The sequence below is a fragment of the Bowdeniella nasicola genome, from assembly GCF_900107735.1.
Taxonomy (GTDB): domain Bacteria; phylum Actinomycetota; class Actinomycetes; order Actinomycetales; family Actinomycetaceae; genus Bowdeniella; species Bowdeniella massiliensis.
The window spans coordinates 1-87,465 of the sequence record NZ_FNQV01000012.1 but is presented as its reverse complement, the minus strand read 5'-3'; the positions used below and the strand labels follow the sequence as shown (position 1 = coordinate 87,465).

82 protein-coding genes, 4 tRNA genes and 5 pseudogenes are annotated in these 87,465 nt (G+C 65.1%); 51 read left to right on the top strand and 40 right to left on the bottom strand.

Going from position 1 to position 87,465, the window contains the following annotated elements:
• A partial coding sequence (locus BLU67_RS09730) for a transposase (RefSeq protein ID WP_143027397.1) occupies nucleotides 1–244 on the bottom strand: 244 nt, incomplete at its 3' end.
• Nucleotides 245–337: 93 nt separating this feature from the next.
• On the opposite strand from BLU67_RS09730, the gene BLU67_RS12430 reads away from it, so the two are divergent.
• From BLU67_RS12430 to BLU67_RS09720, 3 genes are all read left to right on the top strand, one after another.
• Nucleotides 338–784 carry an HIT family protein gene (locus tag BLU67_RS12430; RefSeq protein WP_222842463.1) on the top strand — a complete coding sequence of 149 codons (447 nt, stop codon included), beginning with the start codon at nucleotides 338–340 and terminating at the stop codon, nucleotides 782–784.
• A gap of 143 nt (nucleotides 785–927) precedes the next feature.
• Nucleotides 928–1,260, top strand: a complete 333-nt coding sequence (locus BLU67_RS12425; RefSeq protein WP_222842462.1) for a hypothetical protein — start codon at nucleotides 928–930, stop codon at nucleotides 1,258–1,260.
• 62 nt (nucleotides 1,261–1,322) lie between these two features.
• Nucleotides 1,323–2,318 carry a DNA-processing protein DprA gene (locus tag BLU67_RS09720; RefSeq protein ID WP_092565414.1) on the top strand — a complete coding sequence of 332 codons (996 nt, stop codon included), beginning with the start codon at nucleotides 1,323–1,325 and terminating at the stop codon, nucleotides 2,316–2,318.
• Between the two features lie 35 nt (nucleotides 2,319–2,353).
• Here BLU67_RS09720 and BLU67_RS09715 read toward each other — a convergent pair whose 3' ends face one another.
• Together BLU67_RS09715 and mobF are read right to left on the bottom strand one after the other, a co-directional pair.
• Nucleotides 2,354–2,728, bottom strand: a complete 375-nt coding sequence (locus tag BLU67_RS09715) for a sulfate permease (protein WP_092565412.1) — start codon at nucleotides 2,726–2,728, stop codon at nucleotides 2,354–2,356.
• A 140-nt stretch (nucleotides 2,729–2,868) separates the two neighbouring features.
• Nucleotides 2,869–6,456 (bottom strand): MobF family relaxase, encoded by a 3,588-nt coding sequence (mobF, locus tag BLU67_RS09710; RefSeq protein WP_261977090.1) that lies wholly within the window; start codon nucleotides 6,454–6,456, stop codon nucleotides 2,869–2,871.
• Between the two features lie 278 nt (nucleotides 6,457–6,734).
• On the opposite strand from mobF, the gene BLU67_RS09705 reads away from it, so the two are divergent.
• Nucleotides 6,735–7,514, top strand: a complete 780-nt coding sequence (locus BLU67_RS09705) for a DNA cytosine methyltransferase (RefSeq protein WP_222842460.1) — start codon at nucleotides 6,735–6,737, stop codon at nucleotides 7,512–7,514.
• A gap of 33 nt (nucleotides 7,515–7,547) precedes the next feature.
• Nucleotides 7,548–7,826, top strand: a complete 279-nt coding sequence (locus BLU67_RS12420; RefSeq protein WP_222842459.1) for a hypothetical protein — start codon at nucleotides 7,548–7,550, stop codon at nucleotides 7,824–7,826.
• A 7-nt stretch (nucleotides 7,827–7,833) separates the two neighbouring features.
• On the opposite strand, the gene BLU67_RS09700 is transcribed toward BLU67_RS12420, so the two are convergent.
• From BLU67_RS09700 to BLU67_RS09675, 7 genes and pseudogenes are all read right to left on the bottom strand, one after another.
• The gene (locus BLU67_RS09700; RefSeq protein WP_222842458.1) at nucleotides 7,834–9,048 is read right to left on the bottom strand and encodes a DUF262 domain-containing protein; all 1,215 of its coding nucleotides are present in this window, start codon (nucleotides 9,046–9,048) and stop codon (nucleotides 7,834–7,836) included.
• Between the two features lie 48 nt (nucleotides 9,049–9,096).
• A pseudogene (locus BLU67_RS12415) lies at nucleotides 9,097–9,519 on the bottom strand (DUF262 domain-containing protein); the annotation flags it as partial.
• Between the two features lie 123 nt (nucleotides 9,520–9,642).
• The gene (locus BLU67_RS09695; protein ID WP_092565411.1) at nucleotides 9,643–12,213 is read right to left on the bottom strand and encodes a DEAD/DEAH box helicase family protein; all 2,571 of its coding nucleotides are present in this window, start codon (nucleotides 12,211–12,213) and stop codon (nucleotides 9,643–9,645) included.
• On the bottom strand, nucleotides 12,206–13,867 hold the full coding sequence (locus BLU67_RS09690; RefSeq protein WP_261977089.1) for an Eco57I restriction-modification methylase domain-containing protein: 1,662 nt from the start codon (nucleotides 13,865–13,867) through the stop codon (nucleotides 12,206–12,208). The genes BLU67_RS09695 and BLU67_RS09690 overlap by 8 nt, the downstream gene beginning before the upstream one ends.
• Nucleotides 13,864–14,508 (bottom strand): N-6 DNA methylase, encoded by a 645-nt coding sequence (locus BLU67_RS09685; protein ID WP_092565409.1) that lies wholly within the window; start codon nucleotides 14,506–14,508, stop codon nucleotides 13,864–13,866. Before BLU67_RS09685 ends, BLU67_RS09690 begins: the two co-directional genes overlap by 4 nt.
• A 79-nt stretch (nucleotides 14,509–14,587) precedes the next feature.
• A pseudogene (locus BLU67_RS12410) lies at nucleotides 14,588–14,764 on the bottom strand (helix-turn-helix domain-containing protein); the annotation flags it as partial.
• 135 nt (nucleotides 14,765–14,899) lie between these two features.
• Nucleotides 14,900–15,055 (bottom strand): hypothetical protein, encoded by a 156-nt coding sequence (locus BLU67_RS09675; protein ID WP_176780771.1) that lies wholly within the window; start codon nucleotides 15,053–15,055, stop codon nucleotides 14,900–14,902.
• A gap of 246 nt (nucleotides 15,056–15,301) precedes the next feature.
• Here BLU67_RS09675 and BLU67_RS09670 point away from each other — a divergent pair, with 246 nt between their 5' ends.
• On the top strand, nucleotides 15,302–16,981 hold the full coding sequence (locus BLU67_RS09670; protein WP_092565407.1) for a recombinase family protein: 1,680 nt from the start codon (nucleotides 15,302–15,304) through the stop codon (nucleotides 16,979–16,981).
• Here BLU67_RS09670 and BLU67_RS09665 read toward each other — a convergent pair.
• Both BLU67_RS09665 and orn read right to left on the bottom strand, forming a co-directional pair.
• A tRNA-His gene (locus tag BLU67_RS09665) sits at nucleotides 16,974–17,049 on the bottom strand. The genes BLU67_RS09670 and BLU67_RS09665 overlap by 8 nt on opposite strands.
• Before the next feature lie 86 nt (nucleotides 17,050–17,135).
• Nucleotides 17,136–17,807, bottom strand: coding sequence for an oligoribonuclease (orn, locus tag BLU67_RS09660; RefSeq protein WP_261977093.1), 672 nt, complete (start codon nucleotides 17,805–17,807; stop codon nucleotides 17,136–17,138).
• A 636-nt stretch (nucleotides 17,808–18,443) separates the two neighbouring features.
• Here orn and BLU67_RS09655 point away from each other — a divergent pair.
• The 3 genes from BLU67_RS09655 to BLU67_RS09645 are packed head-to-tail and all read left to right on the top strand — an operon-like array spanning nucleotide 18,444 to nucleotide 21,725.
• Nucleotides 18,444–19,097, top strand: a complete 654-nt coding sequence (locus BLU67_RS09655; RefSeq protein WP_261977092.1) for a TetR/AcrR family transcriptional regulator — start codon at nucleotides 18,444–18,446, stop codon at nucleotides 19,095–19,097.
• Between the two features lie 43 nt (nucleotides 19,098–19,140).
• A complete protein-coding gene (locus BLU67_RS09650) occupies nucleotides 19,141–20,070 on the top strand; it encodes an ABC transporter ATP-binding protein (protein WP_092565405.1) in 930 nt (309 codons plus the stop codon).
• Nucleotides 20,067–21,725 (top strand): ABC transporter permease, encoded by a 1,659-nt coding sequence (locus BLU67_RS09645; RefSeq protein WP_222842456.1) that lies wholly within the window; start codon nucleotides 20,067–20,069, stop codon nucleotides 21,723–21,725. The genes BLU67_RS09650 and BLU67_RS09645 overlap by 4 nt, the downstream gene beginning before the upstream one ends.
• A gap of 189 nt (nucleotides 21,726–21,914) precedes the next feature.
• Here BLU67_RS09645 and BLU67_RS09640 read toward each other — a convergent pair.
• A tRNA-Arg gene (locus tag BLU67_RS09640) sits at nucleotides 21,915–21,990 on the bottom strand.
• A 117-nt stretch (nucleotides 21,991–22,107) separates the two neighbouring features.
• On the opposite strand from BLU67_RS09640, the gene BLU67_RS09635 reads away from it, so the two are divergent.
• The 5 genes from BLU67_RS09635 (at nucleotide 22,108) to BLU67_RS09615 (ending at nucleotide 27,983) form a co-directional block, all read left to right on the top strand.
• Nucleotides 22,108–23,712 carry a GTPase gene (locus tag BLU67_RS09635; protein ID WP_092565401.1) on the top strand — a complete coding sequence of 535 codons (1,605 nt, stop codon included), beginning with the start codon at nucleotides 22,108–22,110 and terminating at the stop codon, nucleotides 23,710–23,712.
• A complete protein-coding gene (locus BLU67_RS09630; RefSeq protein WP_092565399.1) occupies nucleotides 23,696–25,120 on the top strand; it encodes a GTPase in 1,425 nt (474 codons plus the stop codon). The genes BLU67_RS09635 and BLU67_RS09630 overlap by 17 nt, the downstream gene beginning before the upstream one ends.
• Nucleotides 25,121–25,252: 132 nt before the next feature.
• Nucleotides 25,253–25,705: a single-stranded DNA-binding protein gene (locus tag BLU67_RS09625; RefSeq protein ID WP_176780769.1), complete on the top strand. Its 453-nt coding sequence runs from the start codon at nucleotides 25,253–25,255 to the stop codon at nucleotides 25,703–25,705.
• A gap of 140 nt (nucleotides 25,706–25,845) precedes the next feature.
• Nucleotides 25,846–27,528 carry an energy-dependent translational throttle protein EttA gene (ettA, locus tag BLU67_RS09620; protein ID WP_092565395.1) on the top strand — a complete coding sequence of 561 codons (1,683 nt, stop codon included), beginning with the start codon at nucleotides 25,846–25,848 and terminating at the stop codon, nucleotides 27,526–27,528.
• A gap of 8 nt (nucleotides 27,529–27,536) precedes the next feature.
• Entirely contained in the window at nucleotides 27,537–27,983 is a 447-nt protein-coding gene (locus BLU67_RS09615; RefSeq protein WP_092565393.1) for an acyl-CoA thioesterase, read from the top strand.
• Here the strand turns inward: BLU67_RS09615 and BLU67_RS09610 are convergent.
• Nucleotides 27,980–28,945 carry an acyl-CoA thioesterase gene (locus tag BLU67_RS09610; RefSeq protein ID WP_222842455.1) on the bottom strand — a complete coding sequence of 322 codons (966 nt, stop codon included), beginning with the start codon at nucleotides 28,943–28,945 and terminating at the stop codon, nucleotides 27,980–27,982. The two genes, BLU67_RS09615 and BLU67_RS09610, sit on opposite strands and share 4 nt — an antisense overlap.
• 6 nt (nucleotides 28,946–28,951) lie before the next feature.
• Nucleotides 28,952–30,658 carry a phosphoenolpyruvate--protein phosphotransferase gene (gene ptsP / locus BLU67_RS09605; protein ID WP_092565391.1) on the bottom strand — a complete coding sequence of 569 codons (1,707 nt, stop codon included), beginning with the start codon at nucleotides 30,656–30,658 and terminating at the stop codon, nucleotides 28,952–28,954.
• A gap of 131 nt (nucleotides 30,659–30,789) precedes the next feature.
• Here ptsP and BLU67_RS09600 point away from each other — a divergent pair, with 131 nt between their 5' ends.
• The 5 genes and pseudogenes from BLU67_RS09600 to BLU67_RS09580 all read left to right on the top strand — a co-directional run bounded on the left by BLU67_RS09600 (nucleotide 30,790) and on the right by BLU67_RS09580 (nucleotide 34,877).
• A complete protein-coding gene (locus tag BLU67_RS09600; protein ID WP_092565389.1) occupies nucleotides 30,790–31,029 on the top strand; it encodes a PTS sugar transporter subunit IIB in 240 nt (79 codons plus the stop codon).
• Between the two features lie 84 nt (nucleotides 31,030–31,113).
• On the top strand, nucleotides 31,114–33,255 hold the full coding sequence (gene malQ / locus BLU67_RS09595; RefSeq protein ID WP_092565387.1) for a 4-alpha-glucanotransferase: 2,142 nt from the start codon (nucleotides 31,114–31,116) through the stop codon (nucleotides 33,253–33,255).
• A 3-nt stretch (nucleotides 33,256–33,258) separates the two neighbouring features.
• Nucleotides 33,259–33,720 (top strand): PTS sugar transporter subunit IIA, encoded by a 462-nt coding sequence (locus BLU67_RS09590; RefSeq protein ID WP_092565385.1) that lies wholly within the window; start codon nucleotides 33,259–33,261, stop codon nucleotides 33,718–33,720.
• 377 nt (nucleotides 33,721–34,097) lie between these two features.
• Nucleotides 34,098–34,430, top strand: a pseudogene (locus BLU67_RS12705) (methylenetetrahydrofolate reductase); the annotation flags it as partial.
• Between the two features lie 28 nt (nucleotides 34,431–34,458).
• Nucleotides 34,459–34,877, top strand: a pseudogene (locus BLU67_RS09580) (hypothetical protein).
• Nucleotides 34,878–34,934: 57 nt separating this feature from the next.
• Here BLU67_RS09580 and pepN read toward each other — a convergent pair.
• Entirely contained in the window at nucleotides 34,935–37,469 is a 2,535-nt protein-coding gene (gene pepN / locus BLU67_RS09575) for an aminopeptidase N (protein ID WP_092565383.1), read from the bottom strand.
• Between the two features lie 83 nt (nucleotides 37,470–37,552).
• Here pepN and BLU67_RS09570 point away from each other — a divergent pair, with 83 nt between their 5' ends.
• On the top strand, nucleotides 37,553–38,155 hold the full coding sequence (locus tag BLU67_RS09570; RefSeq protein WP_092565381.1) for a mycothiol-dependent nitroreductase Rv2466c family protein: 603 nt from the start codon (nucleotides 37,553–37,555) through the stop codon (nucleotides 38,153–38,155).
• Here BLU67_RS09570 and BLU67_RS09565 read toward each other — a convergent pair.
• On the bottom strand, nucleotides 38,152–38,847 hold the full coding sequence (locus BLU67_RS09565) for an alpha/beta fold hydrolase (protein WP_092565379.1): 696 nt from the start codon (nucleotides 38,845–38,847) through the stop codon (nucleotides 38,152–38,154). The two genes, BLU67_RS09570 and BLU67_RS09565, sit on opposite strands and share 4 nt — an antisense overlap.
• An 86-nt stretch (nucleotides 38,848–38,933) precedes the next feature.
• A complete protein-coding gene (locus BLU67_RS09560; RefSeq protein WP_092565377.1) occupies nucleotides 38,934–40,892 on the bottom strand; it encodes a M13 family metallopeptidase in 1,959 nt (652 codons plus the stop codon).
• A gap of 66 nt (nucleotides 40,893–40,958) precedes the next feature.
• On the opposite strand from BLU67_RS09560, the gene BLU67_RS09555 reads away from it, so the two are divergent.
• Entirely contained in the window at nucleotides 40,959–41,411 is a 453-nt protein-coding gene (locus BLU67_RS09555; RefSeq protein ID WP_092565375.1) for a ribose-5-phosphate isomerase, read from the top strand.
• On the opposite strand, the gene BLU67_RS09550 is transcribed toward BLU67_RS09555, so the two are convergent.
• On the bottom strand, nucleotides 41,408–42,103 hold the full coding sequence (locus BLU67_RS09550) for a hypothetical protein (RefSeq protein ID WP_092565373.1): 696 nt from the start codon (nucleotides 42,101–42,103) through the stop codon (nucleotides 41,408–41,410). The two genes, BLU67_RS09555 and BLU67_RS09550, sit on opposite strands and share 4 nt — an antisense overlap.
• 69 nt (nucleotides 42,104–42,172) lie before the next feature.
• On the opposite strand from BLU67_RS09550, the gene BLU67_RS09545 reads away from it, so the two are divergent.
• Together BLU67_RS09545 and BLU67_RS09540 are read left to right on the top strand one after the other, a co-directional pair.
• Nucleotides 42,173–42,517, top strand: a complete 345-nt coding sequence (locus tag BLU67_RS09545; RefSeq protein WP_222842454.1) for an MGMT family protein — start codon at nucleotides 42,173–42,175, stop codon at nucleotides 42,515–42,517.
• Entirely contained in the window at nucleotides 42,510–43,367 is an 858-nt protein-coding gene (locus tag BLU67_RS09540; protein WP_092565369.1) for an Fpg/Nei family DNA glycosylase, read from the top strand. Before BLU67_RS09545 ends, BLU67_RS09540 begins: the two co-directional genes overlap by 8 nt.
• Here the strand turns inward: BLU67_RS09540 and BLU67_RS09535 are convergent.
• From BLU67_RS09535 to BLU67_RS09510, 6 genes are all read right to left on the bottom strand, one after another.
• The gene (locus BLU67_RS09535; RefSeq protein ID WP_092565367.1) at nucleotides 43,364–43,867 is read right to left on the bottom strand and encodes a GNAT family N-acetyltransferase; all 504 of its coding nucleotides are present in this window, start codon (nucleotides 43,865–43,867) and stop codon (nucleotides 43,364–43,366) included. The genes BLU67_RS09540 and BLU67_RS09535 overlap by 4 nt on opposite strands.
• A 48-nt stretch (nucleotides 43,868–43,915) precedes the next feature.
• On the bottom strand, nucleotides 43,916–44,500 hold the full coding sequence (cysE, locus tag BLU67_RS09530) for a serine O-acetyltransferase (protein WP_092565365.1): 585 nt from the start codon (nucleotides 44,498–44,500) through the stop codon (nucleotides 43,916–43,918).
• 2 nt (nucleotides 44,501–44,502) lie between these two features.
• On the bottom strand, nucleotides 44,503–45,432 hold the full coding sequence (gene cysK / locus BLU67_RS09525; RefSeq protein ID WP_092565363.1) for a cysteine synthase A: 930 nt from the start codon (nucleotides 45,430–45,432) through the stop codon (nucleotides 44,503–44,505).
• Between the two features lie 237 nt (nucleotides 45,433–45,669).
• Nucleotides 45,670–46,464, bottom strand: coding sequence for a hypothetical protein (locus tag BLU67_RS09520; RefSeq protein WP_092565361.1), 795 nt, complete (start codon nucleotides 46,462–46,464; stop codon nucleotides 45,670–45,672).
• Nucleotides 46,461–47,108, bottom strand: coding sequence for an IMPACT family protein (locus tag BLU67_RS09515; protein ID WP_092565359.1), 648 nt, complete (start codon nucleotides 47,106–47,108; stop codon nucleotides 46,461–46,463). Before BLU67_RS09515 ends, BLU67_RS09520 begins: the two co-directional genes overlap by 4 nt.
• Before the next feature lie 20 nt (nucleotides 47,109–47,128).
• Entirely contained in the window at nucleotides 47,129–48,199 is a 1,071-nt protein-coding gene (locus BLU67_RS09510) for a GTP-binding protein (protein ID WP_176780768.1), read from the bottom strand.
• Nucleotides 48,200–48,252: 53 nt separating this feature from the next.
• Here BLU67_RS09510 and rpmB point away from each other — a divergent pair, with 53 nt between their 5' ends.
• From rpmB to rpmF, 6 genes are all read left to right on the top strand, one after another.
• Nucleotides 48,253–48,489 carry a 50S ribosomal protein L28 gene (rpmB, locus tag BLU67_RS09505; RefSeq protein ID WP_092565355.1) on the top strand — a complete coding sequence of 79 codons (237 nt, stop codon included), beginning with the start codon at nucleotides 48,253–48,255 and terminating at the stop codon, nucleotides 48,487–48,489.
• A 9-nt stretch (nucleotides 48,490–48,498) separates the two neighbouring features.
• Entirely contained in the window at nucleotides 48,499–48,666 is a 168-nt protein-coding gene (rpmG, locus tag BLU67_RS09500) for a 50S ribosomal protein L33 (RefSeq protein WP_092565353.1), read from the top strand.
• A complete protein-coding gene (gene rpsN, locus BLU67_RS09495; RefSeq protein ID WP_092565351.1) occupies nucleotides 48,666–48,971 on the top strand; it encodes a 30S ribosomal protein S14 in 306 nt (101 codons plus the stop codon). The genes rpmG and rpsN overlap by 1 nt, the downstream gene beginning before the upstream one ends.
• Before the next feature lie 10 nt (nucleotides 48,972–48,981).
• On the top strand, nucleotides 48,982–49,227 hold the full coding sequence (locus BLU67_RS09490) for a type B 50S ribosomal protein L31 (protein ID WP_092565349.1): 246 nt from the start codon (nucleotides 48,982–48,984) through the stop codon (nucleotides 49,225–49,227).
• Nucleotides 49,228–49,233: 6 nt separating this feature from the next.
• Nucleotides 49,234–49,356 carry a type B 50S ribosomal protein L36 gene (gene ykgO / locus BLU67_RS09485; protein WP_092565347.1) on the top strand — a complete coding sequence of 41 codons (123 nt, stop codon included), beginning with the start codon at nucleotides 49,234–49,236 and terminating at the stop codon, nucleotides 49,354–49,356.
• A 143-nt stretch (nucleotides 49,357–49,499) separates the two neighbouring features.
• A complete protein-coding gene (rpmF, locus tag BLU67_RS09480) occupies nucleotides 49,500–49,667 on the top strand; it encodes a 50S ribosomal protein L32 (RefSeq protein ID WP_092565346.1) in 168 nt (55 codons plus the stop codon).
• A 119-nt stretch (nucleotides 49,668–49,786) separates the two neighbouring features.
• Here rpmF and BLU67_RS09475 read toward each other — a convergent pair whose 3' ends face one another.
• The 3 genes from BLU67_RS09475 to BLU67_RS09465 form a co-directional block, all read right to left on the bottom strand.
• On the bottom strand, nucleotides 49,787–50,020 hold the full coding sequence (locus tag BLU67_RS09475) for a hypothetical protein (protein ID WP_092565344.1): 234 nt from the start codon (nucleotides 50,018–50,020) through the stop codon (nucleotides 49,787–49,789).
• Nucleotides 50,021–50,030: 10 nt separating this feature from the next.
• Nucleotides 50,031–50,504: a hypothetical protein gene (locus BLU67_RS09470; RefSeq protein WP_143027396.1), complete on the bottom strand. Its 474-nt coding sequence runs from the start codon at nucleotides 50,502–50,504 to the stop codon at nucleotides 50,031–50,033.
• A 152-nt stretch (nucleotides 50,505–50,656) separates the two neighbouring features.
• Nucleotides 50,657–50,730 (bottom strand) — tRNA-Pro (locus tag BLU67_RS09465).
• Between the two features lie 163 nt (nucleotides 50,731–50,893).
• Here BLU67_RS09465 and BLU67_RS09460 point away from each other — a divergent pair.
• The 6 genes from BLU67_RS09460 (at nucleotide 50,894) to BLU67_RS09435 (ending at nucleotide 55,638) form a co-directional block, all read left to right on the top strand.
• Nucleotides 50,894–50,967: transfer RNA gene (locus BLU67_RS09460), tRNA-Gly, on the top strand.
• Nucleotides 50,968–51,009: 42 nt separating this feature from the next.
• Nucleotides 51,010–52,374 carry a trigger factor gene (gene tig, locus BLU67_RS09455; RefSeq protein WP_092565340.1) on the top strand — a complete coding sequence of 455 codons (1,365 nt, stop codon included), beginning with the start codon at nucleotides 51,010–51,012 and terminating at the stop codon, nucleotides 52,372–52,374.
• A 193-nt stretch (nucleotides 52,375–52,567) separates the two neighbouring features.
• Nucleotides 52,568–53,173, top strand: a complete 606-nt coding sequence (locus BLU67_RS09450; protein WP_092565338.1) for an ATP-dependent Clp protease proteolytic subunit — start codon at nucleotides 52,568–52,570, stop codon at nucleotides 53,171–53,173.
• Between the two features lie 11 nt (nucleotides 53,174–53,184).
• Nucleotides 53,185–53,865, top strand: coding sequence for an ATP-dependent Clp protease proteolytic subunit (locus BLU67_RS09445; RefSeq protein ID WP_092565336.1), 681 nt, complete (start codon nucleotides 53,185–53,187; stop codon nucleotides 53,863–53,865).
• Between the two features lie 112 nt (nucleotides 53,866–53,977).
• Entirely contained in the window at nucleotides 53,978–55,231 is a 1,254-nt protein-coding gene (clpX, locus tag BLU67_RS09440) for an ATP-dependent Clp protease ATP-binding subunit ClpX (protein WP_222842453.1), read from the top strand.
• Nucleotides 55,232–55,302: 71 nt separating this feature from the next.
• Nucleotides 55,303–55,638: a chorismate mutase gene (locus BLU67_RS09435; protein ID WP_092565332.1), complete on the top strand. Its 336-nt coding sequence runs from the start codon at nucleotides 55,303–55,305 to the stop codon at nucleotides 55,636–55,638.
• Nucleotides 55,639–55,836: 198 nt separating this feature from the next.
• Here BLU67_RS09435 and BLU67_RS09430 read toward each other — a convergent pair whose 3' ends face one another.
• From BLU67_RS09430 to BLU67_RS12285, 5 genes are all read right to left on the bottom strand, one after another.
• The gene (locus BLU67_RS09430) at nucleotides 55,837–57,636 is read right to left on the bottom strand and encodes an AMP-dependent synthetase/ligase (protein ID WP_092565330.1); all 1,800 of its coding nucleotides are present in this window, start codon (nucleotides 57,634–57,636) and stop codon (nucleotides 55,837–55,839) included.
• Entirely contained in the window at nucleotides 57,633–60,314 is a 2,682-nt protein-coding gene (gene valS / locus BLU67_RS09425) for a valine--tRNA ligase (RefSeq protein WP_222842452.1), read from the bottom strand. Before valS ends, BLU67_RS09430 begins: the two co-directional genes overlap by 4 nt.
• A 22-nt stretch (nucleotides 60,315–60,336) precedes the next feature.
• Entirely contained in the window at nucleotides 60,337–60,543 is a 207-nt protein-coding gene (locus tag BLU67_RS09420; RefSeq protein WP_092565326.1) for a helix-turn-helix domain-containing protein, read from the bottom strand.
• Nucleotides 60,544–61,044 (bottom strand): DUF2975 domain-containing protein, encoded by a 501-nt coding sequence (locus BLU67_RS12290; protein WP_176780767.1) that lies wholly within the window; start codon nucleotides 61,042–61,044, stop codon nucleotides 60,544–60,546.
• Nucleotides 61,045–61,216: 172 nt separating this feature from the next.
• On the bottom strand, nucleotides 61,217–61,408 hold the full coding sequence (locus BLU67_RS12285; RefSeq protein WP_176780766.1) for a hypothetical protein: 192 nt from the start codon (nucleotides 61,406–61,408) through the stop codon (nucleotides 61,217–61,219).
• A 313-nt stretch (nucleotides 61,409–61,721) separates the two neighbouring features.
• On the opposite strand from BLU67_RS12285, the gene BLU67_RS09410 reads away from it, so the two are divergent.
• The 3 genes from BLU67_RS09410 to BLU67_RS09400 are packed head-to-tail and all read left to right on the top strand — an operon-like array spanning nucleotide 61,722 to nucleotide 64,027.
• Nucleotides 61,722–62,849 carry an LLM class flavin-dependent oxidoreductase gene (locus BLU67_RS09410; RefSeq protein WP_092565322.1) on the top strand — a complete coding sequence of 376 codons (1,128 nt, stop codon included), beginning with the start codon at nucleotides 61,722–61,724 and terminating at the stop codon, nucleotides 62,847–62,849.
• 10 nt (nucleotides 62,850–62,859) lie between these two features.
• Nucleotides 62,860–63,600, top strand: coding sequence for a CE1759 family FMN reductase (locus tag BLU67_RS09405; protein ID WP_092565320.1), 741 nt, complete (start codon nucleotides 62,860–62,862; stop codon nucleotides 63,598–63,600).
• On the top strand, nucleotides 63,587–64,027 hold the full coding sequence (locus BLU67_RS09400; protein WP_222842451.1) for a MarR family winged helix-turn-helix transcriptional regulator: 441 nt from the start codon (nucleotides 63,587–63,589) through the stop codon (nucleotides 64,025–64,027). Before BLU67_RS09405 ends, BLU67_RS09400 begins: the two co-directional genes overlap by 14 nt.
• A 14-nt stretch (nucleotides 64,028–64,041) precedes the next feature.
• Here the strand turns inward: BLU67_RS09400 and proC are convergent, their stop codons facing one another.
• Nucleotides 64,042–64,854 (bottom strand): pyrroline-5-carboxylate reductase, encoded by an 813-nt coding sequence (proC, locus tag BLU67_RS09395; RefSeq protein WP_092565318.1) that lies wholly within the window; start codon nucleotides 64,852–64,854, stop codon nucleotides 64,042–64,044.
• 73 nt (nucleotides 64,855–64,927) lie between these two features.
• Here proC and BLU67_RS09390 point away from each other — a divergent pair, with 73 nt between their 5' ends.
• Complete coding sequence (locus tag BLU67_RS09390; protein WP_092565316.1) at nucleotides 64,928–65,680, top strand: SDR family NAD(P)-dependent oxidoreductase; 753 nt, start codon at nucleotides 64,928–64,930, stop codon at nucleotides 65,678–65,680.
• A 15-nt stretch (nucleotides 65,681–65,695) separates the two neighbouring features.
• On the opposite strand, the gene BLU67_RS09385 is transcribed toward BLU67_RS09390, so the two are convergent.
• On the bottom strand, nucleotides 65,696–66,358 hold the full coding sequence (locus BLU67_RS09385; protein ID WP_092565314.1) for a GntR family transcriptional regulator: 663 nt from the start codon (nucleotides 66,356–66,358) through the stop codon (nucleotides 65,696–65,698).
• 89 nt (nucleotides 66,359–66,447) lie between these two features.
• On the opposite strand from BLU67_RS09385, the gene BLU67_RS09380 reads away from it, so the two are divergent.
• Nucleotides 66,448–68,553, top strand: coding sequence for a S9 family peptidase (locus BLU67_RS09380; protein WP_092565312.1), 2,106 nt, complete (start codon nucleotides 66,448–66,450; stop codon nucleotides 68,551–68,553).
• A gap of 108 nt (nucleotides 68,554–68,661) precedes the next feature.
• Nucleotides 68,662–70,020, top strand: coding sequence for a GntP family permease (locus tag BLU67_RS09375; RefSeq protein WP_092565310.1), 1,359 nt, complete (start codon nucleotides 68,662–68,664; stop codon nucleotides 70,018–70,020).
• A gap of 535 nt (nucleotides 70,021–70,555) precedes the next feature.
• On the opposite strand, the gene BLU67_RS09370 is transcribed toward BLU67_RS09375, so the two are convergent.
• Nucleotides 70,556–71,203 carry a PepSY domain-containing protein gene (locus BLU67_RS09370; RefSeq protein ID WP_092565308.1) on the bottom strand — a complete coding sequence of 216 codons (648 nt, stop codon included), beginning with the start codon at nucleotides 71,201–71,203 and terminating at the stop codon, nucleotides 70,556–70,558.
• A gap of 288 nt (nucleotides 71,204–71,491) precedes the next feature.
• On the opposite strand from BLU67_RS09370, the gene ileS reads away from it, so the two are divergent.
• The 10 genes from ileS to BLU67_RS09320 all read left to right on the top strand — a co-directional run bounded on the left by ileS (nucleotide 71,492) and on the right by BLU67_RS09320 (nucleotide 84,043).
• Nucleotides 71,492–74,710 carry an isoleucine--tRNA ligase gene (gene ileS, locus BLU67_RS09365; RefSeq protein WP_092565306.1) on the top strand — a complete coding sequence of 1,073 codons (3,219 nt, stop codon included), beginning with the start codon at nucleotides 71,492–71,494 and terminating at the stop codon, nucleotides 74,708–74,710.
• Nucleotides 74,711–74,724: 14 nt separating this feature from the next.
• Nucleotides 74,725–76,257, top strand: coding sequence for a bifunctional folylpolyglutamate synthase/dihydrofolate synthase (locus BLU67_RS09360; RefSeq protein WP_092565304.1), 1,533 nt, complete (start codon nucleotides 74,725–74,727; stop codon nucleotides 76,255–76,257).
• 4 nt (nucleotides 76,258–76,261) lie between these two features.
• A complete protein-coding gene (locus BLU67_RS09355; protein WP_092565302.1) occupies nucleotides 76,262–77,047 on the top strand; it encodes a CDP-alcohol phosphatidyltransferase family protein in 786 nt (261 codons plus the stop codon).
• 2 nt (nucleotides 77,048–77,049) lie between these two features.
• Nucleotides 77,050–78,072 carry a dihydroxyacetone kinase subunit DhaK gene (gene dhaK / locus BLU67_RS09350; RefSeq protein ID WP_092565300.1) on the top strand — a complete coding sequence of 341 codons (1,023 nt, stop codon included), beginning with the start codon at nucleotides 77,050–77,052 and terminating at the stop codon, nucleotides 78,070–78,072.
• Between the two features lie 23 nt (nucleotides 78,073–78,095).
• The gene (gene dhaL, locus BLU67_RS09345) at nucleotides 78,096–78,788 is read left to right on the top strand and encodes a dihydroxyacetone kinase subunit DhaL (protein ID WP_092565298.1); all 693 of its coding nucleotides are present in this window, start codon (nucleotides 78,096–78,098) and stop codon (nucleotides 78,786–78,788) included.
• On the top strand, nucleotides 78,788–79,594 hold the full coding sequence (dhaM, locus tag BLU67_RS09340) for a dihydroxyacetone kinase phosphoryl donor subunit DhaM (RefSeq protein WP_092565296.1): 807 nt from the start codon (nucleotides 78,788–78,790) through the stop codon (nucleotides 79,592–79,594). Before dhaL ends, dhaM begins: the two co-directional genes overlap by 1 nt.
• A gap of 232 nt (nucleotides 79,595–79,826) precedes the next feature.
• Nucleotides 79,827–81,161 (top strand): hypothetical protein, encoded by a 1,335-nt coding sequence (locus BLU67_RS09335; protein ID WP_092565294.1) that lies wholly within the window; start codon nucleotides 79,827–79,829, stop codon nucleotides 81,159–81,161.
• Nucleotides 81,162–81,292: 131 nt separating this feature from the next.
• Entirely contained in the window at nucleotides 81,293–81,754 is a 462-nt protein-coding gene (locus tag BLU67_RS09330) for a DUF4233 domain-containing protein (RefSeq protein WP_092565292.1), read from the top strand.
• A gap of 5 nt (nucleotides 81,755–81,759) precedes the next feature.
• Entirely contained in the window at nucleotides 81,760–82,185 is a 426-nt protein-coding gene (gene ndk / locus BLU67_RS09325; protein WP_092565290.1) for a nucleoside-diphosphate kinase, read from the top strand.
• A gap of 121 nt (nucleotides 82,186–82,306) precedes the next feature.
• Nucleotides 82,307–84,043: an alpha-amylase family glycosyl hydrolase gene (locus BLU67_RS09320; protein ID WP_222842450.1), complete on the top strand. Its 1,737-nt coding sequence runs from the start codon at nucleotides 82,307–82,309 to the stop codon at nucleotides 84,041–84,043.
• Here BLU67_RS09320 and BLU67_RS09315 read toward each other — a convergent pair.
• The 4 genes and pseudogenes from BLU67_RS09315 to BLU67_RS09300 form a co-directional block, all read right to left on the bottom strand.
• Nucleotides 84,040–85,086: a glutathione synthetase gene (locus BLU67_RS09315; protein ID WP_092565286.1), complete on the bottom strand. Its 1,047-nt coding sequence runs from the start codon at nucleotides 85,084–85,086 to the stop codon at nucleotides 84,040–84,042. The two genes, BLU67_RS09320 and BLU67_RS09315, sit on opposite strands and share 4 nt — an antisense overlap.
• Before the next feature lie 50 nt (nucleotides 85,087–85,136).
• Entirely contained in the window at nucleotides 85,137–86,345 is a 1,209-nt protein-coding gene (locus BLU67_RS09310) for a peptidase MATCAP family protein (RefSeq protein WP_222842449.1), read from the bottom strand.
• Nucleotides 86,342–87,181: an N-formylglutamate amidohydrolase gene (locus tag BLU67_RS09305; RefSeq protein ID WP_092565284.1), complete on the bottom strand. Its 840-nt coding sequence runs from the start codon at nucleotides 87,179–87,181 to the stop codon at nucleotides 86,342–86,344. Before BLU67_RS09305 ends, BLU67_RS09310 begins: the two co-directional genes overlap by 4 nt.
• A pseudogene (locus tag BLU67_RS09300) lies at nucleotides 87,129–87,465 on the bottom strand (integrase core domain-containing protein); the annotation flags it as partial. The gene BLU67_RS09305 and the pseudogene BLU67_RS09300, both read right to left, overlap by 53 nt.

The following is an 87,465-nucleotide window of genomic DNA, read 5'->3' as shown; positions in this document are numbered from 1 at the left end:
GCCTGAGGACCTCGTTTTCCATCTCGAGCTCACGAATTCGTTTGAGCGCTTGGCGCATCTCCCGCTGCTCGTCAGGGTCTTTTGACGGGGTCATCCCATACGACGTGAACCTCGCATCTTGAATCCACGAGGCGAGAGCTGACTTCGAGATACCGAGATCTTTACACACGGTTTTCTGCGTGAGGCCGGACTCCACGAGCGCGACAGCATCTCGCTTGAACTCCTCACTGTACTTCGATGGCATGCTCATCATCCTTTCAGTATCGATCTTCAGATCGAGACAGTCTTGGACTCAAGCAAACCGACAGCAGACCCAACATCACGACGTGGGTGAGCAATGCCTACAAGCGATCCTGATTGCCCCTTCTGCGAGATTGTCGACCGGGACGATCCCGACGCTCGCGAGGTCTATCGCGATGAGCATGTCGTTGCCTTCTTCCCGCACAATCCGGCTACCCTCGGGCACACGCTTGTGATCCCTCGCCTCCATGTGCCCGACATTTGGGCACTTGATGAAGTCACTGCCGAGCAGCTCTCCAGGGCAACAACGCGGCTCGCCGCAGCAGTCAAGCGCGCAGTCAACCCCGATGGCCTCAACGTCATTCAGTCCAACGGTAGCGCGGCCAGTCAGACGGTCTTCCACCTGCACGTCCATCTTGTGCCTCGCTGGGAAGGAGACCCCATCGGGCACATCTGGCCGCCTGAAAGCAACTACAGCGAGGAGGCGAAGGACGAAGCGTGGGAAGCGCTGAGAGCCGAGTGCCGGAAGGCGAGCAACAAGTGAGTACGCCGACCCAACCCTCAGACGAAGATCGGCGGAAGCACCTCGACTTCATACAGGCAGTCGTCACTCGCATGTCCGCTGCGTCATCAAGTGCGAAAGGGTGGCTGCTGCCAGTCGTCACGGCCACCTTTGGGTTCGCGCTAGTGCAGCACTCACGAGCGGTTACTCTGCTCGGACTCGCAGCGGTCGTGCTCTTCATGTTCCTCGACGCCAACTATCTGCGACAAGAACGCGCCTACCGGCGACTGTACGACACCGTTGCACGGGGCACGCGCGCCGTCCCACAGTTCTCACTCGACCCCTCCGAAGCTGACGATCCGATACCTGCATCGGCCGGGTGGCGTGAGCGAGTCAAGACTGTGATTGGCCGATGGGTCCCGGCATGGAGCGTCTGGTCATCGTGGTCGATCTTGCCCTTCTACGGTGCTCTCTTGCTCATCGGCGTTGGCATCTATATCCGCGCCGTCATCACCTAGCTGCCACCGAACCGGGGCTGGCTGTGCACCTCGTCGGTATCAAATGCCGAGAGGGGCCGACGATGGTTGTGCTGAGTGACCTCGCAGACGACGAGCGAACCGCGCGGATGGTGCTGTCCATGCTCGTCGAGCCCAACGATCCGGTGACTGGCCGAGTCATGAATGGACTCGGGGCGATGGAGACGCTCCGCCTCGCCGAGCGCGACGGCGCGGTGGTCGGTCTCAGCGCCGTCGACGCGCAGATCTGGCGCGACCACTTCGACGCACCTGCGGCGAAGGACATCGCCGCCCGTCTCGATCAGGCTCAGCAGTCAGGCATCCAGGTTCTTGTCCCAGGCGACGTGAGCTGGCCCGTTGCCCTCAACGATCTTGGCGATCTCGCTCCCTACGTGTTGTGGACGCGCGGTGCCTCGTCGTTCCTCTCCCGCCCGTTGCAGGACTTCGTCACGATCACCGGATCGCGCGCATCCACCTCGTACGGTGACCATGTTGCCCGCGAACTGGGCGCCTCGGCGGTTGCGGACGAGCGCGTCGTCGTCGCCGGTGGCGCGTACGGGATCGAAGGCGCTGCGCACCAAGCTGCTCTCGCTGCAGGTGGTGACACGATCGCGATCCTCGCTAACGGCATCGACCGTCCTTACCCTGCTGGCCACCGTGACCTACTCGAACGCGTGGCCGATGTCGGGCTTCTCGTCAGCGAGGTCCCGCCTGGTGCCGTTCCCACGCGGCATCGGTTCATCGCTCGTGGGCGGCTGATGGCGGCGCTCGCGTCTACGACGGTGATCGTTGAGGCGGCAGGTCGGTCAGGCTCCTTGGGGGTGGCGCAGCACGCTTTCGAGCTGGGTCGAAGCGTGGGAGCAGTGCCTGGCCCGGTGACGAGCGCCGCGAGCCTCGGGCCGCATCGTCTGCTACGGGAAGGCACTGCTTCACTGGTCGCCGACAGCGCCGATCTTGCGCGCCTGGTGGAACGCGGCAACGCTCGCCAGGTCTCTGCGCCGCGTACGCAAGTTGCGAATCGAGTCCGTCCGGCTACGCCTGGACCAACACGTTCGCTGTAGCTGCTCGTCAAGAGTTTGGCGGATGGAAGTGTCTCTCAGCGGCTGCTGCGAGTGAGTTCACGCTGAGGCACCTCAGCGTCTACCTCGCGCTCGGCACGCTTCCGGGCGTGGCGTTCCTTGGCGCGTGCCTTCACGAGCAGCACCACGCTCACCGGGCCGATGACGACCATCTTGAGAGCGTTCCAGATGCAGATCAGGACCACGAGGTGGAGCCATCCGGGGCCGCCGGACTCGATGAGAGTAGTGCACCAGGCAGCGACGCCCAGGTACGTAGCGGCCAGCAGCATCGCTGGCACGCCCCACTTCAGCCCGTTCCTCGTTCGGATCAGGTCAAGCAGGATGTTGCTCGGCATGTAACGACGCAGGAAGTAGCGGACCTGCGTGCTGGCTGTCCACAGTAGGCGGATCATGATGGGCTCCTCTCAACACGCACGTACGTTGTCGAGACGGTGCGTGGAGAGTGACCCGAAGGTCTGCCGCGAACGGCCCAAAGGTAAGGAGAAATCCGCCTCACTTCAAGGCTACGTCGCGGCGGGGACATTTGGAAGGGTCAGATGCTGCGTCCTGGCTGAGGCTGCCCCCGTCTGACGGCGTTGAGCCCAGCCTCCGGCGAAGCGCTCTGGGCAGGGGAAAGGAGCAACCTGTCGAGTGCTGCTCGCGCCCTCGCGGCGTCGATCTTCTGTGCGGCCGACTCGGCCGGGGCACCAAGGGGTGCATCGTCGGCGATGAAGTACCGGTCGCGGTAAGCGGCGACGACTCGTGCAGCCCTGCGCCAGGTCGCAGCGCGGCGTCGCTCGCTCGGTGGCATGCCGAGTGCCCTTGTCCACGGAACGCCATCGGCAAGGGCCGTGTCGAGCGCGGCGTCGGCGCGGGCCTCGATCAGCATCGCTCGCTCGTCGAGTGCGGCTCGCATCTCGGCGTCCACCACGCCAACGGCGTGTGGGATGAGTCCGGCAATGAGGCGCGGCGGTTTCCGGGTTCGTCCTGATCCCGCTGGTCGAGCGGTCGCGCGCTCGACGCGGTAGTGGAGGACGGCGGCGATGTCGTCGGCGTCGCCGAACCCTCGCGCTGCGACAAGCCGTGGCATGAGCGCATCGACGTCGTGGTGGTTGGCCTCGGCGCGGCGGAGCTCGGCGGCGAGTGGGCCGAATGCCTCGGAATCGATGGCGCTGTCGGCCTGGTCGTCGGTGAGTCCGGACCTGCGAACGAGGGTGGCCCAGCGGTCGTGTTGGGCTGTGGCGGCGATGGTCTCGTACTCGGCAGCGAGCTGGGCGATCGAGCCCCACTGCTCCTGCTCGGCAACGATCGTCTCGTGCGCCGAGAGCTCGGCTCCACTGTGCTGGAGAACGCCGGAGAGCACGCTGCGGGTGGTCGCGTTGGGGTCGTCGCCGGGGTGCGGCTCTGCATGGTCGTCGGCGCGGTCAAGGGTGACGTAGGCGCGGTTGGAGTGGCGGCCTCGGGTCATTGCGACATAGAAGGTCTCTCTGGTCGAGGTCGGTGCGACTAACACATGCGCGGTGTCGGTCGTGACGCCTTGCGCACGGTAGGCGGTGACGGCGTAGCCGAGATCGACGCTCTCGGAGACATACGAGGCGGGCAGGACGATACTGCCGCCGAACCTTCGCCCACGCCTCCGTACCGCGATAGTCCCGTCCTCGCGGACGGTGGTGCCGACCCCGTGGTCGCGCGCAATGGTGAGAGTCCCGTCATCGCCGACGGCCGTGATCGTCCAGACATCGCCATTGCGCACCCAGTCCCGCCCGGTCACAGTGCGGAGTCGTCGGTCGTTGCGTCGGGTGATGATCGTGTCCCCGATCCCGGCGGCGGTGCCGTCGCACAGTTCGACCTCGCGGTCGGGGTTCAGCATCTTGTTTTGGATCAGGTCGGCGCGGGCGCGACGGTTCAGCGTGGTCACGTCTTCGTGGGTTTCGGCGATCAGCACCGAGACGAGTCCGGCGTCGCGGTCGGCGCGCCAGGCGTTGTAGGCGGTGTCGGTCATGGCCTCGGAGTCGCCGTCGGTGATGCGCTCGTGGGCGAGGTAGGCGTCGACGGCCTGGGCGCGTCCATGGCGCAGCTCGAGTGAGGCGGCCTTCTCCCAGGTATGGGTGAAGCGGTGGGCGTCGACCAGTTCGGGGGTGTCGGCCCGGTCGTGGGCGATCATCGCGAATGCGCCGCCGGCGTCCACGGATTGCAGTTGGGCGTAGTCGCCGACCAGCAGCACCTTCGCGCCCGCTTCCTGGGCGAGGTGGGTGATGCGGTCCAGCGAGAGCGTGCCTGCGAGGGAGGCTTCGTCGATGATGACGAGCTGACCCGCCTCGAAGGTGGTGCCGTGCAGGAGGTGGTTCTGCCACCACTTCGCCGTGTTCTCAGTTGTGATCCCGAGATCGTCGGCGAGCACCTGTGCTGCAACGGCCGATGGGGCGAGCCCGACGACGGAGCCGGGACCGTGTTCGGCTTCCCACGCCTGGCGGAGTGCGTTCATGGCGGTGGTCTTGCCCGCCCCGGCAGGGCCCACGAGAACATCGAGCATCCGTCCGAACACTGCGATGTGGATCAGAGCGTCAGCTTGGTCATCGCTGAGCAGCCGACCGTCAGCGTCGGGCCTTCGGGTGGTCTTCTCGACGGTCGCGAGGGAGACCGTCGGTCCGGCCAGGTTGCTGGCGCGTTCGAGCAGTCTGTCCTCGGCAGCAAGCTGCGCCTCTGAGGTGAACACGGTAGAGCTCTTCGGACGGAACACTGAGGTGCCGTCAGGCCGACGGAACACGACCGGCGAGGCCGCGAGTTCGGGCGGGGTCAACCGAAGCGAGACGAGCTCGGCGGCGTCGGCGACCATCGCGACGATGGCTTCCCGATCCTGCATGGTGGCGAACCGCCAACCCATTGTCTGCCGGGATGCCTCGGCCATGAGATTCCACCGTCGCCAGGTCGCGCGCTTCTCGCCGACCACCTCGACGACTGAACGCCCAATCTCGCCGATCACGTCGAGCGGCACGTCGTCGGCGCGCAGCAGGAGCGGCTTATCGTTGTCGGTGACCTCGCGTGCCCACATCGTTGCGTCCCGGCCCAGCGTCTTCGTGGCGCGGTCGCGCCACTCCGCGGTGAGGTTGGCCAGGGACCGGACCCGCTTATCAGGGCGAGTGGTCAGGGTGGCCTGGGCTCGGAGCTTCATGATGACCGCCGGTGTGGGGCGCCGTCCATGTGCCGCGACGTACTCGGTGATGAGCCGGTCGGTCTCGATGTCGATGTGGCGGGCGCGGGTGGAGAACTCCGCGACGAGTTCCTCCGGGACGCCCGTGATCGCCCAGGCCGGGTTGTGGTCGCGACCCATGTCTCGGGCTTCCCAGGAGACCCCGAAGGTGCGCGTCATGTGGTCGGCGAACACGGCTTCGTGTAGTTCGGAGAGCGCGACGACGGCGGCATGCATCGGCCTGCCGTCGAGCGAGCGCCACTTGCCGTCGAAGGTGGTCTTGGCCTTGTTGCTGATGACCACATGCGTATGCAGGTGAGGGTCACCGGCGCGGGAGTCGAAGTGATCGAACGCCGTCGCGATCAGCCCGGTGACATCGACCTGCGCAACCGCGCCATCCCCGGCAGTTGCACCCGTGCGTGTGGCCGCAACCTCGCGCTCCATGAACGCAACCACCTCCGCAATCGCCCGATGATGCGCCTCACCGATCAGCGCCTGGACCCCGGCATCGGCTACCGCCCACAACACTGACGCGGACTTCGGAATCGAGAACGTGAAGTCAAAACCCGCCACCGCACGCCGTGTGCTGCGGGCAGTCTCCTCGGCAACGATCTGCGCGACAGCCTCACCCTTGGCGCCGGGCGTCAACGCCGGATCGAGAGCTGCGATCCGTGCCTCGATCCACTCGTTCTGGCTCTTGTACGTCGCTAAGCCCAAGCCGAGTTTGTCGCCGGTGATTGGATCACAGCCCGTGCCCATCAGGAGCTGGAGCTGGTCTCCTGATACTCGGTCGCCCACCTGAATCTCGCCCTTGCCGAGGGCCGCTACACCCGCGCCAAGCCAGCGACCAGGCGGGGTGCCCCTCCTCCTTGTAGTAGCGAGTGAGCGGCGTCGAGAGCGGCCGGTTGCCGTCGGCGGCCACGACCGTCTTGAGCAGGTACTTGTAGCCATCACCCGCCGACATCACGCGCATCGAAACCGTCATGCTCACCTCCGCTCCTGCCGGGCAGGTGAGCATCCGCACCCGGTGACTTCTACGGCGGTAATGCCCGGATCAACCTCGACCTGCAAGACGCGTGTGACCTCCGAGTGCGGTTGGAGCGAAGGCCGGAGGTAGAGGACCTCGGGCGGCAGGCGCGTGTGGGTGTCGTGCACCTGACAGGTGACCAGCTCGACATCAGCTTCGTGACGAGGCGATAGCGGGAACGACCACCACCGGAGCGCACTTCATGCACGACCTCGACGCCAGCGGCGACTCAGAACTCAGGATCGGGTCGCTGTTCAGCGGCTACGGCGGCCTCGACCTTGCCGTCGAGCACGTCTTCAACGCCAAGACCGTGTGGTTCTCCGAACTCAACGAGCCCGTCACCCGCGTCTTCGCCCGCCACTGGCCAGATGCACCGACCCTCGGTGACATCACGGCCATCGACTGGCGTCATGTCGAGCCTGTGGACATCCTCATCGGAGGGTTCCCATGCCAAGACGTCTCCACCGTCGGCAAGCGCGCCGGCCTCGCTCCTGGCACGCGCTCGGGTCTGTGGGCGCACATGGCCATAGCCATCGACGCACTCCAGCCCGAATGGGTCGTCATCGAGAACGTCCGCGGGCTGCTGTCCTCACCCGCAACGCGGCCACCCACAGAAGGAGACGACAATGACCGACGCAACCCCGGCGATGCAACCCCCGATGACGCAACCCTTCGCATCCTGGAACCCGACCCGTGGCGTCTGGGAGACAACGCAGCTCGACCTCTACGGGCTCTCGGCGCCGTTCTCGGCGATCTGGCCGACCTGCGGCTGGATTCACGATGGATCGGCCTACCGGCTTCCCTTGTCGGCGCTCCCCACCAACGCTTCCGCATCTTCGCCCTCGCCCGGCGCACTGTTCCGCACTCCGCTGGCGACGGACTCATCGCGCGGTGGAGAAACGCTCGACCAGGTGCGAGCGAGGCGCGGGACGATCGCCTTGTCGCACCAGATCATCGACTTCGCACTCCACGGACCGGCTAGCTCACCGAACAGTCGAGGCGAATCGGAGACGCTGTGGTCCCTGATCGACGGACTGTTCAGCGCTGGGGACGCTACGCCGACGCCATCACCCGCTGGGAACACATCACCGGACGCCCCGCGCCAGCGCCAGCCCTCCTGAACGACGCGGAAGGCCCCCGCCCGGCACCAGCATTCGTCGAATGGCTGATGGGCCTCCCGATTGGGTGGGTTGCGGACAGCGACGACCTGACGCAGAACCAGCAGCTCACCGCGCTAGGCAACGGAGTGCTACCTCTCCAGGCCGTGTCCGCACTGTCGCTGCTCGCCGCGTGAGCCTGGGCTAGGAGAGAGCCGCTTCCTCCGGTGCGCCCGGTGTTGTTCCCAGAGCGGCGAGTAGGCGGGTCCGGATTCGCTGCTTGCGCTCCTCGAAGAACGAGGTGAAGTCGGCCAAGTCGAGCGGAAGGCCGTCGAGGTCGTTCTCGGCAAGGTAGGTAGCTCGCTTGTCCTCGCTCGGGAAGGCAGTCTCAATCCACTCCGCAGGTAGGCCGTCTTGCTTCTCGATGTTGGCAGTCCCAGCAAGCAACTGGAGGTTCGGCAGGAGGTTCACGACCGCGAGGTAGTCATCGATGCTGTCGAGCGGAATCCCGGCGTCGAGGAGCTTCTTCTTGGTGAACCGTGACTTGGGGAAGATGTGGTCTTCGTGGAACTTCTTGCTCAGGTCCAGCCCGGGGTACAGGACCGAGAGGACGGAGAACGTTCGCTGGCCGGCGTACTTGAGGTTGAGCAGTTCGTCGATCTCGGCGTTGTCGAACGCGAGGCTCTTGCCGACGGCCGCCATCGCCTCCGCGACCGCCGCAACCGGGAAGCCGTTCGTCGAGTTGGTGCGGAGGACATCGCGGATGCGTGTGAGCAGCGTGTCGAGCCCCGACCCCCAGATGCCACGCTTGACCAGCGAGCGCGTCACCCATCGTTGAAGGGCGAGCCTGTCGGCGGCGTCAGCAGTGGAATCGAGGTACGAGTCGCCCGCACCCCGCAAGTGCAGGTAGTGCGCGACCGGGACGATCACACTGTTCGCGGTGAGGTTGCGCTCGTTGTACCCGAACTGCTGAAGCAGCGTCGCAGCACGCAGCAAGGCCCCCTTGATCTGCGGCCAGGCTGCCTCCACCTTGGCCATGTTCCCTTGGGTGAAGTTGGTGACCTTGAACCGCACCTCCACGTCCGCGGTCGTCAGCGCGGTCTTCAGCACCACATCCTTGGAGAACGAGAACTGGCGGCCGGCGTTGCTGTTGATCTCGGAGACCAGCGAGCGGACTTCCTCACGAGCATCCAGCTCCTGCCACTGGTTCGTCGCCATCGACAGCAGCAGATCGGAGTAGGAGAGCGTGGTGCCGCCGCTGTTGACGCGGACGAAGATTTCGAGCACCTTGTCGGCGTCCTGATTGGTGACCAGGAAGTAGTTCATCGGCTTGAGAATCCGCACCGCCTCGTACAGGTCGTAGAGCCGCTGGAACGCGTCAGCCGATCCAGCGATGCCGCGTTGCTCCAGCTCGCGCATGATCGCGGGGCCAGCGTTGGCGAGATCGAGGACTGCGCCGACTCGGAACTACTTGTCGGCCTCGCCATCCGCCGGGGAGGCCTCCCGGTCGGTGAGGAACCGCAGGTCGTGCTTCGTGCCGAGCTCCTCGTCGTCGGGCTCGTCGACGAGGTTGAGGTAGAGGCGCTTGACGGGGAACGCGTCCGCACTGTTCCACCACGCGTACTTCTTCTTCTCCGCGAAGCTGCCGTACAGCGCGATGTTCAACGAGGTGAGCCGCTGTTGTCCATCGAGCACCGCCGTCGTGCCACTCCCGGAGGAAACCGTTGCCTTGTCGGCGTAGGGGTTGTCGCGCTCGTGGTAGTTGGTCAGGAACTCGTAGAACGTGTACGACTGCGCAGTTTCAGGCTTGACGTCCCAGAGCAGGAACGACCCGACGGGGTATCCGCGCATGAGGCTATCGACAAGCTTGGTGATCTGATCGGCATCCCACGCGAACTCTCGCTAGATTGCAGGCATCAGGTACTCGCGCTTGTGGATAGCGGTCAGCATCTCTTCGATGCTGCGCGGGGTCTGGAACGACATGCGGATTCTCTCGGTAAGGCTGGCAGATGGTCAGGCGATGGCGTCGTCATCTACGGCCACCACGGTGTCGTAGAGGCCGTAGCGCCGCAGCCCCTTGTGGGACTCGATTCCGGTGTAGGACAGAGACGAGTCCTCGTAGCGGCGGAAGGCGAAGACAGCCTGGTTCATGTGGGTCGCGTTGAAGACGCCAAGGTTCACGAGCAGATGGAAATCCTCAACGGTCAGTCCAGTGACGGTGCGGAACAGGCCCGGTTCGAGCTTGGTGATGACATCCTGGAGGGTGTTCTCGCGGAAGTCGGTCAGGTACATGAACGCCGGGATGCGGGTGGCGAACTTGACCAGCTTCTCTTGAATCTGCTTCCGCTTGGACTTGTACTCCTTCTCTTCCGCCGTGAGTTCCTTCTTCTCCGCCGGAGTGATCTCTTGGCCCTTCTCCTTCTTCGCCTTCTTCACGGCGTCGCTCTTGTTCACGACGGTCTCGAAGATGTCGTTGCCGAGCGCGCGGAAGCCTTCGATGTTCATGATGGCGCTGAGGGCGTCAGGGTTGTTCATGATCTTGCGCAGGGTGTCGTTGTCGACGTTGACGAGTATCGCGGACTCCCACTTGCGGGCCAGGAGGGTCGCGGACGTGCCCGACATGGCGATGTCGAGGATGCCGCCAGCATCGACCTGGGTCATGTTCGACCCGTCGTAGGCCAACACGGGCAGGAACTTCACGAGCTCCTCGACGGCCTGCTCCGGGTTCGGCGTCTCCGGCGAGAGACCAGCCCCGTAGTCGGCGATCTGACGCAGCGCCCGGGTCGGCGCGAAGTCGAACACGAAGCACACCGGCTTGAGTACGGCCTCGGCGCTCGGGTTGTCTCCGTCGGGATTCTTGATCGCCCAAGGTGACTGCACGCGGAACGCTGCCTGGAAATAGGTCTCGGGCGAGTTGAGGTTGCGCAGCATCAGGATCGAGGACCACTGCTTGACGGTGACGCCCGTAGTGAGCTTGCCGCAGGACAGGGTGATCGTCTTCGTGTCGTGGCCGTCGCCGATCACCGCCCGTACCGGTGGAAGGGCATCCAGGCCAATGCCCGCGCCAGCACCCGCGACGACAAGGACCTGGTAGTCGTGCCAGAACACGTTCTGCTTCTCCGCGAGCAGATTCGCCATCGCCTGGCACGCAGCCACATTGGGTAGGAACCAGAACGAGTGCTGCAGGTACGGCAGGAGTCGGACATCGGAGTATGGGAACGGCGGACGGGTGCCCATTCGCATGGCGTCGACCTGCGTGGGCAGGTGGGCGCCACGGATGAGATCGAGCCACTTCTGCACGTCGGTCTTGTGCGTGAACTCGGCGTCCTTGCCGATGCCCTTCGCCTCGAAGAACTCGTTGAGATCGAACTCGTCGAACTCTCCCTGGTTCGCGACGGCGATGAGCTCGTCAGGCATCTGGTAGGTGAACAGACGCATCTCCGGGAGCGCCCCGTACGGGTTCCACGCGTCCGGGTGCGCGACGGCGTACTCGGCCTTGGCACGCTGCTCGTCGGTGTAGGTCCAGTTGAAGATTTGCTCCTCGATGAACTCACCCGTTGCCAGCGCCTTGAACGGTGTTCCCGACAGGTACAGGTACGCGCGGGTGGTGATCGGCAGGAAGTCGTCCTCGTCGTTGCCGAGCTCGTCAAGCTCTTCATCGAAGGCGACTAGGCCGTCGTTGTACTCGGCGGCCAGCTCCTTCTGCTTGACCTTCTCGTCCTCGCCCTCGAACAGCTCCTTGGCGGATTCACGCCAGGCACCGAAGTGGTATTCGTCGAAGATGACGAGGTCCCAGTTGGTGGTGTGAACCCACTCGTTCTTTGCCTTGATGAGCCCGGTCTTCCGGTCGCGCCCGAGCAGGTCCTGGAACGAGCCGAAGTAGACCAGCGGCCGAGTCTTGTCGGCGTCGTCCGGGCTACCCCCAGTCGCTGAGGAGAGGTACTGCCAACCGTCGAAGTCAGCGTGAGACTCCAGGTCGGTCTGCCAGGCGTCCTCCACCGCAGGTTTGAAGGTGACCACAAGGATGCGCTTGGCGCCGAGCCGCTTCGCGAGCTGGTAGGAGGCGAAGGTTTTCCCGAAGCGCATCTTGGCGTTCCACAGGAAGCGTGGCACCGCGTGGTAATCCTCGGCCCAAATCGACTCGAAGTAGCCCTGCGCCTTCTCGACGGCGCTGACCTGCTCCGGGCGCATTGGGAAAGTCTCATGATGGGTGCCGCTAAGTTTCACGCCCGTGCGAAGCTCAGTGATCGCCGTACGCACATCCTTCGGGGTACAGCGCATCCACTCTCGCGCTGAGCCGAAGATCGGGTTCTCGAAGCCCTTGTCGACCAACCGTTGACGCACATCTGAGTCGCGGAAGATCGACCCATCGCCGCGTTCGGCGAGCTCATCCACGTGGAGCGTGTAGGCCTGCTGCATCTGCCCCTGCGACTCGCGGATGCGCGCGTTCACGTCCGTCTTGGTTGTCTGTCCCACTTTGAGGAGTCCCGCGTACCCTGTCGGTGGGTCGTTTGGCGACCACGCATAAATGCGCAGCCTCGCTTCGGGGCGCTCGGGAAGGAGTTCGTCGATCTCTCTACTCATCGCTATCGTCGGCCCCGTCCTCGTCGAAGAGGGCGTCGTCATGAGGAGCGACCTGAGACTCAATGAACGCGATCTCGTCGTCGGTCAGGCCGTAGCGCTCGTAGAGGAGAGCATCCGTCCAATCCCGGTCGAGAGGCAAGTCCGGCACAAACGCATATACGTTCCGCGCAGCGTCTTGTGTCCCCTTCCTTAAAGACACCAGAAAGCGGACGAAGCGAGTGCGCAGATACGCTGCATACCGCGTCGCCTCCTCCTCAGTGTCGAACCTTCCGGCGACAAGATACGTCTCCGTGCAGGCCGTGCCGGGCCCGGCAATGATCGGCTTCGAGAGGAACTTCGTCTCGACCGCGGCGCTCGTGCCCTGCACACGCGTCATCAAGACTTTCCAGTCGTCAACCCAATCGCGGTTGGACGGCAAGTCGCCTCGCTCTATCCAATCGACCCTCTGGTTCGCGAAAAGTTTCACCGGCGCGACCATTCGCGAGGGGGATGTACTCCCTCTGAAATTGGTAGCGAGCCCGAAAGGCTTACGACTCGACACCCGTGAGTCGAGCGTTGGCTCCTGCCTCGCTCGAACCTTTTCGAGAATCGGAACGGCTTCATTGCGTCGGACGAGTACGTCGTACGCGTCGAGATAGCGAGCAACAGGTGCGCCGAGCGGCTCGCCGTCCCACATGGTCTGGATCGTGCAAGGACCGTCGTATTCGCGATCCCAGAGGAAATACGAGACTCCGCCTCGGATCTTTACGCCGGGGAAGGCCTCGTAGAGTTTGGGGTAGTCGACGATGTCGTGCATGCGATGGTCGGAGAGCATCTTCTTGCGGTACTCATCAAGCCCCTTGCCTCCCGCAAACCAACGAGACGGAGTCACAAAGACGGCGAAGCGTGGGTCTAGCCCCAGCGCCTTCTCCACGAACGACTGGTAAATCGGTGCTGCGGAGGTGCCATAGCCGCCGTCACTGAGCTGGTACGGAGGGTTCCCGATGATGACGTCGAACTGCATGTTGTCTCCGAACAGCTCGGCCATGCGAGCTTTGATGTCGTCGGTGTGGATGAAGGCATAAGCGTGAGTCTCAAGGTCGTCACCACGGGCGTAGTCGTCCTCGCCCGCTCCGCAGTAGATGCACTTGCGGTTGGTATGGACGATGACTTCTTCGCTGGTCAGCGGATCGGATCGGAACTCTCGTTTCCCACCGCCCCAGGTGTGCTCGGTGCGCTCGAACCAGATATTGCCGTCCTCGGTCGTGAATGACCTGGCGATCGAGTGCGGGCCGTTGGCGAACCTCGAGCAGTAGACGCTCCGGCGCGCAAGCAGCGCAGTGAGCTGGGTGATCCCGATGCCGAACACCTGATGGGTGAGGATGTGATCGACGCGTTGGTCGAGGTCGGGGATTGCCAGGACCAGTCCGTCGGTGAGTCGACGGACGATCTCGCGGAGGAACACGCCGGACTTGGTGAACGGATCTAGGAACGTGACATCGGGGTTAGCCCAGATGTCTGCGCCGTCGTTGGCGTCTGCCCACGCGGTTGTGAGCGTATCGAGCATCCGGTTCGCGAACTCTGGCGGGGTGAAGACCTCGTCGTTGGACAGGTTCGCGATGCAGGTCAAGACATCCGGGTTGTGCCCTCGGAGAGTGAAAGGTGCAAGGCTCACGCGGCGGCCTCCGCGATCTGGCTGAAGGTCATCGTCGGATAGGTTTGCGCGGGAACGAACAGGTCATCGTCGTCGAGTTCGCCGAACAGTGTCCCCTCGTACGAGGCGCGCTGAGTGAGGTCGTCGTAGCGGAAGTCCCGCCTCTGGAACTTCCCCTTGCCGAGGTAGCCCCACTCAGGAAACGTGATCGGCTGGCCGCTTGGCACGGTCATGGTCAAGGCATCCCCCTGGACGATGTTCACGGCTAGGACCGCGCGTGCCGCTCGCGCCCACGGGTCCTCGCTGCTGATGCCCAGGAACGTGTTGAACACCTCTGCGAGATTGTCCCGGCATTCCTCGGCGTTGTCACCGAGGAGCTCGATGCCGTACGTGCACATCAGCGCAAACAGCGCGTAGTGACGCTTCTCGAAGTCGCTCTTGCCGTGGCGAAGCTGGACGGTCATGAGCTTGCGGGCCAAGACTGGCACGAGGAAGTTGCCCGAGCCGCAGGCGGGCTCAAGCACGCGAGAGTCGATCCGCTCGGACTCGTGCTTAACGAGATCGAGCATGTCCTCGACCATCCACGCTGGCGTGAACACCTCGCCGTGATCCGCAACGCGCTGCTTGGACTTCACCAAGCGCTGGGCCTCACTCAGCGTCATCGTCTCTCCTCCCCGTGCTCGTCGTCATGATCGTAGGAGCGACCACCGACTTTGGCGTGACCTGCTGTGGAGCTTCGTGGTCGCTAACCGCCGCTCCCGCGCGCACCCAGTCGTCGATCTCGCTGGCTTGGAACTTCCAGAGGCGTCCGACTTTGTGGGCGGGCATGGCCTTCTCGGCGATCCAGGTGTAGACGGTGTCTTTGGTGACCCCGAGGTGGGTGGCGATGTCGTCTGCGGACAGCCACGGCTCAGCCACGTTGGTCCTCCCTCGCTCTATGGCCCTGGCAGGGCAACACTCACGATGATACCGGTGGAGCTGCGGCTTGAATGGGGTTTCTCCGGGCGTGGCCGAACGAGATGGGTGCCGAGGGTGGTCGCTGCGTTCTGCCGATCAGTGCAGGACGCGGGCCTTGAGCCAGGTGGTCACTGTCTCGTGCCACCGGTCGGGGTCGGTGTTCCAGCACAGGGTGTGATCGGCGTCGAACGTCTCCAGCGCGACGAGGTCCGGGCGGTCATGTCGGAGTGTTTGTGAGAGCCGGATCGGCACCGACTTGTCTCTGGTGCCGTGGAGGATCAGGGTCGGCGTCTCGTGCCAGGGCGAGCGCGTCGTCGTAGAATGAGGGCATCCGTCGCGGACGGCGGATGTTGTGGTCCTAGCGCTTCGCCTCGGCGAGGCAAAGTAAACGTGGCCGATTCGGCCTAGTCCTACAGCCTTCGGGCTCTCCTCACGATCAACACCCACCGCGAAACGAGCCGCGTCGGATCACGGGACCAGTGACTGTGGAGAAGAGCCATGACGATCATCGACGTGGACCGCACCGCGATAGACAGCCTCGTAGCGCCCACCCCGTTCCCCGGATCGTTCGCCGTCTCCTACCTGCGGGTCTCCACGAAGGAGCAGGCGGAGAAGGGCGGCCAGGCGGAGGGCTTCTCGATCCCTGCGCAGCGCGAGGCGAACCAGCGCAAGGCCGACCAGCTCGGCGCAACGATCATCGAGGAGTTCGTCGACGCGGGCGAGTCCGCACGGAAGGCCGACCGGCCCGAACTGATGCGGATGATTCAGTACGTCGCGAAGCACAAGACGAACTACTGCATCGTCCAGAAGGTCGACCGGCTGGCCCGCAACCGTGCCGATGACGTGACCATCCACCTCGCACTCAAGGACGCCGGCGTCACGCTGGTCTCGGCCACGGAGAACATCGACGAGACCCCATCGGGGATGCTGCTGCACGGCATCATGTCCTCGATTGCCGAGTTCTACTCCCGCAACCTCGCCACTGAGGTCGTCAAGGGCCTGTCACAGAAGGCCGCGCAGGGCGGCACCGTGACGAAGGCGCCCTTCGGCTACCGCAACGTCGGGGTACGAGACGAGTTCGGGCGGGAGGTCCGCACCGTCGAGATCGACGAAGAGCGTGCGCGATTGGTCCGGTGGGCGTTCCAGGTGTTCGCATCCGGCGACTGGACGACCAGCCAACTCCACCAGGAACTCGTGGCGCGAGGGCTCACGACGGCAGCGTCACCGCGACGACCATCCAGACCCATCGCGAAGTTGTCGGTGCACCGGATGCTGAAGAACCCGTACTACAAGGGCAGCGTCCGCTATCAGGGCGTGACCTACGCCGGAGCGCACGAGGCCATCGTCTCCAATGAAGTCGGGGACCAGGTGCAGACCGTGCTCGGCACGCACCGCTCGGCAGCAGACGCAACGCAAGTCCACGAACACTCCTCGAAGGGGACGGTCTTCTGCGGTCAGTGCGGCTCGCGGCTGCTGGTGTGCAACGCGAAGAGCAGTCAGGGCACGATCTACCCGTACTTCGTGTGCGCCGGCCGGCATGGCGGCAGAGGCGACTGCACCCGGCAGGCGATGCTGATCGAGCAGGTCGAACGGCTCATCGAGCGCTTCTACGACAAGGTGCAGATCGACCCGGAAACGATCGAGGCGGTCTCGGCGATGCTCCATGCCAGGTTCGACGAGATGATGGCCGAAGGTGCCGCCGAGCTCGCCGCCCTCGCGTCCCGGAGAACCCAGCTCGAAGGCGAGCAGCACAAGCTGCTCCAAGCCCACTACGCCGGAGCCATCCCACTCGACCTCCTCAAAAGGGAGCAGGACCGGATCACCGCCTCGTTGGAGACCATCGAACACCGGATCAGCGCGCACCACGGCCACTACGCGGCTGCGCGAGAGAACCTCGACGACTCCCTGAAACTGCTGTCCAACGCCGCCGACATTTACGAGCACGCCGACGACGCGAACCGTCGGCTCATCAATCAGGCGCTGTTCAAGACGATCTACATCGACGAGGACAACAACGTGCGCGTCGGCTACCGCAACCCGTACGACGGGCTGAGTCTGTCCGGCCTCCATGCCGACGCCCTGAGCTGGGCCGCCGAGGCAAAGAAGATGGGCCAGGCTGAACCCTCGACCAAGGGTGGCCCCTTGGTCGAAAGTTCAAACCTGACCCGTTTGGGGTGAGTAACGGGGCTTGAACCCGCGACCTTCTGGACCACAACCAGACGCTCTACCGACTGAGCTATACCCACCATGTGCCGTCCGTAAAACGGGGGCAACGATCGATTAGTCTACCGAAGAAAAATGCGGCGACCTAATTCTGTGTCGGTGGCGTACCTCACCGGGTCACGCGTCCGACGGCGCTCGCGATCCGGTCCTTCTCGGCCTGCTTTGCTGCGGCTCGTTGCAGCGTCGCATCAGCGAGAACTGTCCCGGCAGCCTCAACGCACTCTGCGGACGTTGGGCCTTCGCCCTCCGGCCACAACACCGAACGGTAGTAGCGCAATTCGTCGATGGACTCGGCAATATCTGCCAGCGCGCGGTGGTCGCCAGCCTTTTCCGGCGCTCGGAAGTAGGTGCGCGGGAACCAGCGACGGGCGAGTTCCTTGATGGAGGAGACGTCGATAATTCGGTAGTGCAAATGGTCTGTGACGGCGGGCATCTGCTTGTCGAGAAAAGCCTTGTCGGTTCCAACGGAGTTACCTGCCAGCGGTGCCTTGCGTGAGACCGGCACGTGCTTCTTGATGTAACTAAGGACCTCGTTGGTCGCGTCTTCCAGGCTGCCGGCCGAAGCGAGTTCATCGAGGAGTCCCGAGCGGGTGTGCATCCGGCGCACAAAATCGTTCATCTGCTCAAGGGCCGTATCGCTGGGTTTGATCAGAACATCGATGCCGCCGTCGAGGGGGTTGAGGTCGGAATCGGTCACGATCGCCGCCACCTCGATGAGTTCATCGTGCTCCAAATCCAGACCGGTCATCTCGCAGTCGATCCAGACCAGCGCATCCTTCACGCGGGACGTTGCCCTCACCTCTTCACTTTCGATCTTCCCAAGGAGGAACTCATCTAAAGTTCCCGCCTCATCGGCCTCCAACATCTGCGCGACACCATCGGGGTCTAGGTGCATGAGATGACGAAGCTCGCCTTGCTCATCCCGAGCGACAACTGCTTCACCATCTTCTGAGCCGGCAAAATCGCGTGCCGCCTCGTAGCCGGCAGACTCGTAGATGGCCAGAGCGCGCCGAGCAACGTACCTGCGGTTCTCGACGTAGGTCGCGACTTCCTCATCTGGAATCAGGTAGGCGTCCACTTGGGTCATTCCCTCAACGTGGTTGTCCATGAGAGTCCCTCCGGTATATGCATGCTCGCCTCGATGATGGAGAGCATCAAGGGTTCTAGGGAAGTCTACCGATTACCTCCGACGTGGTTGCTGAATGCCGCTTGCTAGATCTCACCGAAGCGATACCCATGCTTGCGAAAAGCTGCAGCGATGAGCTCACGCTTGCCCTCGACGCTGCCGTGGAACGCGATGGCCGTCTTGCGCGATGATCGTCAGCCGAGTGATCCACGCCTGCGGTGACGTAAAGGGCGTAGCGGCAGGGGCGAGGAGATCTTAACCCGCTGATTGAACACGTGTTTAATATTGAACATGCGTTCAACATTGGCTTCTCATGCGGCCCCTGAAACGGCTGCACGGATTCGCGAAGCGGCCATCACATTGTTTGCCGAGCGCGGGTTTGCGCGCGCCACGGTCCGCTCAATCGCGGAGGCTGCCGAGGTTTCGCCGGGCCTTGTGATCCATCACTTTGAATCCAAAGAGGGGCTGCGGGAAGCTTGTGACGAACACGTATTCGACGCCCTCACTGAGGCGAAACGACAGGACGTTCGAGGGGCGGCCCCGCTAGCGGTTGGGCTATTCCAAGATCCCACGAGCCTGTCCTACATCTTCTATCTCACCCGATCCCTCCTCGACCCGACCGGGCAAGGTCAGCGCTTCTTCGACCACTATGTCGAGACCATCGAGGAGATTCTTCAGACCGGATTCGAAGGATACGAATTCCGTGTCGCTGAGGATCGGCGCGCCCAGGCAACCGCGCTCGCAATGGTGGCGCTAGGACCTGTCCTGCTCGAGGACAGGATTCGCCACTCCCTTCAGACAAACGACTTCACCGGCAGCATGAAGCGCCTGATTCCGGTCCTGACGGATCTGTACACTCACGGCTTCATTTCTCATGTACCGCACGAGGCCGAGCCTCAAACGGCGGGAGAGAATCCCGGGAGCCCGCACGATCCGCCGCGCTGATGCGGCTCCGATCCAACCAACCCTCACGTCAAAGAAGGCTTTCATGACCATCCATTCTTCGGCGGGTACCGAGGCTCCCGCCATCAGCATTTCTGGCCTCATCAAAAAATTCGGTTCAGTGACCGCGCTCGACGGACTCGACCTCAAGGTTGCGCCGGGCGAAGTCCACGGATTCCTCGGCCCAAACGGGGCAGGCAAATCCACGACGATCCGGATCCTGCTCGGCATCCTGAGAAGTGATTCCGGGACCGCGCGCCTCCTCGGCAAGGATCCCTGGAGCGACGCCGTCAGTCTGCACCGCCGGCTCGCCTATGTTCCCGGCGACGTGGAACTATGGCCCAGCCTCACTGGAGGCGAGGCCATCGACCTCTTTGCCCGGCTGCGAGGCGGGGTGAACACGAAGAAGCGCGACGAGCTTATCGATCGATTCGATCTCGACCCGCGCAAGAAAGGTCGAACCTATTCCAAGGGCAACCGGCAGAAGGTCGCCCTGATCTCAGCCCTCGCTTCGGACGTCGACCTCCTGCTCCTGGACGAACCTACCGCTGGACTCGACCCCCTCATGGAGGCGGTCTTCCAGGACTGCATCCGGGAGGTCAAAGACGCCGGGCGTACGGTATTGCTCTCGAGCCATATCCTGGCCCAGGTAGAAGTCCTTGCCGACCGGATATCGATCGTGCGGCACGGCAAGAATGTGGAGACCGGCACGTTGGATGAGTTGCGTCATCTGTCTCGCACTGCCGTGACCGCTCGGATTGAGCACCCCACCGATAGGCTCGCCGAGCACCGCGGGGTCCACAATTACCGCGTCGAGGACGGCCACGTCCGCTTCGACGTCGATACGAGCGAACTGGCTGACATTATGCGAGAACTCGCTGCCCACGATGTCACCGCATTGACCGCGACTCCGCCAACCCTGGAACAGCTGTTGCTGCGCCACTACGGTGATGAGCTGCATCGGAGTGCCCGATGAGCGGGGCGGTGCTTTCAATGACCGACCGGATGCCCGCGCGATCGGACGCCCTGGCCGGACTCGGGCAGCTGCTACGGTTCATGATCCGACGCGACCGCATTCGCATGCCCGCGTGGGTCCTGGGAATGGCGATGATGCTCGCGTACTTTGCGAACGCGCTGGGTCTCGTCCTGGACGAGAAAGCGCTACGCAGCTTCGCCGCGTTCGCGGCCAACCCCGTCATGGCGCTCATTGGTGGACCCGGCTACGGGTTCGAGGACATCACCGTTGGACGGTTCCTCGTCGGCATGTACGGCGCTTACTTGATGATCGGTGCTGCGCTCATGAGCATCACGACGATCTCGCGGCACACCCGCGTCGAGGAACAGACCGGGCGAGCAGAACTTGTGCGCGCCAATGTCGTGGGACGCCATTCGAGCCTCGCGGCCGCGCTGATCCTGGCGATCGGCATGAACGTCGTGATGGCGGCGCTCATGACCCTCGTCTTTTCGGCCTCGGAGGCCGGTCCTAACGATATTGGCGCCTCGCTGCTGTTCGCGTGCAGCGTCGCGGCCGTCGGGATTGTCTTTGCCACGGTTGCCGCCGTGACAATGCAGCTCTCGCCGTTTTCGCGAGCGGCGTCGGGTATGGCGGGGGCGGTGCTTGCCGCGTCGTTCATTGTGCGCGGGTTGGGCGATATGTCGCGGATCCAGGGAGGTTCCCTCGAGTGGCTCTCGTGGCTGTCACCGCTTGGCTGGTCGCAGCAAACCGCTCCGCTCACACTCGATCGGTGGTGGCCTTTACTGATCTCACTCGGGGTCAGCCTCGTTCTCATCTATCTCGGTTTTGCGTTGCAGTCACGCCGTGACCTTGGGGCGGGAATCCTGCCTGACCGGCTCGGATCGGCGACCGCTCCCGCATGGCTGAACAGTGCGGTGAGCATTGCCTTCCGGCTGCAGCGCGCCACGCTCGCATGGTGGTCCGCCTCGATGTTGGCAGCCGGCGTGATCTTCGGGGCGTTCGTCCAGCCCATGGCCGACAACGCTGCCGGAATGCCGCCGGAGATCCTCGCGATGTTTGGTGGAACCGCGGGAATGATTGATGGCTACCTCGGTTTCATGGCGCTTTACTTCGCTGTTTTCGTCTCCGTCTTCGCACTGTTATCGCTCCAGGCGCTCAAAGGCGAGGAATACGGCGTGCGCACCGAACCGGTTCTCGCGACCGCGGTGACGCGTCGCGGGTGGGTGTTCGCCTGGCTTACCATCACCGTCGTGGGCTCTGTTTGGCTGCTGGCGCTCGCGGGGCTCGGTGAAGGGCTTGGTGCTGCCATGGCGACGGGGGACTGGGGCCTCGTTGGGCCGACCTTCCTCGGCCACATCGCCCAGGTTCCCGCGGTGTGGTTACTCGTTGGCGTCGGGGTGGCACTCTACGGATTTGCGCCGAGGCTGCTCGCCCTGACGTGGCTCGCCTTCGGCTATAGCACCGCGCTCGCAATGTTCGGCGACGTGCTCAGCCTCGATGACTCCATGCTGAAGACATCCGTCTTCCGTCATATCGGACAGTATCCTGCGGTCGATCTGTCGGCCGGTGCGATAGGGGTGCTCACCCTGGTCGCGGCAGTGCTCATGGCGGTCGGGATCTGGGGTTTTCAGCGGCGCGATCTCATCACGGCGTGATGTCACGATCCGCCGAGCGGCGTCGTCACGAAAGCTGGGTTGCGGGAACGTCGTCGAAAGGCACGTTCCCACAACCCAGCTGTTTGGTCAGGGGCTACTCGTGCTTGGCGGGCGTGAACCTCTGTTCGGACAATCGCTTCGATCGACTTTTCGCTGCGAAATAGCGCGCGGAAGGCGAGAAGGCCGCGGTGGTGCCCCCGGCAGGACTCGAACCTGCAACCTACGGATTAGAAGGCCGGTGCTCTATCCATTGAGCTACGGAGGCGTAATCCAAGTCTATCGGTCGAGCCCGCTCGCGCGGAATTCGCTCCGGGCGGGTCACACCGCGCTAATTGGGCAAGAACTGGAATAATGAGGACTATCTTGACGTCTGGAGGGACACGTGACTCAACCGAGCGGTGGCGCCGATCTGCCTGAGGTAGCCGCACTGCCGGGATTGCTCAGCGCGATCCACGACGATCTTGCCTCCGCTCCGTTCGTGTTATCCGCTCCCTATATCGATGACGCGGAGATCCTTCGCACCCGGGTGCTGACCCAGATCGACGCCCATCTGCTGCCTCGCGCTGGCGGCAAAAACATCCCCGTCGTCGCGGTCCTTGGCGGATCCACGGGGGCGGGAAAATCGACTCTCATGAATTCGATCCTCGGGCAAGAAGTCTCCGAAGCTAGCGTGCTGCGCCCGACGACGCGCCAAGCGGTCCTCGCTCACCACCCCGAAACCTCGATCGCTCATGTTCCGCTCGCCGAACTCACGACGACGGTGGCGCACGAACGGCTGCCGGAGGGTCTCGCGCTCATCGACGCCCCGGACCTCGATTCCTTTGACGATGCGAACCGCAAGGCAGCGGCGGAATTGCTCGAAGCCGCCGACCTATGGCTGTTTGTCACGACGGCCGCGCGCTATGGCGATGCGATCCCGTGGCACAACCTGCAGCACGCGCACCAGCGCGGCCTGCAGCTCGCCATCGTCTTTAACCGCGTGCCCCAAAAGATCCTTGCCGACGTGCGCGCCGACCTCATGAACCGCCTCACCGAGGCGGGCCTCGGAGATGTCCCGCTGTTCATCATCGGAGACGTGGGCCCGCACGAGGGGCTCTTGCCCGATGACTCCGTTGCGGAACTACGCGAATGGCTCACCCTCGCCACCGAAGGCGAGCAAGGCCGCGGCATCATCGCGCGTACGACACGCGGCGCGTGGGGCGCGCTGCGCGAGAACCTGGAAGAACTCACGCGCGTCTACGTCCGCCAGGCGCACGCGCTCGACAACCTCGCCGATATTGCCGACGACAACGCCTCGGCAACGGCCGTCGACCTCACCACCGCGCTGCGCTCCGGCAGCGCCGCGGTCGGCGCGCCGACGACGCGTTGGCTCACCTCGGCCGCCTCCTCCGGCCCACTGTCCGACCTGCTGACCGAGAACTTCGCGAACGTGAAACCCGGCATAGGGGGCCGTCGCCTGGCACGCCGCAATGCTGCCGCCGAAGCGCTCGGGCTCGACATTCACGCCGCGATGCGCACCGTCCTTGCGGACGCTATTCACGATGTCCCGGCCCAGATCGGCGAACAGTGGCGCGAGACGCACTGCGGCGCCGAGGTCCTCATGAGCGATATCCCGCACGTCACGACGGCCGAAGCGCGTGAGGAAGCGGACCGCGTCCTTACGGCGTGGGGGCAAGAACTCGATGCAATCGTCGCCCCGCACGTGCGGGAGAACGTGCTCTCCGCCTCCGGCACCGCCCACCTGCTGGCCGCTGCGGTCGGGGGAGTACGCGGCGCCGGACAGGTCATCACCCGGCTCATCGGACCCGCGGCGATTGAACAGGGTCGCGAGGTCCTGACGGCCATGTGCTCCGAAGTCGTCACCCAGTCCGCGAGCCCGTACCACAGCGCGCTCGGCGGCACGGCGGGCCATAGCCGAAAGGTTGTGACAGGCCTGCGGCTGCGGGTCTCGGAATTGGGAAGGTACCTCGATGCAGTTAGACCTTGACGGCCGGATCGCGCGGATCGAGCAGGCCCTTGCCGCCGACGCCCGCCCCTGGGACACCGAGGAGATCGACCGCGCACATTCGGAGATCCTCGCCATCCAAAACCGGCGCCAGATCGCGGGCGGCCACGTCGTCGCCGCCCTCATTGGCGGCACCGGCTCCGGCAAATCCTCGCTCTTTAACGCCCTGACGGGCACGGACCTCGCCGACGCCGGCGCGCTGCGACCCACGACGGAAGCCGCGACGGCCTTCACCTGGGGAGAGCCTGCCAGCACGTTGACCACCTACCTCGCGATCGAACCCGAGCGCGTCACCTCACGCACCACGGAGCTGGAGCGCGCGCACGAAAAGGCCCTCGATGGCCTCGTCCTGCTCGACCTGCCGGACCACGACTCGGTCAAGGACGCCCACTCCGGACTCGTCGATCGCCTGCTGCCACTCGTCGACGTGCTCGTGTGGGTCGTCGACCCGCAAAAATACGCCGACCACATCCTGCATTCGCGCTACCTCGCCAAGATGCGTCGCCGCGCCGACGCCATGGTCGTCGTCATGAACCACATCGACCGCGTGCCCGAGGCCCGCCGCGATACCCTCCTCGCCGATCTCGCCGGCGTGCTCGAACTCGACGGCCTCGCGGGCGTGCCCGTCATCGCTACCTCGGCCGCGACGGGCGAAGGCATCGAGGAGCTGCGCCGCCTGCTCGCGATTGCCAACGCCGAACCCTCGATGGTTGAGCGCACCGCCAGCGCCGAGCTCGACGCCGTCGTCGCCACGCTGCACAACAAGCTGTCCGAAACGGACTCCGCGGTCACCCCCGAACTCGTCGACGACACCTCGCGTGAACTCGTCACGGCCTGCGGTGTCGACGCCGTCATCGACGCTCTCGAACACGCGATCGCCCACCCGCGCGATGCCTCCGTCCCGCCGAGCCAGTCACCGTCCTACGCCACAGTCGCCGCCGTCGGCTCGACGTGGGCCATGCGCGCCCAAGCTGACCTGCCCGAAGTCTGGGCCGACCGCATCGACGCCGCCATGCCGGGCGTGCAAGAACTTGCCGATGACGTCCACGAGGCCGTCGCCGCCGTGCCTCGCCCGCCGCTGCGCGATACCGCCACGCGCGTGGCGACGCTGGTCGGTTTCATCCTCGCGACCCTTGGGGTCGTCTTCCTCGTCCTTGCCCTGATGAACCTCATCTCGGCGAGCTGGCTCATCGGCCTCGGCATAGCCGCGGGCGGCCTCCTCCTCGTCGGCTTCGCCTCGATGCGTCGCACGTCGCGCGCCAAGCAGGCCCCGCGAGACTACTACGATTCCGTACTCGAGGCCGTCGGCACCGTCGTCAAGACGAAACTCGTGGAGCCCACGGTCGCTGTCCTGGCCGATCACGAAGAGCTCCGCTCCCAGCTGCGATAGCTCGCCGCCGCTATCCACAGCCCCGCACAGCGCCCACTTCGCCCCGAGGATGTCAACGCGGCAGGCGCCCCGAGGGCGCTTCTGGCCCACAGTGAGTCCTACCCGCACCCGCAGGTAGGAAGGATGACCATCATGAACTCCATGGATGTCACACTCAAGGGCAACCTTGGTGCCCACCCCGAAAAGATCACGGCCGTCACGACGGCCAACCTCGTCAAACTCCGCGTCGCCCACTCCATGCGTCGCAAAGGCCCCGACGGTGAGTTCACCTCCGAAACCCAGTGGTTCACCGTCAAGTGCTTCGGCCAATTGGCGGACAACGTCCTCAATTCACTCGGCAAAGGTGATCCCGTGCTCGTGCGCGGTCGCGTCGAAACCGAGTCCTGGACCAATCAAGCCGGCCAAGACCGTACCCAGGTCGTCGTCATCGCATCCCACGTCGGAATCGACCTGACGACGGGCACCGCCCGCTTCACTCGCGTCAGGCGAGACGAACCCGAAAAGGAGGTCCGCCCGCCCCTTGAAGTCATGGACACCACCGTTCCCTACCCCGATGACGACCAGGAGCTGCGCGAAGCTGTCTAATTCGGTGTGCCGGGCCGGCCACCGGCCCGGCACATCTCACGTTTTGCTCGCGGGAAGAAAGATGAGATTGGCGCCCGCCATGTCTTAGTCTGGTCCAAGGCCGGCTCACCGGCAGCAAGCATCAACCCGTGGGGAGAACAGTGGCGGAATACATCTACTCGATGGTCAAGGCCCGCAAGGCGCACGGTGACAAAGTCATCCTCGATGACGTCACCATGGCATTTTTGCCCGGCGCCAAGATCGGCATGGTCGGCCCAAACGGTGCCGGTAAGTCGACGATCCTGAAGATCATGGCCGGGCTCGAGCAGCCCTCCAACGGCGAGGCACGACTCTCACCGGGCTACAGCGTCGGAATCCTGCTGCAGGAACCCCCGCTGAACGAAGAAAAAGACGTCCGCGGCAACGTGGAAGAAGCCGTCGGCGACATCCTGGCCAAGATCAACCGATTCAACGAGATCGGTGAAGAAATGGCCAATCCAGATGCGGACTTCGATGCGCTCATGGAAGAGATGGGCAAGCTGCAAACCGAGATCGATGCCGCCGACGCGTGGGATCTGGACTCGCAGCTCAACCAGGCGATGGACGCCCTCAAGCTGCCCCCGGGCGATGCCGATGTCTCCGTGCTCTCCGGTGGTGAGCGCCGCCGCGTCGCGCTGTGCAAACTCCTCCTAGAGGAGCCGGACCTGCTGCTTCTTGACGAGCCCACTAACCACCTAGATGCTGAGTCCGTGCTGTGGCTCGAGCAGCACCTGGCTAAGTACCCCGGCGCCATCATCGCTGTCACCCACGATCGCTACTTCCTGGATCACGTCGCTGAATGGATCGCGGAAGTTGATCGCGGCCGGCTCTACCCCTATGAGGGCAACTACTCCACCTACCTGGAAAAGAAGCAGGAACGCCTGCAGATCCAGGGCAAGAAGGACGCGAAGCTTGCGAAGCGCCTGAAGGAAGAATTGGAGTGGGTCCGCCAGAACGCTAAGGGCCGCCAGGCCAAGTCGAAGGCGCGTCTGCAGCGCTACGAGGAGATGGCGGCCGAGGCCGAGCGCACTCGCAAGCTCGACTTCGAAGAAATCCAGATTCCGCCCGGCCCGCGCCTGGGCAACTTGGTGTTGGAGGCGAAGAACCTCAAGAAGGGCTTCGGGGATCGCGCCCTGATCGACAACCTGTCGTTCTCGTTGCCGCGCAACGGCATCGTCGGCATCATCGGCCCCAACGGTGTCGGTAAGACGACGCTGTTCAAGACGATCGTTGGCCTGGAGCCGCTCGATGATGGCGAGCTGAAGATCGGCGAGACCGTCAAGCTGTCCTACGTCGACCAGACGCGTGCCGGCATCGATCCGAACAAGACCCTGTGGGAGGTCGTCTCCGATGGACTCGACTTCATCCAGGTCGGCCAGGTCGAAATGCCGTCTCGCGCATACGTCTCGGCTTTCGGTTTCAAGGGCCCGGATCAGCAAAAGCCCGCTGGGGTTCTCTCCGGTGGTGAGCGCAACCGGTTGAACCTGGCGCTGACGCTCAAGCAGGGTGGAAATCTGTTGCTGCTTGATGAGCCGACGAACGACCTCGACGTGGAGACCCTCGGATCGCTCGAAAACGCGTTGCTCCAGTTCCCCGGCTGTGCCGTGGTCATCACCCACGATCGCTGGTTCTTGGACCGCGTCGCCACCCACATCCTGGCCTATGAGGGAACGGATGAAGACCCGACCAAGTGGTACTGGTTTGAAGGTAACTTCGAGGCCTACGAGAAGAACAAGGTCGAGCGCCTTGGCCCGGAGGCAGCGCGCCCGCCGGCCATGACCTACCGCAAGCTCACCCGAAACTAGGACAAGTCATGACAGCCATTGACGTTCCGATCAAGGTGCGCTGGGCCGACCTTGACGCCTATGGGCACGTGAACAACGCTGCGATGCTCACGCTCTTAGAAGAGGTCCGTATCGCGGTGTTCTGGCATGGCCAGGGCCTCGATAACTCCGATGGGTCCTTCGGCCTCGGTGGATCGTCCGCGACGTTCATCGCGCGCCAGGAAATCGAATACCTCAAGCCCGTGATGTACCCCGATACCCCGATCCCGGTGCGGACCTGGGTCTCGCGCATGGGAGGTGCTTCGGTCGACATCGATTACACGATTCCCGCCGAGGACGGCTCGGTTGCGGTCCAGGCGCGCACCGTCGTGGTCCTCATGGACACGCAATCGATGAAACCGCGCCGGATTACGGATACGGAACGCGAGCAGCTCGGCCGAATCGCCGATACGCCGCTGTCCTTCCGGCGCGGCTAAACCTCGTTATCCTCCGGCACGCGCACCATACCTTCTTGGGCGGCAGAGGCCACGAGAGCCCCGGTCTTATCGAAGATCTTGGCGGTTCCCAGGCCTCTGCCGCACTGTGCTGACGGCGAGTGCTGCTCGAAGACGAACCAGTCCGAGACATCGATATCGCGGTGCCACCACATGGAGTGATCGAGCGACGCGACCGAAATGCCCGGGTGTTGCCAGGACAAGCCGTGGCGGCGCAGTACGGGCTCCAGCATGACCTGGTCACACGCGTAGATCAGCAGGGCTCGATGCAACAGCTGGCTCGCGCCCTCGGGCAGGGCCGAGCGCGCCCGCATCCATACGCACTGGGTCGCATCGCGAGTCGGCGCGGGGTGGATGAACATATTGCCGGCGACGTGTCGGATATCGAAGGCGCCAGTGCGGGCCAAGAACTGCGCTGTTGGATCGGGATTTGCCGCGAAGAGTTCCATCGCGCTTGGAAGCATGTCGGGAGTGAAGACCCGGGGCGCGACATCCTGATGCTCGCGGCCGCGCTGGCTTTCCTGGAACGAAGCGATGACCGACAAGATTGGCTTGCCATGCTGGATCGCGTGGACGCGACGCGTCGAGAACGACCGGCCATCGTGCAGGAGCTCCACCCGGAATTCGAGAGCAGAATCGATCGTTCCGGGGCGCAGGAAGTAGCCGTGGCAGGAGTGCAGCTGGCGCGGCCCGTCGCCGTCGTCGGGTGTCGTGCGGCCCGCCGCCATCATGGCTTGGGACAGGACCTGACCGCCGTAGATACGTCCCAGGAAGAACGGCAGCGAGGGCGCGGCAAAGGTCGTCTCGTCGAGGCGCGTGAGGTCCAGGGCGGCAAGGACGTGGGACAGCGGCTCCACATCGGGCTGCGGGATCGGCAGAACGCCGTTCATGGGATCGGGTACGCCATCGGGCGTGGGTTGCAGCGGGATTGGCATATCGTCCATAGCTCCTCACAATCCGAGTTCGGTTAGGGCATCGAGGCGGTCACGCACCGCTTGGCGGGCGCTGCGCGCTCCCGACGCGGCGAGCGCGATACCCGCGGCCTCACGTGCTTCGGCAAGCGTGACGGCCCCGAGAGCTGCGGCGACATCGGGGATGGAGCGCGGTGTCATGGACAGCGTCGAAACGCCCAGCCCGACGAGGACGATCGCGAGCGCAGGGTCGGCGGCGGCCTCGCCGCAGACACCGACGGGACGATCTTGCTGCGCGCCCCCGGCGCACGTCAGCTTGATGAGATCGAGGACTGCCGGATGCCACGGGTCAGCGAGGTCAGCGAGCACGCCCTGGAGGCGGTCGGCGCCCATCGTGTATTGGCTGAGGTCGTTCGTGCCGATGGAGGCGAAGTCGGCGCTCGCGAGGATCTGGCCCGCCCGCAGCGCGGAGGAGGGGACCTCGACCATGATGCCGGCGTGGTTCAGGCCCCGGGCGCGGCAGGCGTCGACGAAATCGGAGGCTTCGCTCACCGTGGAGATCATCGGAGCCATGACGTGCACGTCAGCTCCGGTGGCACGCTGCGCCTGCGCAATCGCATCGAGTTGGCGCGTGAGAACGTCGGGGAACTTTCGGACCATGCGGTAGCCGCGAACCCCGAGGGCGGGGTTCGCTTCGTGGCCCATGGGGAGGAACGGCATGGGCTTATCGGAGCCCGCGTCGAGGGTGCGCACGACGATTCGCCCGTTTGGGGCAGCGGTGAAGACGTCCGTGAACTTTTCGACCTGATCGGCGACGGAGGGCTCTTCGGGATAGCCGAGGAACCACAGCTCGGTACGCAACAGCCCGATGCCTTCGGCCTTCATCTCGCGAGCGGCGCGGGCACCAGCCGCGTCCGAAATATTGGCGAGCAGCGGAACGTGGTGGCCGTCGGCGAGCTGGCCCGTGCCGGAAAACTCGCGGCGCACGATCTGTTGCTGTGCGGCTGCGATCTGCTCCTCGGTGGGGTCGAGCGTGACGGTGCCCGCGGCGCCGTTGATCAGGACGATATCGCCGTCCTTCAGTGCGCTCGATGACTGCGCCGCGACGACGGCCGGAATTCCGAGTTCGCGGGCGACGATCGCGGTGTGCGAGGTGGGGCCACCCTCCTGCAGGACGATGCCGAGCACCTTTGCGGCGTCCAATTGGGCAGCATCAGAGGGCGCGAGATCGGAGGCCCACAGGATGTGTTCCCGATCCGGAGTGGGAAGGCCCGGCGCGGGACGGCCGATGAGGCGCGCAATGATGCGGTCGCGCACGTCGTAGACATCGAGCGCGCGCTCAGCGAGGTAACCGCCCATTTCTCGGAGCTGGTCAGCGAGCGAGCCCGCGGCCTCCCATACCGCGCGGGTGGGAACGAGCTGGCGTGAGCGCACAAGATCGCTCGCGCCCTCTAACAGCACGGGGTCTTCAGCGATTTGCGCGGCCGTCGTCAATACCTCGGCGGCTTGACCCGCGGCGAGCTGGGCGCGCAGCGAGAGGTTCTCGGCCGTCTGCTTGGCCGCTTCATAGATGCGCTCGACCTCGGCGTCGGCGTGGCGCTCGGGAGGGAGGAATCGAGCGCGAGGCTCGCTCACCCGGGGAAAGACGCGTGCGATCGGGCCGACGGCGCGGCCGGGGCTGACCCCGATGCCGTGGTAGCGGGTACGGACATGCTTATCGCGATCAGCTTCGTGTACGCCTGTCATGGAAAACCTCCTCGGTCCGATTTCCATTGTGCCAACTTGCTCAGCCGGTAGCATCGCCGAAGCCCGCGGTTAGTGCGATACTGGTGTGAGGATAGTTACGGAGTCGGAACGCAAGAAATGAGATGGGTGACATGAGCAACGCAGCTGAAATTCTGGCCGGACTCGGAGGCAAGGACAACATCGAGGAGCTGGAGTCGTGCATCACGCGACTGCGCGTCCAGGTCAAGGACCCAGAGGCCGTCAGTGAAGAGGGCTTGCGGATCGACGGCGTCTATGGCGTAGTGCGATCCGGCCACGTGGTCCAGGTCGTCGTCGGCCCCGAAGCCGAGGCGATCGCCGAGAACATCAATGGCATGATGGCCGAAGAATAGGATTGAAATCCGGGCCGTCCCGCTTGTCGCGGGGCGGTTTTTATGCCGACCGTTCACTCGCGAAACCTCACAGGTGGGAACCTCATGAGCATCGACAACTCCGACGCCCTTCGTCACCTCGCCGACCTCAACGGGGTCGCCACCGAATTCTGGGACTTTCACGGCGCCCATCGCCAGGTATCCGATGAGACGCTCATTCGAGTGCTCGCCGCGCTCGGCTTTCAGCTCACCACCGATGAGGATGTGCACCAGGCGATCGCCGACGTCGATCTCGCCCCCTGGCGCCGCCTGCTACCGGCCTGCCTCGTCGTGCGCGAAGGCCACGAACACGACGTGCCGGTCCACCTTCCGCACGGGCGCAGCGTCGAGGTTTCCGTCGTCTTGGAAGGCGGCGGGAGCTGGCAGCTGGGGCAAAAGGACCACTGGGTCGAGCCGCGTGAGGTGGACGGGGTGCTGACGGGGCAGGCAACCTTCGTGCTGCCGAGCAACCTTCCGCTGGGCTGGCACACGGTGGTGGCCACGCTTGATGATGGGTCGACGACTCGGGCGCCGCTCGCGGTCACTCCGGAGCGGCTGGCCGAGCCCACGCTTGCCACGGGCCGCGGCTGGGGCACGATGGCCCAGCTGTATTCGGTGCGTTCCAAGGACTCGTGGGGGATGGGCGATGCACGCGATCTAGCCGAGCTCGGTTCGTTCTTCGGTTCGATGGGAGCCGACTTCCTTCTCATCAACCCGCTGCATGCGGCCGAGATGTTCCCGCCCATCACGCCCTCGCCCTATCTGCCGACGTCGCGCCGCTTCGTCTCTCCGCTCTACATCCGGCCCGAGGACATCGAGGAGGTTGCCTACCTCACCGGCCCGCAGCGATCTCTTGTCCGCTGGGCGCAGCAGGAGGTTGAAGGCGATAACGACTCGCCCGAGCCCATCGATCGCGATGCGTCCTGGCGAGCAAAGAGCCAAGCCCTCGCCGTCATCTACGCGCACGGGCTGTCGCCCGCCCGGCGCCGCGAATTCGAGCGCTTCCGCAGCGAGATGGGCCAGGGCCTGGAGGACTTCGCCCTGTGGTGCGCACTCGCGGAACGCTACCGCGGCGAGCAATGGCCGGAGTCGGTCTCCCACCCGTCCTCGCCGCGCACCCGGTTGCTGCGCATCGAGCTTGCCGAGCGGATCGATTACTTCTGCTGGCTGCAGTGGATCATCGACCAGCAGCTGCAGCGCGCACAAGCCGACGCGATCGACACCGGGATGGGCCTCGGCCTCATGCAGGACCTAGCGGTCGGTGTGCATCCCGGAGGCGCCGACGCGTGGGCGTTGCAAGATGTCTTCGCGCGCGGCATCGAGGTGGGCGCTCCGCCAGACATGTACAACCAGCAGGGCCAGAACTGGTCCCAGCCGCCGTGGCGCCCCGATGCCCTCGCTGAGCGCGGCTACGAACCGCTACGAGACATGCTCCGCACCGTGTTGCGTCACGCCGGTGCGATCCGGGTGGACCACATTATTGGGTTCTTCCGCCTCTGGTGGATTCCGCAGGGCGCATCGCCCGGTGACGGCACCTATGTTCGCTTCGATCACGAGGCCATGATCGGGGTCTTGCTGCTCGAGGCGCACCGCGCCGGCGCCGCGCTCATCGGCGAGGATCTCGGGACCGTCGAGCCGTGGGTGCGCGACTACCTGACGGAGCGCGGGATCTTTGGGACCTCGGTCATGTGGTTCGAGTACGGCGAGGACGGGCTGCCGAAGCGTCCCGAAGATTACCGTCACCTGGCGCTCGCGACCGTCGACACCCACGACATGCCGCCCGCGGCAGGTTACCTCGCCGGTGAGCACGTCGATGTTCGAGAGCGCCTCGGCCTGCTCGTCGACCCGGTGGAACAGGTCCGCGCGGAGGCACTCGCGGAACGCGAGCGCATGCTCAACCGCCTGCGTGAGTACGGGCTCATCGGCGACGATCCCACGGAACGCGAGATCGTCGAAGCGATGCACCGCTACATCACGCTGACGCCGAGCCAACTCCTCGGAATCTCGCTTACCGACATGGTGGGGGAGCGTCGGACGCAGAACCAGCCCGGCACGGACCAGGAATACCCCAACTGGAAGATTCCGCTCGGTGATGGCACCGGCGCATCGATCCTCGTGGAGGATTTGCCAGACAACGGGCGGCTCACGTCGCTGATCCACACCGTGCGCGAAGCGCTCGGCGTACGCGACCGCCTGGGATCGCACTAGGACATGGCTGGCTCGGCGGCTGAGCTCACGGTCAGAGCGCCCTTTGGTGGGCACGTCGTCGACCTGTCCGATGTCCCGGACGACATCTTTTCCGGCCAGGTCCTCGGTCCCGGCGTCGCGATTTGGCCGGAACGCGAGCGGATCCCCGTCGTGGCACCCATCGCTGGCATCATCACTGCCTGGCACCCGCACGCCTGTGTCACTACACCCGATGAGAGTGCCCCGATTCTCGTGCACCTAGGACTTGATACCGTTGCGCTGCAAGGGCGGGGGTTTTCCTGGCACGTGGCCAAGGACTCGAGGCTGGCACAAGGCCAACTGATGTGCGCTTGGGATATCTCGAAGATTGGGAACTTCCTTCCCATTACCCCGGTCGTTGCGATGGGGGAGGCACGCCACATCACGCGGCTAGCCGGTGAACACGTGGAGGCGGGCGGAGCGCTCTTTTCGGTCGCGATGTCCTAGCCTGAATCGAGCAATATTCCTTAACGCGCGCCACGTTGTCAACGATGTGGACGCGTCTTTCAGCTCGCGGTCGCGCCCATTTATACTGCATTCGTGTTCCTGCGAATGTTTGGCTGACGAGCACGTCAGCGCGCCTCGGTCCTCTTGACCTTTCTCCTGCGCACACATTCGGAAGTCCGCGTGCCCGTCAGAGCCCAACCCTGGACCCGGCCCGAACCGTCCTTGCAGGAACACCACCATGACTACCGCTCTTGCCATAGCACCCCTATACCCATCTGACCCGGCATCTTTCGCCCGTACCTCATCGCCGAGGAAGCGGAGGCACCGGCCGACGACTGCCGCCTCTGCGGGGGCACGCTGCGAGTGAGGGTTCAGCCGTGACGCTCACCGACGTGTACCGCAGATCGGGCAGAACGAGCCCGGTGATCTCTTACGAACTGTTCCCACCGCGGGTACCAGATCCGCATTCCGCCCCCTGGGCAGGAATCGTCAAGCTCCTGAACTCACGCCCCGAGTATGTGTCGGTGACTTTCGGTGCATCCGGTAGTTCCCAAGAACTCAGTCGCACGGTATTGCGCCAGGTGCTCCAGCGCACCGGTCGACCCGGCCTAGCTCATCTCACGTGTGTTGGGCGAAACCGGCAGCAATTGGACCGACTGATTTCGGAGCTCATCGCCGAAGGCGCCCGAGATTTCTTGGCGCTGCGCGGCGACCCCACCTCGTGGCCAGACCCGCTGGGTGTCAGCCCCCGGGGGATTATCGCTCGCCCGCCTGGCGACGAGCGGAGTCTTGCCGACCACTCAGGTCCATACCCACCTGTGTTACTCGGAGTTCGCGGTCGTCGTGGACGCCATCGACAACCTCGACGCCGATGTCACCTCGATCGAGGCGTCTCGCTCGAAGATGGATATCTTGCCGGCGGTCGCCGACCACGGTTTTTCGCGCCAGCGGGGATCTGGGATATTCACTCCCCGCGCATTCCGACGCTCGAGGAGGAGGTCGCGCTGTTGCGCGCTGCCACCGCGGCCTTGGACCCGCGCCAACTGTGGGTGAACCCCGACTGCGGGCTGAAGACGCGCGCCTATCCCGAGACGATCGCGACGCTCAGGAACCTGGTGGCGGCAGCCGCGGAGGTACGCGACGAGGTGAGCTCGTAGATCAAATACCTAAGGGGCCCGGGCAGCGCGTGCTGGCCGGGCCCCTTGGCATCTGGGCTAGATCTGCTGGATCCGCTCGGCGCGCTCGACGCCGTCGAGCTGCTCGGAGACGAGGCGGCGCAGCGCGGCGGGCGCGTCCTCGTGCGCTTCGAGCCAGGCTCGGGTCTGATCAGCGATATCGCTCAGACCCGCCAGCTCCGTCGGATAGAGCCAGCCGACGAGCATCTGCGCGATGTGGCCGGAACGCTCGCGCCAGATCCGCTCGAGCTCGTCAAAGTAGCGCGGCGTGAAGCCGGTGAGGAGCTCGGGGCGCTGCCAGGCGCGGGCGAACATGCCCCGCATCGTTGACAGCAGCGCGTCGTTGGACAGGGACTCATCGCCCAGCGCGGCATCGAAGGCTGCCTGTTTGGCGCCCGCCGTCGGGATGGCGGCGCGCGCGAAGGCGGCCTCTTCCCGCCCGGTCAGCGACGGGTCGGATTCCAACTGGGCGACGATCTCGCTCTCGCCAGCCGCACCGGCAGCGACGAGGCCCTGCAGCAGTTTCCAGTTCAATGCGTCATCGAGCGTGAGGCCCTCAATGGCGCCGCCCGCGATGCCGCGCAGGTAGGCGAGCTGGTCCGTGGTCGTGGCGAACCTCGCGTAGTGCTGGGCGTAGAGCAGCTGCTCATCGCTGCCCGGCTTGGCGTCGGCGAGCAGGTCGCGCAGTGTCTCGGCGTAGGACTCGATGACCTGGGCTCGCCCCTCGGGCGCGGTGAAGCGCTCGGCGGCGGTGGCGAGCTGGTTGAGCAGCGAGTGCCGTACCGAGGGCACCATGCCGGGGGCCGACAGGGCGCGGGAGGCGAGGGCCACGAACTGGGCGCCGCTCATCTCGGCGTCGCGCGTCATGTCCCACGCGCAGCCGAGCAGGACGGCGAGGGCGAGTGAGTCGGCCATGGTGTCGATGTAGGTCGTGGCACTCGCAAGGGAGGCCTCGCTCATCCGGATCTTGGCGTAGGCGAGGTCCTCGTCGTTGACGAGCAGCATCGCGCCGGCCCGCTGGCCGACAAGCTCGGGCAGTTCGGTGCGCTCCCCGTCGACGTCGAGCTCGTCGCGGTAGGTGCGGGTGAGGATGCCGTCGATCACCTCGTAGCCGCCGACCGTGACGCGGTGGGGGCGCATGGAGGAGCCCTTGAACGATTCCTGGATGATCGCGGCGGAGCGGATGATGCCGTCGTCGTCGATCTGAAGTTCAGGGCGCAGGATCGTCAGGCCCTCTTCTTCGAGCCACACCTTGGACCAGGCGTCAAGATCGCGGCCGGAGGCGGCCTCGAGTTCGGTGAGGAAATCGGCGAGCGTCGTGTTGGACCACTCGTGTTTGTCGAAGTAGTTCGTCACGCCGGTAAAGAAGGGCTCGCGCCCGACGTAGGCGACGAGGGAACGCAGCACGGCGGCGCCCTTGGCGTAGGTGATGCCGTCGAAGTTGACCTCGACGTCTTCCAAGTCGTTGATTTCGGCGACGATGGGATGCGTGGAGGGCAGCTGATCCTGGTTGTAGGCCCAGGCCTTTTCGACGGCCGCGAAGGTGGTCCAGGCGTGATCCCAGCGGGTGGCCTCGGCCGTCGCGAGCGTGCACATGAACTCGGCGAAGGACTCATTCAGCCACAGGTCGTTCCACCACTTCATCGTCACGAGGTCGCCGAACCACATGTGGGCGAGCTCGTGCAGGATCGTCACGACGCGGCGCTCGATCATGTACTCGGTGGGCTTGGAGGAGAAGATGTACTGATCGCGGAAGGTCACGCAGCCCGCATTTTCCATCGCGCCCGCGTTGTATTCGGGCACGAAGAGCTGGTCGTACTTCGTGAACGGGTAGGGGCGGGCGAACTCGCGCTCGTAGAATTCAAAGCCGCGACGCGTGATGTCGAAGATCTCCTCGGCGTCCAGATGCTCCGCGAGGGAGGCGCGGCAGTACAGGCCGAGCGGGATCGTGCGGCCATCGCTGCTCGTCAGCTCGCTGCGCACCTCGTGGTAGGGGCCTGCCACGATCGCGGTGATATAGGTCGAAATCGGGGGAGTGGCTGCAAAGTCCCAGCGCTTGGCGCCGGCCACCTCACTGACCGACGCCGGCTCATTGGAGACCACGACCCAATGCTCGGGGGCCGTGATGTGGAAGGTGAAGGCGGCCTTCAGGTCGGGCTGCTCGAAGCAGGCGTAGACGCGGCGGGCATCGGGTACCTCGAACTGGGTGTAGAGGTAGGCCTCGCCGTCTTCCGGATCGACGAAGCGGTGCATGCCTTCGCCGGTGTTGGTGTAGCGGCAGACGGCCGCAATCGTCAGTTCGTTGTGGGCGGCCAGCCCCGTGAGCTGGATGCGGTGATCGGCAAATGCTGCGGGATCGACCTGCTCGCCGTTGAGCTCGATCCGCTCGACGCTATCGGCGATGAGGTCGATGAAGGTGGCGGCTCCGGCCTCGGCGTTAAAGACGATCGTCGTCGTAGAGCCAAACGTCTCGTCGCCGCGGGTGAGGTCGAGGTTCACGTCGTAGGACTCGACGTCGGTGACGGTTCTGGCGCGTTCGATCGCTTCGAGGCGGGTGAGGTTCTTGCCGGGCATGGTGCTCCTTCGGCGGCCGGGGGCGGTATCGGTTCGATCTTTCCACCCTGCGCTATCTCGGTCCACCCAATACAGTGAAGGGTATGAGCACCAACGTTGAATTCTGGTTTGATCCGACCTGCCCGTGGGCCTGGATGACGTCGCGCTGGATGGGTGAGGTTGCCGAGGCGCGCAACCTCGATGTCTCCTGGAACCTGCTGGCGCTCGCGGTCTTGAACGAGGGCCGGGAGCTCGATCCGGGCTACCGCGAGATGATTGATAAGACCTGGGTGACGTCCCGTCTTATCGCTGCCGTCGCACAGAGCCAGGGCCAGGAATACGTTAAGCCGCTCTACGATGCGCTCGGCACACGGATCCACGTCGAGGGCCGCACCGATACCGAGGCGATTATCTCCGAATCGCTCGCCGAGGTGGGCCTGCCGGCAGAGCTTGCCGATGCCGCTCAGACGGAGGACTTCGATCCCGGCATGCGCGAATCGACCCAGCGCGCGCTCGACCTCGTCGGCGATGACGTCGGCGTCCCCGTGATCGCGATTGATGGGGTGGCATTCTTCGGCCCGGTCGTCTCGCCCGCGCCTAAGGGCGAGGACGCGCTCAAGCTCTGGGACGGTTGCGTCGCCGTAGCTTCCGTTCCCGGCTTCTTCGAACTCAAGCGCTCACGCGACGTGGGGCCGATTTTCGACTAGCCGCTAGTCAGGCCGTGCTGCGCCAGAAATTGCTGTATCTCGCGTGCGACGGCCGCGCGGTGAGTGATGGGCCCGAGGTGGCTGGCACCCCTAATGATCCGCACGGGCGCATCCGATGCGAGGCGAGCGGCCCGGCGTTCGTGCAGGCGCATCTGATCAAATTGGCCGTTGATGATCACGACCGGACAGCGGACCTGGCCTAATAGCCGTAAGGGGCATGCACGCTGCACGCTCGCCCAGATGTACCCGAGGTCGTCGTAGGCTTCGGGCGGTACGAGCAGGTCGTCCGCCATTCCCATCCGACGGGCGAGACTGTTGCGGGCGTTGGTAAAAACGCGGCGCGGCGCTCGCTCGACCGCCCACGCAAATGCCCCATAGGTAGCGGCCAATGCTCCCGTGGGCTCGGCCGAGGCTCCCAGTAAGATGAGCCCGGCCACGCGCTCCGGATGGGTCGCCGCATACCCGAACGCGAGATAGCCGCCGAGCGAGTGTCCGGCAAGGACGAACTCATCCGCCCCTGCGCTCGCCTCCTCGATAGTTTCGGCAACGCGCGGGATCGTGAACCGCTCGGCAAGCCGGTTGCCGTGTCCCGGAAGGTCGGGGGAGACGACATCGACACCGCCCAGCAGCGGGGCATAGCCCCGCCACTGGGCGGCGGACGACATCGAGCCGTGCAGCGCGATGAGGCGCATGACCTACTCTGACGTCTTGATCAGCGCAATCACGATCCCCACGAGGGCGAGAATGCCGACAATCGCGAGAACCGGGAAGAGGGACGCTACCAAATCTCTACCCGCTTGTCCGGATCGAGCCACATGCCGTCGCCCTCGCGTACATCGAAGGCCTCATAGAAGGCGTCCATGTTGCGCGGCACGCCGTTGCAGCGGAACTCCGCGGGTGAGTGCGGGTCGATCGTCAGCAGGCGGATGATCTCGGCGTCGCGCGCCTTCTCCCGCCAGATGTGTGCCCACGAGTAGAAGATGCGCTGCAGGCCGGAAAGACCGTCGATCTCGGGCGCCTCGGCGAGCGTCTTACCCTGCTTTTCCAGTGCGATTTCGTAGGCCTTCAGCCCGATCGAAAGGCCTCCGAGATCCCCGATGTTCTCACCGATCGTCAGGGCACCGTTGACGTGATGCGGGCTATCGTCGGGCAGCTGCGAGGGCACAAACGCGTCGTACTGCTCGATGAGCAGCGCGGTGCGCTTTTCGAATTCTTCCCGGTCGGCATCCGTCCACCAGTTCAACACCTGGCCGTGGCCATCGAATTGCGAACCCTGGTCATCAAACCCGTGGCCGATTTCGTGCCCAATGACCGCGCCGATCCCGCCGTAGTTTTGCGCATCGTCTGCCTCGGCGTCGAAGAACGGCGGCTGCAAGATCGCGGCCGGGAAGACGATCTCGTTCATCGTCGGCATGTAGTAGGCGTTCACGGTCTGCGGGGACATCAGCCATTCATCGCGATCGATCGGGCCGCCAAGCTTACCGAGCTGCCGGTTGAACTCGAATCGGCTCCCATTGCGAACGGCCGTGATGAGGTCACCTTCGGGGATCTCCAGCGCAGAATAGTCGCGCCACCGATCCGGGTAGCCCACCTTGGGCGTGAACGCGTCGAGCTTGACGAGGGCCTTGTCCTTGGTTTCCTCCGTCATCCACTCAAGCGTGGTGATCGAGCGGCGGTAGGCCTCGATGAGGTTCGCGACGAGTTCGTCCATCGCGTCCTTGTGGCTCGGCGGGAAGTGCTCGGCGACGTAGAGCTTGCCGACTGCTTCACCGAGATTGGCTTCGACCACGCCGACCCCGCGCTTCCAACGCTCGCGCAGTTCTTCCGCCCCCGTCAGGGTGCGGCCGTACATGTCGAAGTTCTCCTCGACGATGTCCGAGGTGAGGTAGGGGGCCGCGGCGTGCAGGACGTGCCAGGCGGCCCACAGCTTCAGGTCCGCAAGGTCTGCACTCTGCCAGAGCTTGCCGGCATGCTCCATAAATTCCGGGACCTGAACGCTGACGACCTCGAGTTGAGCGTCGGAAATGCCCGCGGCGTGGCGCCACCCCTCGAAGTCGAAACCGTCCAGCATCGTGCCAAGCTCTTGGGCGGTCGTGGGGTTGTTCATTTTCTGGATATCGCGCGAGGCGACGCGGTCGCGGTGGCCGCGCGCGATCTCGGTCTCCAGCGCCATGATGCGCGTCGCCGCAGCCGCCGGGTCATCGGCGAGTTTGCCGAGCTCGACCATCTTTTCCACGTGCCGCACGTAGGCTTCACGCGTCTGAGCGTGTGCGTCTTCGCGGTAGTAGGACTCGTCAGGCAGCCCGAGGCCCGCCTGGGCGAAGTACAGGGCATAACGCTCGGGGTTGTTCAGGTCAGAAAAGACACCGATATCGAAGAGTGCGGGACCACCGCTCGGATAGAGCTGCCCGAGTGCTGCGGCGAGCTCATCCTTCGTCGATGCGGCCGTGATGACCTCCAGGACATCGGCCAGCGGCGTGATCCCGGCGGCCTCGATCGCCTCGGTATCCATGAACGCGCGGTAAAGCCGGCCGATCTTCGCGGCCTCCTCGCTGCCGTCTGCAATATTCTCATCGGCGCAGCGTTCGATGATGGTTCGCACCTGCTTTTCCGACTGGTCGCGAAGGTGGTGGAACGCTCCGTCGCGTGCACGGTCAGCGGGAATCACATGGTCAGCCAGCCAGTCTCCGTTGAGGGCGGCAAAAAGGTCGTCTTGAATTCTCACGGTAGAAGTCATGAGCCCAGACTAACGGAGCACGCGGAGTGGCACCGCCGAGAATCGGGGTGGGGCACAATGGGAGACATGCGAATTCATCTGGGAACCGATCATGCCGGATTCGAGCTAAAAAACGAGCTTGCCGAACACTTGCGTTCGCTGGGTCACGAGGTCATCGACCATGGCGCGCACACCTACGATGCGCAGGATGACTATCCGGCGTTTTGTATCGAGGCGGGTCTCGGTGTCGTCGCCGACCCGGGCTCCCTCGGCGTCGTCATTGGCGGGTCCGGCAACGGTGAACAGATTGCGGCCAACAAGGTCAACGGCGTGCGCGCGGCTCTCGTGTGGAATCACGACACGGCCGTGCTTGCTCGCCAGCACAACAATGCGAACGTGATCTCAGTTGGCGCACGCCAGCACTCCACCGAGGAGATCTTCGCGCTCATCGAGGCCTTCATTGCGGAACCCTTCAGCGGCGACGAGCGCCACCAGCGGCGAATCGATCAGATTCAGGCCTACGACGACGAGCGCAACTAGCGCCGCGTCATCGCAATCGCGATGAGTGCCTGCGCGGGAAGCGCAACCAGGACTACCAGCGGAAGCCAGGCAAACACCAGCGTCCACACCGCGACCATGAGCGCGGGCACAAGGAAGGCGAGGAGCGGGCGAGCGATGCCCGCGCTGCGTGAATGCATGATGCCGGCGCGCACGAGTTCTCCCGCATCTCCGGGCGAATCCACAACGCGCAGCCAGCCATAGGTTTGGACCGCCGCCGCCACCGCTGCCCCCACTAGCCAGCCCGCGAGAACCGCGAGGGCGACCTGCCAGGCCTCAAGGCCGCTCGCGGCGGTCCCACCTACGTAGCGACCGTCTTCCGAGCGTGCCGCAGCAACCAACGCTCCCAGAACTAACACGAGCGCAGCCGCGATTCCGGCCACGAGTCGCACCCGCATCGCCACGGAATTACGGGAGATGTCCTTGCCGCCGCGAGCCCACGTCCCGGCAATCGCGCCGAGTCCCGTCGCCGCCGCCCACGTTGCCAGACCCCAACCAAAGGGAATGGGCCAGGAGGACAGCGGCAGGAAGATCACCGAAGCAATGAGCGCCACGGCGGCCACCGCGGCTTGCACCATCAGCAGCATCTTGGTGTTGGCCTTCGCCCGCGCCATCGCATCGGGGACCGCGTCGTGATCGTGCGGAATGGAGGAATCGCAGTGTTCGCAAGACATGGCTCCATTCTCACACGCCCCACCCCTGGCAGGCCCCAGTGCCGACCGATACCGTTGATGGCGAGAGTTATGAGTAGTATCGAGGATTTCCCAGAGCTTCCCGGGCATGCTGAGCGCGTCCTAGACGTCGTCAATCAGATCCCCGCCGGACGCGTATGTACCTATGGGCTGATCGCCGAGTGCCTCAAGGACCGCTTCGGCACCGGCTCCGCGCGCCTCGTCGGTCAGGTCATGAGCCGCTACGGCGGTATCGGTCCCTGGTGGCGCGTCGTGCGCGCCGACGGGACATTGCCACGCCAGCTTCGTACCGATGCGCTGGCACATTACGACGACGAAGCCACCGCTCTCGTCTGGCGTCACCCCACCAAAGTCGACCTCACCCGCGCGCTGTGGGACCCGCTCGCCGATGCCTGAGGGTCATTCCATCCACCGGCTTGCCGCCGCGTTCGACGAACTCCTGGCCGGTCAGAGAATTGATGTCAGCTCGCCCCAAGGCAGATTCGCCGACGGCGCTCGAGTCCTGAACGGACGACGCTATGAGGGCTCCGAGGCCTACGGCAAGCACCTCTTCCAGCATTTCGACGATCTCGTCTTGCACACCCACCTGGGCCTGTACGGCTCGTGGACCTTCGATGGCGATGCGTCCTTCGTTGCGCCGCACGCGATCGGGGCGCCGCGCCGCCGGATCGGCGAAAGCGAAGAACTCGCGGGCGAGATTACGCCGACCGACGTGTGGGCCCCGCCGGAGCCGCGCGGCCAGGTCCGGGTCCGGCTCGCCACAAACCACGGGATAGCCGACCTCACCGGGCCGAACCAATGCCGCGTCCTCAGCGCGCCCGAGACCCTCGCCGTCACCTCGCGGCTTGGGCCGGATCCGCTACGGGCGGACGCCGACCCCGAGCGCTTCATCACTCGCGCCCGCCAGCTGCGCCGCCCCATCGGCGAACTCGTTATGGACCAGGCCGTCATCTCCGGTCCGGGCAATATCTACCGAGCTGAGGCGCTCTTCATCGCCGGCATCCACCCGTGGCGTCCCGGCAATCGAGTCTCGATTGCCCGCCTGCGCACGCTGTGGGACGTTCTCGCCGAGCACATGAAAAATGGGGTGGAAACCGGCTCCATCGTGACGACGAGTGAGGGCGAGCAGGAACGGTTCTACGTCTATCAGCGAGCCGGGCTGCCCTGCCTGGTGTGCACAACACCTATCGTGCTGGAGGAGATGGCGGCGCGAAAGCTCTATCGCTGCCCGCGCTGCCAGCGCTAGTTGAACTCCTCGTGCTCGGTGAAGCCGAGCGTTCGGTACAGTCGCGCAGCATCCGCAGCGTCGACGAGATCCACCCGCAGCGCGATGGATTCCTGCCCGTCCGCCTCCTGCTTTTGCGCGACCGCCGCGAGCAGGCTGGAGGCGACGCCCTGGCCCCGGTGATCGGGGTGAACAAACAGCTCGATGACGAACGGGCCGTCGGGCACGTCATCCCACGGCGGGTCGAGGACCGTCATGATGACGCCGATGAGTCGGCCGTCGCGCTCCGCGCCCAAAAAGCCGCCCGGGGCCTTCTTGCCGAAGGCGCCCGCAAAGCTCATCTCCATCTCGTCGTAGGCGTCATCGAAACTCTCGGCCGCGACGCCCGGGGGATAGGAGCGGAAATACAGCCGGGCGAGCTCGTCCAGGTCGTTCAGGCGTAGCGGCCGAATCTCGATGCCTTGCGCACGTGGCACACTCGTCAACGAACTGAGGTGTGAGCTGTATGTGGCGCTAGTCATAGTGCCACTGTACTACTGAAGCCTCGTGAGCGACGTGGCCCGGCGAGACTAGATAAACAGCGTGGGATCGACGATTTGCTCCGCGCCCTTGGACTCCGGCTTCGGCTGGCTGACCTTGGCTGGCACGCCGATCGCCGCAGTCGCTGGCGGGACATCTTTCACGACGACGGCGTTGGCACCAATCTTGGCGCCATCACCGATGTAGATCGGACCGAGCACCTTCGCGCCCGCGCCCACCATGACACCGTTTCCGAGGGTGGGGTGGCGCTTGCCCTTGCGCATTGAGACCCCGCCGAGCGTCACGCCGTGAAACAGCACGCAGTCATCCCCGACCTCGGCCGTTTGGCCGATGACGACCCCCATGCCGTGGTCGATGAAAAACCGCCGGCCGATACGCGCACCGGGATGGATTTCAATCCCGGTGAGCGCGCGCATCAGCTGGGAGAACAGCCGCGCAATGAGTTTGTGGCCGCGCCCCCACAGGTGGTGCGCCACGCGGTGGCCCCACACCGCGTGGACACCCGGGTAGGCGAGCGCGACCTCGACCATGGTGCGGGCGGCCGGATCGGAATTGCGGGCCGCCTGCAGGTCCTCCTTCATGAGCGTTGTCAGGCTCACCGACTCGTGAGTCATGGCTAGTCGACCAGCCCCTCAAACAGGGCGGTCGACAGGTAGCGTTCACCGAGGTCCGGCAGGATGACGACGATGCGCTTGCCCGCGAACTCCTCGCGCGTGGCGAGCTTCGCGGCCGCTGCGAGCGCGGCACCAGCCGAGATCCCGACGAGCAGGCCCTCCTGGCTCGCGGCCTTACGGGCCGTGGCAAGCGCCTCCTCGCCGGTGATCGCGATGACCTCGTCATACAGGTCGGTATCGAGCACCTCGGGCACGAAGTTCGCGCCGATGCCCTGGATCTTGTGCGGGCCGGCACTACCCTCGGTCAGCAGCGGCGATTCCGCCGGCTCCACGCCGACGAGGTGCAGGTTCGGGTTGAGCTCCTTCAGGCGCCCGCCGGCTCCCGTGAGCGTGCCGCCGGTGCCAATTCCCGCAACGAAAACGTCGACCTGCCCATCGGTGTCCGCCCAGATTTCCTCGGCCGTCGTCGCGCGGTGGATCGCCGGGTTTGCGGCATTAGCGAACTGGCGGGCCAAGACGGCGCCATCGCGTTCGGCGACGATCTTCTCGGCGGCCTCAACGGCGCCGCGCATCCCCTCCGCGGCGGGGGTGAGGACGAGCTCGGCGCCGTAGGCCCGCAGCAGCACGCGCCGCTCCTTGCTCATCGATTCCGGCATCGTGAGCACGACGTGATAACCGCGCGCCGCGCCGACCATCGCGAGCGCAATGCCGGTGTTGCCGCTTGTCGCCTCGACGATGGTGCCACCCGCGGGCAGTTCGCCCGAGGCCTCGGCAGCATCGACGATCGCGACGCCGATGCGGTCCTTGACCGAATTGGCGGGGTTGAAGTATTCGAGTTTGGCAACGACCTCGGCGTCGCCAGGAGTGAGCCGGTTAATGCGCACGAGCGGGGTGCGGCCGGCGAGATCAGAAACATTTGCGGCAATAGCCATGGGAACTCCAAAAAGTGTGCGGTGGTGACGAACAGTGCCGGTCATCGAGGGAACGCTGGACACGTCAACCACGTGCGGCGCGCGGTGACGCAAAGCAGGGTCCAACGCCCTACAGACAGCAACAACACGGGAGCCCGCAAGCTTCCCGAACCCACCCCGAGCGAGCAGCGATACGTGGCAGATGGGCCATGGCTGCTCCTTATCGACTCGGTGGGCGTAACTGTCGCCAGTGTAGCGCTAATGTGAGGGCAATGGCGCGTCCGGTCCGCTCTGCGAGGAATTGATTACCTCATTGACGGCGTTCGCGAGCGGCGCGGCGTCATCCGTCGTCGCCACGAACGTGCGCTCACCCGCAAGGTGCAATCGCAGCGCCGGGCCCTTTTTCAGCACGACGCCGCGCTCGCCGGACAGGTTCGCGCGGTAGCCAAAGCCGCCGAATTCGCCAAACGGATCGACCTGACTAACCTCGGCACGCACAATCTCGGTCAGCGGGTATTGCCGCTGAATGAACGGGATCTGCGTGCGCAGCTGAACGTCACGTCCCGTCACAAGGATCCGCCACGGCTGCAAAAACAGCGGGATGAGGAGTGCGAAGAGCGCCAGCAGCAGCGCGAACCACCACATCGACGAATCGATGACGACGAGCATGATGATCACCGCCGCCAAGAGCGCGACAGACGCCCACCCAAGGATGAGCGCGGGTCGACCCGCCTGGGCCATGCCCTCGGCTAGCACCCCCGGCGACGATGTCGCCGGTGCCTCACGCACCGCAAGCTGGGGCCGCGGCAGGGCGAGGTAGGTGAGGCAGGCGAGCGCCACCCCCGCGAGGACAAATCCGCCCGGCAGGACGGCGTTGGGGTTTTCTGCGACGACGGTGAATGCAATACCGCCGGCCCACACCAGGGCGCCAACGACAAGGGCGATCACCGCCCGATAGTCGCCAGCCGCGCGATCCTTCTGGGTCGTTGCCCACGCGATCGTCGTCGTGACAAAAATAGCCGGCAACAGCAGCACGTTCGTGAGCCAGATCATTGGGCAACCTCCACAATGCGGTCGGAAATGCGCCGCGGCTTACCTTCACCGAGCGTGAGCGCGGCGAGCTGGGCGGCAAAGGCGTCTTCATCGGGGTGCGTGAGCGTGAATAAGGCTTCGGCGGGGCGCTGCGGATCGCTGCCGTAGACGACGTCAGCGACGGTGATTCCGTGCCCTTCGAAGCCGGCATGCAGCCGCCCGGCGTCCGCCGCGTCGACGGTCAGCTCCCAGGCCGGGATCGCTTTCAGCTCCACGACTCTCGCGGCCTGCAGCGTCGCGAGCGCCGCATCGGTATAGGCGCGCACCAGTCCGCCGGTGCCGAGCTTGATGCCGCCGAAGTAGCGCACGACGACGAGGGCCGTATCGATCAGCCCCGAGCCGCGCAGCGCGGCGAGCATCGGCATCCCGGCGGTGCCCGACGGTTCGCCATCATCGGAGGAGCGTTCGATCGGATTGACCCCGGCACGCACCGTCAACGCCGTGCAGTGGTGGCGGGCGTCGGGAAACTCCCCACGAATCTCGCTGAAAAAGGCGCGGGCGGCCGCCTCCGAATCGATCCGGCGCGCGTAACCCAAGAACCGCGAGCGCGAGATCTCGAGCTCAGCGTGGGCAGTCGTGCCGCGCGCGAGCGTGAAGTCAGCCATGCCCCCAGGGTAGCGAAGCGTTAGCTCGCGGCGCCGAGCCAGGGCTCCAGCGCATCCTCGCCGAGCCAGCTTTCCGGCTCGCGCGCCAGCTCCTCCTCCGTCAGCAGGCTGTCGGCAAACGCGCGCATCAGCCGCTCGCGTTCGCTGCCGCGCCCGGTCACCACCAGGCGCGTACTGGCCTGCCGGTGGCCGCCGCGCATGCCCGCGATCCCGACGCTGACCTGGCCGCCGGCGCCGTCCCAGCTGCACACCGCATCGGGCCGGCTTGGCACCCAAAACCGCCCACGGTGCACGAGCTCGCCGGTACCCAGCAGCTCGATGTTCTCGAGCAGCCGTGCGGGGTGGAAGGGGCGCGGCGAATGCAGATCGAGCGTCCACGTGCCGTGCTCGCTCGGCCCGCCCCACGGCTGGATGGCAATGGGATCGACGCGCCCAAACGCCGCGAGCGCGTCGTGCTCGCCGCCAAAGACGAGCGGGTGAACGGCCCCGCCGTGCAGATCCTCGGTGAGCAGCGTGTCGTGCGCCCGCAGGTGTTCGACGAGCTCGCCACCCGCGCCGTCGCCACCGTGCGCGATGATGAGGTCGGCGTAGGACAGCTGGGCGAGCAGCGCCTCGCCGACGCTGCGCTCGGGAGCATCGCTCGGGATGTTGCGCTCGGAAAGGGTGAGCGGCTCCAGTAGTTCCGCCACGCTCGCCCGGGTGTCGACGATCGCGCCGACGCTCGCCAGCCGGGCCGCGAGCGCGCCCTCGCCCACGGCTTGGTCAATCGTGCGCGCGAGCGGCATCGGGTCAAAGCCCAGTGGCGCGAAGTAGGCGACTTGCCGCGCCATGCCCGTGGCGAGCAGCGCCGCCAGCGCCTCGATCGCATCGGCCGCTACCGCGCAGCCAAAACACCCCGGATTGAGCTCTGTCCAATAGTCCTCGACGACGCCCTGCTCGCCGAGCACCAGGTGCCGAGCCTGGGTGAGGTCTTCGGAGATGGAGTGAATGAGCGCGTAGGTCGCCGGCTCACTCACGACGAGGTCAAAGGCAGCGCAGTCGCGCAGCACGGGGTCGATGGTCGCGAGCAGCGACAGGGGAGTGTGAGGCATGTTGCGCATCCTACGCTTGACGATAATGATTCTCAACATCTAATCTGGAGCGCATGTCTGCACACTGCCAAGTCACCGGCAAGCGACCCGCCTTCGGCAAGCGAGTCTCCCACTCCCACCGCCGCACCTCACGCCGCTTCAACCCCAACATCCAGAAAAAGACCTACCTCGTTCCCTCGCTCGGTCGCCGCGTCACGCTGCGCGTCTCGACGGCCGGCATCAAGACGATCGACAAGCGCGGGATCGACGCCGTCGTAGCCGAGATCATCGCGCGCGGCGAGAAACTCTAAAGGAGAGACATGGCAAAGAAAACCGACCTCCGCCCCAAGATCAAGCTGAAGTCCACCGCCGGAACGGGCTTTACCTACATCACGACGAAGTCGCGGCGTAACACCCCCGATCGCCTCGTGGTGAAAAAGTATGACCCGCGCGTGCGTCGTCACGTCGACTTCCGCGAGGAGCGCTAATGGCAAAGACGTCCAAGATTGCGAAATACGAGCAGCGCCGCAAAACCGCCGCGCGCTACGCCGCACGGCGTGCCGAGCTGAAGAAAGCCTCGGTCAACCCCCACCTGAGCGCCGCAGAGCGCGAGGCCGCCATGGCCGCGCTGCACAAGCTGCCGCGCGATGCCTCACCTACGCGCGTGCGCAACCGCGACGCAGCCGATGGCCGGCCCCGCGGCCACCTGCGACGCTTTGGCCTGTCGCGCGTGCGCTTCCGCGAGATGGCACTGCGCGGCGAGCTGCCCGGCGTCACGAAATCAAGCTGGTAAGGAGCCCGCAATGAAACCCGATATTCACCCCACCTACCACAGCGTCGTCTTCCGCGATAACAGCGCAAACTTCGCCTTCCTCACCCGCTCGACGATGACCAGCGAGAAAACAATCGAATGGGAAGACGGGGCCACCTACCCGGTCATCGACGTCGACGTCTCCTCCGCCTCCCACCCGTTCTACACCGGCAAGCAGCGCGTGCTGGATACCGCCGGCCGCGTGGAGAAGTTTAACCGCCGCTACGGCAAGAAGTAGGCCGCGATGAAGGTTCGAGCCTCCTTGAAGGCGCTGAAGAAGAAGGATGGCGCCATCGTCGTGAAGCGGCGGGGCAAGGTCTACGTCATCAACAAGCGCCACCCCAACTTCAAGGCCCGGCAGGGCTGACGTGGTAACCTTGACAGGTTGCCCGACGGCCTGTGGCCGATCTCGCAGCAGTTTGCGGCGTCCGAGGTAGCATTTACCCCCGGATCCGTGGCAAGCTATTCAACGGCTTTTGATCAACGAAATGGAAAGGAGCGGCAGGGCACATGGCAGTTCCGAAGCGCAAGATGTCCCGCAGCAACACCCGCTCTCGCCGGTCCCAGTGGAAGGCTCAGCTCACCGAGCTCGTGACCATCCGCGTCCAGGGCCGTGAGATGAAGGTGCCGCGTCGCCTCGCGAAGGCATACAAGCAGGGCATTCTCATCGACGAATAGACCTCACTACAAGCGGCGGGCCAGATCCATGCAAGGATCTGGCCCGCCGCTTTGTTATGGGATCGCGTCAGTTGCCCTAAGCGGTGACGCTTGCGGCGGTGCTTGGCTGCGCGGAGATCTCAATAAGCGGGGAAGACGTCGCAGGACGTCACGGGTTCGGGGACCCGGATACGTGGGGTTTCGATCGTAGTGGCGACATTCGGGGCAAACTCACCTCCGGTCGGGCCGCTCGATCTCCCGCCCACAATCTTGCCGTCGGCGTTGCGACAGACGAATCCGAACGTCAGCTTCGTCGTTTCTTCGAGGGGGCTCGTGAAGCTGAGGTCGCCGAATTTTACATAGCCATCGTCCACGGTGACATCGTCAACGGTGAACGGCTCGATTGGGGGTGCTGGTTCCCCCGCTCGGAAGCGCGACCATCCCAATGGCGCTGCGAATAGAGACGACGGCTTCTTCGCTGTCAATGATGGCAGAGTGCGTAAGCACCCTGCGTTGCCCCGGCCAATCGAACACGTCCTGCGAAGTATCGCGAGCGAGCTCATTGCCATCGGCGCCATCGAAAGCGACCATGACGCTCACAATCGGGCCGACCGTGGCGGGCGAATCTGATGCCTCGACGATGACAAAGGCGTCTGCGGACCAATCAAACGGGGAGAATCCGCTGTCGACAACGGTGTATTCGGGCTCTGACGGAGGGGGAGTCGTTTCAATTCTCTCCGCCGCGCCTAACACGTCTTGAGCCGTGCCGGAGGGGGAGTTCCCGCAACCAATAAGGCACGCCGACAGGCCCATTGCGCTACCTGCAAGTAGTAACCTGATTCGCTTCTGAGTCGTCATCGGCACCCCAATCTCGCGTCCCGCAAGAATCCGGAATCTAGCAGTGTGGCTTACCCGCGCTGCTGTGTATGGATGCTACCCCGAACTTCTGGTGCTTGCCTGGCACGGCACTGCTTACCGTGGAACTGGCGCCCAATGGTGAAAGAAAAAAGTCGGGGTGACAGGATTTGAACCTGCGACCCCCTGCTCCCAAAGCAGGTGCGCTACCAAGCTGCGCTACACCCCGTGACTCGATTCGCCACATTATCAGTAGGCGAGCGGCGTGCGCTAACCGTCAGCACGGAGGTGTGCAGCGCCACAGCGCCGATGACGAGTGCGGTTCGACGGAAGGCGGGCGTTACCGGTAGAGTATTTCCGCACCGCTGTTTCACCTACGGATATAGCGGCGTGCGGATGTAGCTCAATGGTAGAGCCTCTGCCTTCCAAGCAGATGGTGCGGGTTCGATTCCCGTCATCCGCTCCAATTTCATTTAGTCCCGATCCCCAACATTGGAGCCCAAAGGCTGTGAAGACCGAAGTCGAGAATCTTGAACCCACCCGCGTGAAGCTGACGGTGGAAACCCCGTATGAGGAAATCGCGCCGGCCATCGACAAGGCTTACCGTGAGGTCGCCAGCCAGATCAACATCCCGGGCTTCCGCAAGGGCAAGGCTCCTAAGCAGATCATCGATCAGCGCGTTGGCCGCGGCCTCGTTCTGGAGCAGGCCGTCAACGAGGTCCTGCCTCAGCTCTACCGTGACGCTGTCACCGAGCAGAACCTCGCAGTACTTTCTCAGCCCACGATCGACGTGACCGAGATTCCGAACGCCACTGGCGAACTCGGTGGAAACCTGATCTTCACGGCTGAAGTCGATGTCCGTCCCGAAATCGTCTTCCCGGATCTGTCCGACGTCGAACTCAGCGTCGACAACGCGTCCGTTAGCGATGACGACGTGGAAGAAAAGCTGACCGAACTGCGTCAGCGCTTCGGCTCCCTCGTGGGCGTCGATCGCGCCATTCAGGACGGCGACTTCGTCACGATCGACCTCAAGGCCGAAATCGATGGCGAAGAGATCGACTCGGTCTCCGGCGTTTCCTATGAGGTCGGTTCCGGTTCCATGCTCGAAGGTATGGACGAGGCTCTCATCGGTGCCGAAGCCAACGAAGAGAAGTCCTTCACCACCAAACTGCTCGGTGGCGAACACGCCGGCGAGGAAGCCTCCTGCACGATTACTGCCACCGCGGTCAAGGAGCGCGACCTTCCCGAGGCTGACGATGAGTTTGCGGAGCTCGCCTCCGAATTCGACACGATCGACGAGCTGCGCGAGGACCTGCGCGTGCAGGCCGAGAAGGATGCCGCTTCGGCGCAGGCGCTTGCGGCCCGCGATAAGCTGCTCGATCACCTGCGTGAGACGGTCGAATTCCCGCTGCCCGAAGGTGTCATCGACGCCGAGATCGCCGAGCACCTCGCCCAGGAGGGCAAGGACGCCGACGATGAGCACGGCAAGGAAATCCGCCCCGACATCGAAAATGCGCTGCGCGACCAGCTCTTGCTGGATGCCCTAGCCGAGAAGCACGAGGTCGGCGTCGAGCAGAACGAGCTCATCGAGTTCATGATGATGACCGCGCAGCAGTACGGCATCGACCCGAACCAGTTCTTCTCTGGTGCCGCCGAATCCGGCCAGATCCCCGCGTTCATGGCGGAAATTCGCCGCAACAAGTCGCTGATCGCCGCGCTCAAGGAGGTTACCGTCAAGGACGAGGACGGCAACGAGCTCGACCTGTCCGCCTTCCTTGGCAACGACGACGCCAGCGAAGAATCTGCCGAGTCTGCCGAGTCTGCCGAGTCAGCGGACTCCGCGGACTCTGCCGAGGAGACCGACGAGAAGTAACGTCGCTACAACTCATAGCGCGTAGGGCGGGCCCAGGAATTGTCTGGGCCCGCCCTCTCGCCATCTCGCGACGAGAATCGTCGCCCGCTCCTGCAACCTGCGCCGACAGCGAAAAGACCGCCACCGAATCGGAGCGCGTCAAGACTTCGCGATAGTCTCCAATCATTGCTAAGGCCCTACCCGCCTAGGAGGAATGTTGAGTAAAGGTGACCTCGCCAATGCGGCCCTGAACGATCACATCTATAACCGCCTACTCAAAGAGCGCATCATTTGGCTCGGCAGCGAAGTGCGCGATGAGAACGCGAACGCCATCTGCGCCCAGATGTTGCTGCTCGCCGCCGAGGATCCGGAATCGGATATCTACCTCTACATCAACTCCCCGGGCGGTTCGATTACGGCAGGTATGGCCATCTACGACACGATGACCTACATCCAGCCCGACGTCGCTACGGTTGCCACGGGGCTAGCCGCCTCGATGGGGCAGTTCCTCCTGTCCTCTGGCACCCCGGGCAAGCGATACGCCACCCCGCACGCGCGCATCCTCATGCACCAGCCCTCCGGCGGGGTTGGCGGCACGGCCTCCGATATTCGGATCAACGCCCAGCTCATCTTGCACATGAAGCGCACCCTCGCTCAGATCACCGCCGAGCAAACCGGCAAGACCGTTGAGCAGATTCTGGACGACGCTGACCGCGACAAGTGGTTTACCGCGCACGAAGCGCTCGAATACGGCTTCATCGACCACGTCGTCGCCCATTCCGCCTCGGTCACCGGCTCCGGTGGCATGACGGGCAAGTAAGGAGACTACCGATGGATTTTTCGTACCACGCCAAGCGCACCGCGGGCCTGCCCGGCGGCGCCGCCCCCGTCATCGCCGATAATCGCTACGTGCTGCCGCAGTTCGAAGAGCGCACCGCCTACGGTTACCGTCGCCAGGATCCCTACGGCAAGCTGTTTGAAGACCGCATCATCTTCCTTGGTGTCCAGGTCGACGACGCATCCGCCGATGACGTGATGGCCCAGCTGCTCGTCCTCGAATCCCAGGATCCCGATGGCCTCATCACGATGTACATCAACTCGCCGGGCGGGTCCTTTACCGCGATGACGGCGATCTACGACACGATGCAGTACATCCGCCCGCAGATCCAGACCGTCTGCCTCGGCCAAGCGGCCTCTGCCGCTGCCGTGCTGCTGGCTGCCGGCTCGCCCGGAAAGCGGCTTGCCCTGCCCAACGCCCGCGTGCTCATCCACCAGCCCGCGATGGAAGGCGCACACGGCCAGGCCTCGGACATCGAGATCATCGCCGACGAAGTCGAGCGGATGCGGTCCTGGCTCGAGGAGACCCTCGCCAAGCACTCCGGACGCAGCGCCGAGGACATCCGTCACGACATCGAGCGCGACAAGATCCTCACAGCCCAGCAGGCCCTCGCATACGGGCTCGTGGACCAGGTCCTGGAGTCCCGTAAGGCGCCCGAACTCCCGGCCTCCTAACTCCACAGATCCGGGTGGCGCGCCGTCATAGCCAGAAAATGACGGCGCGCCACACCGGCTCTGTCGGTAGGGTGTGACAAGGTGGAGAGACGAGATTGACCGCCGAAAGGACGTGAAGCCCATGGCTGACGGGACAGACATGCTGAAGTGCTCGTTTTGTGCCAAGAGCCAAAAGCAGGTGCGCAAACTTATCGGTGGTCCAGGTGTCTACATCTGCGATGAGTGCGTCGAGCTGTGTGTCGAGATCATCGAGGAACAACTCGTCGATGAGACCGAAACCAGCGCAACCGGTGAGCTTCCCACGCCCCGTGAAATCTTCTCGTTCCTATCCGAATACGTGATTGGCCAAGACGAAGCCAAGCGCGCGCTCGCAGTCGCGGTCTATAACCACTACAAGCGGATGCGGAGCCCCGCCGAATCCGACGACGACGTCGAGATCGCCAAATCCAACATCCTTCTCATCGGTCCGACGGGAACGGGTAAAACCTACCTTGCGCAGACCCTCGCCCGGATGCTCGATGTCCCCTTCGCTATCGCTGATGCGACGGCCCTGACCGAAGCGGGCTACGTCGGCGAGGACGTTGAGAACATCCTCCTCAAACTCATTCAGGCCGCTGGCGACGATATCGAACGCGCCCAACGCGGCATCATCTACATCGACGAGATCGACAAGATTGCCCGCAAGGCAGAAAACTCCTCGATCACCCGCGATGTCTCGGGCGAAGGCGTGCAGCAGGCGCTGCTGAAGATCATCGAAGGCACCGAGGCCGCGGTCCCGCCGCAGGGTGGGCGAAAGCATCCCCACCAGCAGTTCTTGCACATCGACACCTCCAATATCTTGTTCATCGTCGCGGGCGCCTTTGCGGGGCTGGATGACCTCATCCGGCAGCGCGTCGGCAAGCGGGGAATCGGGTTCGGCGCCCAGCTGCAGGACACCAACCGCAGCCTCGACATCTTCCGCGAGGCGCGCCCCGAGGACTTCCACAAGTACGGTATGATCCCCGAGTTCATCGGCCGCCTGCCCGTCATCACGGCCGTGGAGGAGCTCGATGAGGAATCCCTCGTGCGGATCCTTACCGAGCCGAAGAACGCGATGCTCAAGCAGTACAAGAAGATCCTCGACCTCGACGGAGTTGAACTCGAGTACACCGACGACGCCATTCGCGCCGTTGCGAACAAAGCCATCGCGCAGGGTACGGGGGCGCGCGGCCTGCGCGCCATCATGGAAGAAACGCTGCGCGACGTCATGTTCGATGTGCCAAGCCGCGATGACGTTGTCAAGGTCGTCGTGACGAAGGAAGCCGTCGAGGATGGCGCTCCCGTTACGCTCGTGACGAGCGCGAAGGACCGCAGTAAGTCCGCATAAGCGTAGCCGCCCTGTCCTAGTCAGTGGACACGTGCTCCCGTGAGGGCATCGCGGGCCGCTAGGCTCGAGTCATGAGCACGAAGGACACCTCGCTCTCGCCGCACGCGAGCCCCGAGCCGGATGACATTCCCGCCGAACTGCTCGCATACCGCCACACCATTGACAACATCGATGCGGCGCTCATTCACATGCTCGCCGAACGTTTTCGGTGCACAAAGAAAGTCGGCGAGCTCAAAGCCCGCACGAACCTTCCGCCGGCTGATCCGGACCGCGAAGCCCGTCAGATTGCTCGGCTGCGGGCACTTGCCGATGAGTCCGGTCTCGACCCCGATTTCTCCGAGAAGTTCTTGAACTTTGTTATCCGCGAGGTTATCCGCCACCACAGCGCCATCGCCCGTGGTGAATAGCACCTGTTGTGAATGATCAGGGCATATGGTCGGGCATCGACATGACCGTGACGCTGCGATGAGTCTGAGAATGACCAGGCTCGGCTGAGTATCCACCCAGCAGAGTCCCGACATCGCGAAAACCTCACGCTCGTCGCGCACACGGGCGCGAGAGGTGAGGTTTTGCGTTTGGAGCTGATGTCTCAGCTGCACTGAGTCTTAGCCGTAGAGTGCTTCGATCTCCCTGGAGAATGCTTCAGCGATGGGGCCGCGCTTGATCTTGAGCGACGGAGTCAAAAGACCGTTGGCCTCGGTGAAGTCCGTGTCGAGCACCGTGAACTTGCGGATCGATTCAGCCCGCGAAACGGCCTTATTCGCGCGTTCGACCGCACGGTCAATGGCCGCGATGACCTGTGGGTCGCGTGCGGCCTGCTCAACGCTCATCTGCGGCATCCCGTGATTCTTTAGCCAACCGGGCAGCATCTCCGCATCGAGGGTGACAAGAGCGCCAATGAACGGTTTGCCTTCGCCAACCACCACGACCTGGCTGACGAGGGGGTGTCCGCGCAACCGGTCTTCTAGCACCGTCGGGGCAACATTCTTGCCGCCCGCAGTCACGATCAGTTCCTTGCGGCGCCCTGTGATCTTGACGTAACCGTCTTCATCGATCGAGCCCACGTCGCCGGTGTGGAACCAGCCGTCGACAAACGCATCTGCGGTCGCCTCGGGGTTGTTGTGGTAGTTCTTGAAGACCCAGGGCCCCTTGACCTGGATCTCACCCTCCTCATCGACGCGGACCGTCACGCCGGAAATCGGCGGGCCGACAGTCCCGATCTTGTTGACGGCAGGAGTGTTGACCGATAGCGGCGCTGCCGTCTCCGTCAGGCCGTAGCCTTCCAAGATCTGCAACCCGATGCCGCGGAAGAAGTGGCCCAGGCGCTCGCCGAGCGGACCGCCGCCAGAGACGGCGTATTTCGCGCCACCAAACAGATCCATAATCTTGCGGTGCACGAGCCGGTCAGCAATCTTGTGCTGCGCCTTTAGGGCTGCCGACGGGCCTTCATCAGTTTCCAGTGCGCGGGAATACTCGATCGCGACCTTCGCGGCCCACCGGAACATCTTGAGCTTCGCGCCCGATCCCGCCTTGGCATCGGCCGCGTTGTAGATCTTTTCAAAGACGCGCGGCACTGCAAGGACGTACCAGGGTTTGAAGGAGGCAATGTCCTCCAACAGGTTCTTGGTGTCGGGGGAGTGGCCGACGACGCCCTCGGCGGATACCGGAAGAAGCTGGATGAAGCGGGCAAAAACGTGGGCGAGCGGGAGGAAGAGCAGGACGCGCGAGTTCTTGCCATGCAAAAGCTCGGGCATCCACTCGCGGCCGTTTTGGGCCAGGCCCACCATGTTTTGGTGAGTGAGCTCCACGCCCTTGGGACGTCCCGTCGTGCCCGAGGTGTAGATAATGGTCATGAGGTCATCGGCAGCGACGCCCCGCGCCCGCTCCTCGACCGCGCTGTCGGGCACGTTCTTTCCGGCATTGATGATGTCCGAGATCCCGTTGCGATCCAGGGAGAACACGTGCTGCAGGTCCGGCGCGGCCGAACGCACCAGGTCTGCCATGGCGTGCGTTTCGGTCACGACGTTCGTCGTTCCCGAGTCGGTCACGATCCACTCGATCTGCTCACCGGAGCTCGTTTCGTAGATCGGCACCGAGACTGCACCGGCGTGGGCGATCGCGAAATCGAGCAGCATCCAGTCGTAACTCGTATGCGCCATGATTCCGAACCGGTCACCGGGCTCGACTCCGAGGCCGATCAGGCCCTTGGCAACTTCGTGGACGTGATCGGAAAACGCTCGCGATGTCACCTTCTGCCAGCTGGACCCCAGTGCCACCTTGCGCTCGACGAGCGTGTGGTTTGGGTAGCGGCGCACTCGCTCGGCGAGCAGGTGCGGGATGGTCATCTTGTCGTTGAGCTCAACGAGCAGCGGGTTCGTGAACTCCCGCGGGGTGGTGGCGGTCATGCCTTCTTCTCCTTTACCGGGGGTTCGTCCAGTTCGTGTTCGCTCACGCGAGCAGTTTCGACATCGGCCTCGAGCACGGTGAGGTCGCCGCGCATCCGGCCTGCCGCTCGCACGTCGCTGAGTGCCGCGGTGACGAGATCGGCGCTACCGCGGGGAACCTCGACGGTCGCGTGTGCGATCGTCGTGCGCTGTGAGACCTTCGCCTCCGACTTCGTTTTTCGCAGCTGGGCGAGGACTTCGCCCGTGATCGGCAAGATCGCCGGATCGGCGGAGGTACCAGCGGCGGTGCGAATCTCTTCAGCCTTCGGCCAGGCGGCCAGGTGCACGCTGCCTTCGCGCCACCAGCTCCACACCTCTTCGGTAGCAAATGGCACGAAGGGCGCGAACAGGCGGAGCAACGTATCGACGGCGATGACGAGGGCGGTGCGCGCCGAGGCGACAGCGGCCGGATCACCGGTGCCTTCGGAGTCGTAGGCGCGGTCCTTGACGAGCTCGAGATAGTCATCGCAGAACGTCCAGAAGAACGTCTCGGTGGTTTCCAGGGCGCGCGTGTGATCGAGCTTGTCGAAGGACTCCGAGGCAACGTCCACGACCCGTGCCAGCTCGGCGAGCATCGCACGATCGATCGGCTGCGTCACGGCTGCCGGGTCGACAGTGATGTCGCCGCCGGACATCGTCAGGGCGAACTTCGAGGCATTCAGGATCTTGATCGCGAGGCGGCGGCCGATCTTCATCTGCTTTTCTTCGAATGCCGCATCCGCCCCGAGGCGGGCCGAGGCCGCCCAGTAGCGCACCGCGTCCGAGCCGTATTGTTCAAGGAGGCCCATGGGCGTGACGACATTGCCCTTCGACTTACTCATCTTCTTGCGGTCGGGATCCAGGATCCAGCCCGAAACCGTCGCGGCACGCCACGGCAGCGCGTCGAATTCATGATGGGCGCGCACGATCGTGGAAAACAGCCACGTGCGAATGATGTCCTGGCCCTGGGGGCGAATATCCATCGGGTAGACGCGCTCAAACAGATCTTCATCGCGCAGCCAGCCGCCGGCGATCTGAGGGGTGAGGGAGGACGTCGCCCAGGTGTCCATAATGTCAACCTCGCCGACGAAGCCACCCGGCTCGCCGCGCTGATCCTCGCGGAAGCCCGGCGGGACATCGATCGACGGGTCGATCGGGAGCGAGTCTTCCGGCGGGGCGATGACCTCGTCGTAGTTGACCTCGCCATCGTCTCCGACGGCGTACCACACGGGGATCGGCACCCCGAAGAAGCGCTGGCGGGAAATGAGCCAGTCGGTGTTCAGGCCGTTGACCCAGTTTTCATACCGCACCCGCATGAACGCGGGATGGAAGTCGAGGTCGACGCCGCGCTTCAGGAGCGCGTCGCGCAGGTCCACGCCGCCGTGGGTGGTGGCGTCGCGCCCGCCGTTGCGGATGTACCACTGGCGAGAGGGAACAATCTCCAGGGGCTTGTCGCCCTTTTCGAAGAAGTTCGTCATGCGCTTGGTGGGGCGCGGCTCGCCGATGAGATCGCCGGATTCGGTCAGTGCCTCGACGACGGCCTTGCGTGCACTGAACGTCGTCTTTCCAGCCATCTCCTCATACAGTGCACGGCCGGCATCGGTGGTGATCCACTCGGGGGTATCGGGAAGGATTCGGCCATTGTGGCCGAGGATCGCGCGCATCGGCAGGTCGAGCTCGCGCCACCACTGCACGTCGGTGAGATCGCCGAAGGTACAGCACATGGCGATGCCCTCACCCTTGTCCATTTCGGCGGCCGCGTGCGCCAGGACGGGGAGTTCGACGCCGAAGACGGGGGAGGTCACGGTCGTGCCAAACAGGTGCTGGTACCGCTCGTCATCGGGGTGGGCAATCAGTGCGACACAGGCCGGCAGGAGCTCGGGGCGAGTCGTATCGATCGTGACGCGCTCACCGCCGGGAGTGTGGAAGGAGATGAGGTGATAGTGGCCGGGGTACTCGCGCGCCTCCAGCTCAGCTTGCGCCACGGCCGTCTGGAACGTGACATCCCACAGCCCGGGCGCCGCGGCCTGGTAGGCCTCGCCGCGCGCAAGGTTGCGCAGGAATGCCGTTTGGGCGACCTGCTGGGCATCGTGCCCGATGGTTTGATACGTGTGGCGCCAATCAACCGATAGCCCCAGATAACGCCACAGGTGTTCGAACTGGCGCTCGTCTTCTTCCGTCAGGCGCTCACATAGCTCGATGAAGTTTCGGCGCGAAATCGGTTGCTGGTCGGCGGCCTTGATCGACTTGCCCTCGCCGCCGTCGTGCGGGGGAGTGAAATCGGGCTCGTAGGGCAGCGCCGGTTCACAGCGCACCCCGTAATAGTTCTGGACGCGACGTTCGGTCGGCAGTCCATTGTCGTCCCATCCCATGGGGTAAAACACGGACTTACCGCGCATGCGCTGGTAGCGCGCAACGACGTCAGTGTGAGTGTAGGAAAAGACGTGGCCGACGTGCAGTGACCCGGAGACCGTCGGGGGCGGGGTATCGATCGAGAAGACCTCGTTGCGGCTCGCGCTGCGGTCAAAATGATAGGTGCCGTCCGTCTCCCAGCTCTCGCCCCACCGGGCCTCCAGCCCGTCTGCGCTGACTCGATCCGGGGCGCTGGGTGCCGGATACGTTGCAGGGGTTGTGGGTTGATCGTTGTCGCGTGTCGTCATGGCCCCCATTGTTCCATGCAGCTCACGAATCGTGATATTCCAGCACGTCCCCTGGCTGGCATTGCAGTACGCGGCAAATGGCCTCAAGCGTAGAGAACCGGATGGCCTTAGCTCGACCATTTTTCAACACGGCCAGGTTTGCCGGAGTAATACCAATAAGGTCGGCGGCCTCACCGACGCTCAGCCCGCGCTCTGCGAGCAAGATATCAAGTCGAACGGTGATCGCCATCTAGACCACCCCCGCAAGCTCGTCGGTCAAGAACACGGCCGCAGACAGCAGTGATTTCAACACGACGAGGATCAGGCCCACGCACGCCGCCGCGACGGCCGTCCCGACAAGCACGAGCATCACCGGGGGTGGCAATACTTGAGGGCCGAGCGCGAGGTAGGCGAAGGTGGCGACGCACAGTCCGGAGGCTACAAACGACGCAGCGCTCATGACGGTGACCCACCGCAGCGCATCGCTTCGAAAGATCACACGTCGACGAGTTTTGACCAGCAGGACGGCGGTAGCCGCGATGACGACCTCGATGCAGCCAACCGTCAGAATCGCGACGACGAGGATCGGGTAGCGCAGGTACGCCACCTCCGGAGCTTCGCGAGCAGCCTCGGCAGCGAGCAGCGGAAGAAACAACGCCTGGAGGATGAGGCAGCCAAGGAACAACATGGCGAGACCGGCAAAGAGCAGCCGTGCCGCTAGAGCGCTCGGCGGTGTAAACGAGGTATCCATACATCGAGTATCGATAGATATCAATCGATAGTCAATAGATATAGCGTCGTTCTTTCGTGTCTCGCCGGACAGAAACTCCGGGAGTAGGATGTGGGAAACGCTCAACTGAAGGGTCGGGGGGCAAATGTCGAAGAATCGCCGATGGTACGCGGGTGCGCTGGCTGTTGTTGCTCTATTGGTGGCGGCGTGCTCGGGCGAGGGGGAGGCGGGTGAGCGTGTGAGCGAGGCCGCCGCCATCACCGAGGGGTTTGTGGAAACGGTCGGTGGCGGAATGCTCGCTGCGGGTGCGGGCGCTGACGGCATTACGGTGCGCTTCGATGGCGCCGCTGAGTTCACGGGCGTCAGTGTTGTAGCGACCTGTCACGGGGTGGGCGGTGTTGCGACCGTGGATATCGGCGGCAACAGTTTCGATGTGCGCTGCGAGAAAAAAGGGGGAGGCGCAAGTCCTGGCCCAGGGGCTAGATTTTCCCGCTGGCGACCTGGATCTTGCCCCTACTCGCATCCCTTCGGGAGCGGGCTGGAGCGTCGCCATCTACGCCCCCAATGTTGACAACTGAGGCTGGTGCGGGCCTGATAGGTGTGTAGCTGACCACGCCGCTAGACGTCCGGGAATAGATCTGGCATGCTTCCAGTTGGCGTAGATAGTTCAAATTTGAAGCACAATAGAGAGGGTGGACATGGAATTCGGAATTTTCACCATCGGTGACGTCACGACCGACCCGACCACCGGCAAGACGCCCACCGACGCGCAGCGACTCAAGGACACGGTGCGCATCGCCAAGCACGCCGAAGAGGTGGGTTTCGATGTCTTCGCCACCGGCCAGCACCACAACCCGCCGTTCGTAGCTCCCGGCAACCCGCCGGTCCTGCTGGCCTACCTGGCGGCCCAAACCGAGAAGATCACTCTCTCGACCGCCACCACGCTCATCACGACGATGGACCCCGTCCGCCTCGCCGAGGACTACTCCTACCTGCAGCACCTGGCAGACGGTCGCGTCGATTTGACCATGGGCCGCGGCAACACCGGCCCGGTCTACCCGTGGTTCGGCAAGGACATCCGTAAGGGCATCGAGCTCGCGATCGAAAACTACGCGCTGCTGCACCGCCTGTGGCGCGAGGAAGACGTCGACTGGTCCGGCAAGTATCGAACTCCGCTGCAGGGCTTCACGGCGACGCCCCGCCCGCTCGATGGGGTAGCCCCCTTCGTGTGGCACGGCTCGATCCGCTCCCCGCAGATCGCCGAACAGGCCGCCTACTACGGTGACGGCTTCTTCCACAACAACATCTTCTGGAACAAGGAACACACCCAGCAGATGGTTCACCTCTACCGCCAGCGCTACGAGCACTATGGACACGGCAAGGCCCACCAGGCCTACGTCGCCCTCGGTGGTCACGCCTTCATGCGCAAGAACTCGCAGGACGCCATCCGCGAATTCCGCCCGTACTTCGACAACGCCCCGGTCTACGGCCACGGCCCGTCGCTGGAGGACTTCATGAAGATGACGCCGCTGACCGTCGGTAGCCCGCAGCAGGTCATCGACCGCACTCTGGAGTTCCGCGAGTGGGTTGGCGACTACCAGCGCCAGATGTTCCTCGTCGACCACGCCGGTCTTCCGACGGACGTCGTTCTTGAGCAGATGGACATGTTCGGCGAATACGTCCTTCCCGTCCTGCGCAAGGAATTCGCTATTGGTCGCCCGGCCGACGTGCCGGACGCCCCCACCCACGCCTTCCTCGTGGAGCGCAAGGCTCGCGGCGAAGAGCCGATCCCCGGCGGCGGCCCAGACGCCCCCGCCAACCGCTGAGAGGACAGACATGATTGATACGACGACACCTACGCGACCTCGCATCGCGGTCGTCTCGGCAGGCTTGTCGGACTCATCCTCGACCCGCCGCCTTGCCGAGCGGCTCGCCCGCGCCACCACGAAGGAGCTTGCGCACTTCGACATCGAACCCGACGTCGACATGATCGACCTGCGCCCCCTCGCGGGCGCGATCTCCTCGGCGCTCGTGACCTTCACGTTCTCCGACGAACTCCAGCAGGCGATCGACTCTGTTGCCGGCGCGCACGCCCTGATCGCGGTGACCCCCACCTTCAAGGCGTCTTACTCCGGCCTCTTCAAGTCCTTCTTCGACCTGCTGGACGACGAGGACCTGATCGATACGCCCGTGCTACTCGGCGCGACGGGTGGCACCGCCCGTCACTCGCTCGTCATCGACACCGCCATGCGCCCGCTGTTCGCCTACGCCAAGGCGGCGACGATCCCCACGGCAGTATTCGCCGCGACGGATGACTGGGGCAGCATTGCGGGCGAAGAGGCCGATGGCACTCCCGCACTGTCGACGCGCATCTCGGCGGCCGGTCGCGCGCTCGCCCGAGTACTGGCCAACAAGCCGCTGGAGACCAAGAAGTCCGGGTCTACGGCCAAGCCCGCCGCAGAATCCGATTCGGGGATGGGGCCTGCCGGATACGAAGGCGGCGACGGCCTGCGCGGCACGCTGTACGACAACGAGCTTGAGGTGACGGATTTTGCCACGCTCCTTGCCCGTATCTGACCTGCGCTGGGATGCCTGGCGCGTCTACTTCGAGACGACGGCGCTAATCCAGGCGCGAATCGAAGCTCAGCTGAAAAGCGCTGCCGGGCTGACACTCGCGGACTACAACATCTTGTTGGCGCTCGTCGAGTCCGACGAGGGCGCGCTGCGGCTGAAGGAACTGGCGCATCGCGTCGTGTTCTCGCCTTCGCGCCTGACCTACCGGATCGGTGAGCTCAAGCGTCGCGGCCTCGTCGAACGGATCGCCGACGAGAAGGATGGCCGCGGCGCCAGCGCGCAGATCACCGAGGCTGGTCGCGCCGCCTTCACCACGGCCGCACGAGCGCACAGGGTCGATGTCGAGCAGATGATGCTCGCCGACCTCACACCCGAGGAGGCCTACACCATGTTGCGAGTCTTTGGCCGGGTGCGCGACTCGCTCAGTTAGCCACGCGGCGGGAGTTAGGCTCCTAGCTCCTTATCCCGCGTGACCACGGCATCCACGCCATCGACGACAGCAGGCGTGAAGCCGGCCTTCTCCATGGCGACGGTCCCCGCGACCGTCGTGCCACCGGGGGAGGACACCATATCGACAAGGTCGGCGGGGGTAAGCCCCTCGTCGGCCTTGTCGAGCACCATCGTTGCCGAGCCCAATACCGCCTGCGCGGCGATCTTGATGGCGAGCGGTTTCGCGATGCCGTTCTTCACGCCGCCGCGCGCCAGCGCGTCGATGAAGGAAAACACGAACGCGGGGGAGGAGCCTGCCAAGGCCGTATAGGCGGAAAAGTCGCGTTCCTCCAGCTCGATTGCCTCGCCGACCTGCGAAAAGATCTTCACGACCTCCGCAACGTCCTTCTTACGTGCGGCGTCATTACCCGTGACCGCCGCCATCCCGGCGCCGACCATCGCATTCACGTTCGGCATCACGCGCACGATCTTCGTGCCCTTGGGCGTGAGCTCTTCGAGCGCGGCCAGCCCAAGTCCGGCAGCAATGGAGACGACGAGCGGCTCATGTTCGGCGATAGCCTCGGAGATCTCGTCGAGCACGATCGGGATGATGTGAGGTTTGACGGCCAAAATGACGACATCGGAACACTCCACGACGGACATGTTCGAATCGACGGTGCGCACGCCCGTCTTCTTCTCAATCGCCGCGCGCGCATCCTTGGCGGCATCGGTGACGACGACGTCGGACTTCTTCGTCCCGCCGTCGAGCATGCCCGAGATAATCGCCGACGCCATATTGCCGGCGCCAATAAAACCGTAGGTGGTCATCGTCTTTGCTCCTTGCACGTGCGTGTCCTGGGCCACTGTTGAGACCGCACCCCCATGGTGACACACTGGCGACATGAGCGAAACAACCCGCCACGCCCTTGTCACTGGTGCCTCCACCGGGATCGGATATGCCACCGCAGCCCGGCTCGCCCGCGCCGGCTGGAAGGTGACCGCGACGGCCCGCCGGCGGGAACGCCTGCAGGCGCTGCGCGAGGACTGCGGCTGCGATATCCACCCCGCCGATCTCACCGACCCCGACGCGGTGGGCGCGCTCGTGACCGCAGCCGAGCAAGCCGGCCCGATCGATGCTCTCATCAACGTGGCGGGCGGAGCCCTGGGCGTTGATACCATCGCCGACGCGGACCTGGGCCGCTGGCAGACGATGTATGACCGCAACGTCCTCGCCACGCTCACCCTCACCCAGGCCGTGCTGCCCGCTATGCGCGAGCGCGGCCGCGGCGATCTCGTCTTTTTGACCTCGACGGCGGCGCACGACACCTACCCCGGCGGCGGGGGATACGTCGCGGCGAAGCACGCCGAGCGCATCATTCCCAACACGCTGCGTCAGGAACTGAATGGCGAGAACATTCGCATCATCGAGATCGCCCCGGGCATGGTGAAGACCGAGGAGTTTTCGCTTAACCGGCTCGGCGATCAGGCCAAAGCCGATGCCGTCTATGCGGGGGTCGCGGCGCCACTGACGGCCGACGACATTGCGCACACCATCGAGTTCGCCCTGACCGTGCCCGAGCACGTCAACATCGATTCGATGATCATTCGTCCCGTCGCCCAAGCCACGAACACGCTCGTTCACCGCACCCCCTAGCGCGGCGAGCGCCAGCTAGCGTCGCGGCACGATCCCATCACCGTAGATCTCGCGAAACTCGCCGACGGCCGTGAGCTTATGGACGCGCGCGAGGCGCTCGATCCGATCGCGGTTACCGAGCTCAATGGCCTCTAAGATCCGGTCGTGTTCGCGCGCCGAGGAGCGCATCCGAAAGTCCGTGAGCGCGGGCGTGGAGCCGCGGATCATCTCGGCGCGCGCCCACAGGTCTTCAAACTCCCCAAACAGGTAGGCGTTCGGGCAGGCCTGCGCCACGCTGTAGTGGAACTGCCGATTGAGCCTGAAGTAGCGCTCGCGGTCGATCGCGCCCCGAACGCAGGCGCGCAGTTCCTCATTGATCGCGCGAGCTTCGGCGAGCTGTGCCTCGCTGAGATGCTCGGCCGAGAGCGCCGTGACGATTCCTTCGATTATCGCGAGTGCCTCGGCGGTTTCGATGAAATGCGCCAGGTCGATCGCGGCGACGTGCGCGCCGACGTTGCGGGTGAACGTGACGAGCCCTTCGGCTTCCAGGCGCCGGATGGCCTCGCGCACGGGTACCGCGGAGACTCCGCACTCGCGCGCAATCCGGTCCAGGACGAGGCGGTCGCCGGTGGCATACGTTCCCGAGATGATGGCGCCGCGCAGATAGGCGTAGACCCGGTCGGCCTTGGACTGGCTCATGCTTCCTCGCGTTAGTGAATCTCGCCATTAGTAATGCCTCAGATTTTACTCGATGGACCCCGCCGGCGGCCGCGCTTACACTAAGCGACGTGACTAGCATCCCTACGCCGCCGCGCGCCGGCCACCGCCCCATCACCCGCACGTTTCACGACGAAGACGTCACCGATAACTACGAGTGGCTTCGCGACAAAGATGACGCCGAGGTCATCGCGCTACTCGACGAGGAGAACGCCTACACCGATGCCCGCACCGCGCACCTGAAGCCGCTGCAGGACAAGATCTTCGGCGAGATCAAGTCCCGCACCAAGGAAACCGACCTCGCCGTGCCGGTCCTGGATACCGGCTGGTGGTACTACTCGCGCACCATCGAGGGCCAGCAGTACCCCATCTATGCGCGCGTGCGCGATACCGGTGCCCGCCCCGAGCTCGTCGCGGGCGAAGCGATCGACGGCGAGCAGATCCTCGTCGATGGCCCGACGCTCGCCGAGGGCGAGGAGTTCTTCCGCCTTGGTGCCTTCGAAACCGCGCCCGGCGGCAACCTGCTCGCCTACGCCGTGGACACGAGCGGCGATGAGCGCTTCGATCTCGTCATCAAGGACCTGCAGACCGACGAGATTATCGACGACGCAATCCGCGGTATCGGCTACGGCGTCGCCTTCACCCTGGAGCCGACGCACGTCTACTATGTGCGCGTCAACGAGGCCTGGCGCCCCCACCAGGTCTGGTGTCACGAGATCGGCGCCGACCCGAACACCGATGAGCTCGTCTTCCAAGAAGACGATGAGCGGTTCTGGATGGGCATGGGCGCCTCGCGCGATAACCGCCACATCGTCATTCAGCTCGGTTCCTCCACGACGGGCGAAGCGCACCTGATCGACGCGAGCGATTCCGCCGCCCGGCCCGTGTGCATCGCGCCGCGGCGCGCCGGCCTCGATTACAGCGTCGAAGCCGCAGCCGATCACCTCCTCATCACGCACAACGCCCAGCACATCGGCTTCGAGGTTGCGCGCGCCCCGCTCGGCGTCGCGCCCGAAGACACCTGGCAGACGGTGCTCGCGCCGGCCGCCGGCGAGCGCATTTTGGGGGCCGACGCCTTCGAGTCCGTCGCCGTGATCTCGATGCGCTCCGCGGGCGTCACCACCTTGCGGATCCTTGAGCGGGCCGAGGACGGCAGCTACGGCGAAGCCTGGGACGTGCCCACCGAGGGCGAGGTCCGCACGATCGAAATCGGCACGAATCCGCGCCCGGATGCGCGCGAGATCCGCTACAGCCTGGCCTCGCTCATCATCCCGCCCTCGGTATGCGAGGTCAGCCTCGATACCCGCGAGTCCGTCGTGCTGAAGCAGACCGAGGTGCTCGGCGGCTACGATCCGGCCGATTACACCGAGCGCCGCATCTGGGTCGAGGCGCGCGACGGCACGCGCATCCCCGTCTCCCTGGTAGCCCGCGCCGACGTCACGCCCGACGGCAGCAACCCGGGCCTGCTCTACGGCTACGGCTCCTACGAAATCTCGATCGACCCGTCCTTTGTCATCTCTCGCCTCTCTCTGCTGGATCGCGGCGTCGTCTTTGCGATCGCCCACATCCGCGGCGGCGGCGAGATGGGCCGGCAGTGGTACGACGACGGCAAGCTCGACCGCAAGCTCAATACGTTCACCGATTTCATCGACGTCGGCCGCTATCTCGTCGAATCCGGATGGGTGGATCCCGCGCGGCTCGGCGCCGAGGGCGGCAGCGCCGGCGGCCTGCTCATGGGCGCGATCACCAACATGGCGCCGGAGCTGTGGCGCGTCGTGCACGCGGCCGTGCCGTTCGTCGACGCCCTCACCACGATCCTCAACCCCGAGCTGCCGCTCACCGTCGGCGAGTGGGAGGAGTGGGGCAACCCGATCGAGGATGAGGCGATCTACCGTCTCATGCGCTCGTACTCGCCGTACGAAAACATCGCCGAGGCCGACTACCCGGCGATCCTCGCGACGACGAGCCTGAACGACACCCGCGTCTTTTTCGTCGAGCCGCTGAAGTGGGTCCAGCGCCTGCGCGAAACGGTCACGAGCGATCAGGATGAGCGCCCCATCCTGCTGCGCTGCCAGATGGTGGCCGGTCACGGCGGCAAGTCGGGGCGCTACGACGCCTGGCATGAGCGCGCCGAGCAGCTGGCCTTCATCCTCGACCAGCTAGGGATCGAGGACTAACCAGCCGCGCCGCGCCCGCCGCGCGCCGACACTCCGGAGCTGCGCCACTGCTTCAGTGGCGCAGCTCACGGCTATGCTGACGTTATCTCGCATAGATCGGAGTGGACCATGGTCGAGATCCTTATCCTCATCGCGCTCGTCGCCTTCATCGTCGTCGCGACGGCGCGCTTCAAATTCAGCCCCTTCCTCGTCCTGCTCATCGCAGCGCTCATCGGCGCGATCGCCTACCGGATCCCGCTCGCCGACGTTGTCGGCACCGCCACCGAATCCTTCGGCAAGGTCATCGGCTCCATCGGAATCGTCATCGTCCTCGGCACGATCATCGGCGTCATCCTGGAGCGTTCCGGCGCCGCCATCTCCATGGCGCACGCGATCATCAAGGTGCTTGGCACGCGCTTCCCGACGCTCACCATGAGCCTCATCGGCTACATCGTCTCGATCCCGGTGTTTTGCGACTCCGGCTACGTCATCTTGAACTCGCTGCGCCGCTCCCTATCGCGCCAACTGAAGGTCTCCTCGGCCGCGATGGCGATCGCGCTCATGACGGGCCTGTTCGCCACCCACGGGCTCGTTCCTCCGACGCCCGGCCCGATCGCCGCCGCCGGTAACCTTGGCGCGACCGATCAGCTCGGCCAGATCATCGGCTTCGGCCTGCTCGTTGCCGCGGTCTCGGCGCTCGCGGGCCTGCTGTGGGCGAACCGGTTCTTAAAGCGCGACGTCCCGCTGCTGCCCGACGAGGGCGACGAAGCCGCCGAGACCGCCGCCGAGGACACTGACGAGCGCGAGCTTCCCGGCGCCTTCGCCTCCTTCGCGCCCATCCTCATCCCGATCGTCCTCATCTGCCTCGCCTCGATCGCGAAGCTCCCGGGCGCGCCCTTTGGCGAAGGGGCGATCCTCGATATCCTCGCCTTCCTCGGCGCACCCGCCGTCGCCCTGCTGCTCGGACTGGCCGCGGCCTTCCCGCTGCTGCGCCGCTCGACGTCCGGTCGCACGGCGCAGTTCAACGGCTCGGTCGAAGAGGGCATCCGGGTCGCGGCCCCCATCATCCTCATCACCGGAGCCGGCGCAGCCTTCGGCGGTGTCCTTGGCGCCTCCCCGCTCACGGACGTGCTGACCAATGCGCTTGGCGGTCTCGGCTGGGGCGTCTGGGTTCCGTTCATCGTCGCCGCCGCATTGAAGACCGCCCAAGGGTCCTCGACGGTCGCGCTCGTCACGACCTCCGCGATGATGGCGCCGCTGCTGCCCTCGCTCGGCCTCGATTCGCCGATGGGTCTCGTCCTGACCGTCCTCGCGATCGGGTCCGGCGGTATGGTCGTCAGCCACGCGAACGACTCCTTCTTCTGGGTTGTCTCACGCATGTCGCGCTTCAGCGTGGCAACCGCCTACCGCATCCAGACGACGGCGACCCTCATCCAGGGCGTCGCAGCGATGCTCACCGTGTGGGTGCTGTCGCTGATTCTCCTGTAGCCAGATGAGCCATCACGAGGGGCCCCGCTGAATCCGCCGCGGGCGCTTAGGCAACGATGGCAACCGCTGCCGCCTGCACCCACCGCGGCTGGGCTGCTCGGGTTGTTCTTAGCATTCGAGGCCGCGGTATTGAGCGCTATTCCGGGAAATGTGCTCTTTCCTGAAGGGTTTGGCTCAAAGCTGTTGGGATGGGGCGCCTACGGCGCGCTTTGCGTTCTCGCCAATCGGTATGCTGAGCGCTCGCTAGTAGCAATGTGGTGTTTCCTCAGCCTCGCCTTCGTATCGGTAGTGCTGATTCCGCTCTACACCTTTCCCGTTTCGGTCGGATGGCAGGAACTGGTCGAATGGGGTCCGGGGCTCCTTATCGTGGCACTTGGGCCTCTGCAGCGGGGTTGGTGGGTTCTCGGGCTGACGATTGTTGCTTTCCGAAAGCAGATATTTGCCGGCTGGATAACGAGCTCACAGGCATCCCGAACATAGAGCCGCGCCCGGGTGATCAGGCACCCGGGCGCGAGTTTGTGGGGGACATGGACGTTTAGTCGTCGGGGTACATCTCTGCGGTCTTCACATCGACATACATCTCGATGTCTTCCTGGTTTGCGCCTTCTTTATCCACCTCAACGGACCACACGATGCGTCCGTTGTCGTCGGTCAGCTCGGCTTCATCGAAGATGCCGGGGTGTTCCTTCATCACCTGGTTGATGGCTTCGGTGATGGAAACCTGAATAGCTGCAACGCGGTCGAGGTCCTTTTGGTCCGGCTTTTCGACGTCATCCGTCTCCGTGACCTCGGTGCCCTCCGCATTGGTGTAGACCTCGACTTTTTGCGCCTTGTCTTCGCTCAGCACCTCGACCTTCCAGCGCGAACGCTGGTTGTCCCAGTCCAGTTCAATGACGTCACCCGGGTGGGCAGCAAGGACGGTGTCCATGGCCTTCGCCCCCGCCTCGGGCAATGCGTCGGACTCCGTCACGCTCGCATCACCGCTGCTGCTCGTTTCGTCGTCGCTCGCCTCGGTCGTGGTCTCATCGGTGGCATCCGGAGTTGCCTGCTCGGTGGTCTCGGCTGGAGATGGGGTCGTGGTGGTCACCGTCGTGGCATCGTTATCGGAGCACGCTGCCAGGCTCGCGGCGAGAAGACCGGCCGCGGCGACAGCGCTGATTCTGGTCATGTGCGTGCGTTTCATATATCTACCCTGACATCGACGTCACATATTCGCATGCGCAGGCGCGGGAATATTAGGGATGTGTCATGAGTTATGATCATCAGTGGCGTCGATCCGGCTATCACCGGGGAGCCTTCGGAAGAACCGCCGACGCGGCCAGCGTCGCGCTTAGTAGAACCGAACGGGTAGGCCCGACACAGCCGACAGATGAAGCGGCCGCGATCATCGTATTGCGGCAATCGAGGTGGTACCGCGGTGGCTTAGCAGCCGTCGTCCTCATGAACAAATGGCGTTGATGAGGCAGAAACGATGAGCGAAAACAAGCACGGCATCTACCCGAAGCACCGGGCCGAGGCGGTTAACCCCTCGCCGAACTTCCCTGCGATCGAAGAAGAGATCCTGCGCTACTGGGAGGCCGACGACACGTTCACCAAGTCGGTCGAGCAGCGCGATGCCGGCGCGCGGGGCGAAAACGAGTTCATCTTCTATGACGGCCCGCCCTTTGCTAACGGCCTGCCGCACTACGGACACCTGCTGACCGGTTACGTCAAGGACGTCATCGGCCGCTACCAAACTCAGCTCGGCCACCGCGTCGAGCGACGCTTCGGATGGGACACTCACGGCCTGCCCGCCGAACTTGAAGCCGAACGCATCCTAGGGATCGAGGACAAGTCCGAGATCGAGGGTGAGGGCGGCATGGGCATCGGCGCCTTCAACGAGGCGTGCCGCTCCTCGGTGCTGCGCTACACCAAGGAGTGGGAGGACTACGTCACCCGCCAGGCCCGCTGGGTCGATTTCGACAATGACTATAAGACGCTCGACCTGACGTTCATGGAGTCCGTCATCTGGGCGTTCAAGACCCTGTACGACAAGGGCCTAGCCTACGAGGGCTACCGCGTGCTGCCGTACTGCTGGAACGATCAGACGCCGCTGTCCAATCACGAACTGAAGATGGACGACGACGTTTACCAGGATCGCCAGGACCGCACCGCGACCGTCGGCGTGCGACTGGAGACCGGCGAGTTTGCGCTGATCTGGACCACGACCCCATGGACGCTGCCTTCTAACTTGGCGATCGCCGTCGGCCCCGAGGTCGACTACGTCGTCGTCGAACCGGCCGAGGGTGTGCTCGCGGGGGAGCGGGTCATCATCGCCGAGGCGCTGCTTGCCGCCTACGCAAAGGAACTGGGCGAAGAGCCGCGCGTAGCTGAGCGTTTCAAGGGCAGTGAGCTCGTTGGACGCCGCTACCACCCGATCTTCGACTACTTCGCCGGCCGCAGCGATGATGAGGCCCCGGGCCCGAACGCGTTTACGATCCTTGCCGGTGACTTCGTCACAACCGAAGACGGCACCGGCCTGGTCCATATGGCGCCCGCCTTCGGTGAAGACGATATGTTCGCCTGCCACGACGCCGGCATCCTGCCCGTCGTGCCCGTCGACGACGCCGGCAAATTCACCTCCGAGGTGCCCGACTACGAAGGCCAGCAGGTCTTTGACGCCAACCGCGCGATCATGACCGACCTGCGCGATGCGTCCGGACCAATCGGGCGCCGGAGCGAGGACGTGCGTCCCGTCCTCGTGCGCGATGCCTCCTACGTCCACCCCTACCCGCACTGCTGGCGCTGCCGCGAACCCCTGATCTACCGCGCCGTCTCCTCCTGGTTCGTCGCCGTCACGAAGTTCCGCGACCGCATGGTCGAGCTCAACCAGGAGATCACCTGGGTGCCCGAGCACATCAAGGACGGCCAGTTCGGCAAGTGGCTCGAAGGCGCGCGCGACTGGTCGATCTCCCGCAACCGGTACTGGGGCAGCCCCATCCCGGTGTGGGTCTCCGACGATCCCGCCTACCCGCGCACTGACGTCTACGGCTCGATCGCGGACCTCGAGGCCGACTTCGGCGTCGAGGTCACCGACCTGCACCGCCCCTTCATCGATACGCTCGTGCGTCCCAACCCGGACGATCCGACCGGCAAGTCGATGATGCGTCGTATCCCCGACGTGCTGGACTGCTGGTTCGAATCCGGCTCGATGCCCTACGCCCAGGTGCACTACCCGTTTGAGAACACCGAATGGTTCGAATCGCACTACCCGGGCGACTTCATCGTCGAATACGTGGGGCAAACTCGCGGCTGGTTCTACACGCTGCACGTGCTTGCTACCGCGCTGTTTGACCGCCCGGCCTTCACCTCGGCGATCTCGCACGGCATCGTCCTCGGCTCCGATGGCCGCAAGATGAGCAAGTCGCTGCGCAACTACCCGGACGTTAATGAGGTCTTCGACCGCGACGGCTCCGATGCGATGCGCTGGTTCCTCATGTCCTCGCCCGTCGTGCGCGGCGGCAACCTCATCGTGACCGAAGAGGCGATCCGCGCCGCGGTGCGCGAGGTGCTTCTGCCGATCTGGAGCGCGTGGTACTTCTTCGCGCTCTACGCCGGGGCCTATCGCGGCCAGCAGGGCTACGAGGCACGCTTTTCCACCGAATCGAGCGCGGTGCTCGACCGCTACCTCATGGCCAAGACCGGTGACCTCGTGCGCGAAGTGCGAGAAAAACTGGACGCCTACGACATCCCGGCCGCAACGGAGTCCGTCCGCAGCTACATCGATACGTTGACGAACTTCTACATCCGTGAATCACGCGACCGCTTCTGGGGTGATGACGAGGCCGCGTTCGACACGCTGTACACGGCCCTCGTGACGCTCTGCGAGGTGGCCGCCTCGCTGTTGCCGTCCGTGACCGAGGAGATCTGGCGGGGGCTCACCGGCGGCGAGTCCGTGCACCTGACCGACTTCCCCGACGCGCAGACCTTCCCCGTCGACGACGATCTCGTTGCCGCCACCGACGAGGCCCGCGAGGTCATCTCGGGCGCGCACGGCCTACGCAAGGCGGAAAAGATCCGCGTGCGCCAGCCCCTTGCGACGCTGCGCGTCGTCACGACGGATCCCGCGCGCCTTGAGCCGTTTAGGGAGCTCATCGCGAGCGAGCTCAACGTCAAGCACGTCGATCTGCAAGACGTCGTCACGTGCGGGCTCGATGTCACGACGAGCGTCGCCGTCCAGCCGCGCGAACTCGATCCGCAGCTGCGGCGCCTGACCTCCAAGCTGTTCGCGGCCGCTAAGTCCGGCGCTTTCAGCCTGGACGGCGAGGATTTGCTGCTGTCCGTCGACGGGGAAGCAGCGCCCGTGCGCCTTGGCCCCGGCCAGTACACGCTCACCCAGAGCGTGAACACGGAAGCTGGCGAGGCCGCGGCCGTCCTTTCCGGCGGCACCGTCGTCGTGCTCGATACCGAGATCAGCGACGAGCTCGCCGCCGAGGGCGTGGCGCGTGACCTCATCCGCGCCGTGCAGTCCGCGCGCAAGGACGCCGGCTTGCACGTCTCCGACCGCATCGAGCTGTCGCTGACGCTGCCCGCCGATCAGCTCGCCGCGATCGAGGCGAACCGCGAGCTCGTGTGCGCGGAGACGCTCGCCAACTCGCTGACCCTGGCGGAGGGCGAGCAGCGGGTCGAGGTCAGCAAAGTCGAGCTATGAGCGAAGATAGGTCCATGACACCTGAGGATCACGAGGACTATCTCGACGAGGAGCGCGAGGTCGAACAGGCCGCCGCCGCGGAGGCCGCCCACGAGGCGGCGCTGAGCGACCTGCTCACCTCGGCACTCGTCGCCGGCCCGGACCCCTCCGTCGTGGCGGAGGTCAAGGCCAGCGACGACGTGGAGCAGGCCGAGGTCGACGCGCTCGCCGAAGCGGAGGTGGCGCGCATCTACCGCGACATCCTCACGCGCAACCCCGAGCATGATTTCGAGCCGACGATCTCGCGCGTGCGCCGCGCCGCCGAGCTGCTTGGCTCCCCGCAGCACGATTTTTCCGCCGTGCACATCACCGGCACGAACGGCAAAACCTCGACGGCCCGCATCAGCGAGGCCCTCATCGCCGAGCGCGGGCTGCGTGTCGGGCGCTTCACCTCCCCGCACCTGCACGACGTGCGAGAGCGTATCTCGATCGACGGCGAGCCGATCTCGGCGGCGGACTTCGTCGACGTCTACCGCGAAATCGAGCCGATCCTCGACATCGTCGACGCCGAGTCCACCGAACGCGGCGAGCCGCGCCTGTCATTCTTCGAGGTCTTCACCCTCATGGCGATCGTGGCGTTTTCCAACGCGCCCGTCGACGTCGCCGTCATCGAGGTGGGCATGGGCGGCACCTTCGACGCGACGAACATTATCGACGCCGCCGTCGCGGTGCTCACGCCCATCGACCGCGATCATGAACGCTACCTCGGCACCGAGCTGACGCAGATCGCCGGCGAGAAGGCCGGCATTATCAAGCCGGGCGCGAGCGTCATCTCCGCGACGCAGCGCGAGGAGGTCGACGGCGTCATCCTCGCCGCGGCCGCCGCTGCCGGGGCGCGCCTGCTGCGTGAGGGTAGCGAGCTGTTCGTTGTCGACCGCCAGGTCGCCGTCGGCGGCCAGTTCCTCACCCTCGCCACGCCCGCCGCCACCTACGCCGACATCCTGCTCTCGCTGCACGGCGCCCACCAGGCCCACAATGCGCTGCTCGCGCTGGCCGCCGTCGAGGCGCTGTTCGACGGCGAATCACTGCCGGCCGAGGTCGTTGAGCGCGCCATGATGGCCGTCGCGAGCCCGGGCCGCCTGGAGGTCGTGCGCTCCTCGCCGACGGTCGTCGTCGACGCCGCCCACAACCCCCACGGCGTCGCCGCCACCGTCGCGACGCTGGAGGAAACTTTCGGCTTCACGCGCCTCGTCGGGGTCCTTGGCGTCCTTGCCGATAAGAACGTCGAGGCGATGCTCGTCGAGCTCGAACCGAGCCTCGATGCGATCGTCATCACCGAGGTCATGAGCGAGCGCGCCCTGCCGGCAACCGAGCTCACCGAACTCGCGATCGAGGTCTTCGGCGAGGACCGCGTGCGCCTCGCGCCCTCGCTAGGCGATGCGCTGGAGCAGGCGGTGACTCTGGCAGAATCGGAATCCGGACCGGCCGCGACGACGGGCGTCATCGTGCTCGGTTCCGTCTATCTCGCCGCTGCCGCGCGCGAGATTCTCGGCAAACGAAAGGTCTAAGCAGATGACGGCAGCCAGCCCGGGGGGAGCGGACGGCAGTGTGTGGCGCAACGCGCGCTCGGCCAATTATCCGCAGCTGAGCCTGAAACAACGCCTAGCCGTCTGGTCGGTGCACGGCTTCACCATGACGGGCGTCATCTGGGCGTGCCTCGCGACGATCTCGCTCGCCCACGGCCGCATCCTGCAGATGTGGGGCTGGCTCGCGATCGCGCTGCTCGTCGACGCCCTCGACGGCACCTTCGCGCGCCGCGCCGACGTAAAAAACCGCGTCCCCTGGTTTGACGGTTCGATCCTCGACAACATCGTCGACTTCATCACCTGGACGTTCCTGCCCGCCATCTTCATGTACCTGCACGTGGACTTCGGCGCCAAGTGGATCGCGATGATCATGATGATCCTCGTGTGCGTCTCCTCCACGTTCTGCTACTGCAACACCCAGGTCAAGGCGCACGACCAGTACTTCGTCGGCTTCCCGGCCGCGTGGAATATCGTCGCCGCCTATTTCTGGCTGCTGCAAACCGGGCCGGTCATCAACGTCCTCGTGACGGTGCTGTTCGCGGCGTTGACGGTCTCTAACCTGACGTTCCTGCACCCGCTGCGGGTGCGCGCGCTCATGTTGCCCAACCTCATCGCGGTCAGCATCTGGTTTATCTGCCTCATCTGGCTGATGGTGGCCTTCCCGGCCCGGCCCGCCGCGATCTGGCTCGCGTTTTGGATTTCCGGAATATGGTTTATCGGCGTCGGAGTTTGGCGTACGTTTAAGGGGACAGCGCGCAACCAAGGAAGGTAGCGATGAAAAAGCTTGTAACCGCCCCCGAAACCGTCGTCGAGGACTATCTGCGGGGACTCGCCCTCGCCCATGGCGACCTCCTTGATGTCCACACCAATCCGAACTTCGTCCTGCGGGCCGACCGGCCAGCGCTCAGCGGACGCGAGCCGCAGGTCGCCGTCATCTCCGGTGGCGGCTCCGGCCACGAACCGCTGCACTGCGGCCTCGTCGGCCCCGGCATGCTCCACGCGGCCGTGCCCGGCCCGGTCTTTACCTCCCCGCCCGCCCCGCAGATCCAGGCGGCGACGATGGCCGCCGACGAGGGACGCGGCGTGCTCATGATCGTGAAGAACTATACGGGCGACGTCATGAACTTCGAGACGGCCGCCGAGTTGTGCGAACTCGACGACGTTGAGGTCGCGAGCGTTCTCGTCGCCGACGACGTGGCCGTCGAGGATTCGACGTTCACCGCCGGGCGGCGCGGCGTGGCCGGCACCCTCGTCGTGGAAAAGATCGCGGGCGCTGCGGCCGCGCGCGGCGATGACCTCGCGGCCGTGACCGCCCTCGCCGAGCGTGCCGCCGCGAGCGTGCGCTCCATGGGCGTCGCGTTGCGCGCGGGCGTGAACCCGAACCTCGGTCAGGCGACGTTCGATCTCGCCGAGGACGAGATCGAGCTCGGCATCGGCATCCACGGTGAGCCCGGGCGTGAGCGCGTCCCGATGCGGCCGGCCAAGGAGATTATCGGCTCGCTCATGGACGCGATCCTCGCCGATTTCGAGGCGGGCGAGGCGACGGCCGCCGATGGCGACGTCCTGCTGTTCGTCAACGGCATGGGCGCTACCCCCGATAGCGAGCTGCACCTGTGTTTCGCGCACGCCTACGACGCCTGCACCGCGCGCGGCATTGCCGTCACGCGCAGCCTCGTCGGCAGCTACGTCACGAGCCTGGACATGGCGGGCGTCTCGATCACGCTCGTGCGCCTGGACGCGGACCTGCTCGCGGCCTGGGATGCACCATGCCACACGCCGGCACTCGTCCGCTGCTAGCAACAACCTGAGACAATACGACCATGAGCGAGACACTTGCTGCCCCCTTCGTCACCGACTGGCTGCTGCGTGCGTGCGACGCGATGCGTGATGCGCGTGTGGACCTGATCGAGCTCGACCGCGCCATCGGCGATGGCGACCACGGCGAGAATATGGACCGCGGCTTTTCCGCCGTGCGCGAGCAATTGCGCGACGCCGACGCCGAAGCGAAGTCCATGAGCGAGCTGCTGAAGTCGGCGGCGATGACGCTCATGTCGACGGTGGGCGGCGCCGCGGGCCCGCTGTATGGCACCGCCCTGCTCAATGCCTCCCGCGCGGCCGACGGTGATGAGCTCGACGCTGCGGGGACGGCCGAGCTCGTGGCGGCGGCCCTTGCCGGCATCCAGAAGCGCGGCAAGGCCGATCGCGGCGAGAAGACGATGGTCGACGCCTGGGGCCAGGCCGCCGACGCAGCACGGGAGGCCGCCGACGCGGGGGCGAGCGCCGCCGAGGTCTGGCAGGCTGCCGCCGAGGGCGCGGCAGCGGGCGCGCAGGCAACCGTGCAGATGAAGGCGACCAAGGGCCGCGCCTCCTACCTGGGGGAGCGCTCCATCGGCCACCTAGACCCGGGCGCCGAATCCTCTCGTCTCATCCTCGCGGCCGCCGCAGCCGCAGCCGAAGCGGCCGGTAGTACTGCCGCCGGTGACGCTACTGTCGGCGCAGCCAAGGACGCGTAATGGCCGTCCAGCTCGTCATCGTCTCCCACTCCCAGCAACTGGCCGCCGGCGTCGTTGAGCTCGCCAGCCAAATGGCGCCCGGCGTGAGCTTTCACGCCGTCGGCGGCACGGATGACGGCGGCATCGGTACCTCGTTTTCCAAGGTGCTGAGCGCCGTCGAGGAGGTCATCGCCGCGGGGGATGACGCTGCCTTGCTGACCGACCTCGGCTCCGCGACGATGACCGCCGAGGCCGTGCTCGACTTCGTCACCGGCGCGAATCACGTGGCACTTGCCGAAGGGCCCCTCGTGGAGGGCGCCGTCTCGGGCGCGGTCGTTGCTCACGGCGGCGGGAGCCTGCGGGAGGTGATCGCCGCGGTCGCCGACGCCGTGACCTCGCTGCAGCCCGCGGAACCTGCCATGACGAGCGCCAGCCCGGCCGGCTCGAACGCACCAGGAGCCAGCGCCACCTCCGCCAGCTCCGCCAGCAACGGCGCCGCAACTAGCACCACCGCCGCCGGCGCCGCGGCCGAAGCCGCAGCCGAGGCCGCCGCCGCGAATCGCCTGACGACCGACCTCGTCTTGCGCAATGACGTGGGGCTGCACGCGCGCCCCGCCGCAGCCCTGTCCCGCCTGGCCGCGAGCTTTAACGCCACGATCACCGTGAACGACAAGCCCGCCACCTCCGTCCTCACCCTCATGGCGCTGGGCCTCGGCCAGGGCGCGACGATGCACGTCAGTGCTGCCGGCCCCGACGCACCGGCGGCGCTGGAGGCCATCACGGCGCTTGTCGAGCGCGACTTTGGGGACGCCCCGGCCAAGGCCTAGCCAGCCCGCCACAGCCGCCCCCAAGCGCGCTGCCTTAACCGCCGCGCGCCCACCGCGGGCAATTTCGGAAATTATTTCGCCCGACCTTTCCGCATGATCGCGCGAGGTTTCGATTTTCTGTGTCCTGGCAGCCCGCCAGGATGTGACATTTCGGGATGACGCGTCCTAGCGAGATTGCTAGCGTCGAGGGTGCACGCAAGATGATGTCACCTACCTAAGGGGCAGATGTACCGTGAAATCTCACCTGCGTTACCTGACCGTGGCCGGCGCGAGCGCGCTCGCCATCACCCTCGCCGCATGCTCCGGCGCCACCCCACCTGCGGACGGCGCGAGCCCGGCAACCGAGACCACCGTCGCCGAGGCGTCCTCCACGGATGAGACCGAGGCCGCGGCCACCGAGGCCGCCGCCGAGCGGCCCGATAGCAAGAAGAAAAAGGGCGACCTGTGGACCGCCGACGATAAGGCCGTCGAGATCACCGAGACCATTAAGGTCACCGGTGATGAGCCCGACGCCGTCGCCGAAGGCCGCTTGAAGCTGAACGAGGACGCCGAGCCGATCGAGAAGGTCGGCGAGCGCGAGGAAGACCTCGTCGCGCTGCTCGGCGAGGACTCAGCCCTGCTGCGGTCCATGCCTTCGCTGAAGGGCGCCAAGGAGCCCAACGACTGCCAGCTCATCATCCGCACCGGCGGCAAGGATGAGGTCATCGAGGCACCCGACGGGCAGGGCCGCCAGGCCCGCACCTGCGGCCCCGTGAGCGCGTCCGAATCCCACATCGCCTGGGTGGAGACGAAGGCCGGCGAGAACGTGGATTGGACGTACTTCGTCTACGACCGCGAGACGCAGAAGGTCGCCGCCGTCCACGAGGAAACCGGCGTGCCCGGCGGCGGCAGCGACACCTGGGGCTCCGGCCCGCGCATGAGCGTCATCGGCGAGCGCGTCTACTTCGAAAAGCCCGCCGAGGGCGAGGGCAAGGAAGGCGTCTTCGATATCGCCTCCACCAACCTCGCCGGCGAGGATCTGAGCCGTGCCGCCCAGGGCTCCAACCCCTTCAACTACGGCGAGCGCATCGGCTTCGTGCAGTGGCCGAGCGTCATCGAGGAAGGCAACACCGAGCCCGGCTTCGCGCTGCAAAACTACGACGCCGAGGGCACCATTCTCGTGCCGTTCCTCCAAGGCAACTTCGGGCAGCTGACGCAGGCGCCGATCGTCAGCACCGCACCCGGCATGGCGACGGCCATCCTCATCACGCCCGAGGGCGAAAACTCCAAGATCATCCTGTACAACCCGGACGACGAGACTGCCCAAGTCTTCGACCCGGGGGAGAAGGCCCAGCCGCATGACGTGTGGCTGAACGACGAGCTGCTCGTCTTCACCGGCGGCTCGGGCCTCGACAAGGACTTCGTCTTCGACCGAGGCGAGAACAAGCTGTACACGGTCAAGGCCGCCGAGTCCGGCGCGGGCGCCTTCCTCAACGGCTCGACGGTCGGCGTCACGATCGACGACGAGCGCCCCGGCCGCGAGGACTTCGGCCGCGTGGTCACCGGCACCTGGCAGGCCGCCGGCTAACCGCGCTCGCCGCGCCACCGCGCCTAGCGACGCAGCGCCCGGCGCCACGGAACGCGCACCCCCGCTACTGGCCTCCAGCCTCGGCTGGAACCAGCGGCGGGGGTGCGCGCTATCTATGGGAAGCTTAAGACGTGACAGCTCATCAACCTCCCGCAGCAGGCGCGCCCCAACCACGAAACGCCCCGCCGCCACCGCGCTCGGCGCGCTACCTGTTTTGCGTCGTCCTGCTCGTGCTCGAGGCATTCGTCGCGCTGTTTTTGGCGCTCGTGCTCTACGGGCTGCGCATCGTCGACGGGCAGAGTGCCGCCCTCATCGGGGGCGTCGTCGCCGCCCTCGCCCTGCTCGCCGCGGGCCTGCTGCGCACGCGCGCGGGCCTCATCGTCGGCACTGGCGTGCAGGTCGCGCTGCTCGCCTCCGGTTTCTGGCTCGGCGACATGTTCGCCCTCGGGGTGATCTTCGCCGTCCTGTGGGGCGTCTCCGTCTACCTCGGCACGAAAATCGATCGCGAACGCGCCGAGCGCTACGCCGCCGAAATCGCCCACGTGGAGCGGGACGAAGGGACCGCCGCCGGGGCGCCCGGCCCGATAGCATAGGCCCCATGAGCACTGTTGAACGCACCCTCATCCTCGTCAAGCCCGACGGCGTCAAGCGCGGGCAGATCGGCGAAGTCCTGCGACGCATCGAAGCCAAGGGCTACCGCATCGTCGCGCTGCACATGCGCGAAGCCAGCGCGGACCTGCTCGCCGAGCACTACGCCGAGCACACCGAAAAGCCGTTTTACGCGGACCTCGTCGCCTACATGTCCGACGGGCCTGTCGTCGCGATCGTCGCCGAGGGCGAACGCGTCGTCGAGGGCTTCCGCTCGCTCGCTGGCACGACGGATCCCACGAGCGCCGCGCCCGGCACCATCCGCGGCGACCTCGCGCGCGACTGGGGCACGGGCAACATCGAAAACGTCGTGCACGGCTCCGACGCACCGGAATCGGCCGCGCGCGAGATCGCGATCTGGTTCCCCGAGCTCTAAGCCTCACCGCGCGAGCGCGCCGCGAGCGCGCTACGATCACACTGTCGCGACACCGATGAGCGGTGGCGCGGCAGTTTTTCGTTGCGGGCTGCCCCGCTATTAACCGTGAGGACGGTAATCGATGAGTGAAGCACAACCGGGGATGGGCGCCTTTCCGATCGAGGGCGGGTACGCCTTTCGCGTCTGGGCGCCCAATGCCGACGCCGTACACGTCGTCGGCGATTTTAACGACTGGAATGAGTCCGCGAACGCGCTAGCCGATGAAGGCAACGGCCACTTCTACGGCGAGGTGCCGGGCGCGCAGACCGGTCAGGAATACCAGTTCATCATCACCAACGGCGAGAACTCGTTCTACCGCATCGACCCGCGCGCCACGCGCGTGACGAACTCCGTCGGCAACGGCGTGCTCTATAACCACGCCGACTTCGACTGGCAGGACGACGACGCGTTCGACACCCCGCGCGCGCACCAGCTCGTCATCTACGAAACGCACATCGGCTCCTTCGTTCCCGCCGACGATTCCGGCGCGGACCTGAACGACCTCACCGGCAAGCTCGGCTACCTGCGCGAGCTCGGCGTCAACGCGATCGAGCTCATGCCGCTCATGGAGTTCGCGGGCGATATCTCCTGGGGCTACAACCCGGCCCACATGTTCGCCGTCGAATCCAGCTACGGCGGGCCCGATGCGCTGAAGACCTTCGTGCGCGAGGCGCACAAAAACGGCATCGCCGTCATCGTCGACGTCGTCTACAACCACTTCGGCCCCTCGGATCTGTCCATCTGGCAGTTCGACGGCTGTAGCGAAAACGACAAGGGCGGCATCTACTTCTACCAGGACTGGCGCTCGTCCACGCCCTGGGGCGATACCCGGCCCGACTACGGCCGGCGCGAGGTGCGCGACTTCATCCTCGATAACGCCCGCATGTGGCTGCGCGACTACCACATGGACGGGCTACGGCTCGATATGACGCCCTACATGCGCGCTGGCAACGGCTTCGGCGATGATATCGAAGAGGGTTGGACGATGATGGGCGACGTGGCGCGGCTCGTGCGCTCGGAGTTCCCCGGCCGGCTCGCGATCGCCGAGGACCTGCACAACGACGCCGCTGTCACCGATCCGGCCGAAGGCGGCGGCGCGATGCACGCCCAGTGGGATAGCGAGTTCGTCCACCCCGTGCGGGCGGCCCTCACCACGCCCGACGACGCAGCGCGCTCCATCGATGCGCTCGCGGCGGCGATCACGCACGAATACCACCACCCCTTCGATCGCGTCATCTACACCGAATCGCACGACGAGGTCGCCAACGGTTCGGCGCGCGTGCCAAGCGAGGTCGATGAGGCCGACCCGACGGGCTGGGCCGCGCAAAAGCGCGCGACCCTCGGGGCGGTCCTCACGCTGACCGCCCCCGGCATCCCGATGCTCTTCCAGGGCCAGGAGTTCCTCGAGGGCGAATGGTTCCGCGACACCGTGCCGCTGGACTGGGAACAGGCCTGGGAGCTGCGCGACCTGACGCAAATGTTCCGCGACGTCATCTCACTGCGGCGCAACCTCTACGGCGAATCCGTGGCGTTGCAGGGCTCGCAGACGAACATCATCATCGCCGATAACGAGGCGAAGGTGCTGGCCTTCACGCGCGGCACGATCGACGGCGCGGCGGCGCTCATCGCGGCGAACTTCTCCACCGACGCCAAGCAAGTGCCGATCGACCTGCCGGGCAACTGGCGCGTCGTCTTTAACTCCGACGCGAGCCGCTACAGCCAGCTCTTTGGCAATCACGAAACGCCGGGCCTTGGCGAGGGCGGCACGAATCAGCTGGACATCGCGCCCTACTCGGCGGTCATTTACCTCAACAACTAGACGCTCGCGAGGCGGGCGTTAGTGAGCTCGTTGCCGTAGTGGTCGCGGATCGCGATCTTGCGCTCCAGGTCCGCGATCACGGCGGGGGCGAAGTCGACGTCGTAGAGCTGCTGGCAGGAGCCGAGCCCGCCGGGCGAGAAGACGTTGACCTCCATGAGCTTGTCGCCGACGATGTCGAGCCCGACGAGGAACATCCCGTCGGCCTGGAGTTTGGGGCGCACGAGCTCGACGAGGTGCAGCATCTCCTCGGTGACCTTCACGGCCTGGGCCTTACCACCGCTCGACATGTTCGAGCGCACATCCGAGCTGGAGGGCACCCGTCGGAAGGCCGCGTAGGCGTCGCCCACCTTCAGCGGCTCCCCGTTCATGACGAACATGCGCACGTCACCGTCCTTCGCCTCGGGAAGGTATTCCTGGGCGACGACGTAGCCGTCGCGCGAAATGGCCTCCACGATCTGGGCGAGGTTGGGCGATTCCTTCGTGTTGACGAGGAAGACGCCCGAGCCGCCCGAGCCCTGCAGCGGCTTGAGCACCGCGCGGCCGCCGAGCTCGTCGACGAAATCGCGGATGCGCTCCTCATTGCGTGAGATCAGCGTGCGCGGGCGCACCGCCTCCGGGAAATGCTGGAAATAGGCCTTGGAGAGCGCCCCGGCGAGCGAGGTCGGGTCGTTGACGACGAGGACGCCTGAGGATGCAATGAGCTGACCGAAGGCGACGCCCGCGGTGTTCGCCCATGGGTTTTCGCTCGCGTCATCGGCCGGATCGGCCCGCAGCATGATGACGTCGAAGTCGGACACCGAGACGAGCTTTTCCTGATCCGGCTTTTGCACGTCCTCCAAGTAGCGCTCCAGCGAGCGGTAGGACTTACCGGGCTGGCTGGCCGAGGCCCGCGCGGACAGCGTCGAGTCCGGCTCATAGCCGAAATCGCCCATGCCCATGAGCCAGGTCTCGTGCCCGGCCTGGGTGGCTGCCATCGCCAGGCGCGTCGTCGTATAAAACGGCTCCTCGGTTGCGACGTCGTTGACAACAAATCCGATTTTCATGCGGGGGTCCTTTTCCAGGTAGGAGGTGATGCGGCAAGAATGGTCGGGCGTTAGCTCTCGAGCGTCATGACGAGGCTCGCGAGGTCGGCGTCGGCGGCCGCGGTGAGGCGCTCGGCCATGAAGGGCTCCGTGACGTAGCGCGGGGTCAGGCGCGCGGGCGCGAGGATGCCGCGCTCGGCGAGGTCACGCACGAGCGGCAGATCCTGCAGCGCGAACTTGCCGAGCCACAGGTGTCCGAGGTTACCGTCCTCGCGCACATGGGCTAGCAGGTCGACGAGGCCGCGCAGGTAGATGGCGTCCTTGGTAAAGCCGCCGCCGCGGTAGACGCGCATGACGGTGGTGTAGGCGCTCGCGGGCGTGAACTCGGCGGCGGTCAGGGCGTTGAAGGCCTCGCGGAAGCTGGCGCCGGCGAGCATCGCGTCGACGGTGAGCACGCGCGCCGCGAGCTGCCGCAGCCGCGAGCGCGTGAGGCCACCGCAGGCGATCTCCGCGAGCACGGCCAGGCCCTCCTGGGTTTCGTCGTAGCGGGCCAGGCCCGCGCCGAGCAGCTTGATCGGCTGGTGGGCGCCGTTGACCTGCGTGACGAGGTGCGTGCCGACCTCGTGCTGCAGCAGCGCGTTCGCGCGCTCGCGAGCAATGTGCGCCGACTGGCTGATCATGAGCGTATCGCCGGCGACGAGGACGCCGACGACGTCGTCGCGCACCTCGGCGTTCATCGCGATGTCGCCGTCCTGCTCGCGGTAGTAGTCGAACTCGGCGAGCGCGAGCTTCCGAAATTCCTCGGCGTCGACGCTATCGGCGCGCGGCGCCTCGGGCGGCACGTCGGAAAGGAGGTGCTCGGCGACCTCGCGCAGGGCGGGCGTCACCGAGCCGTAGAGCTCGAGTGAGAGGTTCTTGAAGTCCGCGGTGCCGCGGGCGCGCAGCATCTCGATCTGCAGGCGCACGTCGCGGGCCTTGGCACGCAGCAGTGAACCGAGCGCTGGATCGGCGACGGCGTCAAAGGCGATGAAATTGAGCATCGCGTCGAGCACGTCCGGATCGGCGTCGAGCTCGCGGTAGGAAAACTCGGGCTCATCGACCTCGCCGGCGAGGAAGGGCTCGCGGATCTCGTCGGCGTTATCGGGCGTGACATCGAGCAGAAAACGCATCGAGGAGGACAGCAGCGCGAGGGCGTGATCGACGGCGAGGTCTCCGGCGGCAAGCCCCGTCGCGGCACCGCCCGGGCGGTCGGTGGAAACCTGCGCGTCCTCCTCGCTCACGGCGCCTCCAGCTTGTCGAGTGCCGCGAGCGTGGCGGGCACCGTCTCGCGCAGGGCCGCGTTCAGCGCCCGCAGGTGTGCCTCGTCGGGAATGCCGCTCCACTCGTCCATGAACGTCTTTTTGAACTCGAGCGCGAGGACGATGCCCGTCTCGGGGTAGTTCTCGTGCACCCACTGCGCGAGGTGTCCGCCGAAAAAGCGCACGTTCTCGCGCACATCGAGCGTGCCCCACGGCACGCGCTGGGCCTGCAGCGCGCCTATAAATGCGGTGACGATGCCGCCGAAGCGCTCGGAGTTGAGCGAGCCGGTGCCGACGTTGACCTCGGGGTTATCGGCCTCGGGGGCGGCGGGCCTATCGGCGCCGTCGCGGCGATGGTTATAGGAGTGCACGTCGTAGATGACGAACGGGCCATGCTTCGCGCACTCATCCAGACGGGCGCGCAGCTCGTCGTAAAACGCGGTGTGGATCTCGCGGGAGGCGGCGACGTTTGCCGCGTCGAGCTCCGTATCGTGCCAGACCTTCAGGTCCCAGGCCTCGGCGGGGCTGCGATACACGGCGCCGTCGGCGTCGCGGTTGAGATCCACCTCGAAGCGCGAACGGTCAACGTAGACGCGCGTATCGAAGCCGTCGATGAGGCGATCGGTGAACGGATCCTCCTCGCGCAGGCGATCGGCCTCGGGTAGGGCTATGAGCTCGGCGAGCTCGGGCCGCAGGCCGTGGCCGGCGTGGATAGCGGTGGCGATCAGGCGCGCGGGCCAGGTGCCAGCAAACTCGAAGGGGGCGCTAGATGTAGTTCCCCGTGAGGTTGTGAACGCGTTCTGATGGAGTAAGACCACCGATCCCGGTATGGGGTCTGTGATGATTGTAGTGATGAAGCTAGGCGCCGTAGGTTGCGGCCCTGGCTTCATCAGTGCCATAGGTGTCGGCATATGCCCATTCCTCAGCCAGTGTGCGGTTGAAGCGTTCGACCTTGCCGTTTGTTTGGGGACGATACGGACGAGTGAATCGATGTGTCACATGTTTGCCGAGCGATTCTTTGAAGAGCCCGGACCGGTAGCAGCTGCCGTTATCAGTCATCACCCCGGTGACCACGATCCCGGCGGCTGCGAAGAAGGTTCGT

Coding starts and splice junctions, on each gene's coding strand:
- BLU67_RS09570 (WP_092565381.1), top strand. CDS start 37,553: ATGAGCACCAACGTTGAATTCTGGTTTGATCCGACCTGCCCGTGGGCC.
- BLU67_RS09540 (WP_092565369.1), top strand. CDS start 42,510: ATGCCTGAGGGTCATTCCATCCACCGGCTTGCCGCCGCGTTCGACGAA.
- BLU67_RS09445 (WP_092565336.1), top strand. CDS start 53,185: ATGGATTTTTCGTACCACGCCAAGCGCACCGCGGGCCTGCCCGGCGGC.
- dhaK (WP_092565300.1), top strand. CDS start 77,050: ATGAAAAAGCTTGTAACCGCCCCCGAAACCGTCGTCGAGGACTATCTG.
- BLU67_RS09535 (WP_092565367.1), bottom strand. CDS start 43,867: ATGACTAGCGCCACATACAGCTCACACCTCAGTTCGTTGACGAGTGTG.
- proC (WP_092565318.1), bottom strand. CDS start 64,854: ATGACCACCTACGGTTTTATTGGCGCCGGCAATATGGCGTCGGCGATT.
- BLU67_RS09370 (WP_092565308.1), bottom strand. CDS start 71,203: ATGAAACGCACGCACATGACCAGAATCAGCGCTGTCGCCGCGGCCGGT.
- BLU67_RS09560 (WP_092565377.1), bottom strand. CDS start 40,892: ATGACTTCTACCGTGAGAATTCAAGACGACCTTTTTGCCGCCCTCAAC.
- BLU67_RS09390 (WP_092565316.1), top strand. CDS start 64,928: ATGAGCGAAACAACCCGCCACGCCCTTGTCACTGGTGCCTCCACCGGG.
- dhaL (WP_092565298.1), top strand. CDS start 78,096: ATGAGCGAGACACTTGCTGCCCCCTTCGTCACCGACTGGCTGCTGCGT.
- BLU67_RS09490 (WP_092565349.1), top strand. CDS start 48,982: ATGAAACCCGATATTCACCCCACCTACCACAGCGTCGTCTTCCGCGAT.
- BLU67_RS09320 (WP_222842450.1), top strand. CDS start 82,307: ATGAGTGAAGCACAACCGGGGATGGGCGCCTTTCCGATCGAGGGCGGG.
- BLU67_RS09600 (WP_092565389.1), top strand. CDS start 30,790: ATGAGCAACGCAGCTGAAATTCTGGCCGGACTCGGAGGCAAGGACAAC.
- BLU67_RS09355 (WP_092565302.1), top strand. CDS start 76,262: ATGACGGCAGCCAGCCCGGGGGGAGCGGACGGCAGTGTGTGGCGCAAC.
- cysE (WP_092565365.1), bottom strand. CDS start 44,500: ATGACTCACGAGTCGGTGAGCCTGACAACGCTCATGAAGGAGGACCTG.
- BLU67_RS09405 (WP_092565320.1), top strand. CDS start 62,860: ATGATTGATACGACGACACCTACGCGACCTCGCATCGCGGTCGTCTCG.
- BLU67_RS12290 (WP_176780767.1), bottom strand. CDS start 61,044: ATGGATACCTCGTTTACACCGCCGAGCGCTCTAGCGGCACGGCTGCTC.
- BLU67_RS09685 (WP_092565409.1), bottom strand. CDS start 14,508: ATGACGCTGAGTGAGGCCCAGCGCTTGGTGAAGTCCAAGCAGCGCGTT.
- BLU67_RS09515 (WP_092565359.1), bottom strand. CDS start 47,108: ATGGCTGACTTCACGCTCGCGCGCGGCACGACTGCCCACGCTGAGCTC.
- valS (WP_222842452.1), bottom strand. CDS start 60,314: ATGACGACACGCGACAACGATCAACCCACAACCCCTGCAACGTATCCG.
- cysK (WP_092565363.1), bottom strand. CDS start 45,432: ATGGCTATTGCCGCAAATGTTTCTGATCTCGCCGGCCGCACCCCGCTC.
- ykgO (WP_092565347.1), top strand. CDS start 49,234: ATGAAGGTTCGAGCCTCCTTGAAGGCGCTGAAGAAGAAGGATGGCGCC.
- BLU67_RS09315 (WP_092565286.1), bottom strand. CDS start 85,086: ATGAAAATCGGATTTGTTGTCAACGACGTCGCAACCGAGGAGCCGTTT.
- ptsP (WP_092565391.1), bottom strand. CDS start 30,658: ATGACAGGCGTACACGAAGCTGATCGCGATAAGCATGTCCGTACCCGC.
- BLU67_RS09700 (WP_222842458.1), bottom strand. CDS start 9,048: ATGCGCGAGCTGGAGCAACGCGGCATCGCTGGATCGGCTGACGCGTTC.
- BLU67_RS09450 (WP_092565338.1), top strand. CDS start 52,568: ATGTTGAGTAAAGGTGACCTCGCCAATGCGGCCCTGAACGATCACATC.
- BLU67_RS09555 (WP_092565375.1), top strand. CDS start 40,959: ATGCGAATTCATCTGGGAACCGATCATGCCGGATTCGAGCTAAAAAAC.
- BLU67_RS09610 (WP_222842455.1), bottom strand. CDS start 28,945: ATGGACGATATGCCAATCCCGCTGCAACCCACGCCCGATGGCGTACCC.
- BLU67_RS09470 (WP_143027396.1), bottom strand. CDS start 50,504: ATGACGACTCAGAAGCGAATCAGGTTACTACTTGCAGGTAGCGCAATG.
- BLU67_RS09615 (WP_092565393.1), top strand. CDS start 27,537: ATGACAGCCATTGACGTTCCGATCAAGGTGCGCTGGGCCGACCTTGAC.
- BLU67_RS09695 (WP_092565411.1), bottom strand. CDS start 12,213: ATGAGTAGAGAGATCGACGAACTCCTTCCCGAGCGCCCCGAAGCGAGG.
- BLU67_RS09625 (WP_176780769.1), top strand. CDS start 25,253: ATGAACTCCATGGATGTCACACTCAAGGGCAACCTTGGTGCCCACCCC.
- BLU67_RS09360 (WP_092565304.1), top strand. CDS start 74,725: ATGACACCTGAGGATCACGAGGACTATCTCGACGAGGAGCGCGAGGTC.
- BLU67_RS09375 (WP_092565310.1), top strand. CDS start 68,662: ATGGTCGAGATCCTTATCCTCATCGCGCTCGTCGCCTTCATCGTCGTC.
- BLU67_RS09715 (WP_092565412.1), bottom strand. CDS start 2,728: ATGATCCGCCTACTGTGGACAGCCAGCACGCAGGTCCGCTACTTCCTG.
- BLU67_RS09705 (WP_222842460.1), top strand. CDS start 6,735: ATGCACGACCTCGACGCCAGCGGCGACTCAGAACTCAGGATCGGGTCG.
- BLU67_RS09565 (WP_092565379.1), bottom strand. CDS start 38,847: ATGCGCCTCATCGCGCTGCACGGCTCGATGTCGTCCGCCGCCCAGTGG.
- pepN (WP_092565383.1), bottom strand. CDS start 37,469: ATGCCCGGCAAGAACCTCACCCGCCTCGAAGCGATCGAACGCGCCAGA.
- BLU67_RS09630 (WP_092565399.1), top strand. CDS start 23,696: ATGCAGTTAGACCTTGACGGCCGGATCGCGCGGATCGAGCAGGCCCTT.
- rpsN (WP_092565351.1), top strand. CDS start 48,666: ATGGCAAAGACGTCCAAGATTGCGAAATACGAGCAGCGCCGCAAAACC.
- BLU67_RS09645 (WP_222842456.1), top strand. CDS start 20,067: ATGAGCGGGGCGGTGCTTTCAATGACCGACCGGATGCCCGCGCGATCG.
- BLU67_RS09520 (WP_092565361.1), bottom strand. CDS start 46,464: ATGATCTGGCTCACGAACGTGCTGCTGTTGCCGGCTATTTTTGTCACG.
- BLU67_RS09655 (WP_261977092.1), top strand. CDS start 18,444: ATGCGTTCAACATTGGCTTCTCATGCGGCCCCTGAAACGGCTGCACGG.
- rpmF (WP_092565346.1), top strand. CDS start 49,500: ATGGCAGTTCCGAAGCGCAAGATGTCCCGCAGCAACACCCGCTCTCGC.
- BLU67_RS09385 (WP_092565314.1), bottom strand. CDS start 66,358: ATGAGCCAGTCCAAGGCCGACCGGGTCTACGCCTATCTGCGCGGCGCC.
- BLU67_RS09670 (WP_092565407.1), top strand. CDS start 15,302: ATGACGATCATCGACGTGGACCGCACCGCGATAGACAGCCTCGTAGCG.
- BLU67_RS09510 (WP_176780768.1), bottom strand. CDS start 48,199: ATGCCTCACACTCCCCTGTCGCTGCTCGCGACCATCGACCCCGTGCTG.
- malQ (WP_092565387.1), top strand. CDS start 31,114: ATGAGCATCGACAACTCCGACGCCCTTCGTCACCTCGCCGACCTCAAC.
- BLU67_RS09550 (WP_092565373.1), bottom strand. CDS start 42,103: ATGTCTTGCGAACACTGCGATTCCTCCATTCCGCACGATCACGACGCG.
- BLU67_RS09650 (WP_092565405.1), top strand. CDS start 19,141: ATGACCATCCATTCTTCGGCGGGTACCGAGGCTCCCGCCATCAGCATT.
- BLU67_RS09420 (WP_092565326.1), bottom strand. CDS start 60,543: ATGGCGATCACCGTTCGACTTGATATCTTGCTCGCAGAGCGCGGGCTG.
- rpmB (WP_092565355.1), top strand. CDS start 48,253: ATGTCTGCACACTGCCAAGTCACCGGCAAGCGACCCGCCTTCGGCAAG.
- dhaM (WP_092565296.1), top strand. CDS start 78,788: ATGGCCGTCCAGCTCGTCATCGTCTCCCACTCCCAGCAACTGGCCGCC.
- ileS (WP_092565306.1), top strand. CDS start 71,492: ATGAGCGAAAACAAGCACGGCATCTACCCGAAGCACCGGGCCGAGGCG.
- BLU67_RS09545 (WP_222842454.1), top strand. CDS start 42,173: ATGAGTAGTATCGAGGATTTCCCAGAGCTTCCCGGGCATGCTGAGCGC.
- BLU67_RS09590 (WP_092565385.1), top strand. CDS start 33,259: ATGGCTGGCTCGGCGGCTGAGCTCACGGTCAGAGCGCCCTTTGGTGGG.
- ndk (WP_092565290.1), top strand. CDS start 81,760: ATGAGCACTGTTGAACGCACCCTCATCCTCGTCAAGCCCGACGGCGTC.
- BLU67_RS09435 (WP_092565332.1), top strand. CDS start 55,303: ATGAGCACGAAGGACACCTCGCTCTCGCCGCACGCGAGCCCCGAGCCG.
- rpmG (WP_092565353.1), top strand. CDS start 48,499: ATGGCAAAGAAAACCGACCTCCGCCCCAAGATCAAGCTGAAGTCCACC.
- BLU67_RS09410 (WP_092565322.1), top strand. CDS start 61,722: ATGGAATTCGGAATTTTCACCATCGGTGACGTCACGACCGACCCGACC.
- BLU67_RS09430 (WP_092565330.1), bottom strand. CDS start 57,636: ATGACCGCCACCACCCCGCGGGAGTTCACGAACCCGCTGCTCGTTGAG.
- mobF (WP_261977090.1), bottom strand. CDS start 6,456: ATGGCTACAAGTACCTGCTCAAGACGGTCGTGGCCGCCGACGGCAACC.
- BLU67_RS09720 (WP_092565414.1), top strand. CDS start 1,323: ATGGTTGTGCTGAGTGACCTCGCAGACGACGAGCGAACCGCGCGGATG.
- BLU67_RS12430 (WP_222842463.1), top strand. CDS start 338: ATGCCTACAAGCGATCCTGATTGCCCCTTCTGCGAGATTGTCGACCGG.